Origin of the sequence: Nostoc sp., assembly GCF_036917465.1 — a bacterium.
Taxonomy (GTDB): domain Bacteria; phylum Cyanobacteriota; class Cyanobacteriia; order Cyanobacteriales; family Nostocaceae; genus Nostoc.
Genome location: NZ_JBALDL010000043.1, coordinates 1 through 82,854, shown reverse-complemented (window position 1 = coordinate 82,854; position 82,854 = coordinate 1). Strand labels below are relative to the sequence as shown.

Sequence of the window (82,854 nt, the reverse complement as noted above, 5' to 3'; positions counted from 1 at the left end):
ATTTAGATAAATTGCAATATGGCGATCGCTTTTCTCCAATTGCCAAAGTTAAAAACGCGTTTCAATCCCTAATAGGGATTTAGATAAATTGCAATGAGGTGGCGGTCTTGGATGAACACAAGAAATTCAAAATTGTAATCGTAGAGGTTGCCATAACTTTCGCTGCTCCGTTTCAATCCCTAATAGGGATTTAGATAAATTGCAATGGGACGGCGGTTTACAGTTCTGTTATCCCAGTATGTTTCAATCCCTAATAGGGATTTAGATAAATTGCAATATGGCGATCGCTTTTCTCCAATTGCCAAAGTTAAAAACGCGTTTCAATCCCTAATAGGGATTTAGATAAATTGCAATCTAATTCTTGAGCGGCGAGATAAATAGCAGTAGCAAGGTTTCAATCCCTAATAGGGATTTAGATAAATTGCAATAGCGGGAGCCTCAAAGCCAAGCTGTATTTAGTTTTCAAGGTGCAGTTGCGCGATTCTTGAGCAATCATAGCATTAGAGAATTCGTTTGGAAAGAGTGTCAGGAAAATTTAAAGGCTGAAACCCAATTTTTGTAAGCATTTCAGCGATTGCGCGGATAATAATTGGGTGATTAGTGGGGTGAAAGCTTGCTGGTGTTGAGATAGAAGCACTTTTTTGGGGGTGTGGAATTTGTACACCTACCCTTTCGCGCATTTGACGTACAGAAACCTAAGCAAAAGGCAACTCGGCAAAGAAGAAATGGCATCAAACCCTATAATACTGTTCGCCGCAATTCTGGAAAAACCTTAGACACCTTATTCAACACATAATCACCATAAGTTCCGCGAAAATCATGAATGTTAGCTTTATCCCAGCGATCGCCTATATTATCATTCGCCACTATATTATCTAATTCAATGGGCTTAACTTCTACATCGAAATTGGGATCGAAAAAGAAGGGAAACGAAAGGCGATGATTTTGAGACTGGTTTTGCACACGATGAGGTGTAGAACGATAAAAACCACCTGTCATTTTATCTAGCATATCGCCGATGTTGCAGACAAAGGAACCGGGAATGGGAGGCGCAGAAACCCAACCTGACTTGGATTTAACCTGTAATCCGCCAGAGTTGTCTTGTTTGAGAATGGTTAAAACGCCATAATCTGTATGTTCGCCAACACCCCAGATTGGTTTACCATCTGATGGTGATAAATTAGGAGGATAGTTGAAGATGCGAAACAACACTAAAGGATCTGAAGTATAACGATCAACAAAATATGATTCTTCTAATCCCAAACTCAGGGCTATACCAGTCATGAGAGTGTGTCCCAAATTTTTCATCGCCTCCATATATTCAAGAACTGTTTCGCCAAATTGGGGAATGTTGGCGGGGAAGAGGTTGGAACCATGCATCTGAGTACCAGCTTGTACTAGTGGGTGTTCGTCTGGGAGTTCAGCGCCAAAGTAAATACCTTCTTTCAAGTCGGGTTTACCGGATGTCAGTTCGCCACCAACGGGGAAATAACCTCGCCATGCAATACCTGCCAAAGCCATACGGATTTTAAGTTTAGTTTCCACATCTTGGGCGAAAAATTGGTGGCTGAGTTCTTCGAGTCGCTGCTGCAAATTTTCGTCTACACCATGTCCGATAATATAGAAAAATCCCGATTCTCGACATGCTTGTTTAATTTGAGATGCGACGGAATAGAGATTTTCTTGTCTAGAAACTAAGGTGCTGATATCAATAACCGGGACGGATGAAAACTCTTTCTCTACTACTTGCAAGTTTTTCATATTCAGGTTGGTACTATATATAGAAATTCGATTTGATTTATGAAAAAATCTAAGTATATGTAGGGTGTGTTAGGCGTAAGCCGTAACGCACCTGACTCCAAAGCTAACAAGTCACTGCATTAACATAACAAGTCACTGCATTAACATAACAAGCCATTGAATTAACATAACAAGCCATTGCATTAACATAACAAGCCATTGAATTAACATAACAAGCCATTGAATTAACATAACAAGCCATTGCATTAACATAACAAGCCACCGCATTAACATAACAAGCTACTGCATTAACAATGCAAGGTATTGTCAAATCAAATCCGCTACAAATTAATGAAATACTTGACTAAATAAAGCTTTGCGTCAAATCATGGCGATTTTAAACGCAAAGTAAAAACTAATGCGATTAAAATCGCTGACCTGTCGTAACTTCAAATCTAACTTCACCTTGGTCGCTAATTCCTAAGTCGCCTCGAATCAAACCAAAAGATGACTTCAGCCGTAATCCCAAGCCGTAACCAAAGCCGCTTCCAGGTTTGTCTCGTAAGACTCCTGGTTCTCCTAACACGCTGTCGCTAGACCCGAAATCTGAGGCGAAGTCAGTAAAGACAACTCCCCCTATTGATTGAAAAATTGGGAACCGATATTCCACAGAAGCTAAACCATAACTCCGACCACTGGCAACCTTACCATAACCGTAACCTCTGACAGAATCTATTCCGCCAATATTAAATGCATCGGCTGGTGGGAAATCTCCAATAGTCGTACCAATTTGTAAATTAATCGCCAACATTTCTGGATTATCAGTTGGTCTACCATTACCTATCCAACTGACTGGTAAATACTGAATATAATTTCCCCGTAAGCGGTTGCTGGAAATATTCCCTAGTCCAATGGGTATTGCTTGTTCTGTACTGAAAGTGAGAATTGATCCTTGAGTCGGGTTGTCTCGGCGATCGCGTCGATCTCTGGATACAGCAAATGATACTGTATATAGGTCATCAATTCCAGTGCCGCTCACAGATAGAGGACTCCCCAATCTATCAACCTGGACAACGTTATAATCTCCATCGCGGAGACTAATTCTGGTATAGTTGAGCGCTACAGATGTATCCCACTCATCAAAAGATCGTAAAAGTGCCACAGAACCACCAAATCTTCCTTCTCGCACTTTGCTGCCGTCAGCTAATCTGATATCGTCGTTAAAGGTTCCCGATGTGTTGCGACTACGAAAAGCTCTAATGCTATAACCTAAGCGATTTGGTTCTTCAGAACGATAACGACTAGTGAATTGACCATTAAATTGGACATCTTTAGTGCTGAACTGCAAAACTGTATTTAATCTATCGTTCACTCCGCTAACATTTTCATCTCTATAACCAACCCGACCGTATAGCCCAACGTCATCGTTATTACCGCCTCCTAAGATGACAGAAGGGAAGCTACGCTCTTTGATTACATAAAGGATATTAACACCAGAAGCATCTTCTTTAGGGTAGACATTGACTTGATTAAATGACTCTAATCTTCTCAATCGTTGCAAGTCTGCTTGAAGTAAATCTTCACTGAATACCTGACCTGGTTTGAGTCTGAGCAAACCAATGATAAAATCTTTCTGAGTTCGCCCTTTGATTGGCAGACTTCTGTTATTAATAAAACGAATCTGGATATCTTTGACAATTTTTTGAGAAACTTCCAGTGTCTGGCTATTTCCTAAACTAACTCCTATATAATCACCATATTGGGCGTACCCTCCCTCTATATGGATCGTAGCTTCTGGTGTTACAATCCCACTAGCCCCATCTTGAGTAGATGGTTGCGAGTCTGCAAATGCCTCTAGATTTTTACCACTCACTAACATTGCTGCGATGCCTACGGCGGCAAGCAACGCAACTACAGTTATTTGAACTCGCATATTGAAAATCCGTTAGTGTTGTTAAGTTTACAGCATAGAGAGGTTCTCTTTTGCGTAAGTTCTATATTAACCTTGCTATTGAGCCGATACCAAAATCTGGTTGCTTGTTTCGCCAATACTCAGTATAAACTCTACAGGTTCCAAAAAATATTAAAAACTTGCATCTTTGTCACTCACATTAGGGGATATAATCTTAAAGATTGCCTTGGTGTAGGGTTGTGTTTTTAGGCTTTGAGCATTTCGTAATGTTCCTTAAATTAAATACTAAATACTATAAAGCCAAAGAATCGAAACAAATTTCTTTATATCCCAAGATAATTTTTATGAGAATAGCATATATAATTTTGGCACATAATTATCCTGAACAATTGCTGCGTCTTGTTTATAAATTGAATAGAGATGATGTTTCATTTTTTATACATATAGACAAAATAGCAGATAGCATAATATATAATCAGATATTTACTCAACTTCATAAGTTTCCGAATGTATTTTTTCTCAAGAGATATAATTCAGCATGGGGAACCTTTGATATTGTCAGAGCTACTTTAGAAGGTATAAGTTCAATAGTAAAAACAGGTCTTGACTTTGATTATGTTATAAATTTATCAGGGCAAGATTACTTGATAAAATCAGATGCATATATGAAGATGTTTCTACAAAACAATCAAGGTAAGGAATTTATAGAATATTTCCCATTACCTTGTAGTAAATGGACAAACGGCGGCTTAGGAAGAATAGAGTATTGGCATATCCGTTGGAATGATAAACAGTTTTGTATTACCGAAAAAGAAAAATTTAAATCTCCTATTGCATCTTTATTATATAAATTTTTTATTTTGTTCTTACCTATAAAACGCAAACTTCCTGAAGGCTTTGCTATTCATGGAGGTTCTCAATTTTGGTGTTTAACAGGAGAATGTGTAAAATGGATAAATGATTTTGTAAGGCAAAACCCCAAGTTTGTTAAACATTTTCATTACAGTTATTGTGCAGATGAATTATTTTTTCAGACACTTATTTTAAATTCACCTTTTAAAGATAAGGTAGTTAACAATTACATGAGATATATAGATTGGGGTGACACTAATTCCTATCATCCAAGAATATTAGAGAAACATGATTTTGAAAAAATCAGTCAATCAGAAAAATTATTCGCTAGGAAGTTTGATACAAGTAAAGACTCGGATATATTAGATATGATAGATGAAATGATTTGATGTAAGTAAATTGTATAAGTATAGGAGTAAATGATGATATGATTGGGATTGCGATCGCAGGCACTGGATTTGGTCAAAAAGTCCACATCCCTGGATTCCAAGCACATCCTCAAACTGAGGTAGTTGCTATATATCACAGAGATATCAATAAAGCCAAAGCCATAGCAGCATCCCATAATATTCGCCACGCCTCTGATTCTCTGGCTGATATTGTGGGATTACCAGAAGTGCAAGCAGTCAGCATCTCTACACCGCCATTTTTGCATTATGAAATGGCAAAAACTGTACTGCAAGCTGGAAAACATTTATTACTAGAAAAACCGACAACTTTAAATGCATCTGAAGCTAAAGAACTTTATCAATTAGCAAAAGCAAAAGGCGTAATTGCCACTGTAGATTTTGAATTTCGCTTTGTCCCAGCATGGCAATTATTTGCTGAACTATTGTCACAAGATTATGTAGGTGAGTTGCGCTTAATTAAAATTGATTGGTTAGGTTCTTCTCGTGCTGATACTTCACGCCCTTGGAATTGGTATTCTGACAAAGAAAAAGGAGGCGGTGCATTAGGATCTTTAGGTTCTCACGCTTTCGATTACATTCACTGGTTATTCGGGCCAGTTCGGAGATTAAACGCCCATTTAACTACTGCGATTCCTACACGAGTTGATCCTGTTAGTGGAGAATCTAAGCCAGTGGATACAGATGACAACTGTATATTAACACTGGAATTAGCAGATGGTACACCTTGCCAACTTTCCATCAGTGCGGTTGTTCATGCAGCAAGAACCCATTGGGTAGAAGTATATGGCGATCGCGGTACATTAATTGTAGGCAGTGAAAATCAAAAAGATTATATCCACGGTTTTCGGGTTTGGGGTTCCCAGCCAGGTAAACCCTTGACGGAAATAGAAATACCAAATAGGTTAATTTTCCCTAAAAATTATGCTGATGGGCGCATTTGTGCCTTTATTCGCGTAGTAGACAAATGGGTAGAAGGAATTGAACGCAATCAAGAAATTACACCATCACTACGAGAAGGAATTTATTCTCAATTGTTGATGGATTTATCTCATGAATCGCATACAAAAGCCAGTTGGGTAGATGTACCTAATTTAGAAGAATTTCTTAATCACTAGAGAGAATGAACAAAACTCCCCGTATTCGTATCCCGCCGGAAGTCAAGAAATACGTTTTTGAACGTGACAAATATCAATGTCAAAGTTGCGGTAAAACTACTACAGAAACTCACCTCAGTATTGACCATATCATTCCCCTTGCGCGTGGTGGTCAAAATGATATCAGTAATTTACAAACTCTCTGTCTTACCTGCAATCAGCAGAAAACAGACAACATTGATCCCCGCTTCCGACGATATTTTGAGCTTTAGGTTAGGATAGTATGGGCTATTCGTTTCTCATTTCTATGGCTCAAAATCACAATAGCAATTCTCGAAGATTTCTCAATACTAAAACTACAATTCTTTACCTCTTCAGTTTCATGGTTGTTTTAGTAATAGCTTTTCCTTGGTTATATGAGATTAAAACGAAAGCTGGAATCGATATATCACCTGGCCGCCATGCAGGAACCTTTTTTGAAAAACATACCCACGGACTCTTTAGGTGTGAGTGGCTTTATCCCTACCATTGCGATCGCTCCCACGTTAAGTAAGTAGGTAGGCGTAATTAAATATAAGATCAAACCTCACCCTCAATCCCTCTCCTTAGTAAGACGTCGGAACTAACGCCTCTGGAGAGACTGATCAAAGATCAAACCTCACCCTCAATCCCTCTCCTTAGTAAGGCTACGGTGTACACACAAGTCGTATTACCCCCCTTAATCCCCCCGATATATTGGGGGGAAACAGGAAATCCGGTTCCCTCCCCAATACATACGGGGAGGGTTAGGGTGGGGTAAAACCTATGTTCCTCAGCTATTTCTAGACTTGTGTGTACGACTTTTACCGTTCTACCATACATCTATCCCAACTGATTTGAGATTGCGCTAACATCAACGGCTAACTTTTTACCCAACTTGAGCAACTGAAGACACTGATTCTCTGCTTCATTGCCAAAGCTAGTAATACACACCGGCGCAATCTGACTTTGCAGACAACTAAAATAGAGTTCTTGCGATCGCTGTAGGGAAATGTCAATATTTAGTTGATCCCCGACATCAATCAATCGCTCCAATAGTTGGATATCTGCATTAAAACTACCATTGGCATCGTGCAACAATTGCCAAAGCGATCGCGCAATTAACTGTTCTAACATCTGCTTACCATCGGGAATATTCAGCCGACAACGCAGATGTTTTGCTTCAGTTGCGATCGCTTCCAATTCTAAGATGTGACTCCAAGTCTTTTGGGGATCGGCAATATCTTGCTCAAGCGATCGCAATGTCATCAAACAGCGATGCCCTAAAGCAATATCGGCTGCTACCTGCAACTCTTGTGGTACTGTTATTTCATCTCGATGAAACGCCATCAGCACGCCATAATTATCACGATAGGCTTGGGTATACAACTGTCCTAAACGTGTCAGCGTTTCCTGACTCAGCAGCCCCATAATTCGATGGCGTTCTTCAGCAAATAGATTCTGCAAGCTGAAAGCTTCTTCGCCAAATAGCTGTGTCATTGCCAAGATGGTATGAGCCGCACTAGCTTGTTTTAGCGCCCCAAACAGCTTTTCTTTGATTTGGCTATAGTCACGCCGCCCGGTAAATTGTTGAATGCAGCAGTGAAAATCCCAGCCTCCCAAATGGAGAACCGCAAATACCAAATGCTCGCTTTCCCAAGTAATCTCTGACACCAGCTTCAAATTTCCCACAGCCAGAGTTAGCGATCCCATGCGTTGCAGTTGGTAATCTAACTCATTAGCTGCGTAGCAATAAACCTTTTTGTGGTAGCGCTGAGACTGTTTATCAGCAGCATCCTTTCTAGGCAAATTGTGCGCCTGGGCTGGTTTCTGATTAGTAAACAGGGAAGTAATGGCGTAATGGGCTGCTACTTGCTTAAAGCCAAGCTGGGCAGTTAACACGAGTTGCCGATAAATTTCCGCACCGTGTTTGAACTGCTCGACATTACTGGGGGCTAAACCAAGGCGTTTGACGAAGCCTTTTTCTAACTGCACACCAGCCACATCCCCTGCCAATTCCAAAGCACGGGCGGCGTAGCGAAGAATTTGTGTCCCCTCTGGACGGGAAATTTCTTCAAAAAACCAACCGCAACTAGTGAACATCAATAAAGCGTGACGCTGCATTTCTAACAAGCGCAAAGCGTCTACTTGTTCGGCTGCTGTTAGTTTGTGGGTTTGATGACGGGCGAGGAAACGGTTGACATTGGCAGCAGAGCGATCGCGCAATACTTGGATATATTCATCTCGTGCTAGCCAGGGATCGCGAAATAACTGTCTGCCATGTTCCTCGTACACCCCTGTTAGCTGATCCCGCAGCCAATTTAGGGCATCCCTTAAAGGACGACGCCATTTCTGATGCCAAACACCACCTTCTCCACCGCAACCACAGTCATCTTCCCATCTGCCGACACCGTGGGCGCAACTCCAGGCTGTGACTGACTTCAATTCCACTTCCCAACCAGGAGAATTTAAGCTGAGATAGTGGGCGAAGTTCGTTACTGTCCAACCTTGTTGGGGAAACTCTTTAGTAAAGGCGTAGGCTAAAGTTTTCTCTGTTCCCTTTTTGTGGTGTCCGAAGGTTTCCCCATCTGTCGCCACAGAAATCAACTGTGCCAGACGATGATCCCCACGGACTGCCGAGCCTATACGTCCGGCAAAGTGACTGGAATTATAAACCACATCACTAAAACCCATATCCCGCGATATCGGCCCATCGTAGAAGAAGATATCAATGTAGGGTTTGTCATTTGTTTCGTTGGACTCTTGACTATCTTTCAAATAACAACGATAGGGACGAGTCGAATCAATCTGACTACCGCCGACTTCGATCCATTCAGGATTGGAATGCTCTTGAGTCGGTAGGGGACGGCAACGCAATGCTTGGGATGGTGCAAGGATAATGAAGCGAATCCCCTCAGCAACAAGAGCATCTAGGGTTGCATAATCTACAGCAGTTTCCGCCAACCACATTCCTTCGGGATCGCGGCCAAAGCGGGAGCGGAAGTCCTCTTTACCCCAGCGAATTTGGGTATATTTGTCGCGCTCGTTCGCCAAAGGCATGATGATGTGATTGTATACTTGCGCGATCGCATTACCATGACCATCCAAGCGATCGCTACTCTTGGTATCCGCCTCTAAAATGCGCTGATAAACTTCCACATCGTAGCGTTCTAGCCACGACATCAGCGTTGCCCCGATATTAAAACTAAAATACTCGTAATTATTGACAATTTTCACTACTTCGCCCTGGTCATTTAAGACTCTGGCAAAGGCATTTGGGCGATAGCATTCCCAATGAATCCGCTCATTCCAATCATGGAAAGGTGCAGCGCTCGGTTGGCGTTCAATTGCGTCCAGATAAGGGTTTTCCCTTGGTGGCTGGTAAAAATGACCATGCACCGTCACATAAACACCATTAGCCTTTCTCAGGGGATCGGTTTCGTTAGTGTTTTTGGGATCTGAATGTAATCTTAACGTTGAGCCAGAGCTAGCCGGCATTTCAGCAGCAGAAGTCATGTATATTTATCCAAAACAAAAAACTTACAGTTGCACCGAAAACGTTGTGCGTAAACCTTTCTCCAATGGTTTGATCGCAAAATCCGGTATAAACAACAACTATGGAATCTAACCAAATTTTTGACAAATCTTCCTCATTGTAGTGGTAAATCTGCGTTATCGCACAGCGCAAAGTCCGTTGGGCGGCTCTGCCGACTTGAAGGAACTTTGCAAGACAACCCTTTCCCTGAAGGCTTAAATGTAATTAGCCATTGAACAAAAACTCAGTTAGGGGTTTCCTCGCTAGTAGCGCCAATTAAAATTTTAATTGTCTTTTAATATATTAAACCCCATTCCTGGTGTAATATTTTGGCTCAGATTCATAGTTTTGCAACGAAAAATTACAAAAACTCCTCAAATCGCAATCTTATTTTACATCCACTATAGTGAACTGAAAACGGTACAATTTCTGAATTGGTCTACAGGATGTTGAGAGTACCATATCGGAGTGATGAGTGAAAGTAATTTTTAATTCAACACTCCAATTTAAAATTTAGGATTGCTCGCTGTGAATGATACCCTCAACCCAAAAGAACAAATGTCAACCAAAAACATTATTCTTTTCGTTTTATTACTGTTTATCCCAGTTTCTGTTGCAGCCCACTTTCTGGAGTGGGGAGAATTGACAGTTTTCATTACATCTGGATTAGCGATTCTGCCCTTAGCAGCTTGGATGGGTACAGCTACAGAAGAAATTGCTGTAGTAGTGGGGCCATCATTGGGGGGTTTATTAAACGCCACCTTTGGTAATGCTACAGAATTAATTATCGCCCTCGTAGCGCTAAATGCTGGGTTAATAGATGTAGTTAAAGCCAGTATCACGGGATCGATTATTAGCAACTTACTACTAGTAATGGGTTTTTCCATGCTTTTGGGAGGACTGCGCTACAAAGAACAGACATTTCAGCCAATTGTGGCGCGGGTGAATGCTGCTTCGATGAATTTGGCGGTGATTGCCATTTTGATGCCAACGGCGATGAATTATACCTCTCAAGGAATTAACGAAGAAACACTGCAAAATCTTTCTATTGCTGTTGCTGTGGTGTTAATTCTGGTTTACTGCTTAACGCTGCTATTTTCGATGAAAACCCATTCCTATTTATATGATGTGGCTGTAGCGGAGACAGAAGAAGAAGAAATCCCTCATGCTAAACCAAATATGATGTTGTGGGTTAGCGTGCTGCTAGTATGTACCTTGCTAGTGGCGATTGAGTCAGAAATGTTGGTCGATTCTTTGGAGGTGGCCACATCTCAGCTAGGTTTGACGGCACTGTTTACAGGGGTAATTTTGGTTCCCATCGTCGGTAATGCGGCTGAACACGCCACAGCAGTCACCGTGGCAATGAAAAATAAGATGGATCTTTCCCTTTCGGTAGCTGTGGGATCGAGTATGCAGATTGCCTTATTTGTCGCGCCTGTGTTGGTGATAGCTGGGCGGATATTGGGTAAACCAATGGATTTGGATTTTAAACCCTTTGAATTAGTAGCTGTGGTTGTGTCAGTGTTGATTGCAAACAGTATTAGTTCTGATGGTAAGTCCAATTGGCTCGAAGGCACTTTGTTATTAGCTGCTTATACAGTGTTGGGTTTCGCCTTCTACTTCCATCCAGTTATGGAAGGTATGGGGTAGTTTAGCAGTGCGATCGCAGTTTAACCCAAAGCGATCGCACTCGATTATGAGTAATGACAGAGCCAGTTTTATATTTTAGATTTTCCACATCAGATATCAGCAATAGTTTTTCTAACCCCAAAAGACAAAAAACTCTTCTTTCTCACTCAAAAACAGCATAACTTAATGGAGAAGATAAAATTCTCAGTCTTAGTTAAGACTTTAAATGATTAAAACTAAAGTACCTATGACTATAAACCCAGTACCTAAAATAATCTTCCAGGTTAATGGTTCTCCCAGAAAAATCACTGAAAACAATAAAACTAATACCAAGCTCGATTTATCAATTGGTGCAATCAGCGAAGCTTTTCCGGCTTGTAAAGCTTGGAAGTAAAAAATCCATGATAAACCTGTAGCTAGTCCAGATAATAATAAGAAAATCATCGTTTTTTGGGGAATGACTAAGATATTAACTGCGTTTCCCTCAAAAAATACAATCCCCCAAGCAACCACCAAGATAACAACAGTTCGGATTGCTGTTGCTAAATTAGGGTTCACATTTTCTACCCCAATTTTGGCAAAGATAGTTGTCAATGCTGCAAAGACAGCCGAAAACAATGCATATATCCACCATGTTTTGCTGTTGCTTTCCATCTTCCCTCCTGATTCACCAAAATTAGCAATGTGATTTAGGCTCATGTTAGATTAGAAGGCTGCATACAAACTAAGAGGTTGTTTGAAAAGTCCTCTTATCGGTATCAAAAAGTTCTAGATCCCCCTAAATCCCCGCCACATGCTCCACTTGGGGAGACCCCAAGACCGCAGTGGCTCCCCTTAAGAAGGGGGACTTTGATTCCGTTTCCCCCCTTTTTAAGGGGGGTTAGGGGGGATCGCTAAGTGCCTAAAATCACAGCGAAATACTTGTTCATTCAACCTCTAAGATGGTTGATTTACAGACAAGTCTTAAATCAAAGTCACGTTCCTTTTGTGGGTGACACAAATCCAAAATCCAAAATTTAAAATTTAAAATCTGTTAATTACACCCTTTTGCCTGGGACAGGAGAAAATAAAGAGATATAAGAGCGATCGCCTATATGAGCTACTGCCTTAATCCCCATTGTCCCAAGCCGGAAAATTCTCATGATGTCAAGTTTTGCCGGACTTGCGGTACCAAGTTACTCCTCAAAGAACGTTACCGTGCTATCAAACCAATCGGACAAGGTGGTTTTGGCAAAACTTTTTTAGCTGTGGATGAGGATAAACCCTCAAAACCACGCTGCGTAATTAAGCAATTTTATCCCCAAGCCCAAGGCACTAACACTCTTGCCAAAGCTGTAGAGTTATTTAACCAAGAAGCGGTGCAGTTAGATGAATTGGGCAAACATCCCCAAATTCCCGAACTACTGGCATATTTTACCCAAGAAGACCGGCAGTATCTTGTACAAGAATTCATTGACGGACACAACTTAGCCCAGGAATTGGCACATAGGGGTGCTTTTAATGAAACGCAAATCCGGCAACTATTAAATGATTTATTGTCAGTTTTGCAATTTTGTCATTCCAGACACGTAATTCACCGCGATATTAAGCCAGAAAATATTATTTTACGCGAGAGCGATCGCAAACTAGTGTTAGTAGATTTTGGTGCGGCTAAATCTGCTACTGGCGCTGCCTTAAATCAAACTGGTACAAGTATTGGTAGTCCAGAATATGTAGCACCTGAGCAAATGAGAGGTAGGGCTGTTTTTGCTAGTGATATTTACAGTTTGGGTGCGACTTGTATTAATTTATTAACAGCGCGATCGCCTTTCGATTCCTATGATACCCACAACGATATCTGGGTTTGGCAGCAATACTTGAAAACTCCTGTTAGTAATGAGTTGAGTCGCATTCTCAATAAAATGCTAGAAAGTATTCCCATTCGGCGTTATCAAACAGTGGATGCAGTTCTCAAAGACTTAAATCACCAGTCGCAAGTAGCAGCAAAACCACCAATAGCACCAAAGCTTATCCCTCAATCACCACCTAATTCTCCAGCTACATTTGTATCGCCATCTCCTAGTCAACTTGAGAATGAATTAGAGGAAATGAAAACTCAATTTTTGGTTGGTAACAAACCTCAGCCAAATAAAATACAACCACCGACTCCCACATCTCAACCTACGAGTACAAACAAAATAGATCAAGAATTAGAGGAGTTAAAAGCTAAATATCTTGGTAATAACAATCCTTAAAAATCCATCCCTTCAAATAACCATCATTGTAAGCAAAACGACGTATTCAAATTAATCATCCTCTATATATAGGACTCCTACTTGATTTTTGAACAGAACTCAGTACAACTTTATTCCTTCTTTCCTCTTCCCCATTCCCCATTCCCTCTCTCTACGAATGATTCAGGAATCAAATCGGATTCCTATATAGATGAATTAATTTTCTAGTATCATAGCTTGCTGTCCTTGAGGTGAAGTTGCATAGTTTAAGAAAGCTTGAACACCAGGGCTAGCAGGGTTTTTATAGACATAAAATAGTTGCCGTTGGTAGGGATAACCATTTGCATCGGGAGTCAATCCATCAATTGGAATAAATCGCACTGTTTGTTGATTGGCAACCTGTGCGCTTGTTGCATAGCCGATACCATCAGTTCCTAAAGCTCGGAGTAGAGGAGTTGTAGCATCTCGTGGTAGTGTTGCAATGTTTGATGTTGTGCCAAAATTAGCTCCCTTCAATACCATTTCTTGAAATGCTTGATGCGTTCCACTAATTGCCGGTCGATTAATGACTCGAATAGTTCCACTATTACCACTTACGGCTGACCAGTTATTAATTTTACCCTGAAAAATATCTGCTACTTGGGCGCTAGTTAATCCTTGATTGAAAGGATTTGCTTTACCAACCACAAGCGCGATCGCATCTTTTGTTACAGACACCGCCATTAATCCTTGGCTTTGTTCTTGTGGAGTTAGCGATCGCGATACCGCCGCAATATCTGCTCTACCCGCTACCAAATCCGCGATCCCATTTTGAGAACCATTAGCACTAGTAACAACATTTGTACCAGGAAACTGCCTTTCAAAACCTTTTTTGAGATTTTGGTTAATTGTCACCATGCTTGTAGAACCGTCTATTTTCACAGTAGTACCACTTGGTAGTGAACTTGGGGGCGAAAAAGTCGGATTACCAGCAGAGGGTGTGTTAACTGGAGAGGTAACATTACCTGGTCTGACTACAAAGAACCAGTAACCACCACCGATTAAAGCTAGAAAAATTAGGATAAAAACAATTGGAGGCGGAGCGCTTTTTTGACTCATAAATTTTTACTCTGGTAGTTTTTCAAGACTCGATTCACTTAACATTTGCAAACGACGAGAAACTTCGTCATCTACAGTCATTCGTTCTATTTCAGCCTGGAGTTTTTCAGCCGGATTTTCAGAGATTTCAGCTAAAGCGCCTGTTTGTAAATTTCGGCGTTCAACTGCACTTTTAGCTTTTTCAAAGTCACTTTTCGCTGAACCAATATCAAATTCATTATTGACTTTGGCAATCATCGCTAGTGCTTCATTTACCTCTGACATATCTTTCATGTTTTGCATATCAGCTTTGTAGGTTTCTAGCTTCATGCGCTCACGATTCAGCTTGTCTTTGGAAGCATTCACAGATGTTTCAGCCTGTTTGACCATTTCTTCTAATTTGGGCAAAATCTGCTCTGTCTGAATTGCTTTAGTCATTGCCATCCGCGCTGCTTCTGGATTACCACCGCGCTGGGCAATATTTGCTTGCTGTTCTAAAGTCCCTAATTCTTTAACTTTTGACTCGTATTTATTTTTGGCTGTTTTGTAAGAACCTTCTTGCATAGCAACAGCTTGAGCTAACTTTTGCACAGATTCTTGCATTGATTGCAGTGATTCTTCAGCTATTGCTACAGCCACCTTTCCACCAGATTCTACCGGCATTCCCCATAGCCAATTCCAAGTACCAACTATGGTTCTTCCTGCTTTTTCACCCATTAACCAGTACATAACTTTTTTCATATATCACAGCTATCTTAGGAAGAGTGTTTTAATTAGATACGGCAAGTTTTATGCTTGCGACTCTTATTAGATTTACATCCAGTATTTTGATTTTTATGAAATGAATTGCTCTAAAAGCTCAGATCCCCGACTTCTCAAGAAGTCGGGGATCTTGTTGTTCATTAAAAAATCGGTATAAAACCTTAATATCCAAGGCTTTTGGGTTTTAGCTTAACTGCGTGTAATGCGATTATGAATTTTCTCTTTCTAGAGAAATAAAAACTTTTTGATAAAGGAATAAGTGATTTAAAAATCAGGTAAACTCAAGCAGCAAAAGCTTTCTTGTCTTTCGGGTAAGTAATTAACAGGCGCGAAAAACCGTTGTGGATGAACAACTGAAAAAACTGATTGATGAGGTATGCTGCTACCCAGACCCTAGTCTAGAAAGGCAGAAAGCATTAAATAGACTGTTTATGGTTATTCAACAACTCCCTGGCATTTATAAGTCTGGACACCAAGACTATTTAGAAGCCTTAAATCAGACTTGGGAATGGGTGAGCCGGAAGATTTGCGAATTTGAAGCGCGTTCACGAAGTGACTCCGTTCGCGTAGCGTCCCGAAGGGAAGGAGTATCGCCTTCTTTCCAACAAAGCCTAGTAATCTGGATTAATGGCTATCTCAAATGGCGCATTAAAGATTTATATATACCAGACAGTAATTATACCATCAGTTTAGACAGACTTACCCGTAACGATCAGGGTGACGAAACAACCCTGCTAAATATTTTACCAGACCGTCACTCAGAAACTATTTCTTTAGATTTGCTGGATATCAAAATTGCCCAAATCCAAGAAGTTGAGCGTCAGAGGCTTGGTAAACGCATCTGGCGATATATTGAGCAAGACGAAGAGGGTAAATTAACAGCTAGTCATCCCCGCAAAAATCCTGAATGTCATTGTCACTTATTGGCAATGCGCTTACTTCTGGAAGAACCACCTCATAAAATCGCTGATATTGCCAGAGAGTTAAATATAAGCAATCAAACTCTTTACTCCCACTGGAAGAAAAATTGCCTTCCCCTGTTAAAAGAAATTGGTATGAATTTCGGATCTGACTAATGACTAACACACAACCACATACTTTAAGCGTCCCTCTACCCAAAAATGCCCACCGTTGGGCTGAGGAATTTGCCGCCCAGCAAGATAACCCCGAAAAGGGAAAACAAGTTTATTTGAATACCCTGGCTGTCTATGCCGTTCATAGCTACCTCAAATGGCTGAACGTTGAGACAGCACTAAATCAAGGTGACAGTTGGCATCGTGGTTTAAGGGCGATTTTTGATGTTGCTGATTTAGTCTTGCCTGGTGTTGGTAAGCTTGAATGTCGTCCAGTGTTACCGGGTGAGGCTGCTATAGTTTTGCCGCCAACCATGACACAAGAACGCATTGGTTATGTAGGAGTTCAGTTTAGTCAGCAATTAGATTATGTAGAATTACTGGGATTTTTGCCAGCCAGGGAGATGACGGAATCACCAGCAATACTGCAAATAGCACAATTGCAATCCTTTGATTCTCTTTTCGAGATTATATATAGACGAACGCTATTAATAAATCTGCGTCAATGGGTTACGGGAATTTTTGAGACAGGTTGGCAATCACCAGAGTTAGTTTTTGCTAACAATTTCAGAAGCAGTAGCACAATAACTCGTTCCTCAACTAACTCCATCAGTCGGGCAAAGGTGATTAACCTAAAAAGCCAAGTACTGTTGTTATTGCAGTTAACTCCTACAGATAGCGAAGTTTTTGATATTCGCCTGCGGGTTTATCCCGGTGATGATTCGATTCATTTACCACCAGATTTACAAATGATTGTCCTTGATGAAGGCGGAAACACTGGTATGGAAGCGCAAGCAAGAAGTGCAGACGACTGGATGCAACTGGAGTTTAGCTGCCAGCACGAGGAAAAATTCAGTGTCAAAATAGTGTTAGGGGAAACAAGTCTGACGGAAGAGTTTGTTGTTTAAAACAAACAAAAGGAGACAGGAATGGCGATCGTCAAGTTGAAACTTAGACACAACTCACAAGATGGGTTTCTGGTAATTCTGACGGCAAAGGATTTGGATGAAGAAACGGAAGGATTTTTGCCTCCATTACCACCAGATTTAGAATCATCCTTTAATGAATGGCAGTCGGCATATCGTCAAATCGAAGCTGTACGCTCTTATGTTGCTCCCGCACCAGGGTTGCGTCTTACACCCAAAAGTGTGACGATTCATTCTCATGTAGAACACACGGGAGCAGTTAAAGATTATCTGAATCAATGGCTCAATTGTGGAGATAGCAGGTGGCAACCAATCCGGGATAGATTAATTGCGATCGCGCAACAATTAAATCAGTCAAATGATGAGATTCGCGTAATCGTTGATGCTAAAGATATCGGTTTACGCCGCCTTCCTTGGCAAGCATGGAATTTATTAGAAGAACACTATCCCAACGCCGAAGTTGCCCTCAGTGCGCCCAAAGGCTCCAATCCGAAGATAAATAAACTAGTTCCTCAAAGTACAAAAGTCAGAATTTTAGTTGCTGTGGGCAGAAGTGACGGCATTAATACAAAAGATGACTTAAAGGTAATTCAAGATTTAGAGACAGATGGCGTAGAAGTACGCTGTTTAATTAAGCCTAGCCGCCGAGATTTGTGTGATGCTCTTTGGGATGAACAAGGATATCATATTTTCGTTTTTACGGGACATAGTGGAAGTCAAGAAGATGGGCAAATAGGTTGGATTGAACTTAATGATAAAGAAAGTTTGACTATTGAAGAATTTAAAGAAGCTTTGAAACAAGCTATTGATAAAGGATTACAATTAGCAATTTTTAATTCTTGTGATGGTTTAGGATTAGCTAACCAACTTGCTCAAATACATTTACCTCAAGTTATTATCATGCGGGAACCTGTTCCAGACCCCGTAGCAGTAGATTTTTTAAGGTACTTTTTCCAAGAATTTACCCATAATAATAAGTCACTATTTACTTCTGTAAAAAAAGCCCGCAAACGCCTAGAACATTTTAAATCTGATTATCCAGGTGCAATTTGGTTGCCAACAATTTGTATCGAAGCCAATGTTGAACCGTTGACTTGGCAAGGATTGCGCGAAAGTTCTCCGCCAAAACTGACTCCAATCAAACCAGAGAATTCAACTCATCAACCAAAGAAAAATATCAAGCCGTGGTTATTAATTGGTTTGCTTGGTGTGGTTGTCGGTGGTGGTGTCGCCTATTTAGTTGGGAAAAAAGTCAACTCCGATTTTAGTTCAGTAACTGCTCCCGAAGGAACATGGTTTTATGGCGGTAGCACATCTTGGGCACCAATTCGGCAATATGTAGATATTGAAATCAAAAAAGCCCATCCGCAGTTTGAATTACGCTATACAGATGCGATTACTTCTACACCAGGCTCCGGTACAGGAATTCGGATGTTGTTGGAAGGACAACTCACCTTTGCTCAATCTTCCCGCCCGATCGCAGATAGGGAGTTTCAACAAGCTCAACAACGGGGCTTGAGCCTGAAACAAATTCCAGTAGCTTTGGAAGGATTAGCGATCGCTGTTCACCCCGATCTCCAAATTTCAGGGCTAACCTTGGGAGAAATCAAAGAGATTTACACTGGTAAAATAACTAACTGGAATCAGGTTGGTGGCCCTAACCTCAAAATTACTGCTTACTCCCGTCGCTTTGAAGACGGAGGCACTGTAGAGTTCTTTGCTAACAACGTTCTCAGTGGTGAAAAATTAGGAAGTAACGTAGTATATGTTTACGATACAACAGATGGGCTGAAAAAATTAGCCAGCGATCGCGGTGGCATTTACTACGCTTCGGCTCCAGAAGTCGTCCCCCAATGTAAAATTAAACCACTGCCAATTGCAAAACAAGGGAACAGTTTTGTCGCTCCTTACACAGAACCTTTGATTAAAGCAGAACAATGTCCCAATCAACGAAATAAGTTAAACATTGATGCTTTTAAAACAGGCCAGTATCCAATTACACGCCAGATGTTTGTCATAATTAAACAGAATAATAATAACAGTTTAGAACAACAAGCAGGCGAAGCATACGCCAATATGCTACTAACAACTCAGGGACAGAAATTGATGAACGAAGCTGGATTTGTGCGTATCCGTTGAGTGGTTATTTTGTAATTAAGTTTGCGTGTGATATCGTAAATAAGCCTAAAAAAAGTGACTCTGAAACTCAGAGCCACCCTTAAAACTGTATTCTGAAACTTTTAACCTTTCACAATCTTCTGATGTAGATGTGTGAAAATTTACTTCTTAGCTTCAGCAATGGGTACCCATTCAGTGTGGAAACTTCCGGGCTTATCAAGACGCAGGTAGGTATGTGCGCCGAAGTAGTCGCGTTGTGCTTGAGTTAGATTTTGAGGTAAGCGATCGCGGCGATAGCTGTCAAAATAATCCAAGGATGCGCTAAATGCAGGTACTGGAATTCCTACTGTTGCAGCTGTCGCAATTACTTCCCGCCAAGCAGTTTGTCTATCGAGAATTGTCTGCTTAAATTCGGGAGCTAATAGCAAGTTAGGCAAAGCTGGATTTTCGCTAAAAGCCTTTTTAATCTTATTCAAAAAGCGAGCGCGAATAATACAACCACCTTTCCAAATCCGCGCCATTTCGCCCAGATCCAAATTCCAGTTATATGTTTTGGAAGCTGTGGATAGCAACGCCATCCCTTGAGCATAAGAACAGATTTTTGAGCAATAGAGAGCATCACGGACTTTATTGATAAAGTCCTTAGTTTGCCCGTCATACTTGCCACTGGGGCCTGTGAGGACTTTCGATGCTGCAACCCGCTCATCTTTAATCGAAGAGATAATCCGGGCATTAACTGCTGCTGTAATTGTAGGAATAGCAACTCCCAATTCCAATGCAGTTTGCACAGTCCAGCGTCCAGTTCCCTTTTGACCGGCTGCATCAACAATCAAATCCACCAGGGGTTTATTTGTTTCTGGGTCAATATATGGAAAGATATTCTTCGTAATCTCAATCAAAAATGAATCGAGTTCATCGGTGGTGTTCCATTCAGCAAACACATCATGTAGCTGACTAGGGTTTAATCCAGCGACATTTTTCAGCAAGTCGTAGGCTTCAGCAATTAGCTGCATGTCGCCGTACTCAATACCGTTGTGTACCATTTTGACATAATGGCCAGAACCACCAGGGCCAATATAGGTTACACAAGGGCCATCATCGACTTGGGCAGCAATTTTGTTGAAAATTGGTGATAGAAACTCGTAAGAGCTTGTTGTACCTCCGGGCATCAGAGATGGGCCATTCAGCGCCCCTTCTTCACCGCCACTGACACCCATACCAAGATACCGAAGCCCTGCGGGTTCTAATTCCTGAGTGCGTCGTTCCGTATCTTCAAACCAAGAGTTGCCACCGTCGATAATGATATCGCCTTCCTCTAACAAGGGTTTGAGTTGAGCAATCACCGCATCCACTGGCTTACCAGCTTGCACCATTACTAGAATTTTGCGGGGACGTTCCAATAAGGCAACGAATTCTTCTAGAGTAAAGGCGGCTTTGACGTTCCTTCCTGGCGCACGCTGCGCCATAAACGCATCCGTTTTTTCTCGGGAGCGGTTGTAAACTGCAATTGGGAAGCCATTGCGCTCCACGTTTAGAGCGATGTTCTCACCCATAACGGCTAATCCAATCACACCAAAGCTTTGTAGTGTCATAAAAAATTTCTGGCTAACTCTTGCAGATCCTTTTACTTTAAGGGTAGTCCGATATTTTCCGTTCTCCCCTAAAGAAGACCTTAAGACTTGATCTAAACGACAAAAATCCACAACTAGCATGGATAATTAATTTTAAATTGTATCTAAATCAACAATTGACTGGCAAAATTTGCAAAATTGTTATTTGAGGGACTGGAGGCTGGGGACTAGGGGCTAGGGATTGGGGACTGGGGACTAGGAACTAGGAAAGAATTTAATTTACTAAATTAGTTTTTCTTGCTAATACCCAATCCCCAATCCCCAATCCCCAATCCCCAGTCCCCAATCCCCAATCCCCAATCCCTAGTCAAAGGAGTAACCAAATAATGCTGGCGTATGTCCTAGCTTTAGTGGTCGGTCTTGGTAGTTTAGCCATTTACACAGCAGCTTTCTTTTTTCCAGAAATCCACCGTAAGAATGACTTCATCTGGAGTGGCGTAGGACTATTCTATGCCTTAGTCTTATGGGTGTTTGCACCACGCATTACTGGAGGTTTATTGCTGGGTCATGTGGCTAGTGTGGCTCTTTTAGTTTGGTTTGGTTGGCAAACTCTATCATTACGTCGCCAACTGACCCCCCAGGCACAGCAAACCCAAGTACCCAGTCCTGAGACGGTGAAAACTGGCATTCAGGAACAGGTAAATAAGTTCTCTATTCAGGAGCGGCTGGGTCAGTTGCAAAAAGGTCTGGGTAGCACCTTCAGTGGCGCGAAAGCTAAAGTGCAACAGACTGGGAGTAAAAAGCCACCCGCAACCCCCAAACCTGAAGACATTACCTCTGTAAGAGCAGAGAAACCTGTTGTTGAGATTATCGACAATACTACTGCCATCCCAGAACAACCAGCAGAGGAGACAGTTACTACCGACACCGAAGCAAAAATCGAGAGTGTACCGGAAGCCATTCCACCACATCCCCCATCTCCTGAATTAGTGGAAGCAGCGCAAGCAGATTTTGAAATTGAGGATAAGCAACCGATTCCTGTAGAAGAAATTGTCCCAGATGCGGTACTCGCTCCCCCGGCGGAAACACCACCGGAAGCAATACCGCCGAATCAAGCTAGTTGAATGCAGTGAAACCTAACGTTAACCTAATATGATGTTGGGTTTCACTATTTCCATCAAGCTATTTTAGGGCTAATTTCAAAAAAATTATGAACATCCAGCTTAAAGCGGAATACGAGCAATTTATACAAACCCGAATTGCTACAGGTAGATATGAAAATGCTGAAGATATGATTGCTAAAGCATTAAAACTGCTAGAAGAATGGGAAAAGGGTTATCAGGAATGGGAAGAAGAAACCCAGAAAAAAATAGCTGTTGGGCTTGCTTCTATTGAACGTGGAGAGGTAGTAAATGGTGAAGTGGTGATGGCGCGACTGTCACATAAATTAGAGATGGATACCTTTTAATTGGAAGTCCATCACCTGTGAATATAATCTGCTCATTTAACCTTGTAGTAATGCCTGAAATCTTACATTGTCCCGAATGCTATCAAAATCAGGGTTAAATTTTGCTTCCCTACGACATCGACGAGGACTTAGATTAATTGCTTGTTGTAAGTTTTCAATGGCTAAATAAACATCATTTTGTAAGGCGAAATAGCAAGCTTTGCCGTAATGACCACTCTCATCATTGGCTTGTAGTTGTAAAGCTTTCTCACAACTAGCCAGTGAATCTTGGTAACGCCCCGCACGAGCCAGTACAATGCCCTGGTTAGCCCACAAAACTGGATATCCTGGTTGAAGTTTCATAGCTTCATTGAGGTTAGTCAATGCTTCATCATAACGCCCCAATAAACTCAAGCTCAAACCTTTGTTGCTCAATATCTCAGGAGCGTCCGGTTTAATTTTTAAGATTTGATCGCAGATAGTAATTACCTCTTTATAAGAATGTAAGAACAACAGTACAACAGTTATGTTTTTCAATACATTCAGGTCATCATTTTTAATTACTAAAGCTTTATCGAAACTAGCAAGTGCTTCTTGATAATGCTCTAATTCTGCCAGTACCAAGCCTCGGTTCTTCCAAGCCTCGCCATAGTCATCTTTAATTTGCAAGGCTTTCTCGTAGCTAGTGAGCGCCTCTTCATAATGACCTAATTTTCCCAAGACATTCCCCTGGCAGTAATAAATTATAGGATTGTCATCTTGAATTGTTAAGGCTCTGTTGTAACTAACGAGCGCTTCTTCATAATGATCTAGATTATCCTGCTGATTACCTAAATTTAAGAATAGACTACTACTGAATTCAGGATAACTATTAGTTACAATTTTTTCAGCTTGCTCTGTTGCCCTCTGTAGCAAATCAACTTGCTGATTTGGTTGACTACGTAAGGATTTGTACAATAGCCCAGCATATTTACCCAGTCCATCTTCCAAAAAATCAACTTGACTAAAACAAGGTCGTAATGCTGCCTCTATTTCTTCTTTAGAGGGGCCAATCACATTCTCGTAGTTAATCTTATTATATTTAGCTGGATTTCCTGGTAACATCATCCAACTAAAGAAAAAACCCAATTTTATGCTTTTCAGAAACTTCTCAGTTGAATCGGGTAAGAGGCGATAATTCTCTACTGTTGCTTCTGCGACAACTGCGGTGAAAGGAATCATGACTACTTCAAGTTGTTTAAGATAGCGAGAAGCAAAGAAATGGGAAAGGAATTGACGCTGACCCTCATCTCTTCTCCCAAAGAGAGCATGATAGATAAATTCAGCAGTATATTGACACCAATCAGAGTTATTGTATTTTTCTGGTTCAGGGCTATCTGGAGCAACTTCTTGGTTAGCTTGATTCTCAAAATATGTGGCTAGCAGTTCATGGGTTTCACGAAATCGCGTTTTGTCCTCCTGACAAAATGACAGACGAAAAACATCACGAGCCACATCATCTAGCCGATAGTGACCTTGAACAAACTCAACAAAATCGCACTTTGTTAGCCAATGAAAACAGTCGATAGTTGCATTGACACCAGTTTCAAAGTCTATTCCTTGTTTTTGTATTAAATATTGAACCAGCGACCGATCAAACCAACGACAACAAGCCGCAAATTGCACTATTTGTTTTTCTATTTGTTTTTGCTTTGGATTCAATCCTTGGAGTAGCAGGTCAGTAATCGCTTGGTTGCCACGGGAAAAGTCAATTTCGTTACCTTTTTCCTTCTCCTCTTTAATCCATCTGAGATAGTAGGGTAAGCCTTTAGTAGCTTTAAATATTTTCTGAATCTCTCCAGATTTGGTAATACCAATATCCTGAAGATATTCCTTAGTTTGCTCTTTGTTGAATTCATCTAGTCGTTGTTCATAGATTAAATGCCGATCTTGTTGCAACTTCCGCCAACTTTCTTTTTCTAATAAAGAACGTCGTCCTGCCACCAAAATACGTACACCATAAGACTTAAGGGGCGTATCTTCTAACAAATACTGCCACAGCCAAGTGTCAATATCTGACGATGCCTTTTCATAAGTATCTAAAACCAGTACAATCGAGCGCTTATGTCTTTGAGTTTTTTCGATCAATCCTTGAGCAAATGCATGAGTCAACTTGGGTATTGGTTCCAGCATCAATTCCTGAAGCTCTTTGTCGTTCTTCGTTGCTGGATGCTGTTGCAGTAATTCTTGTATACGCTCTTTCGTCGGTTTGAGTGCTTGTGATGCATCTGATAACATTCCTCCAGCCTTGACCGTAGCATCCAAACCTAAACTCAATGTTGTTCCGTGATCTCCCAAGTAAGCTGCACTTGTGGCTAGGAATGTGGCTGTTCCTAGTTCAAACCAATCTTTAACGGTGTTTTGTTGTTGTGTATCAACTGATTTACCTTGCACAGGTTCCGTTTTCAGCTTGTAAACAGTTTCCTGATACTGCTCATAAAGTGATGTAAAAGGGTCAGGTTTAGATAATAAATCCCTTCGCCAGAGTCCGGTAGGTTTTGGTAATAGCTCATAAAGCTTTTCCATTAGCTTCAGTGGCGTTTCAATACCTGGTGTACGACCAAAAGAGACTTCTGCAAAGTCAGCTTGCAACTCATGCGTCTCTTTTAGTTTTTGGGTGAGGGTAGTTTTACCAACTCCCCCGAAACCATAAATCTGAAACAGCAGTGGGGTAGATTCTGGAGATATCAGTGCTTGGGCAAATTTAGCTAGAAAGTCCTGAGCCTGTTTGCGAGAGATGTAATAAGGTATTGGAGTTGTCATCTGGCAATGAAAATACTTGGTCAGATGTATAGATTTTAGCGACTCCTACTTGAATTCAACATCTCAAATTGCCTATTTCAACAGAATTCTATAAAAATTAGATTGACCCATTGTAATTTTTAATGCTCAATCTGAGCCTTTGAGCGCAACTGGTGATGTCTGATAACAAGCTGCAAAGCGGCTACACGCATCATTAGCCATAAAAAATTGCTAGCGAAACGTAGCCTAGTAAAGCAATCCCAGTCTTGACGAGATTACTTTGCTTCTCTCCGAGAGGCTACGTCAAGGCTTGCAATGGCGAAAATACTTACCTTTGCATAAGTCCTGAAAGTGAATTTTATTAACTTTGTCGAACTCAAATTCAACAGGAAAGTTATTCAACTCTGGCGCGGAGTGCAGGAGATGGAAAGAGACTTCCAAATCCAACTTGTCGCTCGTTTAAGGATTCTAGAGCATCGTTCCAAAGGCTTTCATAATAAAAGAAAGTTACGCCTAAACCGCGTTCTTGAGCAGCCCGCACCTGAGACTTAATTTGCTGCATGGGAACTGGATTATTTCGTAACCCAGCCATAATACCAATTCCAGTTGGAATTATTTTTTGTGCTTCTTGGATTTCTGGGCGAGAAATATTAGCCACAAAACTTTGCATGTCGGGACGATAAACTTGCACAATTAACTCGTCTACAATATTTTGCCGCATCCAACTCAGCCAATCTTGCAGGTGAAACTTGTAAGCAAAATCATGATAATTAGGAGAAATAGAGAAAATTGCTTGTGGTTTTCTTTGCTTCACAGCTTGGTTAAGTTGTACCATGAACGCCGTAATTTTATCTGCCCGCCACTTTACCCATACCGCATCTTGGGCATCCCTTGGGGGAGCATTCTTGGTTTCTTTAGTATACAAAGCAACTGTATATTGGTCGTAGCCAAATTCGTAAGGCAAACTCGTATGATCGTCAAACTGAATACCATCAGCATCATATTGAGTGACAGTTTCCAGCACTAGATTGGTGATGAATTGTTGCACTTGTGGAAGGAAGGGATTGAGCCACATCACCTCACCAGCCGCACTATTTGAAGTTTGGCTACCATCCCGCTTTTGTGTGAACCAATCAGGATAATTCAGTGCTAGTTCCGACGTTGGGGGAGCCATGAAACCAAACTCAAACCAGGGAATTACTAGCAGTCCTTTGCGATGGGCTTGGGTAATTAGGTCTGCAAGAATATCATGTCCATCTAAACCTTTGTAGACAAAAGGTTGAATACCTGCACGTTGTGCGATCGCACTAGGATACATTACATAGCCAGAATTCCACACTACAGGATAGATTGTGTTAAAATTCAGCCGTCGTAATTGACTCACCGCATCTTGCACTTTGTCTCGATTTTTGAGGGTGTCAAAATCATTGGTAGTCATCCAAACCCCGCGAATTTCTTGACGGGGTAACTGTGCGATCGCAGGGGCGAAACTGTCTACCAGCAATACCGTAACAAAGGATATTAAAATGATAATCGGAAAAAGAGACTTGAATAGCCGCCGCCAACTTTGAGCAATAAAAGGTGATTTCATAAATTTGAATGATGCATTAGCTACTCACACACGCCATTGTTCGCTTTTACGATTTAATCTACTAAGCATATAGTCTGTAAATATTTATGCTTAGTATAAAACTAATGAGTTGGTAGTTGTTCGTTCCCTGCTTATGGAACTTTTGCACCAAAAAAACTAAAGCAGACGTACAAAGTTATAAGATGCTTGACGCAGCAAGTAATCATTTGTGCCCAATATATATTGGTATGGAGAATGGGGCATTGGTCATTGGTTATATTCCATCTCTCTTTGGGACTTCCAAAAAATAAAATCACAAATGTATAGAAACGATAATCACTGATGCATAATTTTCCACTAATAACTTGATGTAAACCTTGAATAAGATAAGTTAAACTAATGACTAAAATAAAAAGAACTTGAGAGGTTTAATCTCCCATTTTATTGTTCATTTTAAATTAATTATGAAAGACAATTTTCGGCTGTAAATCTTATAGAATTATTTAAACTATCTTTAATATATTCAAGGATACTTTTAGCAACATACTCTGCAAGCTTTACTGGTACAGCGTTCCCTATCATTTGTTCCAGGTCTGTTTTTGTACCTTCAAAAATAAACGTTTCTGGGAAAGTCTGCAAGTAGCTTCTTTCAATTGTAGTCAATGGGCGCAAGTTTTCTATAACGCTTACTGGATCTTTAGGATGTTTCTTATAGGTTTTAGGAATAGGGCGATTAACTCCTCTTACTGTTGGGCTAGGTTCATCAATACTAAAAATTCCTCTTCTTTGGTAACTTCTTGGATGTCTGTAGTAATATTGAACTTCTAATTTATTTCCTAGATAGTCCCTAATAGTCATTGGTTTTTCTGCTAACTTTTTTTTCAGATAAGGTTCTAGACTTTCGTCCTTTCCCAGTAACTCTCCAAAACAAAAAAATCTTTTTCGCTTTTGAGGAACACCGCACAAACTAGCATCCAAAATTATTTCACTTAAACCATATCCAGCGCCTTTAAATATTTGTTTAACCTCTTTATATTTATTGCTTTTACGAAATAAGTCTACGTTTTCTATCAAAAACCACTGAGGAAGAACACTTATAACTATCTCAGAAAATACAATACTTAAATCTCCTCTTCCTAAATTTTCATTGCGTTTCCCGGCACTAGAAAAGTCTTGGCAAGGTGGGCCTCCAATAATAATTTCAGGACACCTTTCTTTAAAAATTTGATAGTTACTCCTTAAATTACTAAGATCGTAATCAAAAATTTCATGGCTAAAGTTTTTTTGATAAACATCTATAGCTGGTTTCCAATTATCAAATGCTGCTAAAATATTAAATCCAGCATTTTGAAATCCTAAAGATAACCCTCCACAACCAGCAAAAAGGTCTAAAACTTTAAATGAAGAGTTTTTTATCTCATTGCTAGATTTTTCTTTCATATTTTTATATATTTTTTAAGTTTTCATCAAATATCTCTGGATTACTTAGAATTATACCATCAAATCTTCTCTCAGGACTTAGGTAATTTTGTCCTCCACCTAAGATAATATTCCCAATCTCTTCTTTCCTAATTCTGGGTTTAATCAATTCATCGCAAATCATATAAGGGTGAGTATTTAATCCACCTGATGCAAAAGCTTTATCATTTTTAGTATGATACGTCAGGATGTCAATTATTGATGCGTGCGGTATCTTACCATTTATAGCAAATTCATATAACATTTTTGCCAACCATATTACAGTTCGTGCATGACGTTGAATACTTTCTGTCCCAATTGGTAATCTTTTTGTAACATCAAAAAACAACCTAGTAAAACCAAAATCACTCCAAATAAATATATCTAAACAGTTTTGATATAATTTTGATGTTTTACCTACAGTTTTCCATACTGGCTGCATTACTAATGGAGATTGCATTTCTATATGATCGTAAAGTAAATTATCTAGACTATCTGTCAACCTTGAAATATAAGGAAGCATATTACGAATACTAATCCAATCACTAATTTCACTACAAACAGGATCGAGATATTTAAGTATTTGTTCTCTAGAATCTTTAAATTTATCAGCAATACTTAATGTTAGATAGACTATGGTATCTGGACGAGTAACAATTTCACAACCATATTTATGATCGGGTAAGCGACAAGTTGAATTATCTGGTAAGGCTGTCAATTTAATTTCTATGCTACGCAAGCAAACATCACCATTAAAAGTATTCAATGTAACTAAATCTACCCTTGGTAATCTTCCTATGACTAGTTTTCTATAAGGAAGATAGTCGCTTTCAAATGCGAAAAATAAGTTGGGAGATAGTGGTGTAATACCAAAAATATCAGTAACATCAATTTTCCCATGTTTAATTTTTAGGCTTTTATCAAGAGTTAAATAGACTAGCTGTAGACCTTGACTGTGCATATAACAAGCCAAAGAATTATTAAATTGATTTTTCCCCCAACTATTAGCTTGAGAGAAATCCCTGTTAGATTTAGCTAATCCAAAAAGACCAGGTTGTACTGTATTTTGATTCATTAGTTTGTCGGTTACATATTCATTTAAATAGCATCTTCTGCAACAACTTATCTGACAGCGACACTATTAAATGATTATTGTTTTAGTGTATATACTTAAAGTAATGTATTGAATAATGCTTTCAAAATTACTAACCTATTCCCCACCCCAACTGTGTCACAATAGAAAACTGTAATAAGAAAAATATTGTTAAGGTAATTTAGTGAGTCCAACTGCTCAATCCACGACAAGTACGCGTCGCATAGTATTTCCTTTTACGGCAATTGTGGGCCAGGAAGAAATGAAACTGGCGCTCCTATTGAACGTGATTGACCCCAAAATTGGTGGTGTAATGATCATGGGCGATCGCGGTACCGGTAAATCCACAACTATCCGGGCCCTGGCGGATCTGCTACCAGAAATTTCTGTGGTTGCCAATGACCCCTTCAGTAGCGATCCTAGCGACCCCGACTTGATGAGCGATGAAGTCCGCCAACTCTTAGAACAAGGGGCGGAAATTCCTGTAGCTCACAAAAAAGTCCAAATGGTAGACCTACCTCTGGGAGCCACAGAAGACCGAGTTTGTGGCACAATCGACATCGAGAAAGCTTTATCTGAAGGTGTCAAAGCTTTTGAACCGGGACTGCTGGCAAAGGCTAACCGGGGCATTCTCTATGTGGATGAAGTCAACTTACTAGATGACCACCTTGTAGATGTACTACTCGATTCCGCCGCCAGTGGATGGAACACTGTAGAACGGGAAGGTATTTCTATCCGTCACCCGGCGCGTTTTGTTCTTGTAGGTTCTGGAAACCCTGAAGAAGGCGAACTACGCCCCCAACTGCTCGATCGCTTTGGAATGCACGCAGAAATTCACACAGTCAAAGAACCAGTCTTGCGGGTGCAAATCGTGGAACAACGGGCGGATTTTGACCAAAATCCTCCAGTGTTTCTCGAAAGCTACAAACCCCAGCAAGAAGCATTACAAGAGCAAATTGTCAATGCTCAACAGCTTTTGCCAGAAGTGAAAATGGACTACGATCTACGGGTAAAAATTTCTGAAGTCTGTTCTGAACTGGATGTAGATGGTTTGCGGGGTGACATTGTTAGTAACCGCGCCGCTAAAGCCTTAACAGCTTATGAAGGACGCACTGAAGTTACAGTTGATGATATCTGCCGTGTGATTACGCTATGTTTGCGTCACAGGCTGCGGAAAGACCCCTTAGAATCGATTGATTCTGGCTACAAAGTTGCCAAAGTTTTTAGCCGCATCTTTGGTGTAGAACTACCAGAAAGTGATACTGCACAAAAAAACGGCACAGGTCAAAAGTTAGGTGCTAGGTAGGGGTTAAAAGTTAGGAGTTAGGAGTTAGGAGTTAGGAGTTAAGAGTTTTGAATGGAAAACGGCTTCATAAATCATGACTATAATTTCTCACTCAGAACTCCTAAATCAGTACTGACACCTGACTACATAACTCCTAATTTATTACTCCTTACTACTAACTTCTTACTCTTAACTCAGCACTGAATATGAGATTTTGGTCTTTTTGGTTCAACAGCTTTGTTTTATCCAGCCAATATAACCCACCCAGGTTTGTAGAATTATTGATGCTCTTATTAGCGATCGCTATGCTGGCAATAGCGACTATTTTACCCGATAGACCCTATTTAATTTTAGGCTTGAGCCTAGTAGTAGGGGCATCTATTTCTATTTTAGTGCGGGAAGCGATCGCGCCTTCACACCAGACGCGAATTACCCAACTAACAGCATCACTCTTACTCATCATCAGTCTCTATGGTTTTGCTGACTTAATTTACAGTCTTTAACGGTCTAACTAAAGATAAATCCGGTGTCAGCTTCTGCAAAACTTGCTTCAACAGCATCACCGTCCAATATACATCCGCTTGTGTCGGATCGCACCCCAATGTGATACGAATTCCGCCCAAGGCAGCTTTTTCGGAATAGTACGCTGCTAAAAGACTCGTTTAAGGCTTTCAGCGACAATCGAATAGAGCGCCGATCAGATAAAACCTAGATATTTTGATACACGATACGCAAGCAAAATCCCTGCAATACCACCAATAACGCTAAAGAAAATCGAGGTGAACGATAGCAAACTTCCACCCCACAAGACTGGGATGTAGCTGCCAATCGTAGAACCCATAAACATTCCAATTCCAATGATGAATTTATTCATTCAAGAAAAGCTTCAAAAGTAATCAAAATAAGTCATGCTTGAACTCCTTTATGACTCAAAATATTACCTTTTGGGAAAAACTCGTTTAATAATACCGAACACCTTGCCTATTCACAACTACTCAACCCAGTTTTCTAATAGGAGCGTAGAAATACGAGAAAACTCTCGCACATTATTAGTGACAAGGGTAACTCCTAAACTTACCGCATGAGAAGCAATGAGCATATCCATTGCACCAATAATAAGTCCTTGACTTTCGAGATCGCTTCTGATGCTGCCGTAAATTGTTGCAGATGCTTGATTAAATTCGACAATTTCTAGAGGTAGCAGAAATTGCATCAGGGCGATGCGGTTTTTCTCTTGCTGTTGACTTTTGGCAACTCCATATTCTAGTTCGGCAATGGTGATAGAGGAGATACCTACATCAGAAATACTAAGAGTTTGGAATTTATCCAGTACTTTTTGGGGTTTTTGCTTTATCAGGTAAATGCAGATGTTCGTATCAAGCAGGTATCGCATTTAAAAACTTTCTCTAGTGTCAATAACTGGCTGATCTCTAGAATTCATGAAGTCATCCGAGAAATTGTCTAGACTCTCTATTAGGGATTGCCAGGGGTTATCTTTGGCAATGAGGACAATGGCGTTACCAATTTTTTTGATATAAACTTCAGTACCAGTGAGTTGAAAGTCTTTGGGCAAAATGACCATTTGGTGAGTGCCATCAGTGGTAAGTTTAGCAGTGTTCATGGTGTTATTGTCCTTAAATAAGCCAGTATTTCATAACCTAGTCGTAGATTAAGTCTCGCTTATTTTCTATTTTAATTTCTTCCCGTAAGCCCTGAATAAGTTTCATTATTTTTTCCATCTGCACTGACAATGAAGAATTCCTTGACTTTACACGGTTTAAATTTTAGTAGGGTTGCCAATAATTTAACGCTTAACTAAAGATAAATCTGGTGTCAGCCTCTGCAAAACTTGCTTCAATACCATCAATGTCCGTGGTGAAATAATCAACGTGGTAAAATGTCTGTCAACAATAAGAGGATCTGAGTATGGTTAAGGCAGCCAGAGAGTCGAGAAAGAATAAAAACGATAGGGGATTTACCTTTGAACAGCACAAATATTTTGGTCAATATATTAAGCACCGGAGAGATGAAGCTGTAAATCTTAGTACTGTTTCTAGCTGGTGTTATGGTAAAACTGCAAAAATTTACAACCTAGCTTGCAAACTTGAAAATACTCTCTCGGAATTTAAGAGCGAACTCGATAATGCGGTATGTTCTGAAACTTTACCCAATCACATCCTTTTTAAGGATGGTTACGCTCCTGAACTAGATCCAGTGAATTGTTATTACGAAAAAAGCGAGTTCCGCGAACAGTGGAATCGTGAGTTTATCAATGGGTTTAGGCCAGAATTTCAAGAACAATCCTCACAAGGGCTTCACCCACCATCTAATCTCCCTAGACGATGTGATGAGTTTACCTTAAATGAACATCGCCACGTAGCTCGAATCTTACGCTGTCAGGTTCGACAGGCATCAATTACAACAATTCTAATCTGGAATGCTTATGGAACGAAGTCCCAAATCACCAAGTTTGCTTACCGTTGGTGGAAAGCAGCAAAAGCTTTGTTTTGGGAACTAAATGAAGCGTCAGGTGATATTCCCGATCTATATTGCATAAGTGATTCTTTTAATGGAGTTAAAGCCGAAATTGTTGCCGATCAGAGTTTTGCTGAACCACTTATAGTTCCATTACCAAAATCTAGATTAGAGAAATCTCTAATTAGTATTGGAGAGGTTGTGCAAGACCAATATAATCTAGATATAAAATCAGATAAGCTCTATACAGATATTATTTACCCATAGCTTCACATGAGTGAGAGTTATTAGATTTATCGCTCTAGCTGTATCTAAATTTTAGTATGAGCGATCAACGCTTAACTAAAGATAAATCCGGTGTCAGCCTTTGTAAAACTTGCATCAACACCATCACTGTCCAATCTATATCCGCTTGCGTCGTATCACGTCCCAACGTAATGCGAATTCCGCCCAAGGCAGCTTTTTCGGAATAGCCCATCGCTAACAATATCGGGCTAGGGCTAAGTTTACCACTGTGACAGGCAGCACCAGCACTGATACCGATTCCAGCAAGATTTAGCTGTCGTACCAAGGTTTTACCGCTCAATTTTTTGCCATCGGCGTTTTCTAGGCACATACTGACATGGTGAGGTAAACGATCGCAAGTATCACCTGTAGGAATTAAACCAGGAATTTCAGCTAATTGGGCAAAGGCGCGATCGCGTAACTCAATCAATCGTGGTGTTTCTGTAGCTAATTCTTGCGCTGCTAATTCTGCTGCTACACCAAATCCGGCAATTACGGGTACTGCTTGCGTACCAGAACGCAGCCCCATTTCTTGTCCACCACCACCCAGTAAGGGCATCAAATCCACACCAGGACGCACGTACAACGCCCCTGCACCTTGCGGCCCATATATTTTATGACTGGAAAGGCTAAGTAAGTCTACTGGGAGTTGTTGCACATCTATGGGTAAGCGTCCCGCAGCTTGCACTGCATCGGTGTGGAACAAAGCCCCATGCGATGGCTCCGCCCGCCGCAGGCATCGCACAATTTTACCCAGTTCTGCGATCGGTTGCACAGTTCCAACTTCACTTTGACCGTAAATTATCGAAACTAAAACTGTGTTGTGTCGCAACGCCGCCTTTAAATCTAGGGGATTGACTCTACCTTTAATATCTACAGATAGGCGTGTAACTTCCCAACCCCACATTTCTAACAACCTTACTGTTTCAGAAATTGCAGAATGTTCGACGCTGGAAATAATTAGATGTTGAGGAACAGCATACAACCGAGCTACACCCATAATCGCCAAATTATCTGCTTCAGTGCCGCCAGAGGTAAAAACGATTGATTCAGGACTGGCGGCGTTAATTAAACCAGCAACTTGGACTCTGGCTTCTTCCACAACCGTTGCCGCCCGTTGTCCCCACTCATGTAAGCTGGAAGGATTGCCCCACTGTTGGGTGAGGACTGTTTGCATAACTGCGATCGCTTCTTTTCGAGTCGGAGTAGTGGCGCTGTAATCTAGATAAATTTGCATATAACCAATAATGATGAGAACACACGTTGGCAGTAAGCTGCTGATCTTGTCAGCATATACAGTTTGAGTGGACAAATCCTGAAAAAATCTCTGTAATTCTGCCTTTAGCAGTGGATTTTTCCCTTTAGCTGGAAAGTTATTTTTCTACTTAATTCAGAATACAAAATTTGGGGAATGATAAATCTATCCACTCCCAATCCACTTTTAACAGATTACAGTGCAACTTATCTCTAGACAAAGATATTTTTTATATATCTTTTTACTGATATTCTCCCTCGCTGGTTGTCAACGAGTCCAGTCTTATAATCAGCGTCCTGCACCTTTACCACAAGATCCGTTAGTTCAAGTTTACTTTAACCATTCTGAGTCTTCAGAATACAAGGAACCTTACCGTCAGCAAACTCGCCTTGGGGATGATTTAGAAAAACAAATTGTCAATGCTATTACGCACGCTAAATCTACAGTAGATGTGGCTGTGCAAGAATTACGTTTACCCAAAGTTGCTCAAGCACTGGTTGATAGACAAAAAGCTGGGGTAAAAGTCAGGATAATTTTAGAAAATACCTATAGCCGACCTTGGAGTAATTTAACATCTACTGAGGTAGGTAAGTTAGATAAAAGGGAACAGGAACGCTATAAGGAATTTCGCCAATTTATCGATATCAACCAAGACAATCAACTCAGTCCAGCAGAAATTAATCAAAGAGATGCTTTAATAATTTTGCAAAATGCCAAAATTCCCTGGATAGACGATCGAGCAGATGGTTCCGCAGGTAGCAGCTTAATGCATCACAAATTTGTGATTGTGGATAATCGCATTGTAATTATCACTTCGGCCAATTTTACTTTAAGTGATACTTATGGTGATTTTACAAATCACAATACTTTAGGCAATGCTAATAACTTATTGCAGATTGACAGCCCAGAATTAGCATCTTTATTTACAGAAGAGTTTAACATCTTATGGGGAGATGGGCCAGGAGGTAAGCCTGATAGTAGATTTGGTTTGGAAAAACCGATGCGATCGCCTAAACAAATTACATTAAATCAAAGCACAATTACTGTGCAATTTTCGCCTACTTCTCCAACTCAATCTTGGAGTAACAGTAGTAATGGTTTAATTGGTAAAACTTTAGATTCAGCAACCAAATCTGTTGATATGGCGTTATTTGTCCTTTCCGATCAACGTCTTGCCAATATTTTAGAAAATCGCCATCAACAAAGTGTGCAAATTCGCGCTTTAATTGAACCACAATTTATTTATCGTCCCTACAGTGAAGCCTTAGATATGATGGGAGTTGCTCTCAGTAATAAATGTAAATATGAAGTTGACAATCATCCTTGGCAAAATCCAATTACCACCGTAGGCGTACCTGTGTTACCCAAAGGCGATTTATTGCATCACAAATTTGGTGTGATTGATAGCCAAACAGTAATTACAGGTTCTCATAATTGGTCAGATGCTGCCAATAATGGTAACGATGAGACACTTGTAGTAATTCAAAATCCTATAGTTGCTGCCCATTATGTGCGAGAATTTGCGCGTCTTTATGCCAAAGTAAAACCAGGCTTACCACCAGCAATTCAAGAAAAAATTAAATCAGAACAAACACGTTGTCCCCAGATAAAAAGTTCTTCATCAAGTCAACTACAAGCAATTAAACAAATAAATATTAACACCGCAAGTTTGGCAGAATTAGAAACTCTTCCCGGCGTGGGTAATAAGTTAGCACAAAGGATAATTCTTAGCCGTCAACAGCAAAAATTTACATCTTTACAAGACTTAGAAAGAGTTCCAGGGGTTAAGGCGAAGACGTTGGAAAAATGGCACGATCGCCTGATTTGGTAGCAGCCTTTGCTAAAAAACAAGATCCCCATAAATCCTCCTTAAAAAGGGGGACTTTGATTCCGGTTCCCCCCTTTTTTTAAGGGGGGTTATGGGGGATCGAGTCTTAGGCGCACAAATTAAATGCGATCGCTAGATAGACCAATCAAACTGCGTGAATGGCCATTCCGAGAAAATCGTTCTGCTATTATTTTTTGATAAACTGCCTCATAGCCATCAGTCATTTGCTTAACGCTGAAACGGTTTTCGACATACTGGCGACAGGCATAGCGGTCTAACTTTATTGCCCGATCAATAGCAGTGATGCACTCTTGAATATTATTGCACAGGAAACCCGTCTTCCCGTGGGAAATTACCTCCTCAGCAGATCCCAAGTTCATCGCAATCACTGGCGTACCCGAAGCCATTGACTCAACCATCACTAATCCAAAGGGTTCTCGCCAAGTTATGGGGAACAGAGTTGCTACTGCACCTCCCATAAGAGCATTTTTTTGAGCATGATTAGCTTCACCCAAATACTGAATTTGCTCCCCGTCAATGTGCGGTTTGATTTCCCTCTCAAAGTATTCTGCATCAACTGCATCAACCTTACCTGCCATTTTCAAACGCCAACCAGCAAGTTTTGCAATTTCTATTGCTAAATGCCCTCCCTTTTCAGGAGACATTCGACCCAAAAACGCTAGGTAAGGCGGATCTTCTGGTTGAGCTTGAAAATTATAACTGCTGACATCAATTCCGTTGTAGACGGTTGAGATACAGTTCAACCCTAACCTTGGTTCTCGTTGTGCATCCGAAATACTAACGTAGGGTTGTTTTTTACCAAAACTAAACATCTTTTCGTTATCAGGTGTGAAAACCCCGTGCAACGTGTGAACCGTAGGGGTTGTGACGAGATTTGCGTAAGCCAGCGCCCCACACCCTACATGGGAGTGAATAATATCAAACTCTTCCGCACGTTCATAAACTGAAGCTAGATTCAGCATTTCATAAACGCTGTAATCCTTAATACTATTATCGAGTCTGACGGCACGAGGATGAACTGACACTAGTTTTGCCAGACTGATTGAATCTCCCGATGCAAATAAAGTTACTTCGTGTCCGCGCCGGACTAATTCATCGGTCACTAACCCCGCTACTAGCTCTATACCACCATAAGCTGGGGGCGGAACTCTTTCCCATAATGGAGCTACTTGAGCTATTCTCATCACAAACCTCCTAAAAAATCAAAATTTAATTAGAAGCTTTTTCTTTCTTTTGTTGTAGTGCTTGTAATTAATTCACTTGGCATCAGAAAGTAACTTCAGATACTAAACTTATTAAGAATAATGATCAAATCTTATTCGGTTTTTTCTATATTCCTTGTCTATCCTAGTACGGAAATTACCCACTCCTAAAGAGGTAAATGCATTCTAATTTATTAAAACTTCATGCTTTAGTGCAATTTTAAATAGAATATTTTTGAAATATATTGTTTTCAAAAAACGCCTAAATAGTATCTATATGATGGTATTAGGCTAAAAATCTCTGTTAACACCTGTAATTTATCGGATTTTAAAATATTAATTAAAGGATGCAGTGTGTAAACTAATTCTGACGGCTTTCCCTACTATATAAAAATAACTCGTTGCACCGAAAAAATTAACTTTTGTTAAAGAGGTAGTTTGAAATCAAAATCGGCAAAGTTTTATTAGAAGCTCTTAGCAATAACAATTAACTCTATCCTTAGCCACTTTAAAAGGTAATAAAGAGATTACCAAAATTATAGGATTTACGCAAAAAAGTTCTAAAGTAGCGGTAATTCATGAATTATCGCTACGACAAATCAGGTTTTTGAGACAATTTTGCGTAAGTCCTAAATTAAACTCTCGCAACTCATTCTACGAATTAGATTCCCTAGCAGTTATGGAAAGAAAGAGAAGAGAATACGCCTTTCAAGGCGGGTAAAAATTTTGCTCAATAAATTACTTTCTTCTCTGTGTTCTCTGCGCCTCTGCGGTTCAATCAATCACTTTTAAATCGCTTAAAACATAGAGAATAGAGTTAAACAATTGACTTATTACATAAAATATGATATTTTGTATTGCCATGAATAAAAATCATATTATATAAACGTGAATATCTCTCAATTTCTCAAAAAACCGCGTGTCTCATGGCAGGCGGTTTTCTCACTACTGATATTTGTATTCATGTACCTGCCCATATTGGTACTTGGCTTTTATAGCTTCAATCAGTCGCCCTACAGCGCAACTTGGCAAGGATTCACTCTCGATTGGTATCGCAAGTTGTTCAGCGACGATCGCATTTTATCAGCTTTGCAAAACAGTATGATAGTTGCTGGGTGTGCAGTTGGGGTTTCAGCAGTGCTGGGGACTTTGATGGCGGTTGGGTTAGCGCGTTACCAATTTCCTGGGAAGAAATTGTATCGGGGTATTGCTTACCTACCATTGATTATTCCCGATATTGCGATCGCAGTGGCTACGCTAGTATGTCTAGCCGCCTTTGCTATACCCCTGAGTTTGTGGACAATAGTTGCAGCGCATATCGTGTTTTGTCTGGCTTACGTCGGACTTGTAGTTGCTTCCCGACTTACCAATTTAGACCCCCACTTAGAAGAAGCAGCATTAGATTTAGGCGCTACACCAACCCAAGCTTTCATCCAAGTATTGTTACCTCAATTGATGCCTGGTATTTTGGCTGGTTGTCTTTTAGCATTTGTCCTCAGCTTAGACGACTTTCTCATTTCTAGTTTTACTGCTGGTAGCGGTTCTAACACCCTACCGATGGAGATTTTTAGCCGAATTAGAACAGGAGTCAAGCCTGATATTAACGCTTTAAGCGTCATGTTGATTTCAGTATCTGCGATCGTTGGTCTGATAGCTGAATTAATTCGCGCTTCTGGAGAAAATAAAAGCTGAAAATAAGACTTGTAATTAATCATCAAGATTAGGGATAACTTGGTTATCCATGAACTTTTTCGCATGGCGAAAAAAGCTATTTTAAAAGAGACGTTGCAATGTAACATCTCTACATTAGTTATACTCATGTATTCATATTTACCAATATTTCTAAACGTCCAATATAGATAAATATATAAAATTTATTCATCTTCTTGTTCTCGTGTTAAAAGAAGTTTAAGCACATGAATAAATTTCAGTGTTCACTTCTGTACATAACTGTTTTCAATTAGATAATATTGGGGCTAACTTTGGAGAAGATGCTATTTCCCCCTCATTATGCAAATCTGCCAAAATCCCAATTGCTCAAATCCATTCATCAACTCTGATAGCAATAGATTTTGTGTAAGTTGCGGACAAAGCAACTTTGGCAAACTTCTAAGAAACCGTTACCGTGTATTAAGACTCTTAGGTGAAGGTGGATTTAGTAGAACTTATGCTACAGAAGATGTAGACAGACTAAACGCGCCTTGCGTCATCAAGCAATTTTTCCCACAATTTCAGGGAACCGGACAACGCACCAAAGCCGCAGAATTTTTTAAAGAAGAGGCTTTTCGGTTGTATGAATTGGGAGAAAATCATACCCAAATTCCCAGATTACTAGCTTATTTTGAACAAGGTACTAGTTTATATCTTGTTCAAGAATTTATTCAAGGAAAAACTCTCTTACAAGAAGTTCAGCAACAAATCTATAGTGAAAAACACATTTGGGAACTTTTAGCTGATTTATTACCAGTTCTGGAATTCATTCATGCCCATAACGTCATTCATCGGGATATCAAACCAGAAAATATTATCCGCCGTGCCAGTGATGAAAAACCCGTATTAATTGACTTTGGCGGTGCTAAACAGGTAACACAAACTAGTTTAGGAAGACAAGCGACAGTCATTTATACCCTTGGTTATGCGCCGACTGAACAAATGGCTGGATTTGCTTGTCACAGCAGCGATTTGTATGCTTTGGGTGTAACTTGCGTGCGTCTTTTAACTCGATGTTTGCCTTTGCAGGATGCTTCTGGACAAGTTAATGACCCTATTTATGATGCCATGAATGCTAAATGGTTGTGGCGCGAACGTTTACAAGAAAAATGTATTACCATTAGCGACGACTTAGGAAGAATTTTAGAGAAATTACTCAAACATCTACCAAGTGAAAGATATCAAACAGCAGTAGAAGTTATCAATGATTTGAAGTTTACAACATCGAATATTGAACCTGTTGCTCTTAAAATTACTTCAATATCTCAATCGAGACTACCATCGATACCACAAAAAGTAATAGTACCATTACCTCCCTTAGAAACCTTTGAATTTGATGTAGTGACAGTAGACACAGGTGGAAGAGAAGTAAACCGCATGAGTGGTAATGCAAATTTATTTGCGGAAGAATTGGGTAAATCTGTCACCTTAGAAATGGTATCAATTCCTGGCGGTATTTACATGATGGGTTCACCAGAGTGTGAAGGAGATGCTGACGAACGTCCTCGACATAAAGTTACCGTCGAACCATTTTTTATGGGGAAATTTCCCGTAACTCAAGCCCAGTGGAGAGTAGTAGCAGCTTTACCCAAAGTCAAACAAGCTTTAAATCCCCATCCATCGAAATTTAAAGGTTTAGATAGACCAGTAGAAAATGTATCTTGGTATGAAGCTGTAGAATTCTGTCTCAGACTATCAGAAAAAACCGGACGCGATTATCGTTTACCGAGTGAGGCGGAATGGGAATACGCTTGTCGGGCTGGAACTACAACATCCTTTCACTTTGGCGAAACTATTACCTCTGAGTTAGTTAGTTGCACTATCGAACCAAAAAGCAAATTCCGTAAAGAAACAACAAACGTCGGCAGTTTTGAAGTTGCCAACGCCTTTGGATTGTACGATATGCACGGGCTAGTTTGGGAATGGTGCGCTGATTCGTGGCACAACAATTACAGCGATGCACCCTCAGATGGAACAGCCTGGGAAACTGGCGGTGATATTAATCGCCGGGTGCTACGTGGTGGTTCTTGGAGTTTCAACGCCGAACTGTGTCGCAGCGCCAGTCGTAGCTGGAACGAGTCAGACGGTGGGCTGAGGGTTTGTGGCTTTAGAGTGGTATTTTCTGTAGAGGAGATGATTTAGCAATTTGATTTAGAGGCTATAGAAATTATGAAAGACAAAATTGAGAAAGGTGACATAGTAGTTATAAATAAAAGTGGAAAATATCACAACCAGGTGGGCGAAGTTAGTGGGGTTGATTACAATATTTTCTTCGTCAAAATAGTAATAGTTAAATTAGGCAATCAAGAAGAAACATTTGAAGAGAAAGATTTACAATTACAAACTAAAAAACCGAGCCTTGAAGAAGTTGTCGCATCAATAGATAAAATTTTAGAAGGAGTTGAGCAGATTTCCAACTTGCCGACAAAAGAGAAAGTAGAGTTACCCAACCGTCTGAAATATCTTAAATTAGATATTTCTAAACTAGATAAGCAGTTGATTCAGAAAAACTTCGACAGTATAGAGAAAATATTCGCAGCAACAAGAGAAGTAGACTCATCAGCAAGCTTTTGGCAGGAAATAGATTCTAATTTGGAGAAAATAAGCTGGTGGATTAGAACAACTTTGTGAACAAGTAAGTAGGCAAGAGGAAATTAAACTATATGTTTTGCAAGCGCCAGTGCGTTGATTGCTCTCAACTTATCTGTAAAAACCATCTGACGGGGCGACGAAATTTGTGCATGAGATTTATGAATTTTTGGCGCTAAATTCCTATTCCCAGCCTTTAACTATTACACTATTTTAGCCTTGCCACGCCACTTACTTTATAAATTCTTTAAGACGCTGCTTTGCCTCTTAACCTAATCTTATCAATAATTTGAGGCAAAACTTATCTTTGACCACATTATAATTGCTAGATTTAAAGCTAAATAATTAATATTGGGCATGATTAAAAGTAACTATATGTTTATAAAATTTTATCCCTAATGCCTTATTACTTAAATTTTGTGCTTATTCATGAAGAGTTAAGTTTATTTGTGCCTACCTATTTTACTTTGTATTCATAACTGTACGACTGAAATTTTGGTATTAACTTGACACTTTCTTCATATAGGTTTTAAAAAAGTGTCTTTTTCTCTTTTGAGAGTAAAGTTTTAGCGACAATGCATAAGTTTGCAAATTAATAAAGAGGATTTTTATGAGGGTTTTTTTAGATAAAATAAATTACAAATATCGTCAGGAATATATATGCGTTTTTCTCAGTTTGTAGGGATTGTTGGTTGTACTACCGCAGCTTTTATATCAATTGCGCCTATGCAGGTAGAAGCTGCAACTTTTAAAGTAATATCAGGAGTTACTAGCATCGATCGCGATCACGAAAATATTCTTAAAGGTATCGGGCTAACCTTGACAGGCAGCAATAATACAGTTGCACCAATTCCGAGTAATTATTTAGTTGGCTTCAACATCGACTCCGCTACTAACTTTACATTTAGCGACGAGGGAGGTTTTACTCCGCTCTCAGGGACAATCGAGCATACTGGTACTGTTACCTTCAATAATCTGATAACTGTTGGTGACTTTTCAATTGGTTTTGCTCCGGGACGTACTACCGAAGGTGCTAGCGGATTTGTTTTAAGAGACACATTTTCTTTAGATACAATTTTGTTTGATTTGAGTCTTCCAGAACCTGTGGCATTTGATGGCCAAAATTTAACCATCCCTGATGTTAAATTGCTGGTTTCTCCAGAGTTTGCCAAAATACTAGGAAACTCGGACTTGACAGGTTTGTTTGCTGGAACTGCACGAATTGATGCTCAAGTTGCTGCCGTACCCGAACCTGATAGTGTACTAGCAGTTTTGGCAGTGGGTGCGGCTCTCTTAGCAACTAGATTGTATACTCAAAAAATTAAATGCACTTGATATCTTGAAGCATTGCTAAATGCTTACTAACGGGTGCAAGGGTATTGGCAGCAATCAACCCACTGGCGGCGACTGCTGGTAAACCAATACCGGGAAATGTTGAGTCGCCACAGCACATCAGTCCTGGTAGGGGTGTGCTGGGGCCAGGAAATATACCGCTTCCAGCTTGAATTGCTGGCCCGTAGGAACCTTGATGACGGCGGAGATAACGCTCATGAGTTAAGGGTGTACCAACAAGTGTGACTTCGCAACGAGAGCGAATATCTGGAATTATCCGCTCTAAAGCTTGCCACATTACTTCTGCACGCGATCGCTTTTGTTCGGCATATTCCTGGCTCCTTCTATCCATTCCCTGCCAGATAGAGTATGGCTCATTACCAGGTGTATACACATGAATCACGTGCTTACCTACTGGCGCTAAGGATGGATCGAGAACTGAAGGAATGGAGATCACCACCACATTTTGAGGTGCTGTTACGCCCAATTCCCAGTTATTAACCACGATGTAATGACACCGCAAATTTGACTGCAATCCTTGAGCATCAATGCCTAGATGTAAATGCATAAAGCTATCACATTCTGGTGTAGCTTGTCGTTTGCGGCGGTACTTTTTGGGTATTGCTTTATCTGGTATTAATTTCAGTGTGTCCCAAACCGAGGCATTAGAAATTACTGCTCGTTTGGCGCGAATTTCGGAGCGATCGCGCAGACGCACACCCACCGCCCGACTACCTTCTACAAGCACTTCTTCCACATGAGCGCCCAACATCAGCTTTCCGCCGTGACGTTCCAATCCTTGTACAAGGCTGTCAACTAAAGCACCACTACCACCAATGGGATATTCAAGTACTGCATTTGGCCGATACCAGTCCGCAAACATAAATGCTACCTCTGCGGCACTAGTACCATCTGCGGGCAATCCAGAAAGGAGAAAACACAGCAAATTCAGCCAGTTTCGGGTAAATGAATCTTTAACAACCTCATCCATAATCCGGCTGAAGGGGCCCGTCAGCTTGATTATATTCGCCACATTTTTTGTCAGAGATGGGAGAAACGGGCCCACAGTTCTAGCTGCACCAAAATCAAAGCGTAATGCGGCTGGTGGTATGGAAGTTGCAGCACTAGCAAATGGTTCCATAACGCGCTGGAGTTCTTGCCATTCGGCTACAGCATCATCACCAGAGAACTTCATCAGCACTTCACAAAATTGCTTTGCACCAACCGCCGTGTCAAAATCACCTTCTGGTAGACAACAACCCCAGGTATCGTAGGTGACGCATGGTAAATCAGAACCAATTGCATCTAACACTTGTCGCAAAGGGTTGGCTGAGGGGCTGTAAGACAGTCCAGAGTAGAGAGACGGGCCTGAGTCAAACTTGAAACCATTGCGCTCAAAACCATGAGCAGCGCCTCCAGCAATGGAGTGGCTTTCGCAAACTATCACATCAAAGCCATACCGTGCCAAAACAGCAGCACAACTCAAACCGCCAATACCGCTACCAATAACAACTATATCTGTGTTTTGCATATCCTTGATGTTTGCAACAATAAGTTAAAACAGTTGTGGAAACTTGGATAATATCATTCACTCCTCCATCCAGAAACCGCTCTAATTGCTTGATATCATCACTAAGGATGGACATAAAACCGTCAGTACTGCGTTCTTGAGATGAAAAATTTGATTCAGACAGACTTAAACTAGAAACTGAGTTTACTCAAGTCAAAGTAAAACTAGGGACTGGGGACTGGAGACTGAGGGACTAATAACAAATGACAAATGACTAATTCATATTGGAGAAAGGAATTTGAAAAATCAGCAATTTGGAAATTGGCAAAGCACAGTTTTAGGAATTGTGCTAGCAACACTAGTGATTCTTGGACTAAATTCCTTTATCATTATCAACCCAGGACAAGCAGGAGTGATCAGCATCTTGGGTAAAGCGAGAGATGGCGCTTTATTGGAAGGCATTCACATAAAACCGCCTTTTATCTCAGTGATAGATGTGTATGATTTAACTGTCCAAAAATTTGAAGTACCAGCAGAGAGTTCTACTAAAGATTTGCAAAATTTATCTGCGAGATTTGCAATCAACTTTCGCCTCGATCCCATACAGGTAGTTGAAGTTAGAAGGAAACAAGGAACCTTAGAGAATATTGTATCGAAAATTATTGCACCACAGACTCAAGAAGCATTTAAAATTGCAGCCGCCAGAAGAACAGTAGAAGAGGCAATTACTAAAAGAAGTGAGTTAAAAGAAGACTTCGATCAAGCGTTAGGCGATCGCTTAGACAAATATGGGATAATTGTGTTAGATACTAGCGTAGTTGATTTAGCATTCTCACCAGAATTTGCCAAAGCAGTGGAAGAAAAACAAATTGCTGAACAACGAGCGCAAAGAGCCGTTTATGTAGCACGGGAAGCAGAACAAGAAGCACAAGCAGATGTGAATCGCGCTAAAGGTAGGGCAGAAGCTCAAAGACTTTTAGCAGAGACACTCAAAGCCCAAGGAGGACAGTTAGTTTTGCAAAAAGAAGCAATTGAAGCTTGGAGAAGTGGCGGCGCTCAGATGCCCAAAGTCCTCGTTATGGGTAATGACTCAAAAAGCAGTGTTCCTTTCTTATTCAACCTTGGAAATGTCCAAAATCAGCCTTAATATTTTGACTTTGTTTAATATTAAAGCCTTGGTAACTGAGCAAAGTCGAAGTTAACACGACTTTAAATTGAGTAAATAATACTTAATAAGTTGGGCTAGTCCCAACTCAAACACAACAGAAAAACCAACAAAAACATCATCAAAGTTTATGTCAACCCCCAATCCTGAAAATCTCACCGCCGAAGAAGCGAAAAAATTACTGAATAAATTTAACTGTTTAGATATTGCGCCGATTCTCAAGCCATCAGAGAAAGTAGTAATTCGTGATGCTCTAATTTTGCTCACCAAGCTTGCTGATTATCAAATTTTAGGGATTTGTGCTGATACAGCAGAAGAAGGAATACTGGCGATGAAAACCTATTCTCTGGCTTTGGGTTATGAACCACCAGACAACTTATTGACACCTGAAGGGCCAGTTTATATCAAATTAAATGGTAAAAATGGCTTATGCTATCTTGATTCTTATGCTGGACATCATCGTGGAGTATTAGTATCTTGTCAGTCTTACCACGAAGACGGAATCAACGAAATGTATGGACATTTACCCTTGGATTTATTTGTATAGAATTCGGCAAATGTAGGTAGGGTATGTGCTTTACCTACTAACTAACGATCAATGAAAAATTACTAGATTTTATGAGTATTATTACACTCCAGTCGGTTAAAAAAGACTTTGGCATCAAAGAAGTTTTAAAAGATGCCAGCTTTAGCCTCGATGCTACCGATAAAGTTGGTTTAATTGGTACTAATGGTTCTGGAAAATCAACGCTGTTAAAAATGATTGCTGGGTTAGAATCCATTGATAGCGGTCAAATTATCATCAACTCCGGTTCTAAAATCATCTATTTACCCCAGCAACCAGATTTAGATGAGAACCACACAGTTTTAGAGCAAGTTTTTGCTGACAGTGGCGAACATACGGTTTTGGTGCGTGAGTATGAGGAACTATCAGATAAATTAGCTCACTATCCAGATGATAGTCAACTGATGTCTCGCCTTTCTGTGGTGATGCAAAAGATGGATACAAATAATGCTTGGGAATTAGAAACAAATGCCAAAATCATCCTCACAAAATTAGGAATTTCTGACTTTGATGCCAAGATAGGCACTTTATCTGGAGGCTATCGCAAGCGGATTGCTTTAGCATCAGCCTTATTAGCAGAACCCGATGCTTTGCTGATGGATGAGCCGACAAACCATTTAGATGCGCTTTCTGTTGAATGGTTACAAAGTTATTTAAATCGCTATCGCGGCGCACTTTTTCTGATTACCCACGATCGCTACTTTCTAGATCGCGTCACCAATCGGATCGTTGAAATCGACCGAGGCGACATTTATACCTATACAGGTAACTATTCATATTACCTCGAAAAGAAAGCTTTATCTGAAGAATCTGCCGTAAGCAGTCAACGGAAACATCAAGGCTTATTGCGGCGCGAGTTGGAATGGCTGAAAAAAGGCCCGAAAGCTAGGAGTACTAAGCAAAAAGCTAGAATTGACCGCGCTCATGCTCTGCGGGATACTGAATTTAAAGAAGTTCAGGGTAAAGTTGATATTTCTACCGTTGGTCGTCGCATTGGCAAAAAAGTTATTGAATTAAATAACGTTTCTAAAGCATACAATGGACGCACTCTGATTAATAATTTCACCTACGAATTTAGTCCAGAAGACCGCATCGGCATCATCGGCGCTAATGGTGCTGGTAAATCCACTTTAATGGATATTATTACTGGACAAATTAAGCCAGATTCAGGTGTTGCAGAAATTGGAACTACAGTTCACATTGGTTATTTTGACCAGCATTCTGAAGAATTGCTCACAGCTTTAAATGAAAGTCAGCGCGTGATTGACTATATCAAAGAAGAAGGAGAATTTATCAAAATTACCGATGGAACTCAAATTACTGCTTCGCAAATGTTGGAGCGGTTTTTGTTTCCTGGTAATCAACAGTATGCCCCAATTAGTAAACTTTCTGGTGGTGAAAAACGCCGTTTATTTCTGTTGCGGGTTTTGATGGGTGCGCCCAATGTCTTGATTTTAGATGAACCGACAAATGATTTAGATGTTCAGACATTAGCGGTACTTGAGGATTATTTAGAAGATTTTGTCGGGTGTGTAATTGTAGTTTCTCACGATCGCTACTTTCTCGATCGCACCATCGACACAGTATTTTCCTTTGAGGAAGGGGGTAATCTCCGGCAATATCCAGGTAATTACTCGATTTATCTGGACTATAAAAAGGCTGAAGAGGCACAGCAACAAGCTGCCAACACTAAGGAGAAGCCCAAAAATACCGAAGTCCAAAATGGTGCGTCTTCACCCAAGGATGTAGAAAATCCAAAGCGGCGGAGGTTATCCAATTGGGAAAAGAAAGAATTTGAGCAGTTGGAAGGTAAAATTGCCCAGTTAGAGGCACAGAAGACAGAAACCGAGAAAACGCTAGGGAATGTGTCACCGGGGAATTATAGCGAAGTGCAGAAACTCTACGATCGTGTGGAAAAGCTCAAGCACGCGATCGATGTGGCGACTGAACGCTGGTTAGAATTGGCTGAGATGGAAGCTACATGATCAGGCTATTACGTTGAATAGGCGCGTCAAAGTCTTCTCAATTCATTCATATCCCCGGATAATCTGATTCTTACAGGACTTAAGCAAAAAAGTTCTGTAGCGCTAATTGATCGCCAAATCAAGGGTTAAAAACCCCTACGTCTATACGTAGTATTCTTACAAAGTTGGGCGCACGGAAACCGTGACGCACCCACTTTGCGCTTAGTTGAATTGGGGTTTAAATCCCCGACTCCAACTGTCTTTAATTTTGAAGTAATGAGTAATAAGTAATGGGTATTTACTCATTACTCATTACTCATTTAAGAATTACCGCTACGACAAATCAGGTTTTTGAGACAATTTTGCGTAAGTCCTATCTCAGGAGACACTAGGATCGTTATCGGTTTTGATCTCTTTTAATAATCGTTCGACTTGGTTAACTTTTTCACCTCTATTCTGTGCTTTGAAAATATTTAAAGCTTTTTGTAAAGAAGATAGTGCTTCATCTTTTTTATTTGTTTGCCACAATACCAGTGCAAAATTAGTTAGGGCTTCGCCATAATTAGGATTGATTTCTAGAGCTTTTTTATATTCAGTCATGGCTTCTTCCCAGCGACTTTGGCTAGCATAAACCATGCCGATCGCATTGTAAGCTAGAGCGTATTTTGACTTGAGACGAATGGCTTGTTGATAAAAGCTAATTGCTTCTTCTGCTTTCTTTTGCTGAAAAAGCACATTTCCTAGTTGAAAGTGTGCAAATGCATCATCTGGGAATTTTTTAACTAACTTGCGTAAATTTTCCTCTGCACCCGTTAAATCTCCCTGATTTAATAAAGCATTAGCTTGTTGCAACATCTGCGATCGCTCTGGCGATCCTGTGTCTGAAAATTGTGCTAGTTTTTGTGGTTGTATCTGTGCATCCTGTTCCGACGAATGCAAAGAAACTTTTTCAGAAACCGCTAACGCTAATGGTGATAAACCAATTACAGTTAAAATACCCAGCATCATACAGCTAAAAGGTTGAACAAATGCTGATTTAGGTTTGATCTTCAGCTTCATCGTCCTGAATGCCTCGATAATATTCTTACATCCATCATAAAATGTGAGCGCCTTGGGTGTGATACACCACAAGTAGGAATACACATCTGTGCATCCCTACAACGCTAATTGAACGAGGGAGTGGGGAATGAGAATTAGGGACTGGGGATTCAGACCCCAACCAAGTTTTGTTCCCGCAGCGTCTCGTAGAGAAGAAAACTCTTTCCGTGTCCCCAGTCCCCAGTCCCCAGTCCCCAGTCCCCAGTCCCCAGTCCCCAGTCCCGGAGCGCCATTCCTCCCCGACTTGCTACGCCGAAGTCGGAGAATCCTGACGCGATCCGTTGAATTATTTACGTCCCTTCCCGCAATTTATCCAACACACTTCTATCTTCTAATGTCGAAGTATCACCAGATACCTCTTGTCCAGCAGCTAGATTCCGCAATAAGCGCCGCATAATCTTACCCGATCGCGTTTTGGGTAAAGCGTCGGTAAAGCGAATTTCTCCCGGACGGGCGATCGCACCAATTTCTTTGACGACGTGCTGCTTGAGTTCTTTACTCAGTTCTTCACTTCCCTGATAATTGCCTTCTAAAGTCACAAAAGCAACTACTTCTTCACCCTTGAGTTCATCAGGTTTACCCACTACCGCCGCTTCTGCAACGGCTGGATGAGAAACTAAGGCTGATTCTACTTCCATTGTACCAAGGCGGTGTCCTGAAACATTCAGTACGTCATCCACACGACCCATTACCCAGAAATAGCCGTCTTCATCACGTCTAGCCCCATCACCAGCAAAGTAAGTATAGTTACCATTTTGGGGTGGAATGTGTTCCCAATAAGTGCGGCGGAAGCGTTCTGGATCGCCGTAGACTGTCCGCATCATTCCTGGCCAAGGATGACGCACCGCCAGATAACCGCCTTCGTTGTTTGGTACGGTGTTTCCTTCTAAATCTACGACATCTGCAATAATTCCTGGGAAGGGAAGGGTTGCGGAACCTGGTTTTGTGGGGATTGCTCCTGGTAGCGGTGTAATCATGATACCGCCAGTTTCCGTTTGCCACCAAGTATCAACAATTGGACAGCGATCGCCACCAATTATTTTCCGATACCACATCCAAGCTTCGGGGTTAATCGGTTCGCCAACGGTTCCTAGCAAACGCAACGAAGACAAGTTTCGCGCCTTGGGATGTTGTTCGCCCATCTTAATAAATGCCCGAATTGCCGTAGGTGCAGTATAAAAAATATTAACGCCGTGTTTTTCAATTACATCCCATGTACAACCAGGATTAGAAGTACGGGGCGCACCTTCATACATCACGGTTGTTGCACCGTTGGAAAGAGGGCCGTAGACAATATAGCTGTGTCCCGTAATCCAACCGACATCTGCGGTACACCAATATACATCTGTGTCTTGCAGGTCGAATATCCACTTGGTGGTGATATGGGTATACAAATTATAACCAGCAGTTGTATGCACTACACCCTTCGGTTTGCCTGTGCTACCAGAAGTGTAGAGGACAAATAGCATATCTTCGCTGTCCATCGGTTCGGCGGGACAATCGGCTGATACACCTTTTTGTAAATCATGCCACCAATGATCGCGTCCGCCCAACTGCATATCAGTTTCTTGTCCAGTGCGCTTAACAACGAGGACGTTTTCGACACTGGGAACAGCATCATCAGCTAAGGCTTTATCTACCTGTGCTTTGAGAGGAACGATCGCATCTTTGCGCCAACCACCATCAGCTGTCACTACCAATTTAGCTTTAACATCAATTAAGCGATCGCGCAAAGCTTCAGCACTAAAACCACCAAATACCACACTGTGGGGTGCGCCAATTCTCGCACAGGCTAACATGGCGATCGCAGCTTCGGGAATCATTGGCATATAAATACCAACGCGATCGCCTTTTTGGACACCCAGTTGCTTCAATACATTAGCAAACTGACAAACTTCGCGGTGGAGTTGGGCATAAGTTAGCGTACGGGAATCACCTGGTTCTCCTTCCCAAATCAATGCGGCTTTATTTTTGCGCCAAGTAGTGAGATGTCTGTCAAGGCAGTTGTAAGAAATATTCATCTTACCGCCAACGAACCACTTTGCAAAAGGTGGTTGCCAATCTAATACTGTATCCCATTTTTGAAACCATTCTAATTCTGTTGTCGCCAAATCTGCCCAAAATTGCTGCGGATCGGCTTTGGCTTTGTTATAGAGACGCTTGTAGTCGTCTAAGCTTTTGATATGGGCGTTCTGCGAGAATTCACTAGGAGGATGAAAGAGGCGATTCTCTTGGAGGATTGATTCGATATTTGGTTCAGGCATGGTTAGTTATGAGTGCGTTATTATTACTAAAAACTATTTTTAGCCCAGCTGTGCTGCACGGTGTCTAGATTTTCGTTAAGTTAGGTGGAAATTGCCGAGTTATTTAGTTTACATTCATTTTCATCTAAGAAAAATCGACTTTATCAAGCTTTTCTTGAGTTGGGCAAGGTAGTACGAACAATGTTTTTGCTCGACTATGTTTCTAATGTGTCTCTTCGGCATGATATTACAGCAATAACCAATATTGTGGAGATGTACAATGCCTTTCTTGACTGGGTATTCTTCGGTAAGCTGGGAGCGATTACTGAAAATGATCCTATTGAGCAGGAAAAGCGGCTGAAGTATCTTGATTTGGTAGCAAGCGCAGTTATTTTACAGAATACGGTTGATATGTCGTTCGCTATCCAAACGTTAATGTCACAGGGAGAATTGATTCCTATACGACACCTTGCTGCTTTGAGTCCATACATAACAAGACATATCAAAAGATACGGTGATTATGTGGTGAATTTACATAATATTCCCCAACCATTAGAAGCTACTAAACTGCTACTATAAATATTTGAAATGTAGATATAGCAACGCTTTCCAGACCATCTTGCAGGTTTTTACACGTATCTCGGCTCAATACCTACTTATGTATTTGCATAATCTTGGTAATAAGCTGTGTATCTATATCAACAGTACATGACAAATGGCCTGCTTATCCTGGTTACTTGCTGCTATGAGCGCGAGATTAAGGATTTTAGTTGTGAATTTCAAAAATGGCTTTTTACCCATGAAACATAAGCAAAAAGCGATCGCTAATTGTTTAAAAACTATGCCAAAAGGAAAAATCGCTGCGATCTCGTGTGTTCCCTTGCTGCTAGTCGAGGCAGTCTTTATACCCGCAGCGATCGCCTTGGATGGCGAAAAGCTATACCACCTATGTTCTCACTTTCCCCTTAATTCTCAATGTAAGGGTTATGAAGCTCCTATATCGTTGAGCGATCGATTGGGAAAAACAGGTGACTGTATTTTTAAGAACAACGAGGTAGAAAACCGAGGGCTTTGTAAGATTACGGTGAATGAAACAGGTATTACCATCTACCAAGAAACTGGGAAAGAACTGAAAATTATTAACGAGCAAAAGTCTACTCGTACCATACAGATTACCCCAACCAGCGTCAGTAAAATTGAGTATCGTGAAGACGAGAAAAATAACACGGGGGCACAGGTTGTCAGCACCATTCTATTTGGAATTGCTGGGTCGCTGCTTACTCCCAACAAAAAGGTGTCGGAAATTCAGATTAATTACACATCAACTACTCCCCAAGACACCAGCCAAGAACAACAAAGTGTGAACTCCTTAAGGGTAGTTGTCGGGCGAGAGACTGGTAGAGAAATGCGATCGCAGTTAGAAAAAATCACCGATCGTCAAGCAGAAACCCCACAAGCTAAACCTGAACCGACGAATTAGCTTTCAAAATCTGCGGTAGCGATGTAACTTATCAACCGATTGGAAGTTGGGTGTAGGCGATCGCTTCTGAAGCCCCAACACACTGCAAAAGAAAATTTAGTACCAACCAATACATATCTATCATGAGCAACATCAACAACGTCTTGTGGGCGCAGCAATTGGGCGGCACATTCCCCGACACTGGCTTGAGCATCGCCGCCGATACTTTAGGCAACACCTACGTCACGGGAGCCTTCAACGGTACTGCTACCTTTGGTAATACCACCCTCACCAGTACGAGTTTTGGTTATAGTGATGCCTTCCTCGCCAAATTCGACAGCAACAAAAACGTCCTGTGGGCACAGAAATTAGGCGGCACGTTAACTGATTACGGCTTGGGCATCACCGTCGATGAGGCTGGTAACAGTTACGCCACAGGATTTTTCTCAGGTACAGCCACTTTTCTTTTGGCAGCACCACCCTCACCAGCACTGGTTATGAGGATGCCTTCATTACTAAACTTGATAGCAGTGGTAACGTCCTGTGGGCGCAAAAATTGGGTAGCACGTTGTCTGACTCTGGCTACAGCATCACTACCGATGGAGCGGGCAACACTTACGTTACTGGCGTACTAAATGCAGTAAGTTCACTTGGAAATGTTAACGCTTCCACTAATGGCAGTACGAGTGATGATGCTTTCATCACCAAACTCGACAACAACGGTAACGTCTTATGGACGAAAAACTTGGGTGATGGTGTTGTACCTAGTGGTGTTTTACCTAACAGAGGCACTGGCATTACCTCTGACGGAACAGGTAACACCTATGCCACAGGATATTTCTCAGGTACAGCCACTTTTGGTAATATCACTCTCACCAGTGCGGGGAATCAAGATGCTTTTATCACTAAGCTTGACAGCAGTGGCAACTTCCTCTGGGTGCAAAAATTGGGTGGTACGTTGGCTGATGCAGGTGTTGGCATTACCTCTGACGGGGCAGGCAACATTTACGTCACGGGATATTTCTCAGGTACTACCACCTTTGGTAGCACGACTCTTACCAGTGCCGGCGATAAGGATGCCTTTGTCGCCAAGCTTAACGGCAACGGTAATGTTCTGTGGGCAAATAAGTTGGGTAGTACTGGGGTTGATAAAGGTTTAGGAATTATCACTGATGGACTGGGTAATACATACATCACAGGAGCCTTAAACGGTACTGCCACTTTTGGTAGCACCACCCTCAGCAGTACAGGTGATTCTGACGCCTTCATCGCCAAGCTTGACAGCAACGGTAATATTTTATCAGCACAGAAATTTGGTGGCACTTTAGCAGACCTGGGCACTGGAATTGCCACCGACGGAAAGGGTAATATCTACGCTACGGGAAGCTTTTCAGATACCGCGAGCTTTGGTAATAACAGCCTCACCAGTACAGGTAATTCTGATGCCTTTGTCATCAAGCTTGGGGACGAGGTAGAGCAGCCAAAAATCACCCTCGCCCTCACACCCAACAGCGTTGCTGAAGATGGTAGCGACAACCTCATTTATACCTTCACCCGTGATGGCGACACAACTAACCCCCAGATAGTCAACTTCAATATTGGCGGCAATGCTACTTACAACACTGACTACACAGTAGTTGGAACTAACACCTTTACTGGCTTTAATGGTACTGTCGCCTTTAAAGCTGGTGATACCACTGCTACTGTCACCATTAACCCAACTGCTGACACAACGTTTGAGGCTGATGAAACAGTGAGCTTAACACTGGCATCAGGAACAGGTTACACCATTGCTACATCAGAAGCAGTGACAGGTAAGATTACCAATGACGACACTCAAATTAACCTAGCAGTTAATAAGGTACTGTGGGCAAAGCAATTGGGTGGTACTGAGTTTGACGTAGGCTGGGGCATCGCCGCCGATGCTTCAGGCAACACCTATGTGATGGGAGATTTTTCAGATACCGTCACCTTTGGCAGCACCAGCCTTACCAGTGGAGCCGGGAATGATTCTTTCATCACCAAGCTTGACAGCAGTGGCAACGTCTTATGGGCACAGAAATTGGGTGGTAGCTCGTACAGGACATCTAGCGGCATTACTGTCGATAATTCAGGCAACACCTACGCCACAGGATTTTTCTCTAATACCGCCGCCTTTGGTAACATCACCCTTACCAGTGCAGGTGAGGGTGATGCCTTTATCACCAAGCTCGACAGCAGTGGCAACGTCTTGTGGGCGCAGCAATTGGGTGGCACCTCGTTTGATCTAGCTCTGGGCATTGCTGTCGATAGTTCGGGTAACTCCTACGTAACTGGCAGTTTCTCTGATACCGCTACCTTTGGTAACATCACTCTTACCAGTGCAGGTAATGAGGATGACGATGGGTTCATCACCAAGCTCGACAGCAGTGGCAACTTCCTGTGGGCGCAGCAATTAGGTGGTACATCCTATGCGTCTGGTGAAGCGATCGCCAGCGACGCAGTAGGTAATACTTATGTCACAGGATATTTCTCCGATACTGCCATTTTTGGCAACACCACCCTTACCAGTACAGGTCGGGATGATGGGTTCATCACCAAGCTTGACAGCAATGGCAACTTCCTCTGGGCGCAGAAATTGGGGGGTGGCTCTGAAGGTGAAGGCATTACAATCGATAGTTCAGGCAACACCTACGTCACGGGAAACATCTACGTCGCGGGAAATTTTGATGAAAGCATCACCAAGTTCGATAGTAGTGGCAAATTTATCTGGGCTAATAAGTTGGACGGCAATGTGTCTGAAGTTACTGGCATTACTGTCGATAGTTCAGGTAATATCTACGTCACGGGAAGTTTTTCCGATACTGCCACTTTTGGTAGCATCACCTTGATCAGTACAGGTGATAGTGATGAAGATGCCTTCATTGCCAAGCTTGACAGCAACGGCAAATTCCTATCGGCACAAAACTTTGGTAGCACATCAGATGACCGAGGCTTAGACATAACCTCGGACGGGAAGGGTAACATCTATGCCACAGGAGGCTTTGATAATACTGCGACCTTTGGTGATACCAGCCTCACCAGTGCTGGCAGTATTGATGTCTTTGTCATCAAGCTTGGGGGCGAGGTAGAGGAGCCAAAAATCACTCTCGCCCTCACACCCAACAGCGTTGCTGAAGATGGTAGCAACAACCTCATTTATACCTTCACCCGTAATGGCGACACAACCAACCCCCAGATAGTCAACTTCAACATTGGCGGCAATGCTACTTACAACACTGACTACACAATAGTCGGAACTGACACCTTTAGTGGCATCAATGGTACTGTCGCCTTTAAAGCTGGTGATACCACTGCTACTGTCACTATTAACCCAACTGCTGACACAACGTTTGAGGCTGATGAAACAGTGGGGTTAACACTGGCATCAGGAACAGGTTACACCATTGCTACATCAGAGGCGGTGACAGGTAAGATTACCAATGACGACACTCAAATTAGCCTGGCACCGGATAATACTGATAGCGTATTCAACCTCAATGGTGCTGCAACTTCCGTACAATTCCTCCTCAAGAGTGCTATTCCCGGTGTTGTCAACGAAATCGGACTGTTTACCGTAGACGATGATAAAGGCACCATCGACGGCATTGCGCCCAACGATTCCAACTACACTCAGGCGGCACTGACACGTTCTCGCAGTATCTTCTCAACTTTAGGAAATTCGCCCAAGGGCTTTGATACCAACCTCACCCGGACTCTTGACCTCGATGGTGATATTCGCTTCCGCCTATTACTAGTACAAAACGGCACCCTTGATGGTTTGCAGAATGGTACAGTACCACTGTCACAATTGCTGCTCTCCTCTCCTACTTCCTTGCAAGTTTCTGATGCAGGTAACAGCAACTTTGACCTCCGCTTTGAGGATAGTCCTGGGAGTGGTCAGTTCAACGATGCGGTAGTGCAAATGCAACTAGGAACACAAGCTAATAAACCCATAGGTATTGCCCTACAAGACCAGCAAGAAGGCGAGGTGTTGGACTTGCGTGGGCTGATAGGTACGCAGAATGCAACATTTACGGTTAACCGTGAGGCAGCATATAACAACTTTGTCGGTTTCTTTCGTGTGGCCGATGCCAAAGGCGGCATCGATACCAACAGTGACGGCATAGGGGATTTGCTACCCGGACAAGCAGGCTATGGAGAGGCGGCAGTGAAGAACCGTGTTGGCGGTATTGACCTGAGTGTGGTGAACCAGGGTAAAGCAACCTTTACGGGTCAGTTTGAGGCTGGTTCAGTATTTGCACCATTTCTTATCGTTAATGGTACACCAGAACAACTTCTTGACAGCAACCCCAATAATAACCCCGCAATTTACTTCCCGTATCTGGGTGCAAATTCGGACAAACTAGACCATGTGCGGATATTAGGCAACAATGTTTTCGGGTTTGAGGACTTGCCTAACAGCGGTGATAAAGATTTCAATGACATCATCGTTAGTGTGAAGTTCGGCTAATTGTTGACCAAAAACGCTTGTGATCAGGCATCTACGGTTTTGAGTCACAAGCGTTTCTTAATTTTTGATTTATGCTGAGGGAGATTCCACGAATTTAGTCAAACGTGTAATCGGCAATTGAAAGTCCTTCTACAAGAGCCACTACCGCCAGAAAAATACCCCCATATTCTGGGGGCGATTGATGTGGTTGATATGCCTAAAAAGACACAATCGAATAATGAGAGTTAAAAGCAAGCGCTCAAGAAATGTAAAGACGTTACATTGCAGTCTATCTAGCGGGAATGTTGCAAAATATAAGTAGTCTTGACAAATAACTCCTGAAACTATGACGCTCACCGTCGAAGCTAGCAGTCTCTCTCTCAACGATGTTCATCGCTTTCTTAAACTAGAAGAGCTTGCAATTGGTTCATTCACAGAGTTCTTAAATTTAGAACCGTTAACAGAGTTTGAACAACAAGATTTATTGCGAATTAGAAAGGACTTCCACTATTATCTTAAGTTGGGTAAAATTTCTGAAGGCTTAGTCAAGTTTTTAACAATTGCGCCACTAATGCGGTTAGCAGGATTTTACGATGTGCCGATTCGGTTGACAATGGAAGATAGCGTTGCGATCGCAGTGGAAGATGAAGACAGAAGAATTACCGGCCGGATGGATATTTTAGCAATCAACAGTCCTCAAAGTAAGATTGCGCCGCCATTTTTGGTTGTAGTGATTGAAACGAAAAATAGTGCGATCGAAGTTGGTGAGGGTTTGCCTCAATTACTCACTTATGCTTTTAAAAGTTTAGATCAACAAACATCAGTTTGGGGACTAGTTGATAAAGGTTTAAAAAAACAAGTTTATCAAGATACCTTCCGTACACCAGATTATTTCTGGTTTCACACTGTAACAATGGAACTTCAGGGATTTCATTTAGTTGATGGGAAGTATCAAGAAATCCAAGTAACCACTGATGGACGTTTGTGGAGCCAGCAGTTAGAACTTTATTTGGGAGTATATGAAGGTAAATTAAGATTCTTCACTACTGAAAATCAATTAATATTATCATCAGAGGAACTAGCTGAACAGGAACGTTTGCGTGCTGACCAGGCAGAAGAACGTGCCAAACAAGCAGAGGAAAAACTTGCTCTATTGAGGGAAGTATTACGCACACAGGGCATCGACTTAGAGAATATTTAATGACATCAGGAAATTAATTGAGTACATTTTCAAGTTAAAATCTAGTTATAAATGTGTAAAAAAAGCGTTATATTCTGAAAGTAGGGCATAGTTTGCAAGCAACAGAGATTAAGGATAAATTAAAGTCCCTTACCCTGCAAGCTTCCTCGGTAGATCATAATTTGGCGAGAAGATTAGATGAAATCAATCGTTGGGTAAAGAATATCAAGCCAGGTTCCCTGACTGCAAAACCATTTGTGATTGCATTTCTCTTAGAGGTAATTACGGATTCTACCATTTGGCTGATAATCAAATCCTTACCTTCGGAAGAAGAACAGAAAGCAAAGTTTGAGTTGATGACACCGATTGAGAGATATTGGTATGGTTATCTATTTCCTAGATGGATTAATGCAAGTGACTCCAAATTTTATATTTGGAAACAAAAATTGATGTCAGGCGAATTTAACCAGGTTGATGATGATATCATTAAATCAATAGCCCAAGATGTTGTTAGTCGAGAAGGTAGTTTTTGGCAGCGTTATATCGCCGACCTATCGATGGCAACAGACCTAATTGTTAGTAGTCGTAACAATCAACCGCTTTGCATTCAAGTTACTAGTGTCTCTGAAGAACTTAATTACCAAAAGTACCAAGCTTGGCAAAATACACTGCGATCGTGGGAAATAGAGAGAGGATTGTTCTTAAGTTACAATCCCAAGGATGCTAATTTTGTCAACCAGTTAGTCAACGTGGCCCTGTATAACAGTGATTACCTTTCTGGTGGCAAATATTTAAAATTTTCGTGAACTTTAAGGAATTTGATATTCCAGATTTGTGTTCAGCCTACATACTTACTTGCTAATTACGGCTTTTATGGCTAACAAAAGAGAAACTCACTGCAACAATCAAGTGGATACATTTGCTGAAGCTTTAGCAACAGCGCGACAAATGCAGCAAAACTGGCTAACTTACGGAGTTGATTTTGTAAATTTTTACGTTGAAGATGTAGATGGAGATTGGCTAGAAACATGGGGAAATGACGAAATTTTAGGTAATTCTCAATTAGATACTATTAAAGAATTTTTGGTAAGTAATGATAGTGTAGCGGTGAAAGTAAGAGAGCATTTAGGCGAGCGATCGCTATTTGATTTTGCAGTAAGCTTAGAAGAATCTTGGAGAATTTCTGAAACCAATGACAGATTATCTGCTGTGAGAAATCTTTTAGCTGGTGAAGGAAACAGTATTGATACAGATGATATCAGGTTATTGGATTTAGCAGATAGTCTGCTGGTAAAGTTAGCAGAGATTCTGTGAGATTTGAAATTATGTTGTAGTAAATTGCTTCCAGAGGCTATTTACATTTATTCATCACCTTGAAGCATTCATAAGAAAGTTTGAGTAATTGTTACAAACGTTAAATATTTTCTTATCAATGTTGAAGCTGTTATAACTCACGTTGAAGCATATATAAGAAATATTTAAGTGCTTATTGTAAATATTAAATATTTCCTTATCAATGTTGAGGCTGTTATAACTCACGTTGAAGCATGTATAAGAAACATTTAAACATTTCTTGCAGATATTAAATATTTTCTTATCAATGCTGAAGCTGTTGTGACTCACGTTAAAACTTTAGTTAATAACGTGTGAAAGTTTTCTCTGACAGCGTACACCCGACTTTCATCAGAGAAACTGCATTAGCCTTTATCTGTCTGGAATGTAAACATCTATTATTGTATCCATAAGTCAAGATGTCGCTAGATAAGGTAGGATATTTTGGAACCAATTACAGCTGGTGCGATCGCAACAAAACTTGTATAGCTGTAGGGTGTGTTACGGTTTCCGTAACGCACCATTTCAGGTTTTTGGTGCTTTATGCTAACGCGACAACACACTCTACATTTTTTCAACGCGCAAAGAGCATTTTTGTATCAAAAATTACTTTTATCAATATAGTTTTACTAAAAAAAGTTAAATAAATTCTTATTTTGGGAATTATAGACCTATTGAAGCTCAGGCAAGTAGGTCAAAAGCATTGATTAGTGAAACTGCAAAACTATTTTACCCCTCGGTGGAAAAATTGGTTAACGAAATTGTGGCGGTTAACCACGCTTGGAAAGTAGCTCGTAAATTATTTGGAGAAGATTCACCCCTATCTATTTCTTCACAGGATTTAAAAACCTGTTTGCAGGTGCGTTTGTTGCGAAGCTATGCACCACAACAGGTTTATTTAATTGAGGATAAAGAATCAGAAGGTGAACCACTTTATAGCTTACGTCTGCGGGAACCTATAGGAAACCGCCTGTATGCAGAACATCTCCCAATACGGGTAGCTAAAAAAGTCCTTACGGATAAAGAATTACAGCAATTTCAAAAGATATAAGCAAGATAAACAAGAGGGGTGCAGCATCGAAATGGCAAAAGTTTGGGACATTATTTGGCATAACGAACCTTTTCATTGGGCAATTGCTTTTGTGTTAGTAGTTGCAACTATTATCGAGCTTTACACATTATGGCAATATTGGCGCTCAGAGTGTGGCACAACTGAAGCCGCAATTAAATTTTTGAGTAATTTGAAAAAGGATAAAAATGTAAAGCTTTTAGATAAAGTTCGCTCCTGGTTAACAGGCCATTTAGGAACCGACGATCTAAACAGAATTAGAAGTAGTCAACAAGCGCAAAAGGATAGCAAGTTCGTACTTATAAATTATCCATCTGTTTTAGCCCGTCCAATACCTCGAAGTTCTCTGCGTTTTGTAACAACTTTGTGTACTGCTATTGGTCTTTTAGGAACCTTTTATGGTATACAACAAGGACTGCAAGGAATCAATTTATCTACAAAAGATACCAACGAACTGATGACTGCTAGTAAAGAACTACTGGTGGGAATGAAAACAGCTTTCTCTACTTCCATGATGGGGCTTGGTTCTGGTAGTGTATTCACCTTAGTTTTGTTTGTATGTGATTCGGGACGGCAGACAAGGCGTGATAGTTTACGCCATAAACTCAATGCGATCGCTACTTTGAAAACAACAGATAATAGCAATGGCGATCTAGTTGAAGCATTTATCCGTGTAGGAAATAAATTGTCAGGGTTAAACCAACCGAGTGCTGAAGCCATTGGTCAAGCTGTAGGTAGGAGTATTGCCGAACAAAATGCCAATCGTGAAGTAGCTGAAGCACTTAGTCTTGTAGCAAAAAATTTAACCGGACTAAAGCAGCTAAGTGCTGAAGCCATTGGTCAAGCTGTAGGTAAGAGTATTGCAGAACAATTTGCAGGTTTAAATCAGTTGTCAGCCCAAGCTATTGGCCTCGCCGTGCGTCAGCAGATATTTCCAGCTTTAGAAGCAATTTTCAAAGAGCAGAAACAACTCCGAGAACTCCAAGAAAATCAGGGACAGAGAGTTTTAGAAGAACTCATCAAGGATATGCGAGTTCAGGTACTTGAACCGATTGCAGATAGACTCGATAAAAGTGCAGAGTTAACACAGCAAGCTTCCACCGCAGTGCTAACACTGCATAGAGAATTGGGTGGTATATCTCAAAGTTTAGCAAGTTCCATCTTGACAATTCAGAACTTTCAAAAAGAAACTTTGGTAGAACTTCAAGTATTCGCTAACCATCTGGGATACACTCTCAATCAATTTCAGACAGAAACAAAAGGTGTTCTACAACAAACAGGACAGGAAATTAATCGAGCCGTAGTTCACAGTATCGAAGGAATGACAGCCCAGCGAAGTGCTTTTGAAGCCAGTGCAGTGCAAGCTGCTGCTACCTTCCGAGGAATTCGAGAAGAACTGCAAACAGCACTACAAGAACGCGCAGCAGTAGAAAAACAGATGCTTCAAGCTACTCGGACTGGAATTATTCAAATTCTCACCCAAGCAAATACAACCTTTCATGAGCAAACTAATACTCTAAAAACAGTGGGCGATCAAGCTTCTGGATTGATGAATGATGCGAAGGATAATCTTTTGGCTACTTTAGGAAATATCGACGCAAAACTTACAGCAACTCGTCAAACAGTAGAAGATGATCTAACCAGATTCCGGCAAGAATATCAAGCGAATTTACAAATGTTCTTTGAAGAACAAAACAGTTTACTTGAGGGGACGCTAGGCAACCAAAGGAATGGATTATCTGAGGTTGTGAACAATCTTGATAAAGTCTTCCAAGAGGAATTTGAAAGACGTAGCAAATTGACTCAACAAGTAGACGAAAGTATGACTAAAATTCAGAAATCTGTCGAAGAAATTAACAAGTTAGTTTGTGCGGCTGGATTAAACGATGCACAACGACTAATTCAACTAGAAAATCTTGCTCGTGGTATTGGTCAAGAAGTGCAAAGAGTTGACAATTCATACAAAAAATTGAATGAAAAATTTGACAATAGTCTTCAGTCTTGGCAGGGTCATCTTGAAGTTTCTATGCAAAGGACTGTTAACTTACAGGAAAGCTTTTTCAAACAAGCAGATACTTCTATGGCTAGAGTTTGTGGAGATTTACTCAAAACAGCAGAAGTGCTGGTAGCAGCAAGCAAATAATAAATACTAAATTACCAATGGAGTTATTAAAATGGCTGATTTTATCAGCGACGAATTTGTGGATGCAGAAATTCCCGATGATGATTCTAGTATCTATTTGTCTATTGCCGATATGATGTCTAGTTTACTAATGTTTTTTGCTTTGCTATTTATCACTGTACTACTCCAGCTAGCAGAAAAAGATGCACCAAAACGGGTAGTAATTGGTAATGTCGTCGGACAAATGAAAAGCAACAATATCAATGTCAAAGTTAACCCAGATAATGGGGATGTAAGTATCCAAGAATCAATTCTTTTTGCCAAGGGAAGTACCGAGCTTAAACCAGAGGGTAAAGCCTTTCTACGCCGCTTTATTCCTGTTTACAGTGGTGTGATTTTCTCTAAACCAGAATTTGATCAGGAAATTAGCCGTGTAGTTATAGAAGGTCATACTAGCTCAGAAGGAGATGACAAAACCAATCTACAACTAAGCTTATTGCGAGCATCATCAGTTTACACATACATTTTTTATGATATGAATTTCTCTACCAAAGCGCCTTTAAGCCAGAAAATATTAGCTGCTGGTCGTGGCGAAATTGAATCTGACAAAACACGTGATAACCCAAGCGATCGCAAGGTAGTTTTCCGCTTTCAGTTTCGCAGTGATGAGTTAAAGAAAGATATCGTAAAAACCTCTCTTTAAAGGAGAAATAATCTTGAATTCTCAATTTTCCATTCCTTCCCTACCTGAAACTCCCCAGTGTAGTCCTAATCAACTTATTCAGCTTGCAAGTAAGTTACCAGATGCAACAATATCAATACCAAGTGTTGATAAAGTATTAGAAGCTATTGAACAGGGTAAAGCCGATCGAGTAAGTAAGTTAGACTGGGTTTACTGCATCCATGCTAAAGCACAGTGGGATCAGCAAAATATTGACCGATCCAGGAAAACATCAGCAGCCATTTGGAAGGTAGCAATTTCTAACTCATGGCTACAACATCAGCTATTGTGGCGTATAGCTCTTTATTATGGTGATTGGCAAGAACAGGTGTTAGCACAGTCTTTAGCTGAATCTTTTGATATCTTTGCTAATTCTGACTTAGTTAATCACCTGCTAGCAGTTCAAATTATTCGGGCGCTTCGCAGTACACAAGCAGGTATAGAATTAGCAAAAATTGCTTGTGAAAAGCGTATTAATCGAACTGAATTACTAAATACGATCAAAGAAGATTTACCTATTTGGATTCCATTATTCAGCAGATTTATAGAAGAGATAACTCCCTATTTTACTACAATTCGCTCTCCAAATCAGCAGCAAGTAAGATGGGTGTTAAGTTGTTTAGATGAAATCTCAGATAGTCAGCAAATAAAAGCTGTTAACCATTTAATAACTAATATTTCCAATGATATAGCAAGCAATCATTCTTTACTGATTGATTGGTTGAGACATAACTATAGAAATGGTGAAAATTGGTATAAACTTTCAGATCCAGCAAGGCAAAAACTTCGAGAGTGGATTGGAGGTATTAATTATGGTGATTTCCAAAAGCTGGTAAATCTTATATTAAACAGGCTGGATTTACAAGACTTCGAGTCAAATCGGCTATGTAGACGCAGAGACTTTTGGGCTGATTATAGTAACCGTTTTGAAAGGCTTCGCATTTTATTACCTAAGACATCACAAATTGCCATAGGATATCAAATCCAAGGTGATCTTGATTTACTAGAAGATGATGGTAGCGATTGCACAGAAGTCTGTATATTCGATTTTGGTGAGTGGTTTGTAGCCGAATTCTTTCGTGGAAGAGGTAGTGAGACGCGCCTGTTTCCTAAAAATCCTAGAAATCAGCAAATCCTTTTTGGTGAATCAACACTTTCAGTCAAACGGATTCGCTGTCTGGGTGGCGATAAGCACGATCATGAATTTCTTTGGCAAGTATTTTCCCGCATCTGGCTTGCAAATAATGGAATTTTGCCTAATCCAGATACCCAGCCTTCCAGAAACCCGACAGCAGATCAATTGCAACAGCGAGAAAACAGGCTTGAGCGTTGGAAAAGAGAGATTGAACGTCTAGAATGGGAAGCTAGAACCTATGTGTGATATTAGAAATTTTTATAGAGACTACTGATGCACAATTAATGGTGTCTCGATTTATTTCAATATAGGAATGCTGCTTAAACAATTCAACTACAGATTGGAAGTTAGCTATAAATAGCGATTCTAATTCTAGATGCGAACTGACAGCAGCCCATTGCGATCGCACTGGCTAGATGTTAAAACTTTGGATGTATTGACTTATACGCAAATTACCCCACTCGCGCTGCGATCGCATCAATTCAACCCCCTTCAAAATGCACCACAACCACGTTAAGCTGGATTAGAGTAGCAATTTATTGCGCTTTTTAATATGCAAATCTCTGTTTTTGTAAAATTTTAATTTTTTCTGCTTGAGAAACCCGGAATGCTAGACCAAATTTTTAATTACCTCGACTTTCATTTCACCGTTGAAGCCCCCATAGTTTTGCTGATACTGGTGGTTTTAGAGGCGCTGTTATCTGCCGATAATGCCATCGCTCTCGCTGCGATCGCAAGGGGGTTGGAAGACAAGGAACTTGAGCGTAAAGCCCTCAACTTTGGTTTAGTCGTTGCTTATGTGCTGCGAATCACCCTGATTTTAACCGCCACTTGGGTGCAACAATTCTGGCAATTTGAATTATTGGGCGCTGCTTATCTGCTGTGGTTGGTATTTCAACACTTTATCTCTCAACAAAGTGAAGACGATCGCCCTCACGAGCCGCGTTTTAGTTCGTTGTTGCAAGCGATACCCGTAATTGCATTTACAGATTTGGCATTTTCTTTGGATAGCGTGACAACTGCGATCGCAGTTTCTCAAGAAAAATGGCTAGTGCTGACGGGTGCAACAATTGGGATTATTACGCTGCGATTCATGGCGGGATTGTTCATTCGTTGGCTAGACGAATATGAAAACCTAGAAGACGCAGGGTATGTAACTGTAGCGTTAGTGGGCTTGCGCCTGTTGTTGAAAGTAGTGAACGATAGTTTAGTTCCACCAGAATGGATCATGATTGCTGCCATCTTCCTGATTTTAGGCTGGGGATTTTCTAAGCGTACTAGCACAGAAGTGTCCGAATTAGAACCAGAAAAGAGCGAAGTCTCAAAATAAAAATAGCAGGGAGCAGGGGGCAGGGGAAATAACTAAATTCCTAGTCCCCAGTCCCTAGTCCCCAGTCCCCAGTCCCCAGTCCCCAGTCCCTAATGCCTTACTCGTGCAACCAAGGAGTTATGTGTGGTTGCCAATTGACTAATTCTTCATCTTTAAACCATAGGGCTATTTCATGTTTCGCGGTTTCTGGAGCATCAGAACCGTGAATCAAGTTGCGACCAATATTGATGCCGAAATCACCGCGAATCGTTCCCGGTTCGGATGTTAAGGGGTTCGTCGCACCAATAATCTTTCTAGCAGATGCAACAACACCATCACCTTCCCATACCATCGCCACCACTGGGCTAGAAGTGATAAATTCCACTAGACTAGCAAAAAATGGACGTTGCCGGTGAACACCATAGTGCTGTTCAGCCAGTTCCTTACTGACTTTCAAGAACTTTAAACCAACTAGGGTAAAACCTTTAGTTTCAAAACGACGGATAATTTCCCCCACTAATCCCCGTTGTACTCCATCTGGCTTAATTGCTAAGAATGTACGTTCCATTGCCATCTCCCAAAGCTTAATAAAGTTTTTATCTTGTCATTTGTCATTTGTCCAAGGGTTTTGCACTCTTGACCAATGCTCAATGCCCAATGACCAATGACCAATGACTCTTGACCAATCAGAGTTTATCTCAGAAATTATCTTTGGGTACATATACGTTCCCAAATGAATGCGTTAGATTGTTAAATTGTGGGCGAAAAACAGAGGTTAGGAAGAAATGGGTGTTGAGTCAACTGCTACATCTGACGAGGTGGTACCAGTACCGTCCAATGGACAAAAATCTGAAGTGAAAAATCCTAAACAAAAGAAACTTTTACCACCTACTACCACAGGAACTTTACCTCGCTCCTGGAAAATTGAGGATAGCGAAGCATTATACCGCATTGAAGGTTGGGGACAACCCTATTTTTCCATTAGCGCTGCTGGTCACGTCACCGTGTCACCCAAGGGCGATCGCGGGGGTTCTCTTGACTTGTTTGAATTGGTTAACTCCATGAAACAGCGCAACTTGGGACTTCCGATGTTGATTCGCTTTTCGGATATTTTGGAAGACCGGATTGAACGGTTGAATGCTTGTTTTGCCAAAGCGATCGCCCGCTACAACTACCCTGGTGTATATCGGGGTGTGTTTCCTGTCAAGTGCAACCAAGAACGGCATTTGATTGAAGATTTAGTTAAATTTGGCAAACCCCATCAATTTGGTTTAGAAGCTGGTTCCAAGCCAGAATTAATGATTGCTCTGGCTGTCCTCGATACACCAGGAGCATTGTTAATTTGCAACGGCTACAAAGACCGAGAATACATCGAAACGGCAATGTTAGCCCAAAGACTAGGACAAACACCAGTCATCGTCTTAGAACAGATTGAAGAGGTTGATTTGGTAATTGATGCCAATCGCCAGTTAGGTATTAAGCCGATATTAGGTGTTCGTGCTAAACTCAGTACCCAAGGTATGGGACGTTGGGGAGCCTCTAGTGGCGATCGCGCTAAATTTGGTTTGACAATGCCGGAAGTCATTGAGGCTGTTGACAAGTTACGCGAAGCTAACCTGCTCGATTCTTTGCAGTTGATGCACTTCCATATCGGCTCACAAATCTCTGCCATCAATGTAATTAAAGATGCCATCCAAGAAGCCAGCCGCATTTATGTGGAATTGGCCATGTTGGGGGCGGATATGAAATACCTTGATGTCGGTGGCGGCTTAGGCGTAGATTATGATGGCTCCCAAACCAACTTCTATGCATCGAAAAATTACAACATGCAAAACTATGCCAACGATATCGTGGCAGAGTTAAAAGATACCTGTGCTGAACGACAAATTACCGTACCAACACTGATTAGTGAAAGTGGACGAGCGATCGCTTCCCATCAGTCAGTGCTGATTTTTGATGTCCTTAGTACCAGCGATGTCCCCCTCGATTCACCAGAACCTCCGCAAGACGGAGAATCCCCAATAATTAATTATCTTTGGGAAAGCTACCAATCCATCAACCAAGAGAATTACCAAGAGTTGTATCACGACGCGGCTCAATTCAAAGAAGAAGCCATCAGCCGCTTCAACTTAGGAATTTTACGCCTCAGAGAACGAGCCAAAGCCGAACGGCTCTATTGGGCTTGTTGTCAGAAAATTCTTAACATCACTAGACAGCAAGAATACGTACCAGATGAACTAGAAGACCTTGAAAAAATCATGGCTTCCATCTACTACGTTAATATGTCAGTGTTTCAATCAGCACCAGATTGCTGGGCAATCGACCAGCTATTCCCCATCATGCCAATTCACCGTTTGGATGAAGAACCAATCCGACGAGGAATTTTAGCTGACCTTACCTGCGATAGTGATGGTAAAATTGACCGCTTTATTGACCTGCGCGATGTCAAATCGGTTTTAGAACTACACACCTACAAGCCCGGAGAACCCTATTATTTAGGGATGTTCTTGAATGGAGCTTATCAAGAAATCATGGGGAATTTGCACAACCTATTTGGCGATACCAACGCCGTTCACATCCAATTAACGCCCAAAGGCTACCAGATTGAACACGTTGTCAAAGGTGACACCATGAGCGAAGTAGTAAGCTACGTCCAGTACGACTCCGAAGACATGGTAGAAAACATCCGCCAGCGTTGTGAGAAAGCACTAGAAGAAAAACGTATCACCCTAGCAGAATCTCAGCGATTACTGCAAACCTACGAGCAGAGTCTTCAAAGATACACGTATCTAAATAGTTAGGATTGGGGATTGGGGATTGGGGATTGGGGATTGGGAATTGGGTATTAGTTCTTTATTCTTTCTCCCCCATGCCCCATGCCCCATGCCCCATGCCCCATGCCCTAACTTACGTTTGTCCCCAACAATTCCTCTATTGCTTGTCGCTCAACAGGGGTATGTGATGGCGGTGTCTGACGGGCATCGGTAATCAGCCAATCTAAAGCAGCAGCTTGGACATCAATTGCTGCTCCAGTTTTATCGACGCAATAACGCCCAAATACCAGCTTATCAACTAAGCGGACTCCTGGGCCCAAGCGCGACCATTCAAAAATCACACTGTTATCTACTGTTGCGCCACTACATATCCAACAATTGGGGCCAATCATCGCTGGCCCGACAATTTTCGCTCCATCTTCTATTCTCGTCATCCCGCCAATGTAAACTGGGCCTGTGATATCCACTTTGTCCCAATTCACGGCAACATTTAAGCCAGTATAAATACCAGGGGCGACTTCATGACCGGGGATTTGCACATTTTTGATTTCACCCAGCAGTACACCGCGAATCGCCCGCCAATAGTCTGGAACTTTACCAATATCTACCCATTCAAAGTCCATAGGGATGGCGTAGAAAGGGGCTTTGATTTCTACCAATTTAGGAAACAATTGGCTACCAATGTCATATTCCGTATCAGAGGGAATATAGTTAAAAACCTCTGGTTCAAAGATGTAAATACCTGTGTTGATGTTGGTGCTGAGGGCTTCTTCCGTTGAAGGTTTTTCTTGGAAAGCTTGAACACGCCCCTCTTCGTCAGTTACTACCACACCGTAGCTAGAAACTTCTTCCTTGGGGACAGATTTTGTAATAATAGTAGCGATCGCCCCTTTAGCTCTATGCCATTTAACCGCCGCAGTTAAATCTAAGTCAATTAAAGCATCACCGCACAACACCACAAAGGTATCATCAAAAAATGGTGAGAAGTCTTGGATGCGGCGCATCCCTCCAGCAGAACCGATTGCTTCTCCTTCCAGTTTACCGTCATCATCAATTTTGCCTTCAAAGGAATAGGCAATCTGCACCCCAAACCGTTGACCATCACGGAAATAGTTTTCTATTTCTTCAGCCAAATGACTGACATTGACCATAATCTGGTCAAATCCATGTTTGCGTAACAGTTCCAGCAAGAACTCCATCACTGGCTTTTGCAGGATGGGAATCATTGGTTTAGGAATTGTATAGGTAATCGGACGCACGCGAGTACCCTTGCCAGCCGCGAGAATCATCGCTTTCATAAAAATTTATTCCTCAACCACAAGCCAGTTTACTTTCATCGAGTGATACTTTATCATCAGTTTTTATTTCTGCTCTAAGTCATCCCCTAAACAGGGATAACAGGAATTAAGTGGTTATTGCAACCATTTATATACTTAGATGACAAGCGATCGCTTATCTTTTCAATTTACTCGGATTTTGGGGCTGAATCAAAAATCTGTAAATTATCTGTAGGGCTAATTTTGGCTTTTTTAGTTCATTGACTGCTCAAAAGCTTTACTGGTCTTAGCTGAATCTGTAATTAGCCGAATTTTAATCTCATGGTAAAACTCCTCTTGAAATAGCTCTACTTTCGATTGAGCCGAAAGTAATAGTAACGCCCAGAAAACGCTAACTACATGACTATGTTTAGACTCATGTCCAGACCCATTTTGCTTGAGAAGCTTTGTTTGAGTCCATAACTCTACAAGTTGTTCTAGATTCAACCAATTTTGTTCTGAATTTAGCTCCCTTGCCGATAAATTCAACACTTGTTCAAGCTCCCCAGCTACTTCCGTCAGGTTTTCTTGGTGAGCTAATTCCAGCGCCTCTCGCATACTTTGAACGCTAGGCAAACGTCTGGGACGAATAGGCTTGCTAACTTTTTCTACTAGTTTTAGCTGGTTTGCCATAATCTGCAATTGCTTGATTAACTCTTGCAGAGTCACCCGGCGCTTTGGTGGCGGCATTGCCGATGGACGACGGCGCAATTGCCGTTCTAATGGTAGACGATGACCTTGATGTGATATTCCGTCTTCACCTTCTAATAAGGCATCATCTAATACCCCATCTTTGATATCTCCTACTGTTGACAATTGCATCAAGGTATTTGCTTTGAACAATACCAGCATTGATGCTGACAAAAATGCCTGTCCAGATTGCGACAAATCAGCTTCATAGCCTCTTCCTATTGACTCCGGTGCCATCAGTTCTAAGTAACGGTCAATCACCTCAATTACTTGAACATCCCAAGGGTCAATTTCTCCTTGTTCAGCTTGGTAAATCAGGAGTGTGATTGTTTCTAATAGCTCGGAAGCTTCCATCAACAGGTTCTAAGTTAATTAATAAGAATTCAGCACTAAACTCATTGACTATCGGCAAAGCGTATACTTTATACATCTGCCTGCACTTCTTTTAATCAAGAATTGCCTACTGGCAGTATCCCCTGAAATTGTAATCAATCACCATTGTGAATTGTGAGATCGGAATGTGCAACTTTTAATATTTGGGAATTGGGAATTGAGTTATAGTTATTATCCTTGTCCCCTTGTCCACCTGCTCCCTGCCCCCTCAATCTTGGGGTGGGTCATGAGCAATCGTGACAGTTGGGACAAAATTACCAGGCTTGCCGCTTTTAATCGCATCGAAAGTGCCTTTAATAGTACCAGCAATGGGAACAGCAACAAGCGTTCCTAACAGCCCAGCAATCTCAAATCCCATTAAAATAGATACAAAAATCCAGATGGGATTCAACCCGATAAAGTTGCCGAGTAAGCGGGGAGCTAACAGGTTATCTTTAAGCTGCTGCATAATAATTGCTGCTATGGCAACTTGAACTGCTAACCACCAATTTTGCAGCAATACTAAAATCGTCACTAGACCAATGCCAAGAGATGCCCCGATAAAGGGAATGAGTTCTGAAATCCCAATTAATATGGCAAACAACAGAGCAAAGGGTACCTTCATTACCAAGAAAATTGGCGTGAGGGTTAGCATCATGAATAGTCCTAGCAACAACTGGCTAAGAAAGAAGTTCTGAAAATTTAGGCGTAAGGATGTGGTAAGAGGATCTGCAATATTAGAGGGCAAAAGATTGATTAGACCATGCCAGACGCGATCGCCATATAAAAGCATATAAAATGCAAGCACAATTACTAACACTACGTCAAGTAAGCCTGATAGCAATGTTCCAGCAAATCCCACTGCCCCAGAAGCTAGTTGTTGCACCAAATTCTGAATATTTGCATTGATTTGACTGCTTACAACCCTTAGATCAATTGGCAAACGTCGTTGCTTTGCTAGCGTCTCAAACTGCTCTAGGTTTGCTTGACTGGCACCTAACCAATCAGGGATATTCTTTAACAGTTGGATTGTTTGGTCAATGATCAACGGCACTAGGGTAACGCCTAGAATCCCCAATAGGGTAAGCGTTGCCAGTAAAACTATAATTACCGCCTGAGTGCGCGTGATTCGCGCACGTTCAAAGAACTTAACCGGGTAATTGAGTAGAAAAGCCAAAATTGCTGCAATGATCAAGACGGTAATGGGATGCTGGAAGTATCGAAAAAGCAGGGATAGTAGCCAGACATTAAGAGCGATAATTGGACCGCTCAGACCATAAATTAATAAGCGTTGAAGGGAGGCTGAACGGCGCATTTTATGCAATCTATTTTAATTTTAAATATTCCTGAGAGAATTTGTAAAATTCTTGATGGCATTATCATCATAGATATTTTTAACCAAGATATGTATAAGCGTATCTGATAACAAGGAAGTTAATCAAAATGGACAAAACCGTAGCCGATCTTCGCAAAGACTACACCTTGGAAGCTTTGAGTGAACTCGAAATAGACCTCAATCCTTTTATTCAATTTAAAAAATGGTTCGACCAGGCTTTAGCAGGTCAACTTCCTGAACCTAATGCCATGACCCTTGCTACTGTCACACCAGACGGTAAGCCCTCAGCCAGAATGGTGCTATTGAAAGATTTTGATGAACGGGGGTTTGCTTTCTTCACCAACTACAACAGCCGCAAAGGACAAGAACTCGCAGAAAATCCTCTGGCGGCTTTAGTCTTCTGGTGGGCAGAACTAGAACGTCAAGTTCGCATTTGTGGGTCTGTGGAGAAAGTTTCCGAAACTGAATCCGATCAGTATTTTGATACTCGCCCTCCTTACAGTCGCCTTGGTGCGTGGGTATCTAATCAAAGCGAGGTAATAGAAAGTCGAGAAGTGTTAGAGCGACGTATGCAGGAGTTCTACAGTAAATATGAAAATCGAGAGATCCCCCGACCGCCTCATTGGGGAGGCTTACGAGTGATCCCCACAGAAATTGAGTTTTGGCAAGGACGCTCTAGCCGCTTACACGATCGCTTGCTCTATAGTCGTTTAGATAATGGCACTTGGAAAATTGAGCGGTTATCACCTTGAAGAAGAGGCAGGAGACAAGGGGACAAGGGGACAAGGGGACAAGGGGACAAGGGGACAAGGGGACAAGGGGACAAGGGGACAAGGAAGGAGAATAACTATACTCAATTCCCAATGCCCAATACCCAATACCCAATGCCTAATGCCCAATATCAAAACATTACCAATGAGCGATCGCGTCTTGAATTGCTGCCCGTGCTTCTGCTAGAGATTTGGTACGGGCATCACCCTCGTTGAGGCTGTTGGCGTTAATAAATTGAATATCTGTAACCCCAATAAAGCCGAAAATAGTCCGCAGGTAGGGTTCTTGGAAGTCATAAGCAACGGCAGGGGAGGTTGGGCTAAAGTCACCACCACGGGCTGTAATGATAATTGCCTTTTTACCTTCGACTAAGCCTCTAAAACCTTGAGCATCTAGGGCAACAGTCCGGTTAATGCGAACGATTTGGTCGATGTAAGCCTTAAAAGTGGAAGGGATATTGAAGTTGTACATTGGCACTCCAAAGACGTAGCGATCGGCTGCCAAAAACTCATCAACCAGTTCGTCAGAAATTCTGATTGCCTCAGCTGATTCTGGGGTATGGGTTTCTGGTGGTGAAAATGCCGCCGCAACCCAAGCTTCATTAACGTGAGGAACCGGGTGATGCCCTAAATCTCGATAAGCGATCGCATCTTCAGGATGTGATGCTTTCCACGCACTGACAAATTCCTTAGATAGTTCTCGTGAGTGCGATCGTTCAGCACGGGGGCTGGAATCAATATGTAGAATATTTACCACCAAATGTCTCCTGATTAGCTAGGATTTACTGCTTTTAGTTTTTTTGATTCTCAACATGACTTACGCACAAAATAGCCCAAACCTCAATTTTCCAGTAGGGGCAATTCATATAGACGTAAAGCGGCTTAACGACAGGGTATTGCCCCTACCGAGTGTACTTTGGCGTAAATCCTACTAAATTTCAAAGCATTACAAGTCGTGATGCGTAAAGCCCCCGTCATTCATGCGGGGGATATAAGCGAATGACAGAATTATATTCTGTCGTGGCGTGTTCTTCGGTAAGTGGGGCAGAAATAGCATTAATAGCTGCTTCCCGCTTCTGGATTTCATCTAGATATTTGATTCTCCAAGATATGTTATGCTGGCATTGTAGCGTAAGGTACGATCAATTGCTAGTATACGAGTTCAAGTTAAAGGGTAAACAGCAGCAGTTTAATCTGATTGATGAAGTAATCAGAACTGCTTTGTTTATCCGTAACTCTTGTGTTCGTTACTGGATGGACAACCCGCACATTGGCAAATATGACCTCAGCGCATACTGCAAAGAACTAGCAGCTAACTTTGAATGGGCAGGCAAGCTCAATTCAATGGCAAGGCAGGCATCAGCAGATAGAGCTTGGGCTGCAATTTTTCGGTTTTATAGCAACTGCAAGAAGAAAGTTCCGCACAAGAAAGGGTTTCCAAAATTCAAAAAACGCGGTCATTCCGTGGAGTACAAAACCACGGGATGGAAGCTATCAGAAGATAGGAAATACATTACCTTGACTGATGGATTTGAAATTGGGAGACTGAAACTAATAGGGACTAACGATCTACATTTTTATCAAATCAAGGATATTAAGCGCGTCCGACTTGTGAAAGGTGCAGATGGTTATTATGCTCAATTTTGTATTGCTGTTGACCGACAAATTAAAATAGAACCAAGTAAAAAGGTTATTGGCTTGGATGTTGGTTTAAATCATTTCTACACCGACTCCAACGGGGATAAGGTAGAAAATCCTAGATTTTTAAGGAAGTCCGAGAAGGCGTTAAAACGCCTACAAAAACGGGTTTCTAAAAAATTTAGGAAAGGTAAACCTCAATCCAATAGCTATAAAAAAGCTAGAAATAAACTAGCAAGAAAGCACTTAAAAGTAAGTAGACAGCGTAAAGATTTCGCCGTGAAGTTGGCGAGATGCGTAATCCAGTCTAACGACGTGGTTGTCTATGAAGACTTGCAAGTGCGTAATATGGTGAGCCAGCGCGTTGGGCGGGTTCCCCGACTTGAAGCGACTGGCGAACCCGTAAGGGTTAAAAATCATAAGTTAGCTAAAAGTATTAGTGATGCGTCATGGTATCAGTTCCGCTGTTGGCTTGAATATTTTGGCAAGGTATACGGCAAGATAACCATTGCTGTATCACCACACTGGACAAGCCAAAACTGTTCTAATTGTGGGGAAGTGGTTATAAAAGCCTTGTCAACCAGAACCCATGAATGTCCCCACTGCAAAACAGTTTTAGATCGAGATGAAAACGCCGCACTCAATATTTTAGCTAAAGGATTAAGTACCGTAGGGCATACGGGAACTAACGCTTGGGGAGAGAACGACCTCTGCTTGGATATGGCAACAGATTTAGGTAAGTTGGCTCAGTGAACCAAGAATCCCCGTCTCTTTAGAGCGGGGAGTGTCAACATAAAGTAACTATTGGAAAATTTCCCTTAACTTATTAATCTCTGTCTCTCAAATCCCAAAAAATCGACGCAAATCCTATCCCTTCAAGAGGTGTCCTGGATAGCCACCCACCCATTTAGTCATTAGTCAAAAATTACTGGTACTAAAGACTTTTGACTAATGACTCGAAATCGAAATCCCAGTTGCATTACTTAATTACGAATTACGAATTACGAATTACGAATTATTTTAATAATCCTGTTGCACTCCATTTACTACTGGCTTCACATCAGAAAATGGATCGGTGCCGCCACCCCAGTTAAAATCACTAATTCGGATGCTGAAGCCGCCTAACTCCAACACCGGATTGTAACGCAAGGTGATGCCATAGGTGCGACGATTATATTCAAAAATGTAGTCAGTGCTAGTTTCTTTACCTGTATCCAAGTTAATAGATGTTTGAAAGCCTAAGCGAAAAGGGCCGTAGATTTGCTGTGATATCCCAGCACTTAAAACTTTGTTATCAACGGAACGATCGAACAAAAAGGGAGATAATCCGCTGTTTAAGCCTTGTGAGTAAGTAATATTAAAGGCGGTATAGTCGAAAAAAGGTCGAGAAAAATGACCAATTTGCCCTAGTAAGCCAATTCTACCAGTTAGGGTGCTTTGGTTATCCCCATTGGTGTAATAACTGGTAGTGCCTGTAAGTCCAGCGATCGCTTGCAAGTAAGGAACTACAGGGTTAGCTGTATATCGTAATCCTTGGCTAGCAGTAGATGGTAATGGTTTTCCTCGCCATAGTAACAGCCCTCTACTGAGGTCAGCACTAGCTTGGAAACGACCTAGTGAGATGCGATCGTTTTCCCGTATGGGTTTTAGCAAGTCTTGGCGATCGGTATTGGCATCGATATACTGAGCGCTTCCCTGATAGTTGAGGTTGATGCCAGTTTTTCCTAAAGGAATCACAGGAGAGGTAATAATGGCACCAAAACTGCTCTGGACAGTTTGATAGCCCAGAGTACCGTTGTAGAGGCGATCGCGGTAATTATATTGCACATTCAAGACATGGGGGAGGCGATCGCCTACTATTTGGCGCAATCCCAAATTCACCCGCAAACTGTTTTCCAAATTGTCGAAGTCAAAACTGGTTAACTCCCCAGTCCCTTGAATTACTGCTTTTGGACTCAAAATAGAACTTATCTTTGTTTTGACAGCAAACAGTGAGCCTAAGTTACTCGTACCTCCTTGCACAGCTTTCTGTACTAGCAACTGAGGCGTAACTGTCCAGGTTGTTCGCTCTGTATCGATCACTGGAAAGCCACGCTCAATATACAAACCACCCCTCTTATCTCCATCGTAGCCGGGAGAAAATATTGCAGGTGTAACGTCCCGCTCTCGCCGATCAATCGTCCGTTGATTCACGGGTATTGGTAAGGAGATTGTTTGATCCAATACCAAACGCTGTCCCCGCGTCGTGATCCGGTCTACTAAGGGTGCCTCTCGCGTCAGAGTTATTGTATCTGCGCGTAACTCTAGTTCTGGCGGCGAAAAAGGATCGTTGGTGATGCGAGCATCTTTTGCTTGCCAGCCTTGGGGATAAAAATCAATGTGTTCGGCTTCAAACCTGAGTCGATTGACTGCACCGCCTGCTTTCGGGGGTGGGATGTTGCTAGCATTTGACTGACCACCAAATGTCACATCAAGTTGTCTAGGGCTGCTGACACCAGAAAGGGGCTGATTGGCTCTAATGCGATCGCTAGGCGGACGTTTTGGAACTCCACCAGCAGCAACACCTGCGGGTGAGAAAGCAAAATCTGTTTGGCTTGAGGGTACATAAATTTCTCCTCTACCATTTACAAGTTCCCCACTATCTTGAACAAAGTTATAGGTAAAGCGTTGTCCACGCAGTATTTGATCGCCCCGTGTTAAAGTTACATTGCCCTCCCCCGCAGCAATTAAGTTGTCCAAATTGACTTGTAAGCGATCGGCATCCACCACCGCCCCATCAAATCGCACAATTACATTTCCAACAGCTGTAATAATTCGCCGTTGCTCGTCATATTCTTGCCGATCTGAAGTGACTTCTACAACTCTCGGACTGGCTGGCGGGGTGCTAGCTGGGACTTGTGGCTGATTGGTGGTGCCTACTTTTGGTGTTGGTGCTTGAGTTTGTTGTTGAACTTGGGAACTGAATTCTACAGTTATCGGTGTTGAAGATTGCTTTGTCGGGTTACGAGACTGGAATTTTATAAAATTTTGTTGTAATTGAGAACTCGGTACAAGATCGGCAGCAGATACAGAGATATTGTCTTCTTTTGGAGACTGTTGTGCAGTAATATCACTTTGCTGTTTTTGCTGGGTTAACTTCTCAGCTAAAATTTCTGCCTTGGATTCGACTAACTTGTTGCTGTTTGGAACAGTTGGGGCAATTTTAAGAGGAGGCGGAGATTGAGCGACAAGGGGATTTGGGGAAACTCTATAGCTAAAACTAGAAGAGTCCAAAAAGGTTTGTTTGTCTCCACTACTAGAGTTGAGATTTAGCGTAGACGCAGAGCCGCTTGTCGTCAGACATGGTTGACTAAGTGTTTGAGAAGGTTCACATTTTGCCTCAAGGGTAGTCTTTGCGCCAACTTTTTTTGGCGGCAATGTAGGTTTCCGTAAAGCCGCTCTTAGCAAAAGTTCTGAGCGTTGAACTATCTTTGTATCTTTATTATCTTGGCCATTAGAGGTTTTAACCTCTTGCGTGGGATAACCAACAACCAGTGACTGCCTCAAAAGTGCAGCACTTCCATCGGTGATGGGGGAAGTTTCTGGTGGGAAGGTTTCTGGTGGATGTGGTACAGCATGAGTTTCAGGAACTACCAAGTTATCCTGAGTTGAGTTTATCAGAGTTGGCAATGGCGAATTACTCTTGGTGTCATCCGCAATTGTCAACTGAGACAAATCCTGAGACTGCTTGGATTTGTCTGTCTTTTCCTGTATTCCAGTTTCTACAACTGAAAGAAACTTTGTATGACTAGCAGATGAGGCGGGATTTACAGGTTGTACAGATTCGAGAATAGGAGGCGGAACTGGATGAAGCATAAGTGAGCAAAATCGGGCTAACAAACAGCCAAATGACGGACGGAAGGATAAACTATACATTTTGCCTTCCGGCTGTCGCCTTCTGCTACCTACAGCAAGCTACCTGGAGGAAGAAACTTACTAACTTTCCCTTAGTAAGTTTCCGTGGCGTTTAGTATTTTCCGCCTTCCAAAGTCGCGGATGATTTATCGCCCTTTTACTCTAAGTCCCGACGGCCGGGGTTACGAGCAGGATCGTTCGACAAAAATCCGAAGATGAAGATAGTTACGAAGAGGGCAACAACAATATAAACAGCGATTTTTAAAGTCAGCATAGAAATATCTCCAAGGGGTAAAACAAAGAAAGCTTTTCTTTGAGGATCTGCCATGCAGAAAAGATAGCTACTTTATATTACCCAAATCTCGTCCCTTTTTTAGAGGACTCTGAGGATTGGGGATTGGGGATTGAGGATTGGGGACTGGGGATTATGGGCTTGCAGTGCCTATCCTGCGGTTATTGAGAATCATCCAAAATGTCACTTGTCTAACTTTTAGATGCACTTCAAAAATAACTCACAGACTGTTTACTCTTGTGACGTTGACTGACAGTAAAGGTTTCCCAAAAAAGTTTACAGGAGATAGTTCTAATGCCCAATGCCCCATGCCCCATGCCCAATGCCCCATTCTCAATTCCCTATTTCTCAGTTTGAACTTTTGCTACGTCTTTACCAATTCGGTTTTTGATTACTCGTGCAGGTATACCGACAGCAACGGAAAAAGGAGGAATATCTTTATTGACAACTGCTCCTGCACCAATAACACTCCCTTTGCCGATGGTAACGCCATCTAATACTGTTACTCCATGCCCTAGCCAACAGTCATCTTCAATCACAATTCCCTTGCGAGTAACGCCTTGGTATTTAATTAGCTCCATCGACTCGGCAAAATTATGATTATTGGCATATATCCCTGAGTGGGCAGCAATCATGCAGTGTTTACCAATTTTAATGTCTCCTGGCCCCTCAATACACACGTTGGGAGCAATAAAGGTGTCTTCATCAATATGTATACACGTATTTTCCAAGCACCCTATATCAACGTTACGCTCAATAGCTACTCTATTTCCTAGATGAATCTTATTATTTTTGTGTCCTCTAGCATCTAACCGTACACCCTTGAAAATATATACTCCACTGCCAATTTCAATACAAGAAGTACCGTTAAATTCAACACCATTTTGAATATAAACTGGGCTGCCTATTTGGGAAAAAATCCTCTGATATCCTAAATTACGCAATTTTGACCCTAGAAGAAGTGTCGGAATATCCCCTAATACAGTAGTCAAAAAAAGTTCTTGCACGCGCTGCAATTTTGAAAAATGTTGCTCGTTATGCATGGCTACATATCTCTTCAATTAATTGTGTTGACATTATTGAAAGTCGTTTTGCCTGTATCCTTATCTTCTGCCAATAATAAAAAACTTGTGTTTTCTAATACATTAAAATTGTTTGGCAGTATTACCAAAATTTATCCATCCCTTTAGATGACTTTCCAACATTTGGAAGACTTAGATTCTGGCTTTGACTATGTGAGCAACTCTTGAACTAAGATATGTATAATTAATCAATTGATACGCAAAATTGGATCGAGTCGCTAGAAGATTTTGCACGAGTCAATGCACGTAAAAACTTTGCTTCTTTTCACCAAATCAATTAATCAAAAAACCTTAATGCATTGCAGGGTCAAATCTCAGACTATTAAATTGTCTGATGGATAAATTTATGGTTTAGATAGGGTACTGTTTTGGTTATCCGGGAAATTTGCAAAGCTTGTTACGCAACTAGGGATAGAGTTGTTAGACATGGAGGCTACTTACTATCTGGCAATTTTAGTCTTTCCAAACAACTCAGTTCCACAAGCTCTTTTGCAACAAAAAATACATTTAACTAGACTATATTCAAAAATTTGGATAAAATTTATGCCTAGCATAACAATGTAATTATTGTTGGGTTTTTCTGGGCAATCTTACCCCAATAAAAACCCAATTATGGTGGATTATCTCCCACATCAGCCATCACATTGAAGTTAACCATCGGTGCAAACAAGTAAGCGCTTCCCCGACTGCTATGACGGCTTTCTTGCAACGAATTTCTAGAGTATGCTGCTCCAATCATGTTGCACACGGATGATTTACAGACTAGTAAATTCATGTTTGTAATTACATGAATTGTTTTTAATAACAGTTGTTTTTAACAATAACACATTTTATTTTTAATGGAACACTCTCAATAAATCAGTTGGTTATCAAGTTGCTTGTTGATGAGAATATTGTAAATTAGCTAACTTTTTTCTGGTGCGATGCCTACGGCGGGCAAAGCTTACGCGACTCTAAAATAATTTTATACACTTATACCAATTTTATTTTAAGGTTGCGCTTTATTTACGTAAGAAACATATCCTGATGGTACTTCATTGGATAACTTCTAGAATAGACGCAAAGCAACTACACAAATTGACCTTGAGCGGATGTAGTTTTGCGTAAGTCAGATAATTTAATGATTGGATGTTAAATTTATAATGATATCTACTATACTTGTGACACCCTCTTGCTTCAAAAGCTCAAAATTTATTTTTTATAATTACTTGTATTTAAATAATCTGTAAATCACCCATTCGGGTGAGCCAAGCGGGTGATGTGTGCTTGGTACTACTCATTATAAATTTTATTAAAGAAAAGCTAAAACGTAGCTTAGTTTTTAGGAGAAATTCACAAAGCAATATTTAATGTCTAGATTGAGGTATCGATTTTAACTCACACACTTGGTTCAAATTATGGCTTTAATTAAAGAAATTGTCCAAGAAGCTCTAGCTATCGGCTATCTGAGTGTTGTAGCCGAAAAACAACTGCGATCGCAACTTCAAAGTAATTATGACTCAGAAGACCTAGATGCCTGGATCATTTTACAGCGAGCTATTGCAGCAGGCGATGTAAAACAAGAATCGCGCCGAAAAAACGCTTCCGTCTCTTCTAAAGCCAACGACGCTTCATCAAGTATCAAACTTGCTTATCAAATGGCAGCGGAGATTGCTTATGCAGCAGCCGTAGCTTTGTCAATGACAAAAAATACCAAAGATCAGCCTTCACTAGGCGCGTAGAATAACACGCTAATATAGTTATTTTCCTGATTTAGTATCAAAAATTATACCAAGCAGTTAGCGATTGCTTTTCCTAGTTAACTGCTTGGTATTATTTTTACACGTTCCAATTTAAGTGATGTCGACATGGGTTATTTGGTATCCCATCTCCTTGAACTTCCCTTAACCTAAAAATCATAACTGCTTCTTTACCAACCCAATTTTATTAAAAAATAATTAAAAATTTAACTTTCATGGCAACAGCTATGAGAAATTTTCACCGTCAGTCAAGACCGAATGGCACTAAGAAAAGCTATAAACCTTGCTGCATAGGCATTACAAGTATTAATGCGTTAGTAGCAGTGGGCGCTTGGCTGCGATCGCTA

General features: G+C 41.2%; 68 protein-coding genes and 1 CRISPR repeat array. Of the genes, 39 read left to right on the top strand and 29 right to left on the bottom strand.

The window, feature by feature from the left end:
- Positions 1 to 58 precede the first annotated feature (58 nt).
- A CRISPR array of direct repeats spans positions 59 to 428; the repeat unit is 37 nt; unit sequence GTTTCAATCCCTAATAGGGATTTAGATAAATTGCAAT.
- A gap of 310 nt (positions 429 to 738) precedes the next feature.
- Positions 739 to 1,761: an isopenicillin N synthase family dioxygenase gene (locus tag V7K38_RS09270; protein ID WP_334857216.1), complete on the bottom strand. Its 1,023-nt coding sequence runs from the start codon at positions 1,759 to 1,761 to the stop codon at positions 739 to 741.
- A gap of 403 nt (positions 1,762 to 2,164) precedes the next feature.
- On the bottom strand, positions 2,165 to 3,673 hold the full coding sequence (locus tag V7K38_RS09265; protein WP_334857214.1) for a BamA/TamA family outer membrane protein: 1,509 nt from the start codon (positions 3,671 to 3,673) through the stop codon (positions 2,165 to 2,167).
- A gap of 323 nt (positions 3,674 to 3,996) precedes the next feature.
- Between V7K38_RS09265 and V7K38_RS09260 the strand changes: the two genes are divergently transcribed.
- From V7K38_RS09260 to V7K38_RS09245, 4 genes are read left to right on the top strand one after another with little or no spacing between them, the layout of a single operon-like run.
- On the top strand, positions 3,997 to 4,893 hold the full coding sequence (locus V7K38_RS09260) for a beta-1,6-N-acetylglucosaminyltransferase (protein ID WP_334857212.1): 897 nt from the start codon (positions 3,997 to 3,999) through the stop codon (positions 4,891 to 4,893).
- A gap of 38 nt (positions 4,894 to 4,931) precedes the next feature.
- A complete protein-coding gene (locus tag V7K38_RS09255; RefSeq protein WP_334857210.1) occupies positions 4,932 to 6,029 on the top strand; it encodes a Gfo/Idh/MocA family protein in 1,098 nt (365 codons plus the stop codon).
- A gap of 5 nt (positions 6,030 to 6,034) precedes the next feature.
- Positions 6,035 to 6,280, top strand: a complete 246-nt coding sequence (locus V7K38_RS09250) for an HNH endonuclease (protein ID WP_334857208.1) — start codon at positions 6,035 to 6,037, stop codon at positions 6,278 to 6,280.
- A 35-nt stretch (positions 6,281 to 6,315) separates the two neighbouring features.
- Positions 6,316 to 6,561 carry a hypothetical protein gene (locus V7K38_RS09245; RefSeq protein WP_334857206.1) on the top strand — a complete coding sequence of 82 codons (246 nt, stop codon included), beginning with the start codon at positions 6,316 to 6,318 and terminating at the stop codon, positions 6,559 to 6,561.
- Positions 6,562 to 6,869: 308 nt separating this feature from the next.
- Here V7K38_RS09245 and V7K38_RS09240 read toward each other — a convergent pair whose 3' ends face one another.
- Positions 6,870 to 9,542, bottom strand: a complete 2,673-nt coding sequence (locus V7K38_RS09240; protein WP_334857204.1) for a DUF3536 domain-containing protein — start codon at positions 9,540 to 9,542, stop codon at positions 6,870 to 6,872.
- A gap of 577 nt (positions 9,543 to 10,119) precedes the next feature.
- Here V7K38_RS09240 and cax point away from each other — a divergent pair.
- A complete protein-coding gene (gene cax, locus V7K38_RS09235; protein WP_334857203.1) occupies positions 10,120 to 11,211 on the top strand; it encodes a calcium/proton exchanger in 1,092 nt (363 codons plus the stop codon).
- A gap of 201 nt (positions 11,212 to 11,412) precedes the next feature.
- Here the strand turns inward: cax and V7K38_RS09230 are convergent, their stop codons facing one another.
- A complete protein-coding gene (locus tag V7K38_RS09230) occupies positions 11,413 to 11,889 on the bottom strand; it encodes an EamA family transporter (protein WP_334857201.1) in 477 nt (158 codons plus the stop codon).
- Positions 11,890 to 12,284: 395 nt separating this feature from the next.
- On the opposite strand from V7K38_RS09230, the gene V7K38_RS09225 reads away from it, so the two are divergent.
- On the top strand, positions 12,285 to 13,424 hold the full coding sequence (locus tag V7K38_RS09225; protein ID WP_334857199.1) for a serine/threonine-protein kinase: 1,140 nt from the start codon (positions 12,285 to 12,287) through the stop codon (positions 13,422 to 13,424).
- A 195-nt stretch (positions 13,425 to 13,619) separates the two neighbouring features.
- Here V7K38_RS09225 and V7K38_RS09220 read toward each other — a convergent pair whose 3' ends face one another.
- Both V7K38_RS09220 and V7K38_RS09215 read right to left on the bottom strand, forming a co-directional pair.
- Positions 13,620 to 14,501 carry a phosphate ABC transporter substrate-binding protein gene (locus V7K38_RS09220; protein ID WP_334857198.1) on the bottom strand — a complete coding sequence of 294 codons (882 nt, stop codon included), beginning with the start codon at positions 14,499 to 14,501 and terminating at the stop codon, positions 13,620 to 13,622.
- Positions 14,502 to 14,507: 6 nt separating this feature from the next.
- Positions 14,508 to 15,221, bottom strand: a complete 714-nt coding sequence (locus V7K38_RS09215; protein ID WP_334857197.1) for a PspA/IM30 family protein — start codon at positions 15,219 to 15,221, stop codon at positions 14,508 to 14,510.
- Positions 15,222 to 15,583: 362 nt separating this feature from the next.
- Between V7K38_RS09215 and V7K38_RS09210 the strand changes: the two genes are divergently transcribed.
- Genes V7K38_RS09210 through V7K38_RS29630 form a run of 3 tightly spaced genes read left to right on the top strand, consistent with a single transcriptional unit; the run spans position 15,584 to position 19,380 of the window.
- The gene (locus V7K38_RS09210) at positions 15,584 to 16,318 is read left to right on the top strand and encodes a helix-turn-helix domain-containing protein (protein ID WP_334857195.1); all 735 of its coding nucleotides are present in this window, start codon (positions 15,584 to 15,586) and stop codon (positions 16,316 to 16,318) included.
- The gene (locus V7K38_RS09205; protein ID WP_334857194.1) at positions 16,318 to 17,223 is read left to right on the top strand and encodes a DUF1822 family protein; all 906 of its coding nucleotides are present in this window, start codon (positions 16,318 to 16,320) and stop codon (positions 17,221 to 17,223) included. The genes V7K38_RS09210 and V7K38_RS09205 overlap by 1 nt, the downstream gene beginning before the upstream one ends.
- A 21-nt stretch (positions 17,224 to 17,244) precedes the next feature.
- The gene (locus tag V7K38_RS29630) at positions 17,245 to 19,380 is read left to right on the top strand and encodes a substrate-binding domain-containing protein (protein WP_442940759.1); all 2,136 of its coding nucleotides are present in this window, start codon (positions 17,245 to 17,247) and stop codon (positions 19,378 to 19,380) included.
- Between the two features lie 140 nt (positions 19,381 to 19,520).
- On the opposite strand, the gene gndA is transcribed toward V7K38_RS29630, so the two are convergent.
- On the bottom strand, positions 19,521 to 20,951 hold the full coding sequence (gndA, locus tag V7K38_RS09190) for an NADP-dependent phosphogluconate dehydrogenase (protein ID WP_334857193.1): 1,431 nt from the start codon (positions 20,949 to 20,951) through the stop codon (positions 19,521 to 19,523).
- A 365-nt stretch (positions 20,952 to 21,316) separates the two neighbouring features.
- Here gndA and V7K38_RS09185 point away from each other — a divergent pair, with 365 nt between their 5' ends.
- Together V7K38_RS09185 and V7K38_RS09180 are read left to right on the top strand one after the other, a co-directional pair.
- Positions 21,317 to 22,054 (top strand): Ycf66 family protein, encoded by a 738-nt coding sequence (locus V7K38_RS09185; RefSeq protein WP_334857191.1) that lies wholly within the window; start codon positions 21,317 to 21,319, stop codon positions 22,052 to 22,054.
- Between the two features lie 86 nt (positions 22,055 to 22,140).
- A complete protein-coding gene (locus V7K38_RS09180) occupies positions 22,141 to 22,398 on the top strand; it encodes a ribbon-helix-helix domain-containing protein (protein ID WP_334857190.1) in 258 nt (85 codons plus the stop codon).
- Between the two features lie 36 nt (positions 22,399 to 22,434).
- Here the strand turns inward: V7K38_RS09180 and V7K38_RS09175 are convergent, their stop codons facing one another.
- From V7K38_RS09175 to V7K38_RS09160, 4 genes are all read right to left on the bottom strand, one after another.
- Positions 22,435 to 25,179: a tetratricopeptide repeat protein gene (locus V7K38_RS09175; protein WP_334857189.1), complete on the bottom strand. Its 2,745-nt coding sequence runs from the start codon at positions 25,177 to 25,179 to the stop codon at positions 22,435 to 22,437.
- A gap of 373 nt (positions 25,180 to 25,552) precedes the next feature.
- Positions 25,553 to 26,749, bottom strand: coding sequence for a glycoside hydrolase family 10 protein (locus V7K38_RS09170; RefSeq protein ID WP_334857187.1), 1,197 nt, complete (start codon positions 26,747 to 26,749; stop codon positions 25,553 to 25,555).
- A 441-nt stretch (positions 26,750 to 27,190) separates the two neighbouring features.
- A complete protein-coding gene (locus tag V7K38_RS09165) occupies positions 27,191 to 28,168 on the bottom strand; it encodes a DNA cytosine methyltransferase (RefSeq protein WP_334857185.1) in 978 nt (325 codons plus the stop codon).
- A gap of 4 nt (positions 28,169 to 28,172) precedes the next feature.
- Positions 28,173 to 29,261: a HindVP family restriction endonuclease gene (locus V7K38_RS09160; RefSeq protein WP_334857183.1), complete on the bottom strand. Its 1,089-nt coding sequence runs from the start codon at positions 29,259 to 29,261 to the stop codon at positions 28,173 to 28,175.
- Positions 29,262 to 29,463: 202 nt separating this feature from the next.
- On the opposite strand from V7K38_RS09160, the gene bchI reads away from it, so the two are divergent.
- Positions 29,464 to 30,585: a magnesium chelatase ATPase subunit I gene (gene bchI, locus V7K38_RS09155; protein ID WP_334857182.1), complete on the top strand. Its 1,122-nt coding sequence runs from the start codon at positions 29,464 to 29,466 to the stop codon at positions 30,583 to 30,585.
- 185 nt (positions 30,586 to 30,770) lie between these two features.
- Positions 30,771 to 31,067, top strand: coding sequence for a hypothetical protein (locus V7K38_RS09150; protein WP_334857181.1), 297 nt, complete (start codon positions 30,771 to 30,773; stop codon positions 31,065 to 31,067).
- On the opposite strand, the gene V7K38_RS09145 is transcribed toward V7K38_RS09150, so the two are convergent.
- The 4 genes from V7K38_RS09145 to V7K38_RS09130 form a co-directional block, all read right to left on the bottom strand.
- On the bottom strand, positions 31,050 to 31,187 hold the full coding sequence (locus tag V7K38_RS09145) for a hypothetical protein (RefSeq protein ID WP_334857179.1): 138 nt from the start codon (positions 31,185 to 31,187) through the stop codon (positions 31,050 to 31,052). The genes V7K38_RS09150 and V7K38_RS09145 overlap by 18 nt on opposite strands.
- 74 nt (positions 31,188 to 31,261) lie before the next feature.
- Positions 31,262 to 31,405, bottom strand: a complete 144-nt coding sequence (locus tag V7K38_RS09140) for a hypothetical protein (RefSeq protein WP_334857177.1) — start codon at positions 31,403 to 31,405, stop codon at positions 31,262 to 31,264.
- A gap of 150 nt (positions 31,406 to 31,555) precedes the next feature.
- A complete protein-coding gene (gene vapC, locus V7K38_RS09135) occupies positions 31,556 to 31,957 on the bottom strand; it encodes a type II toxin-antitoxin system tRNA(fMet)-specific endonuclease VapC (protein ID WP_334857175.1) in 402 nt (133 codons plus the stop codon).
- On the bottom strand, positions 31,958 to 32,185 hold the full coding sequence (locus V7K38_RS09130) for an antitoxin (RefSeq protein ID WP_334857173.1): 228 nt from the start codon (positions 32,183 to 32,185) through the stop codon (positions 31,958 to 31,960).
- Positions 32,186 to 32,490: 305 nt separating this feature from the next.
- Between V7K38_RS09130 and V7K38_RS09125 the strand changes: the two genes are divergently transcribed.
- The gene (locus V7K38_RS09125) at positions 32,491 to 33,306 is read left to right on the top strand and encodes a hypothetical protein (protein ID WP_334857172.1); all 816 of its coding nucleotides are present in this window, start codon (positions 32,491 to 32,493) and stop codon (positions 33,304 to 33,306) included.
- Between the two features lie 64 nt (positions 33,307 to 33,370).
- Here V7K38_RS09125 and V7K38_RS09120 read toward each other — a convergent pair whose 3' ends face one another.
- Positions 33,371 to 34,561: a cysteine desulfurase family protein gene (locus V7K38_RS09120; RefSeq protein ID WP_334857171.1), complete on the bottom strand. Its 1,191-nt coding sequence runs from the start codon at positions 34,559 to 34,561 to the stop codon at positions 33,371 to 33,373.
- Positions 34,562 to 34,778: 217 nt separating this feature from the next.
- On the opposite strand from V7K38_RS09120, the gene V7K38_RS09115 reads away from it, so the two are divergent.
- Positions 34,779 to 36,410, top strand: coding sequence for a DUF655 domain-containing protein (locus V7K38_RS09115; protein WP_334857170.1), 1,632 nt, complete (start codon positions 34,779 to 34,781; stop codon positions 36,408 to 36,410).
- Positions 36,411 to 36,526: 116 nt separating this feature from the next.
- Here V7K38_RS09115 and V7K38_RS09110 read toward each other — a convergent pair whose 3' ends face one another.
- Entirely contained in the window at positions 36,527 to 37,612 is a 1,086-nt protein-coding gene (locus tag V7K38_RS09110) for a glycosyltransferase family 4 protein (protein WP_334857169.1), read from the bottom strand.
- A 906-nt stretch (positions 37,613 to 38,518) separates the two neighbouring features.
- Here V7K38_RS09110 and V7K38_RS09105 point away from each other — a divergent pair.
- The 4 genes from V7K38_RS09105 to V7K38_RS09090 all read left to right on the top strand — a co-directional run bounded on the left by V7K38_RS09105 (position 38,519) and on the right by V7K38_RS09090 (position 43,264).
- Positions 38,519 to 39,322, top strand: a complete 804-nt coding sequence (locus tag V7K38_RS09105; RefSeq protein ID WP_334857168.1) for an ABC transporter permease — start codon at positions 38,519 to 38,521, stop codon at positions 39,320 to 39,322.
- Positions 39,323 to 39,640: 318 nt separating this feature from the next.
- Positions 39,641 to 41,482, top strand: coding sequence for a bifunctional serine/threonine-protein kinase/formylglycine-generating enzyme family protein (locus V7K38_RS09100; protein WP_334857167.1), 1,842 nt, complete (start codon positions 39,641 to 39,643; stop codon positions 41,480 to 41,482).
- A 27-nt stretch (positions 41,483 to 41,509) separates the two neighbouring features.
- A complete protein-coding gene (locus tag V7K38_RS09095) occupies positions 41,510 to 41,971 on the top strand; it encodes a hypothetical protein (RefSeq protein WP_334857166.1) in 462 nt (153 codons plus the stop codon).
- A 618-nt stretch (positions 41,972 to 42,589) separates the two neighbouring features.
- Positions 42,590 to 43,264, top strand: coding sequence for a hypothetical protein (locus tag V7K38_RS09090; protein ID WP_334857164.1), 675 nt, complete (start codon positions 42,590 to 42,592; stop codon positions 43,262 to 43,264).
- On the opposite strand, the gene V7K38_RS09085 is transcribed toward V7K38_RS09090, so the two are convergent.
- Positions 43,251 to 44,792, bottom strand: a complete 1,542-nt coding sequence (locus V7K38_RS09085) for a phytoene desaturase family protein (protein ID WP_334857163.1) — start codon at positions 44,790 to 44,792, stop codon at positions 43,251 to 43,253. The two genes, V7K38_RS09090 and V7K38_RS09085, sit on opposite strands and share 14 nt — an antisense overlap.
- Positions 44,793 to 45,069: 277 nt before the next feature.
- Here V7K38_RS09085 and V7K38_RS09080 point away from each other — a divergent pair, with 277 nt between their 5' ends.
- The 3 genes from V7K38_RS09080 (at position 45,070) to V7K38_RS09070 (ending at position 48,486) form a co-directional block, all read left to right on the top strand.
- On the top strand, positions 45,070 to 45,918 hold the full coding sequence (locus tag V7K38_RS09080; protein ID WP_334857161.1) for a prohibitin family protein: 849 nt from the start codon (positions 45,070 to 45,072) through the stop codon (positions 45,916 to 45,918).
- Positions 45,919 to 46,066: 148 nt separating this feature from the next.
- Positions 46,067 to 46,483, top strand: a complete 417-nt coding sequence (locus tag V7K38_RS09075) for a DUF1824 family protein (RefSeq protein WP_334857160.1) — start codon at positions 46,067 to 46,069, stop codon at positions 46,481 to 46,483.
- 71 nt (positions 46,484 to 46,554) lie between these two features.
- Positions 46,555 to 48,486, top strand: coding sequence for an ABC-F family ATP-binding cassette domain-containing protein (locus V7K38_RS09070; protein ID WP_334857159.1), 1,932 nt, complete (start codon positions 46,555 to 46,557; stop codon positions 48,484 to 48,486).
- A 357-nt stretch (positions 48,487 to 48,843) separates the two neighbouring features.
- On the opposite strand, the gene V7K38_RS09065 is transcribed toward V7K38_RS09070, so the two are convergent.
- Both V7K38_RS09065 and acs read right to left on the bottom strand, forming a co-directional pair.
- Positions 48,844 to 49,524, bottom strand: coding sequence for a tetratricopeptide repeat protein (locus V7K38_RS09065; protein WP_334857157.1), 681 nt, complete (start codon positions 49,522 to 49,524; stop codon positions 48,844 to 48,846).
- 329 nt (positions 49,525 to 49,853) lie between these two features.
- Positions 49,854 to 51,827 (bottom strand): acetate--CoA ligase, encoded by a 1,974-nt coding sequence (gene acs, locus V7K38_RS09060; RefSeq protein WP_334857156.1) that lies wholly within the window; start codon positions 51,825 to 51,827, stop codon positions 49,854 to 49,856.
- Positions 51,828 to 51,911: 84 nt separating this feature from the next.
- Here acs and V7K38_RS09055 point away from each other — a divergent pair, with 84 nt between their 5' ends.
- From V7K38_RS09055 to V7K38_RS08995, 13 genes are all read left to right on the top strand, one after another.
- Positions 51,912 to 52,385 (top strand): Tn3 family transposase, encoded by a 474-nt coding sequence (locus V7K38_RS09055; protein WP_334857155.1) that lies wholly within the window; start codon positions 51,912 to 51,914, stop codon positions 52,383 to 52,385.
- A gap of 193 nt (positions 52,386 to 52,578) precedes the next feature.
- Entirely contained in the window at positions 52,579 to 53,286 is a 708-nt protein-coding gene (locus V7K38_RS09050) for a hypothetical protein (protein ID WP_334857154.1), read from the top strand.
- Between the two features lie 122 nt (positions 53,287 to 53,408).
- Positions 53,409 to 53,900, top strand: a complete 492-nt coding sequence (locus tag V7K38_RS09045; RefSeq protein WP_334857152.1) for an SBBP repeat-containing protein — start codon at positions 53,409 to 53,411, stop codon at positions 53,898 to 53,900.
- A complete protein-coding gene (locus V7K38_RS09040) occupies positions 53,834 to 57,757 on the top strand; it encodes an SBBP repeat-containing protein (RefSeq protein ID WP_334857150.1) in 3,924 nt (1,307 codons plus the stop codon). Before V7K38_RS09045 ends, V7K38_RS09040 begins: the two co-directional genes overlap by 67 nt.
- A 325-nt stretch (positions 57,758 to 58,082) precedes the next feature.
- Positions 58,083 to 58,937 carry a hypothetical protein gene (locus tag V7K38_RS09035; protein ID WP_334857148.1) on the top strand — a complete coding sequence of 285 codons (855 nt, stop codon included), beginning with the start codon at positions 58,083 to 58,085 and terminating at the stop codon, positions 58,935 to 58,937.
- A 92-nt stretch (positions 58,938 to 59,029) separates the two neighbouring features.
- Positions 59,030 to 59,722 (top strand): hypothetical protein, encoded by a 693-nt coding sequence (locus V7K38_RS09030; RefSeq protein WP_334857146.1) that lies wholly within the window; start codon positions 59,030 to 59,032, stop codon positions 59,720 to 59,722.
- Positions 59,723 to 59,789: 67 nt separating this feature from the next.
- Complete coding sequence (locus tag V7K38_RS09025; RefSeq protein WP_334857144.1) at positions 59,790 to 60,230, top strand: hypothetical protein; 441 nt, start codon at positions 59,790 to 59,792, stop codon at positions 60,228 to 60,230.
- A 721-nt stretch (positions 60,231 to 60,951) separates the two neighbouring features.
- Complete coding sequence (locus tag V7K38_RS09020) at positions 60,952 to 61,299, top strand: hypothetical protein (protein WP_334857142.1); 348 nt, start codon at positions 60,952 to 60,954, stop codon at positions 61,297 to 61,299.
- A gap of 31 nt (positions 61,300 to 61,330) precedes the next feature.
- Complete coding sequence (locus tag V7K38_RS09015; RefSeq protein ID WP_334857141.1) at positions 61,331 to 63,460, top strand: hypothetical protein; 2,130 nt, start codon at positions 61,331 to 61,333, stop codon at positions 63,458 to 63,460.
- 31 nt (positions 63,461 to 63,491) lie between these two features.
- Positions 63,492 to 64,142, top strand: a complete 651-nt coding sequence (locus tag V7K38_RS09010) for an OmpA/MotB family protein (RefSeq protein ID WP_334857139.1) — start codon at positions 63,492 to 63,494, stop codon at positions 64,140 to 64,142.
- A gap of 13 nt (positions 64,143 to 64,155) precedes the next feature.
- Positions 64,156 to 65,541 (top strand): EH signature domain-containing protein, encoded by a 1,386-nt coding sequence (locus V7K38_RS09005; RefSeq protein ID WP_334857138.1) that lies wholly within the window; start codon positions 64,156 to 64,158, stop codon positions 65,539 to 65,541.
- 130 nt (positions 65,542 to 65,671) lie between these two features.
- Positions 65,672 to 65,812: a hypothetical protein gene (locus tag V7K38_RS09000; RefSeq protein ID WP_334857137.1), complete on the top strand. Its 141-nt coding sequence runs from the start codon at positions 65,672 to 65,674 to the stop codon at positions 65,810 to 65,812.
- Between the two features lie 90 nt (positions 65,813 to 65,902).
- A complete protein-coding gene (locus V7K38_RS08995; RefSeq protein WP_334857135.1) occupies positions 65,903 to 66,625 on the top strand; it encodes a TerC family protein in 723 nt (240 codons plus the stop codon).
- Positions 66,626 to 66,722: 97 nt separating this feature from the next.
- On the opposite strand, the gene ndk is transcribed toward V7K38_RS08995, so the two are convergent.
- Entirely contained in the window at positions 66,723 to 67,172 is a 450-nt protein-coding gene (gene ndk, locus V7K38_RS08990; protein ID WP_094330425.1) for a nucleoside-diphosphate kinase, read from the bottom strand.
- Between the two features lie 217 nt (positions 67,173 to 67,389).
- On the opposite strand from ndk, the gene speA reads away from it, so the two are divergent.
- Positions 67,390 to 69,405: a biosynthetic arginine decarboxylase gene (gene speA / locus V7K38_RS08985; protein ID WP_334857134.1), complete on the top strand. Its 2,016-nt coding sequence runs from the start codon at positions 67,390 to 67,392 to the stop codon at positions 69,403 to 69,405.
- 101 nt (positions 69,406 to 69,506) lie between these two features.
- Here the strand turns inward: speA and V7K38_RS08980 are convergent, their stop codons facing one another.
- The 3 genes from V7K38_RS08980 to V7K38_RS08970 all read right to left on the bottom strand — a co-directional run bounded on the left by V7K38_RS08980 (position 69,507) and on the right by V7K38_RS08970 (position 73,071).
- Positions 69,507 to 70,676, bottom strand: a complete 1,170-nt coding sequence (locus tag V7K38_RS08980; protein ID WP_334857132.1) for an NDP-sugar synthase — start codon at positions 70,674 to 70,676, stop codon at positions 69,507 to 69,509.
- Between the two features lie 231 nt (positions 70,677 to 70,907).
- Positions 70,908 to 71,738: a ScpA family protein gene (locus V7K38_RS08975; protein WP_334857130.1), complete on the bottom strand. Its 831-nt coding sequence runs from the start codon at positions 71,736 to 71,738 to the stop codon at positions 70,908 to 70,910.
- A gap of 247 nt (positions 71,739 to 71,985) precedes the next feature.
- Positions 71,986 to 73,071 (bottom strand): AI-2E family transporter, encoded by a 1,086-nt coding sequence (locus tag V7K38_RS08970; protein ID WP_334857129.1) that lies wholly within the window; start codon positions 73,069 to 73,071, stop codon positions 71,986 to 71,988.
- Between the two features lie 128 nt (positions 73,072 to 73,199).
- Here V7K38_RS08970 and pdxH point away from each other — a divergent pair, with 128 nt between their 5' ends.
- Positions 73,200 to 73,844 carry a pyridoxamine 5'-phosphate oxidase gene (gene pdxH, locus V7K38_RS08965; RefSeq protein WP_334857128.1) on the top strand — a complete coding sequence of 215 codons (645 nt, stop codon included), beginning with the start codon at positions 73,200 to 73,202 and terminating at the stop codon, positions 73,842 to 73,844.
- Between the two features lie 157 nt (positions 73,845 to 74,001).
- On the opposite strand, the gene V7K38_RS08960 is transcribed toward pdxH, so the two are convergent.
- Positions 74,002 to 74,619 (bottom strand): FMN-dependent NADH-azoreductase, encoded by a 618-nt coding sequence (locus V7K38_RS08960; protein WP_334857127.1) that lies wholly within the window; start codon positions 74,617 to 74,619, stop codon positions 74,002 to 74,004.
- 389 nt (positions 74,620 to 75,008) lie between these two features.
- On the opposite strand from V7K38_RS08960, the gene V7K38_RS08955 reads away from it, so the two are divergent.
- Positions 75,009 to 76,253 (top strand): RNA-guided endonuclease InsQ/TnpB family protein, encoded by a 1,245-nt coding sequence (locus V7K38_RS08955; protein ID WP_334857220.1) that lies wholly within the window; start codon positions 75,009 to 75,011, stop codon positions 76,251 to 76,253.
- A 267-nt stretch (positions 76,254 to 76,520) separates the two neighbouring features.
- Here V7K38_RS08955 and V7K38_RS08950 read toward each other — a convergent pair whose 3' ends face one another.
- The 4 genes from V7K38_RS08950 to V7K38_RS08935 all read right to left on the bottom strand — a co-directional run bounded on the left by V7K38_RS08950 (position 76,521) and on the right by V7K38_RS08935 (position 81,507).
- Positions 76,521 to 79,415: a DUF3769 domain-containing protein gene (locus V7K38_RS08950; protein WP_334857126.1), complete on the bottom strand. Its 2,895-nt coding sequence runs from the start codon at positions 79,413 to 79,415 to the stop codon at positions 76,521 to 76,523.
- 136 nt (positions 79,416 to 79,551) lie between these two features.
- Entirely contained in the window at positions 79,552 to 79,668 is a 117-nt protein-coding gene (locus tag V7K38_RS08945) for a photosystem II reaction center protein I (RefSeq protein ID WP_334857218.1), read from the bottom strand.
- Between the two features lie 359 nt (positions 79,669 to 80,027).
- Positions 80,028 to 80,729 (bottom strand): acyltransferase, encoded by a 702-nt coding sequence (locus tag V7K38_RS08940; RefSeq protein ID WP_334857124.1) that lies wholly within the window; start codon positions 80,727 to 80,729, stop codon positions 80,028 to 80,030.
- A gap of 649 nt (positions 80,730 to 81,378) precedes the next feature.
- Positions 81,379 to 81,507 (bottom strand): hypothetical protein, encoded by a 129-nt coding sequence (locus V7K38_RS08935; protein ID WP_256091202.1) that lies wholly within the window; start codon positions 81,505 to 81,507, stop codon positions 81,379 to 81,381.
- A 658-nt stretch (positions 81,508 to 82,165) separates the two neighbouring features.
- Here V7K38_RS08935 and V7K38_RS08930 point away from each other — a divergent pair.
- Entirely contained in the window at positions 82,166 to 82,489 is a 324-nt protein-coding gene (locus tag V7K38_RS08930; protein WP_334857122.1) for a hypothetical protein, read from the top strand.
- The last annotated feature ends 365 nt before the right edge of the window (positions 82,490 to 82,854 follow it).

Bases quoted from the DNA above. Each gene is read 5' to 3' on its own strand.
- V7K38_RS09270 (WP_334857216.1), bottom strand. From the start codon at position 1,761: ATGAAAAACTTGCAAGTAGTAGAGAAAGAGTTTTCATCCGTCCCGGTT.
- V7K38_RS09265 (WP_334857214.1), bottom strand. From the start codon at position 3,673: ATGCGAGTTCAAATAACTGTAGTTGCGTTGCTTGCCGCCGTAGGCATC.
- V7K38_RS09260 (WP_334857212.1), top strand. From the start codon at position 3,997: ATGAGAATAGCATATATAATTTTGGCACATAATTATCCTGAACAATTG.
- V7K38_RS09255 (WP_334857210.1), top strand. From the start codon at position 4,932: ATGATTGGGATTGCGATCGCAGGCACTGGATTTGGTCAAAAAGTCCAC.
- V7K38_RS09250 (WP_334857208.1), top strand. From the start codon at position 6,035: ATGAACAAAACTCCCCGTATTCGTATCCCGCCGGAAGTCAAGAAATAC.
- V7K38_RS09245 (WP_334857206.1), top strand. From the start codon at position 6,316: ATGGCTCAAAATCACAATAGCAATTCTCGAAGATTTCTCAATACTAAA.
- V7K38_RS09240 (WP_334857204.1), bottom strand. From the start codon at position 9,542: ATGACTTCTGCTGCTGAAATGCCGGCTAGCTCTGGCTCAACGTTAAGA.
- cax (WP_334857203.1), top strand. From the start codon at position 10,120: ATGTCAACCAAAAACATTATTCTTTTCGTTTTATTACTGTTTATCCCA.
- V7K38_RS09230 (WP_334857201.1), bottom strand. From the start codon at position 11,889: ATGAGCCTAAATCACATTGCTAATTTTGGTGAATCAGGAGGGAAGATG.
- V7K38_RS09225 (WP_334857199.1), top strand. From the start codon at position 12,285: ATGAGCTACTGCCTTAATCCCCATTGTCCCAAGCCGGAAAATTCTCAT.
- V7K38_RS09220 (WP_334857198.1), bottom strand. From the start codon at position 14,501: ATGAGTCAAAAAAGCGCTCCGCCTCCAATTGTTTTTATCCTAATTTTT.
- V7K38_RS09215 (WP_334857197.1), bottom strand. From the start codon at position 15,221: ATGAAAAAAGTTATGTACTGGTTAATGGGTGAAAAAGCAGGAAGAACC.
- V7K38_RS09205 (WP_334857194.1), top strand. From the start codon at position 16,318: ATGACTAACACACAACCACATACTTTAAGCGTCCCTCTACCCAAAAAT.
- V7K38_RS29630 (WP_442940759.1), top strand. From the start codon at position 17,245: ATGGCGATCGTCAAGTTGAAACTTAGACACAACTCACAAGATGGGTTT.
- gndA (WP_334857193.1), bottom strand. From the start codon at position 20,951: ATGACACTACAAAGCTTTGGTGTGATTGGATTAGCCGTTATGGGTGAG.
- V7K38_RS09185 (WP_334857191.1), top strand. From the start codon at position 21,317: ATGCTGGCGTATGTCCTAGCTTTAGTGGTCGGTCTTGGTAGTTTAGCC.
- V7K38_RS09180 (WP_334857190.1), top strand. From the start codon at position 22,141: ATGAACATCCAGCTTAAAGCGGAATACGAGCAATTTATACAAACCCGA.
- V7K38_RS09175 (WP_334857189.1), bottom strand. From the start codon at position 25,179: ATGACAACTCCAATACCTTATTACATCTCTCGCAAACAGGCTCAGGAC.
- V7K38_RS09170 (WP_334857187.1), bottom strand. From the start codon at position 26,749: ATGAAATCACCTTTTATTGCTCAAAGTTGGCGGCGGCTATTCAAGTCT.
- V7K38_RS09165 (WP_334857185.1), bottom strand. From the start codon at position 28,168: ATGAAAGAAAAATCTAGCAATGAGATAAAAAACTCTTCATTTAAAGTT.
- V7K38_RS09160 (WP_334857183.1), bottom strand. From the start codon at position 29,261: ATGAATCAAAATACAGTACAACCTGGTCTTTTTGGATTAGCTAAATCT.
- V7K38_RS09150 (WP_334857181.1), top strand. From the start codon at position 30,771: ATGAGATTTTGGTCTTTTTGGTTCAACAGCTTTGTTTTATCCAGCCAA.
- V7K38_RS09140 (WP_334857177.1), bottom strand. From the start codon at position 31,405: ATGGGTTCTACGATTGGCAGCTACATCCCAGTCTTGTGGGGTGGAAGT.
- vapC (WP_334857175.1), bottom strand. From the start codon at position 31,957: ATGCGATACCTGCTTGATACGAACATCTGCATTTACCTGATAAAGCAA.
- V7K38_RS09130 (WP_334857173.1), bottom strand. From the start codon at position 32,185: ATGAACACTGCTAAACTTACCACTGATGGCACTCACCAAATGGTCATT.
- V7K38_RS09125 (WP_334857172.1), top strand. From the start codon at position 32,491: ATGGTTAAGGCAGCCAGAGAGTCGAGAAAGAATAAAAACGATAGGGGA.
- V7K38_RS09120 (WP_334857171.1), bottom strand. From the start codon at position 34,561: ATGCAAATTTATCTAGATTACAGCGCCACTACTCCGACTCGAAAAGAA.
- V7K38_RS09110 (WP_334857169.1), bottom strand. From the start codon at position 37,612: ATGAGAATAGCTCAAGTAGCTCCATTATGGGAAAGAGTTCCGCCCCCA.
- V7K38_RS09100 (WP_334857167.1), top strand. From the start codon at position 39,641: ATGCAAATCTGCCAAAATCCCAATTGCTCAAATCCATTCATCAACTCT.
- V7K38_RS09095 (WP_334857166.1), top strand. From the start codon at position 41,510: ATGAAAGACAAAATTGAGAAAGGTGACATAGTAGTTATAAATAAAAGT.
- V7K38_RS09090 (WP_334857164.1), top strand. From the start codon at position 42,590: ATGCGTTTTTCTCAGTTTGTAGGGATTGTTGGTTGTACTACCGCAGCT.
- V7K38_RS09085 (WP_334857163.1), bottom strand. From the start codon at position 44,792: ATGCAAAACACAGATATAGTTGTTATTGGTAGCGGTATTGGCGGTTTG.
- V7K38_RS09075 (WP_334857160.1), top strand. From the start codon at position 46,067: ATGTCAACCCCCAATCCTGAAAATCTCACCGCCGAAGAAGCGAAAAAA.
- V7K38_RS09070 (WP_334857159.1), top strand. From the start codon at position 46,555: ATGAGTATTATTACACTCCAGTCGGTTAAAAAAGACTTTGGCATCAAA.
- V7K38_RS09065 (WP_334857157.1), bottom strand. From the start codon at position 49,524: ATGAAGCTGAAGATCAAACCTAAATCAGCATTTGTTCAACCTTTTAGC.
- acs (WP_334857156.1), bottom strand. From the start codon at position 51,827: ATGCCTGAACCAAATATCGAATCAATCCTCCAAGAGAATCGCCTCTTT.
- V7K38_RS09045 (WP_334857152.1), top strand. From the start codon at position 53,409: ATGAGCAACATCAACAACGTCTTGTGGGCGCAGCAATTGGGCGGCACA.
- V7K38_RS09035 (WP_334857148.1), top strand. From the start codon at position 58,083: ATGACGCTCACCGTCGAAGCTAGCAGTCTCTCTCTCAACGATGTTCAT.
- V7K38_RS09025 (WP_334857144.1), top strand. From the start codon at position 59,790: ATGGCTAACAAAAGAGAAACTCACTGCAACAATCAAGTGGATACATTT.
- V7K38_RS09015 (WP_334857141.1), top strand. From the start codon at position 61,331: ATGGCAAAAGTTTGGGACATTATTTGGCATAACGAACCTTTTCATTGG.
- V7K38_RS09010 (WP_334857139.1), top strand. From the start codon at position 63,492: ATGGCTGATTTTATCAGCGACGAATTTGTGGATGCAGAAATTCCCGAT.
- V7K38_RS09000 (WP_334857137.1), top strand. From the start codon at position 65,672: ATGCGAACTGACAGCAGCCCATTGCGATCGCACTGGCTAGATGTTAAA.
- V7K38_RS08995 (WP_334857135.1), top strand. From the start codon at position 65,903: ATGCTAGACCAAATTTTTAATTACCTCGACTTTCATTTCACCGTTGAA.
- ndk (WP_094330425.1), bottom strand. From the start codon at position 67,172: ATGGAACGTACATTCTTAGCAATTAAGCCAGATGGAGTACAACGGGGA.
- speA (WP_334857134.1), top strand. From the start codon at position 67,390: ATGGGTGTTGAGTCAACTGCTACATCTGACGAGGTGGTACCAGTACCG.
- V7K38_RS08980 (WP_334857132.1), bottom strand. From the start codon at position 70,676: ATGAAAGCGATGATTCTCGCGGCTGGCAAGGGTACTCGCGTGCGTCCG.
- V7K38_RS08975 (WP_334857130.1), bottom strand. From the start codon at position 71,738: ATGGAAGCTTCCGAGCTATTAGAAACAATCACACTCCTGATTTACCAA.
- V7K38_RS08970 (WP_334857129.1), bottom strand. From the start codon at position 73,071: ATGCGCCGTTCAGCCTCCCTTCAACGCTTATTAATTTATGGTCTGAGC.
- pdxH (WP_334857128.1), top strand. From the start codon at position 73,200: ATGGACAAAACCGTAGCCGATCTTCGCAAAGACTACACCTTGGAAGCT.
- V7K38_RS08950 (WP_334857126.1), bottom strand. From the start codon at position 79,415: ATGTATAGTTTATCCTTCCGTCCGTCATTTGGCTGTTTGTTAGCCCGA.
- V7K38_RS08945 (WP_334857218.1), bottom strand. From the start codon at position 79,668: ATGCTGACTTTAAAAATCGCTGTTTATATTGTTGTTGCCCTCTTCGTA.
- V7K38_RS08940 (WP_334857124.1), bottom strand. From the start codon at position 80,729: ATGCATAACGAGCAACATTTTTCAAAATTGCAGCGCGTGCAAGAACTT.
- V7K38_RS08935 (WP_256091202.1), bottom strand. From the start codon at position 81,507: ATGATTGGAGCAGCATACTCTAGAAATTCGTTGCAAGAAAGCCGTCAT.
- V7K38_RS08930 (WP_334857122.1), top strand. From the start codon at position 82,166: ATGGCTTTAATTAAAGAAATTGTCCAAGAAGCTCTAGCTATCGGCTAT.